Origin of the sequence: Kribbella sp. NPDC056345, from assembly GCF_042262745.1 — a bacterium.
GTDB lineage: Bacteria > Actinomycetota > Actinomycetes > Propionibacteriales > Kribbellaceae > Kribbella.
Map to the genome: position 1 here is coordinate 57,091 of NZ_JBHJQQ010000005.1, position 112,037 is coordinate 169,127.

General features: G+C 68.4%; 107 protein-coding genes and 1 pseudogene (1 of these 108 running past the window's edge). 51 read left to right on the forward strand and 57 right to left on the reverse strand.

Features of this window, described 5'->3' with window-relative positions:
- Together ACFCV3_RS19045 and ACFCV3_RS19050 are read left to right on the forward strand one after the other, a co-directional pair.
- On the forward strand, positions 1–718 hold the 3' portion of the coding sequence (locus ACFCV3_RS19045; protein ID WP_132414634.1) for an ABC transporter permease. It extends 71 nt beyond the left edge of the window; only the last 718 of its 789 coding nucleotides appear in the window; its start codon lies beyond the left edge, outside the window; the stop codon is at positions 716–718.
- 19 nt (positions 719–737) lie between these two features.
- Positions 738–1,664, forward strand: coding sequence for a heme A synthase (locus ACFCV3_RS19050; protein WP_376032423.1), 927 nt, complete (start codon positions 738–740; stop codon positions 1,662–1,664).
- Here ACFCV3_RS19050 and ACFCV3_RS19055 read toward each other — a convergent pair.
- Together ACFCV3_RS19055 and ACFCV3_RS19060 are read right to left on the reverse strand one after the other, a co-directional pair.
- Entirely contained in the window at positions 1,657–2,706 is a 1,050-nt protein-coding gene (locus ACFCV3_RS19055) for a ScyD/ScyE family protein (protein WP_376031460.1), read from the reverse strand. The two genes, ACFCV3_RS19050 and ACFCV3_RS19055, sit on opposite strands and share 8 nt — an antisense overlap.
- 716 nt (positions 2,707–3,422) lie before the next feature.
- Positions 3,423–4,352, reverse strand: a complete 930-nt coding sequence (locus ACFCV3_RS19060; RefSeq protein ID WP_376032425.1) for a heme o synthase — start codon at positions 4,350–4,352, stop codon at positions 3,423–3,425.
- Between the two features lie 276 nt (positions 4,353–4,628).
- Between ACFCV3_RS19060 and tkt the strand changes: the two genes are divergently transcribed.
- From tkt to ACFCV3_RS19095, 7 genes are all read left to right on the forward strand, one after another.
- Positions 4,629–6,797 (forward strand): transketolase, encoded by a 2,169-nt coding sequence (gene tkt, locus ACFCV3_RS19065; RefSeq protein WP_376031462.1) that lies wholly within the window; start codon positions 4,629–4,631, stop codon positions 6,795–6,797.
- A gap of 41 nt (positions 6,798–6,838) precedes the next feature.
- Positions 6,839–7,948 (forward strand): transaldolase, encoded by a 1,110-nt coding sequence (gene tal, locus ACFCV3_RS19070; RefSeq protein WP_376031464.1) that lies wholly within the window; start codon positions 6,839–6,841, stop codon positions 7,946–7,948.
- Positions 7,945–9,522, forward strand: coding sequence for a glucose-6-phosphate isomerase (locus tag ACFCV3_RS19075; RefSeq protein ID WP_376031466.1), 1,578 nt, complete (start codon positions 7,945–7,947; stop codon positions 9,520–9,522). Before tal ends, ACFCV3_RS19075 begins: the two co-directional genes overlap by 4 nt.
- Positions 9,523–9,544: 22 nt before the next feature.
- Positions 9,545–11,095, forward strand: a complete 1,551-nt coding sequence (gene zwf / locus ACFCV3_RS19080) for a glucose-6-phosphate dehydrogenase (RefSeq protein ID WP_376031468.1) — start codon at positions 9,545–9,547, stop codon at positions 11,093–11,095.
- A complete protein-coding gene (locus ACFCV3_RS19085) occupies positions 11,092–12,363 on the forward strand; it encodes a glucose-6-phosphate dehydrogenase assembly protein OpcA (RefSeq protein ID WP_376031470.1) in 1,272 nt (423 codons plus the stop codon). Before zwf ends, ACFCV3_RS19085 begins: the two co-directional genes overlap by 4 nt.
- Positions 12,360–13,127, forward strand: coding sequence for a 6-phosphogluconolactonase (gene pgl / locus ACFCV3_RS19090; RefSeq protein ID WP_376031472.1), 768 nt, complete (start codon positions 12,360–12,362; stop codon positions 13,125–13,127). Before ACFCV3_RS19085 ends, pgl begins: the two co-directional genes overlap by 4 nt.
- Positions 13,128–13,192: 65 nt before the next feature.
- Complete coding sequence (locus ACFCV3_RS19095) at positions 13,193–14,029, forward strand: isocitrate lyase/phosphoenolpyruvate mutase family protein (protein ID WP_376031474.1); 837 nt, start codon at positions 13,193–13,195, stop codon at positions 14,027–14,029.
- On the opposite strand, the gene ACFCV3_RS19100 is transcribed toward ACFCV3_RS19095, so the two are convergent.
- Entirely contained in the window at positions 13,997–15,433 is a 1,437-nt protein-coding gene (locus tag ACFCV3_RS19100; RefSeq protein ID WP_376031476.1) for an MFS transporter, read from the reverse strand. The two genes, ACFCV3_RS19095 and ACFCV3_RS19100, sit on opposite strands and share 33 nt — an antisense overlap.
- A 108-nt stretch (positions 15,434–15,541) precedes the next feature.
- Between ACFCV3_RS19100 and ACFCV3_RS19105 the strand changes: the two genes are divergently transcribed.
- Entirely contained in the window at positions 15,542–16,378 is an 837-nt protein-coding gene (locus ACFCV3_RS19105) for a helix-turn-helix transcriptional regulator (protein WP_376031478.1), read from the forward strand.
- A gap of 16 nt (positions 16,379–16,394) precedes the next feature.
- Here ACFCV3_RS19105 and ACFCV3_RS19110 read toward each other — a convergent pair whose 3' ends face one another.
- On the reverse strand, positions 16,395–17,888 hold the full coding sequence (locus ACFCV3_RS19110; RefSeq protein ID WP_376031480.1) for an AAA family ATPase: 1,494 nt from the start codon (positions 17,886–17,888) through the stop codon (positions 16,395–16,397).
- A gap of 76 nt (positions 17,889–17,964) precedes the next feature.
- Between ACFCV3_RS19110 and ACFCV3_RS19115 the strand changes: the two genes are divergently transcribed.
- Together ACFCV3_RS19115 and def are read left to right on the forward strand one after the other, a co-directional pair.
- Entirely contained in the window at positions 17,965–18,780 is an 816-nt protein-coding gene (locus ACFCV3_RS19115) for an LLM class F420-dependent oxidoreductase (RefSeq protein ID WP_376031482.1), read from the forward strand.
- Positions 18,781–18,822: 42 nt separating this feature from the next.
- Positions 18,823–19,422, forward strand: a complete 600-nt coding sequence (def, locus tag ACFCV3_RS19120) for a peptide deformylase (protein ID WP_376031484.1) — start codon at positions 18,823–18,825, stop codon at positions 19,420–19,422.
- A gap of 4 nt (positions 19,423–19,426) precedes the next feature.
- Here the strand turns inward: def and ACFCV3_RS19125 are convergent, their stop codons facing one another.
- Both ACFCV3_RS19125 and ACFCV3_RS19130 read right to left on the reverse strand, forming a co-directional pair.
- A complete protein-coding gene (locus ACFCV3_RS19125) occupies positions 19,427–19,978 on the reverse strand; it encodes an AAA family ATPase (protein ID WP_376031486.1) in 552 nt (183 codons plus the stop codon).
- A 7-nt stretch (positions 19,979–19,985) separates the two neighbouring features.
- Entirely contained in the window at positions 19,986–20,507 is a 522-nt protein-coding gene (locus ACFCV3_RS19130; protein WP_376031488.1) for a GNAT family N-acetyltransferase, read from the reverse strand.
- A gap of 28 nt (positions 20,508–20,535) precedes the next feature.
- On the opposite strand from ACFCV3_RS19130, the gene ACFCV3_RS19135 reads away from it, so the two are divergent.
- A complete protein-coding gene (locus tag ACFCV3_RS19135; RefSeq protein ID WP_376031490.1) occupies positions 20,536–21,585 on the forward strand; it encodes a LacI family DNA-binding transcriptional regulator in 1,050 nt (349 codons plus the stop codon).
- Here ACFCV3_RS19135 and ACFCV3_RS19140 read toward each other — a convergent pair.
- Complete coding sequence (locus ACFCV3_RS19140) at positions 21,566–21,946, reverse strand: nuclear transport factor 2 family protein (protein ID WP_376031492.1); 381 nt, start codon at positions 21,944–21,946, stop codon at positions 21,566–21,568. The two genes, ACFCV3_RS19135 and ACFCV3_RS19140, sit on opposite strands and share 20 nt — an antisense overlap.
- Positions 21,947–22,034: 88 nt before the next feature.
- On the opposite strand from ACFCV3_RS19140, the gene ACFCV3_RS19145 reads away from it, so the two are divergent.
- Positions 22,035–22,784 carry a helix-turn-helix domain-containing protein gene (locus ACFCV3_RS19145; protein ID WP_376031494.1) on the forward strand — a complete coding sequence of 250 codons (750 nt, stop codon included), beginning with the start codon at positions 22,035–22,037 and terminating at the stop codon, positions 22,782–22,784.
- Between the two features lie 96 nt (positions 22,785–22,880).
- Positions 22,881–23,726 carry a MarR family transcriptional regulator gene (locus ACFCV3_RS19150; RefSeq protein WP_376031495.1) on the forward strand — a complete coding sequence of 282 codons (846 nt, stop codon included), beginning with the start codon at positions 22,881–22,883 and terminating at the stop codon, positions 23,724–23,726.
- Here the strand turns inward: ACFCV3_RS19150 and ACFCV3_RS19155 are convergent.
- The 3 genes from ACFCV3_RS19155 to cobT form a co-directional block, all read right to left on the reverse strand.
- The gene (locus tag ACFCV3_RS19155) at positions 23,720–24,532 is read right to left on the reverse strand and encodes a TrmH family RNA methyltransferase (RefSeq protein WP_376031497.1); all 813 of its coding nucleotides are present in this window, start codon (positions 24,530–24,532) and stop codon (positions 23,720–23,722) included. The two genes, ACFCV3_RS19150 and ACFCV3_RS19155, sit on opposite strands and share 7 nt — an antisense overlap.
- Positions 24,533–24,601: 69 nt before the next feature.
- Positions 24,602–25,831: a uroporphyrinogen-III C-methyltransferase gene (gene cobA / locus ACFCV3_RS19160; protein WP_376031499.1), complete on the reverse strand. Its 1,230-nt coding sequence runs from the start codon at positions 25,829–25,831 to the stop codon at positions 24,602–24,604.
- A complete protein-coding gene (gene cobT, locus ACFCV3_RS19165) occupies positions 25,828–26,868 on the reverse strand; it encodes a nicotinate-nucleotide--dimethylbenzimidazole phosphoribosyltransferase (protein WP_376031501.1) in 1,041 nt (346 codons plus the stop codon). Before cobT ends, cobA begins: the two co-directional genes overlap by 4 nt.
- 135 nt (positions 26,869–27,003) lie before the next feature.
- On the opposite strand from cobT, the gene ACFCV3_RS19170 reads away from it, so the two are divergent.
- Positions 27,004–27,534 carry a YbhB/YbcL family Raf kinase inhibitor-like protein gene (locus ACFCV3_RS19170; RefSeq protein WP_376031503.1) on the forward strand — a complete coding sequence of 177 codons (531 nt, stop codon included), beginning with the start codon at positions 27,004–27,006 and terminating at the stop codon, positions 27,532–27,534.
- A gap of 922 nt (positions 27,535–28,456) precedes the next feature.
- On the opposite strand, the gene aac(3) is transcribed toward ACFCV3_RS19170, so the two are convergent.
- The 6 genes from aac(3) to ACFCV3_RS19200 all read right to left on the reverse strand — a co-directional run bounded on the left by aac(3) (position 28,457) and on the right by ACFCV3_RS19200 (position 36,221).
- Positions 28,457–29,269 carry an aminoglycoside 3-N-acetyltransferase gene (aac(3), locus tag ACFCV3_RS19175; RefSeq protein ID WP_376032427.1) on the reverse strand — a complete coding sequence of 271 codons (813 nt, stop codon included), beginning with the start codon at positions 29,267–29,269 and terminating at the stop codon, positions 28,457–28,459.
- 214 nt (positions 29,270–29,483) lie between these two features.
- Entirely contained in the window at positions 29,484–30,368 is an 885-nt protein-coding gene (locus ACFCV3_RS19180) for a carbohydrate ABC transporter permease (protein ID WP_376031505.1), read from the reverse strand.
- Complete coding sequence (locus tag ACFCV3_RS19185; RefSeq protein WP_376031507.1) at positions 30,368–31,330, reverse strand: carbohydrate ABC transporter permease; 963 nt, start codon at positions 31,328–31,330, stop codon at positions 30,368–30,370. Before ACFCV3_RS19185 ends, ACFCV3_RS19180 begins: the two co-directional genes overlap by 1 nt.
- Positions 31,327–32,610 carry an ABC transporter substrate-binding protein gene (locus ACFCV3_RS19190; RefSeq protein ID WP_376031509.1) on the reverse strand — a complete coding sequence of 428 codons (1,284 nt, stop codon included), beginning with the start codon at positions 32,608–32,610 and terminating at the stop codon, positions 31,327–31,329. The genes ACFCV3_RS19185 and ACFCV3_RS19190 overlap by 4 nt, the downstream gene beginning before the upstream one ends.
- A 261-nt stretch (positions 32,611–32,871) precedes the next feature.
- Entirely contained in the window at positions 32,872–35,007 is a 2,136-nt protein-coding gene (locus ACFCV3_RS19195) for a 3-hydroxyacyl-CoA dehydrogenase NAD-binding domain-containing protein (protein WP_376031510.1), read from the reverse strand.
- Positions 35,004–36,221, reverse strand: coding sequence for an acetyl-CoA C-acetyltransferase (locus ACFCV3_RS19200; RefSeq protein WP_376031512.1), 1,218 nt, complete (start codon positions 36,219–36,221; stop codon positions 35,004–35,006). Before ACFCV3_RS19200 ends, ACFCV3_RS19195 begins: the two co-directional genes overlap by 4 nt.
- A gap of 85 nt (positions 36,222–36,306) precedes the next feature.
- Here ACFCV3_RS19200 and ACFCV3_RS19205 point away from each other — a divergent pair, with 85 nt between their 5' ends.
- Together ACFCV3_RS19205 and ACFCV3_RS19210 are read left to right on the forward strand one after the other, a co-directional pair.
- Positions 36,307–37,053, forward strand: a complete 747-nt coding sequence (locus tag ACFCV3_RS19205; RefSeq protein ID WP_376031514.1) for a MerR family transcriptional regulator — start codon at positions 36,307–36,309, stop codon at positions 37,051–37,053.
- A gap of 33 nt (positions 37,054–37,086) precedes the next feature.
- Positions 37,087–38,199 carry an alpha/beta hydrolase family protein gene (locus tag ACFCV3_RS19210; protein WP_376031516.1) on the forward strand — a complete coding sequence of 371 codons (1,113 nt, stop codon included), beginning with the start codon at positions 37,087–37,089 and terminating at the stop codon, positions 38,197–38,199.
- Here ACFCV3_RS19210 and ACFCV3_RS19215 read toward each other — a convergent pair.
- The 5 genes from ACFCV3_RS19215 to ACFCV3_RS19235 are packed head-to-tail and all read right to left on the reverse strand — an operon-like array spanning position 38,175 to position 42,071.
- Positions 38,175–38,435, reverse strand: coding sequence for a DUF6510 family protein (locus ACFCV3_RS19215; protein ID WP_132408755.1), 261 nt, complete (start codon positions 38,433–38,435; stop codon positions 38,175–38,177). The genes ACFCV3_RS19210 and ACFCV3_RS19215 overlap by 25 nt on opposite strands.
- A gap of 3 nt (positions 38,436–38,438) precedes the next feature.
- Positions 38,439–39,179 (reverse strand): ferredoxin reductase, encoded by a 741-nt coding sequence (locus ACFCV3_RS19220; protein ID WP_376031518.1) that lies wholly within the window; start codon positions 39,177–39,179, stop codon positions 38,439–38,441.
- Positions 39,149–39,745, reverse strand: a complete 597-nt coding sequence (locus ACFCV3_RS19225; protein ID WP_376031520.1) for a sulfite oxidase-like oxidoreductase — start codon at positions 39,743–39,745, stop codon at positions 39,149–39,151. Before ACFCV3_RS19225 ends, ACFCV3_RS19220 begins: the two co-directional genes overlap by 31 nt.
- A 48-nt stretch (positions 39,746–39,793) precedes the next feature.
- On the reverse strand, positions 39,794–40,936 hold the full coding sequence (locus ACFCV3_RS19230) for an acyl-CoA dehydrogenase family protein (protein WP_376031522.1): 1,143 nt from the start codon (positions 40,934–40,936) through the stop codon (positions 39,794–39,796).
- A gap of 13 nt (positions 40,937–40,949) precedes the next feature.
- Positions 40,950–42,071, reverse strand: a complete 1,122-nt coding sequence (locus tag ACFCV3_RS19235; protein ID WP_376031524.1) for a CaiB/BaiF CoA transferase family protein — start codon at positions 42,069–42,071, stop codon at positions 40,950–40,952.
- A gap of 535 nt (positions 42,072–42,606) precedes the next feature.
- Here ACFCV3_RS19235 and ACFCV3_RS19240 point away from each other — a divergent pair.
- The gene (locus ACFCV3_RS19240; protein ID WP_376031526.1) at positions 42,607–45,144 is read left to right on the forward strand and encodes a phosphocholine-specific phospholipase C; all 2,538 of its coding nucleotides are present in this window, start codon (positions 42,607–42,609) and stop codon (positions 45,142–45,144) included.
- Position 45,145: 1 nt separating this feature from the next.
- Here the strand turns inward: ACFCV3_RS19240 and ACFCV3_RS19245 are convergent, their stop codons facing one another.
- The 3 genes from ACFCV3_RS19245 to ACFCV3_RS19255 form a co-directional block, all read right to left on the reverse strand.
- Positions 45,146–45,703, reverse strand: coding sequence for a DinB family protein (locus ACFCV3_RS19245; RefSeq protein ID WP_376031528.1), 558 nt, complete (start codon positions 45,701–45,703; stop codon positions 45,146–45,148).
- A 495-nt stretch (positions 45,704–46,198) separates the two neighbouring features.
- Entirely contained in the window at positions 46,199–47,662 is a 1,464-nt protein-coding gene (locus ACFCV3_RS19250; protein ID WP_376031530.1) for a cobyric acid synthase, read from the reverse strand.
- On the reverse strand, positions 47,647–48,678 hold the full coding sequence (locus tag ACFCV3_RS19255) for a helix-turn-helix domain-containing protein (RefSeq protein WP_376031532.1): 1,032 nt from the start codon (positions 48,676–48,678) through the stop codon (positions 47,647–47,649). The genes ACFCV3_RS19250 and ACFCV3_RS19255 overlap by 16 nt, the downstream gene beginning before the upstream one ends.
- Positions 48,679–48,795: 117 nt before the next feature.
- On the opposite strand from ACFCV3_RS19255, the gene ACFCV3_RS19260 reads away from it, so the two are divergent.
- Positions 48,796–49,731 (forward strand): alpha/beta hydrolase, encoded by a 936-nt coding sequence (locus ACFCV3_RS19260; RefSeq protein ID WP_376031534.1) that lies wholly within the window; start codon positions 48,796–48,798, stop codon positions 49,729–49,731.
- Here ACFCV3_RS19260 and ACFCV3_RS19265 read toward each other — a convergent pair.
- Positions 49,724–51,283 (reverse strand): MFS transporter, encoded by a 1,560-nt coding sequence (locus ACFCV3_RS19265; protein ID WP_376031536.1) that lies wholly within the window; start codon positions 51,281–51,283, stop codon positions 49,724–49,726. The two genes, ACFCV3_RS19260 and ACFCV3_RS19265, sit on opposite strands and share 8 nt — an antisense overlap.
- Before the next feature lie 99 nt (positions 51,284–51,382).
- Here ACFCV3_RS19265 and ACFCV3_RS19270 point away from each other — a divergent pair, with 99 nt between their 5' ends.
- The 3 genes from ACFCV3_RS19270 to ACFCV3_RS19280 all read left to right on the forward strand — a co-directional run bounded on the left by ACFCV3_RS19270 (position 51,383) and on the right by ACFCV3_RS19280 (position 53,175).
- On the forward strand, positions 51,383–51,676 hold the full coding sequence (locus ACFCV3_RS19270) for a GNAT family N-acetyltransferase (RefSeq protein WP_376031537.1): 294 nt from the start codon (positions 51,383–51,385) through the stop codon (positions 51,674–51,676).
- Positions 51,673–52,203 (forward strand): YbaK/EbsC family protein, encoded by a 531-nt coding sequence (locus tag ACFCV3_RS19275; protein WP_376031539.1) that lies wholly within the window; start codon positions 51,673–51,675, stop codon positions 52,201–52,203. The genes ACFCV3_RS19270 and ACFCV3_RS19275 overlap by 4 nt, the downstream gene beginning before the upstream one ends.
- Before the next feature lie 147 nt (positions 52,204–52,350).
- Positions 52,351–53,175 (forward strand): helix-turn-helix domain-containing protein, encoded by an 825-nt coding sequence (locus ACFCV3_RS19280; RefSeq protein WP_376032429.1) that lies wholly within the window; start codon positions 52,351–52,353, stop codon positions 53,173–53,175.
- 26 nt (positions 53,176–53,201) lie between these two features.
- Here ACFCV3_RS19280 and ACFCV3_RS19285 read toward each other — a convergent pair whose 3' ends face one another.
- Together ACFCV3_RS19285 and ACFCV3_RS19290 are read right to left on the reverse strand one after the other, a co-directional pair.
- Positions 53,202–53,630 (reverse strand): organic hydroperoxide resistance protein, encoded by a 429-nt coding sequence (locus ACFCV3_RS19285; protein ID WP_376031541.1) that lies wholly within the window; start codon positions 53,628–53,630, stop codon positions 53,202–53,204.
- Between the two features lie 21 nt (positions 53,631–53,651).
- Positions 53,652–54,605 carry a zinc-binding alcohol dehydrogenase family protein gene (locus ACFCV3_RS19290; RefSeq protein ID WP_376031543.1) on the reverse strand — a complete coding sequence of 318 codons (954 nt, stop codon included), beginning with the start codon at positions 54,603–54,605 and terminating at the stop codon, positions 53,652–53,654.
- A 50-nt stretch (positions 54,606–54,655) separates the two neighbouring features.
- Between ACFCV3_RS19290 and ACFCV3_RS19295 the strand changes: the two genes are divergently transcribed.
- Positions 54,656–55,306: a TetR/AcrR family transcriptional regulator gene (locus ACFCV3_RS19295; protein ID WP_376031545.1), complete on the forward strand. Its 651-nt coding sequence runs from the start codon at positions 54,656–54,658 to the stop codon at positions 55,304–55,306.
- On the opposite strand, the gene ACFCV3_RS19300 is transcribed toward ACFCV3_RS19295, so the two are convergent.
- From ACFCV3_RS19300 to ACFCV3_RS19315, 4 genes are all read right to left on the reverse strand, one after another.
- Complete coding sequence (locus tag ACFCV3_RS19300) at positions 55,290–56,036, reverse strand: sulfite exporter TauE/SafE family protein (RefSeq protein WP_376031547.1); 747 nt, start codon at positions 56,034–56,036, stop codon at positions 55,290–55,292. The genes ACFCV3_RS19295 and ACFCV3_RS19300 overlap by 17 nt on opposite strands.
- Before the next feature lie 109 nt (positions 56,037–56,145).
- Complete coding sequence (locus tag ACFCV3_RS19305; RefSeq protein ID WP_376031548.1) at positions 56,146–57,288, reverse strand: SPFH domain-containing protein; 1,143 nt, start codon at positions 57,286–57,288, stop codon at positions 56,146–56,148.
- Between the two features lie 128 nt (positions 57,289–57,416).
- The gene (locus ACFCV3_RS19310) at positions 57,417–57,953 is read right to left on the reverse strand and encodes an NfeD family protein (protein ID WP_376031550.1); all 537 of its coding nucleotides are present in this window, start codon (positions 57,951–57,953) and stop codon (positions 57,417–57,419) included.
- A 185-nt stretch (positions 57,954–58,138) separates the two neighbouring features.
- Complete coding sequence (locus ACFCV3_RS19315; protein WP_376031552.1) at positions 58,139–58,921, reverse strand: ABC transporter ATP-binding protein; 783 nt, start codon at positions 58,919–58,921, stop codon at positions 58,139–58,141.
- A gap of 67 nt (positions 58,922–58,988) precedes the next feature.
- Here ACFCV3_RS19315 and ACFCV3_RS19320 point away from each other — a divergent pair, with 67 nt between their 5' ends.
- The 8 genes from ACFCV3_RS19320 to ACFCV3_RS19355 all read left to right on the forward strand — a co-directional run bounded on the left by ACFCV3_RS19320 (position 58,989) and on the right by ACFCV3_RS19355 (position 68,992).
- Positions 58,989–59,723, forward strand: coding sequence for a hypothetical protein (locus tag ACFCV3_RS19320; protein WP_376031554.1), 735 nt, complete (start codon positions 58,989–58,991; stop codon positions 59,721–59,723).
- A gap of 194 nt (positions 59,724–59,917) precedes the next feature.
- Entirely contained in the window at positions 59,918–61,135 is a 1,218-nt protein-coding gene (serB, locus tag ACFCV3_RS19325) for a phosphoserine phosphatase SerB (protein WP_376031556.1), read from the forward strand.
- A gap of 117 nt (positions 61,136–61,252) precedes the next feature.
- Entirely contained in the window at positions 61,253–62,128 is an 876-nt protein-coding gene (locus ACFCV3_RS19330) for a GNAT family N-acetyltransferase (protein ID WP_376031557.1), read from the forward strand.
- A gap of 74 nt (positions 62,129–62,202) precedes the next feature.
- Positions 62,203–63,576, forward strand: a complete 1,374-nt coding sequence (locus ACFCV3_RS19335) for a glycoside hydrolase family 16 protein (RefSeq protein WP_376031559.1) — start codon at positions 62,203–62,205, stop codon at positions 63,574–63,576.
- Position 63,577: 1 nt separating this feature from the next.
- Positions 63,578–64,513, forward strand: a complete 936-nt coding sequence (locus ACFCV3_RS19340; protein ID WP_376031561.1) for a DUF1996 domain-containing protein — start codon at positions 63,578–63,580, stop codon at positions 64,511–64,513.
- Between the two features lie 61 nt (positions 64,514–64,574).
- A complete protein-coding gene (locus ACFCV3_RS19345) occupies positions 64,575–65,642 on the forward strand; it encodes a cyanophycinase (RefSeq protein WP_376031563.1) in 1,068 nt (355 codons plus the stop codon).
- Positions 65,639–68,440, forward strand: a complete 2,802-nt coding sequence (gene cphA, locus ACFCV3_RS19350; RefSeq protein WP_376031565.1) for a cyanophycin synthetase — start codon at positions 65,639–65,641, stop codon at positions 68,438–68,440. The genes ACFCV3_RS19345 and cphA overlap by 4 nt, the downstream gene beginning before the upstream one ends.
- 42 nt (positions 68,441–68,482) lie before the next feature.
- A complete protein-coding gene (locus tag ACFCV3_RS19355; protein ID WP_376032431.1) occupies positions 68,483–68,992 on the forward strand; it encodes a copper chaperone PCu(A)C in 510 nt (169 codons plus the stop codon).
- Between the two features lie 5 nt (positions 68,993–68,997).
- Here ACFCV3_RS19355 and ACFCV3_RS19360 read toward each other — a convergent pair whose 3' ends face one another.
- Positions 68,998–69,159 (reverse strand): hypothetical protein, encoded by a 162-nt coding sequence (locus ACFCV3_RS19360; protein WP_376031567.1) that lies wholly within the window; start codon positions 69,157–69,159, stop codon positions 68,998–69,000.
- Between the two features lie 9 nt (positions 69,160–69,168).
- On the opposite strand from ACFCV3_RS19360, the gene ACFCV3_RS19365 reads away from it, so the two are divergent.
- From ACFCV3_RS19365 to ACFCV3_RS19380, 4 genes and pseudogenes are all read left to right on the forward strand, one after another.
- Complete coding sequence (locus ACFCV3_RS19365; protein WP_376031568.1) at positions 69,169–70,137, forward strand: Dyp-type peroxidase; 969 nt, start codon at positions 69,169–69,171, stop codon at positions 70,135–70,137.
- Between the two features lie 55 nt (positions 70,138–70,192).
- Positions 70,193–70,366 (forward strand): annotated as a pseudogene (locus ACFCV3_RS19370) (sigma factor); the annotation flags it as partial.
- A 232-nt stretch (positions 70,367–70,598) separates the two neighbouring features.
- A complete protein-coding gene (locus ACFCV3_RS19375) occupies positions 70,599–70,724 on the forward strand; it encodes a hypothetical protein (protein ID WP_376032433.1) in 126 nt (41 codons plus the stop codon).
- Positions 70,721–71,410, forward strand: a complete 690-nt coding sequence (locus ACFCV3_RS19380) for a hypothetical protein (RefSeq protein WP_376031570.1) — start codon at positions 70,721–70,723, stop codon at positions 71,408–71,410. The genes ACFCV3_RS19375 and ACFCV3_RS19380 overlap by 4 nt, the downstream gene beginning before the upstream one ends.
- Here the strand turns inward: ACFCV3_RS19380 and ACFCV3_RS19385 are convergent.
- The gene (locus tag ACFCV3_RS19385; protein WP_376031572.1) at positions 71,407–72,297 is read right to left on the reverse strand and encodes an alpha/beta hydrolase; all 891 of its coding nucleotides are present in this window, start codon (positions 72,295–72,297) and stop codon (positions 71,407–71,409) included. The two genes, ACFCV3_RS19380 and ACFCV3_RS19385, sit on opposite strands and share 4 nt — an antisense overlap.
- 95 nt (positions 72,298–72,392) lie before the next feature.
- Between ACFCV3_RS19385 and ACFCV3_RS19390 the strand changes: the two genes are divergently transcribed.
- On the forward strand, positions 72,393–72,956 hold the full coding sequence (locus ACFCV3_RS19390) for a TetR/AcrR family transcriptional regulator (protein ID WP_376031574.1): 564 nt from the start codon (positions 72,393–72,395) through the stop codon (positions 72,954–72,956).
- A gap of 126 nt (positions 72,957–73,082) precedes the next feature.
- Here the strand turns inward: ACFCV3_RS19390 and ACFCV3_RS19395 are convergent, their stop codons facing one another.
- The 6 genes from ACFCV3_RS19395 to ACFCV3_RS19420 all read right to left on the reverse strand — a co-directional run bounded on the left by ACFCV3_RS19395 (position 73,083) and on the right by ACFCV3_RS19420 (position 77,834).
- Complete coding sequence (locus ACFCV3_RS19395) at positions 73,083–73,418, reverse strand: peptidase inhibitor family I36 protein (RefSeq protein WP_376031576.1); 336 nt, start codon at positions 73,416–73,418, stop codon at positions 73,083–73,085.
- Between the two features lie 67 nt (positions 73,419–73,485).
- Entirely contained in the window at positions 73,486–74,355 is an 870-nt protein-coding gene (locus ACFCV3_RS19400; RefSeq protein WP_376031578.1) for a hypothetical protein, read from the reverse strand.
- A 31-nt stretch (positions 74,356–74,386) separates the two neighbouring features.
- Positions 74,387–76,075 (reverse strand): Mur ligase family protein, encoded by a 1,689-nt coding sequence (locus tag ACFCV3_RS19405; RefSeq protein WP_376031580.1) that lies wholly within the window; start codon positions 76,073–76,075, stop codon positions 74,387–74,389.
- Positions 76,075–76,845, reverse strand: a complete 771-nt coding sequence (fabI, locus tag ACFCV3_RS19410; RefSeq protein ID WP_376031581.1) for an enoyl-ACP reductase FabI — start codon at positions 76,843–76,845, stop codon at positions 76,075–76,077. The genes ACFCV3_RS19405 and fabI overlap by 1 nt, the downstream gene beginning before the upstream one ends.
- A gap of 29 nt (positions 76,846–76,874) precedes the next feature.
- Positions 76,875–77,579 (reverse strand): 3-oxoacyl-[acyl-carrier-protein] reductase, encoded by a 705-nt coding sequence (gene fabG / locus ACFCV3_RS19415; RefSeq protein WP_376031583.1) that lies wholly within the window; start codon positions 77,577–77,579, stop codon positions 76,875–76,877.
- A gap of 42 nt (positions 77,580–77,621) precedes the next feature.
- Entirely contained in the window at positions 77,622–77,834 is a 213-nt protein-coding gene (locus ACFCV3_RS19420) for a dodecin (RefSeq protein WP_376031585.1), read from the reverse strand.
- A gap of 49 nt (positions 77,835–77,883) precedes the next feature.
- On the opposite strand from ACFCV3_RS19420, the gene ACFCV3_RS19425 reads away from it, so the two are divergent.
- A complete protein-coding gene (locus ACFCV3_RS19425; protein ID WP_376031587.1) occupies positions 77,884–78,243 on the forward strand; it encodes a DUF3099 domain-containing protein in 360 nt (119 codons plus the stop codon).
- 186 nt (positions 78,244–78,429) lie between these two features.
- Positions 78,430–78,633 carry a hypothetical protein gene (locus ACFCV3_RS19430; protein WP_376031589.1) on the forward strand — a complete coding sequence of 68 codons (204 nt, stop codon included), beginning with the start codon at positions 78,430–78,432 and terminating at the stop codon, positions 78,631–78,633.
- A gap of 26 nt (positions 78,634–78,659) precedes the next feature.
- On the opposite strand, the gene moaA is transcribed toward ACFCV3_RS19430, so the two are convergent.
- A complete protein-coding gene (gene moaA, locus ACFCV3_RS19435) occupies positions 78,660–79,679 on the reverse strand; it encodes a GTP 3',8-cyclase MoaA (RefSeq protein ID WP_376031591.1) in 1,020 nt (339 codons plus the stop codon).
- Between the two features lie 57 nt (positions 79,680–79,736).
- Between moaA and ACFCV3_RS19440 the strand changes: the two genes are divergently transcribed.
- Complete coding sequence (locus ACFCV3_RS19440; RefSeq protein ID WP_376031592.1) at positions 79,737–80,519, forward strand: SURF1 family protein; 783 nt, start codon at positions 79,737–79,739, stop codon at positions 80,517–80,519.
- Positions 80,520–80,590: 71 nt separating this feature from the next.
- Complete coding sequence (locus ACFCV3_RS19445; RefSeq protein WP_376031594.1) at positions 80,591–81,346, forward strand: SDR family oxidoreductase; 756 nt, start codon at positions 80,591–80,593, stop codon at positions 81,344–81,346.
- Here ACFCV3_RS19445 and ligD read toward each other — a convergent pair.
- Complete coding sequence (ligD, locus tag ACFCV3_RS19450) at positions 81,343–82,407, reverse strand: non-homologous end-joining DNA ligase (protein ID WP_376031596.1); 1,065 nt, start codon at positions 82,405–82,407, stop codon at positions 81,343–81,345. The genes ACFCV3_RS19445 and ligD overlap by 4 nt on opposite strands.
- A 157-nt stretch (positions 82,408–82,564) precedes the next feature.
- Between ligD and ACFCV3_RS19455 the strand changes: the two genes are divergently transcribed.
- From ACFCV3_RS19455 to ACFCV3_RS19470, 4 genes are all read left to right on the forward strand, one after another.
- Positions 82,565–84,160 carry a M4 family metallopeptidase gene (locus tag ACFCV3_RS19455; protein ID WP_376031598.1) on the forward strand — a complete coding sequence of 532 codons (1,596 nt, stop codon included), beginning with the start codon at positions 82,565–82,567 and terminating at the stop codon, positions 84,158–84,160.
- Between the two features lie 137 nt (positions 84,161–84,297).
- Complete coding sequence (locus ACFCV3_RS19460; RefSeq protein ID WP_376031600.1) at positions 84,298–86,688, forward strand: lamin tail domain-containing protein; 2,391 nt, start codon at positions 84,298–84,300, stop codon at positions 86,686–86,688.
- Positions 86,689–86,757: 69 nt separating this feature from the next.
- Complete coding sequence (gene msrB / locus ACFCV3_RS19465; protein WP_376031602.1) at positions 86,758–87,174, forward strand: peptide-methionine (R)-S-oxide reductase MsrB; 417 nt, start codon at positions 86,758–86,760, stop codon at positions 87,172–87,174.
- 28 nt (positions 87,175–87,202) lie between these two features.
- Positions 87,203–89,182: an AAA family ATPase gene (locus ACFCV3_RS19470; RefSeq protein ID WP_376031604.1), complete on the forward strand. Its 1,980-nt coding sequence runs from the start codon at positions 87,203–87,205 to the stop codon at positions 89,180–89,182.
- Here the strand turns inward: ACFCV3_RS19470 and ACFCV3_RS19475 are convergent.
- From ACFCV3_RS19475 to hemE, 5 genes are read right to left on the reverse strand one after another with little or no spacing between them, the layout of a single operon-like run.
- The gene (locus ACFCV3_RS19475; RefSeq protein WP_376031605.1) at positions 89,179–89,556 is read right to left on the reverse strand and encodes a VOC family protein; all 378 of its coding nucleotides are present in this window, start codon (positions 89,554–89,556) and stop codon (positions 89,179–89,181) included. The genes ACFCV3_RS19470 and ACFCV3_RS19475 overlap by 4 nt on opposite strands.
- Before the next feature lies 1 nt (position 89,557).
- Positions 89,558–90,253 (reverse strand): hydrogen peroxide-dependent heme synthase, encoded by a 696-nt coding sequence (gene hemQ, locus ACFCV3_RS19480; RefSeq protein ID WP_132407948.1) that lies wholly within the window; start codon positions 90,251–90,253, stop codon positions 89,558–89,560.
- Positions 90,250–91,659: a protoporphyrinogen oxidase gene (gene hemG / locus ACFCV3_RS19485; RefSeq protein ID WP_376031607.1), complete on the reverse strand. Its 1,410-nt coding sequence runs from the start codon at positions 91,657–91,659 to the stop codon at positions 90,250–90,252. The genes hemQ and hemG overlap by 4 nt, the downstream gene beginning before the upstream one ends.
- Positions 91,656–92,156, reverse strand: a complete 501-nt coding sequence (locus ACFCV3_RS19490; protein WP_376031609.1) for a GNAT family N-acetyltransferase — start codon at positions 92,154–92,156, stop codon at positions 91,656–91,658. The genes hemG and ACFCV3_RS19490 overlap by 4 nt, the downstream gene beginning before the upstream one ends.
- Positions 92,146–93,186 carry a uroporphyrinogen decarboxylase gene (gene hemE, locus ACFCV3_RS19495; protein WP_376031611.1) on the reverse strand — a complete coding sequence of 347 codons (1,041 nt, stop codon included), beginning with the start codon at positions 93,184–93,186 and terminating at the stop codon, positions 92,146–92,148. The genes ACFCV3_RS19490 and hemE overlap by 11 nt, the downstream gene beginning before the upstream one ends.
- A gap of 130 nt (positions 93,187–93,316) precedes the next feature.
- Here hemE and ACFCV3_RS19500 point away from each other — a divergent pair, with 130 nt between their 5' ends.
- The gene (locus ACFCV3_RS19500; RefSeq protein ID WP_132407951.1) at positions 93,317–93,919 is read left to right on the forward strand and encodes a DUF3000 domain-containing protein; all 603 of its coding nucleotides are present in this window, start codon (positions 93,317–93,319) and stop codon (positions 93,917–93,919) included.
- On the forward strand, positions 93,916–95,172 hold the full coding sequence (locus ACFCV3_RS19505; protein ID WP_376031613.1) for an HRDC domain-containing protein: 1,257 nt from the start codon (positions 93,916–93,918) through the stop codon (positions 95,170–95,172). Before ACFCV3_RS19500 ends, ACFCV3_RS19505 begins: the two co-directional genes overlap by 4 nt.
- Before the next feature lie 115 nt (positions 95,173–95,287).
- Here the strand turns inward: ACFCV3_RS19505 and ACFCV3_RS19510 are convergent, their stop codons facing one another.
- From ACFCV3_RS19510 to ACFCV3_RS19525, 4 genes are all read right to left on the reverse strand, one after another.
- The gene (locus tag ACFCV3_RS19510; RefSeq protein WP_376031615.1) at positions 95,288–95,797 is read right to left on the reverse strand and encodes a VOC family protein; all 510 of its coding nucleotides are present in this window, start codon (positions 95,795–95,797) and stop codon (positions 95,288–95,290) included.
- A gap of 66 nt (positions 95,798–95,863) precedes the next feature.
- Positions 95,864–96,352, reverse strand: a complete 489-nt coding sequence (locus ACFCV3_RS19515) for a glutathione peroxidase (protein ID WP_376031617.1) — start codon at positions 96,350–96,352, stop codon at positions 95,864–95,866.
- Complete coding sequence (locus ACFCV3_RS19520) at positions 96,349–96,984, reverse strand: dienelactone hydrolase family protein (protein WP_376031619.1); 636 nt, start codon at positions 96,982–96,984, stop codon at positions 96,349–96,351. Before ACFCV3_RS19520 ends, ACFCV3_RS19515 begins: the two co-directional genes overlap by 4 nt.
- Before the next feature lie 29 nt (positions 96,985–97,013).
- Positions 97,014–97,607, reverse strand: a complete 594-nt coding sequence (locus ACFCV3_RS19525) for a hypothetical protein (protein ID WP_376031621.1) — start codon at positions 97,605–97,607, stop codon at positions 97,014–97,016.
- Between the two features lie 340 nt (positions 97,608–97,947).
- Here ACFCV3_RS19525 and ACFCV3_RS19530 point away from each other — a divergent pair, with 340 nt between their 5' ends.
- From ACFCV3_RS19530 to ACFCV3_RS19540, 3 genes are all read left to right on the forward strand, one after another.
- Positions 97,948–98,160: a hypothetical protein gene (locus tag ACFCV3_RS19530; RefSeq protein WP_376031623.1), complete on the forward strand. Its 213-nt coding sequence runs from the start codon at positions 97,948–97,950 to the stop codon at positions 98,158–98,160.
- A 98-nt stretch (positions 98,161–98,258) separates the two neighbouring features.
- Entirely contained in the window at positions 98,259–99,458 is a 1,200-nt protein-coding gene (locus ACFCV3_RS19535) for a thiolase family protein (RefSeq protein WP_376031625.1), read from the forward strand.
- 73 nt (positions 99,459–99,531) lie between these two features.
- Positions 99,532–101,640, forward strand: coding sequence for a 3-hydroxyacyl-CoA dehydrogenase NAD-binding domain-containing protein (locus ACFCV3_RS19540; RefSeq protein WP_376031627.1), 2,109 nt, complete (start codon positions 99,532–99,534; stop codon positions 101,638–101,640).
- On the opposite strand, the gene ACFCV3_RS19545 is transcribed toward ACFCV3_RS19540, so the two are convergent.
- From ACFCV3_RS19545 to dxs, 5 genes are all read right to left on the reverse strand, one after another.
- Positions 101,630–102,913 carry a hypothetical protein gene (locus ACFCV3_RS19545; protein WP_376031629.1) on the reverse strand — a complete coding sequence of 428 codons (1,284 nt, stop codon included), beginning with the start codon at positions 102,911–102,913 and terminating at the stop codon, positions 101,630–101,632. The two genes, ACFCV3_RS19540 and ACFCV3_RS19545, sit on opposite strands and share 11 nt — an antisense overlap.
- A gap of 62 nt (positions 102,914–102,975) precedes the next feature.
- Positions 102,976–104,457, reverse strand: coding sequence for an amino acid permease (locus ACFCV3_RS19550; protein WP_376031631.1), 1,482 nt, complete (start codon positions 104,455–104,457; stop codon positions 102,976–102,978).
- Between the two features lie 69 nt (positions 104,458–104,526).
- Positions 104,527–105,882 carry a hypothetical protein gene (locus tag ACFCV3_RS19555; protein WP_376031633.1) on the reverse strand — a complete coding sequence of 452 codons (1,356 nt, stop codon included), beginning with the start codon at positions 105,880–105,882 and terminating at the stop codon, positions 104,527–104,529.
- Positions 105,883–105,985: 103 nt separating this feature from the next.
- On the reverse strand, positions 105,986–107,317 hold the full coding sequence (locus ACFCV3_RS19560) for a hypothetical protein (RefSeq protein WP_376031635.1): 1,332 nt from the start codon (positions 107,315–107,317) through the stop codon (positions 105,986–105,988).
- 13 nt (positions 107,318–107,330) lie between these two features.
- Entirely contained in the window at positions 107,331–109,217 is a 1,887-nt protein-coding gene (gene dxs / locus ACFCV3_RS19565; protein ID WP_376031637.1) for a 1-deoxy-D-xylulose-5-phosphate synthase, read from the reverse strand.
- A gap of 147 nt (positions 109,218–109,364) precedes the next feature.
- Between dxs and ACFCV3_RS19570 the strand changes: the two genes are divergently transcribed.
- Entirely contained in the window at positions 109,365–109,865 is a 501-nt protein-coding gene (locus tag ACFCV3_RS19570; RefSeq protein ID WP_376031639.1) for a DUF402 domain-containing protein, read from the forward strand.
- A 150-nt stretch (positions 109,866–110,015) separates the two neighbouring features.
- On the opposite strand, the gene ACFCV3_RS19575 is transcribed toward ACFCV3_RS19570, so the two are convergent.
- Positions 110,016–110,447 (reverse strand): hypothetical protein, encoded by a 432-nt coding sequence (locus tag ACFCV3_RS19575; protein WP_376031641.1) that lies wholly within the window; start codon positions 110,445–110,447, stop codon positions 110,016–110,018.
- Positions 110,448–110,994: 547 nt separating this feature from the next.
- Entirely contained in the window at positions 110,995–111,441 is a 447-nt protein-coding gene (locus ACFCV3_RS19580; protein ID WP_376031643.1) for a hypothetical protein, read from the reverse strand.
- Positions 111,442–112,037: the final 596 nt, after the last annotated feature.

The following is a 112,037-nucleotide window of genomic DNA, read 5'->3' on the forward strand; positions in this document are numbered from 1 at the left end:
CACCCGGATGGAATTCCGGCTGCTGATCCGCAACGGCGAGCAGCTGCTGCTCGCGCTCGTCATCCCGCTCGGACTGCTGCTCCTGCTGGGTGCGACCGGGCTGGGCAACCGCCTGCCGCTCGGCGAAGGCCGGCCGATCGACGACGCCGTACCGCGGGTTCTTGCACTCGCGGTGCTGTCGTCGTCGTTCACCTCGCTGGCGATCGCGACCGGTTTCGAACGCCGGTACGGCGTGATCAAGCGGCTCGGGGCGTCTCCCCTGTCGCGCGGGGGACTGCTCGCCGGGAAGATCGGCGCAGTACTGATCGTGCAGGTGATCCAATTCGCCGTACTGATCGGGACCGGGTTCGCCCTCGGCTGGAAGCCGGTCGGTGGCGCTACCGCGGTGGTTGGCGTCGTACTGACTGTCCTGTGCGGTACGGCGGCGTTCGCATCGCTCGGTCTGTTGATGGCCGGTGTGCTGCGGGCTGAGGCGACGCTGGCGGCCGCGAACCTGCTGTATCTGTTGCTGCTGGCCGGTGGCGCGGTGATGACGCCGGTCGACGAGTACCCGGAGGCCATGCAGGGCGTGGTCCGGCTGCTGCCGAGTGCGGCGCTGGCGAGCGGCCTGTCGAACTCGACGGTCGAGGGGATCATCCCCTGGGCGGCCGCACTGTCGCTGGCGTTGTGGGCCGGAGTCCTGGGCTACCTGGTCTCCCGAACCTTCCGATGGGACTGACCTTTAGAGTGTGCCGGTGATGACGACCGAACTTCCGCCCCAACAGACTGAACCAGTCGGCCGGTTCTGGCGCCTGGTGCCCGAGCCGAGCCTGGACGCGGTCCGGCGCTGGGGCTGGGCCTCGGTGATCGTCAACATCGGCATCGTGGTCACCGGCGGTCTCGTCCGGTTGACCGGATCCGGGCTCGGCTGCCCGACCTGGCCGTCGTGCACGGACTCGTCGTACGTGCCGCATGCCGAGCTCGGGATGCACGGGGCGATCGAGTTCGGCAACCGGATGCTCGGGTTCGTGGTGGCGATCGTTGCGATCGGCACCTGGCTGGCCGTGATGCGGTACCGGCCGATCCGGCGGGACCTGCGCAGGCTGGCGACCGCGGCGGCGCTCGGCGTACCGCTGCAGGCCGTCATCGGCGGTGTGAGCGTCCTCACCGGCCTCAACCCGTGGATCGTCTCCGCGCACTTCCTGGTCTCGCCGATCATCATCACGCTGACCGTGTCGATGATGCGCCGCTCCCGAACCAGCCCCTACCCCCACACTCCCCCGGTCGTCCGAGCGCTGGCCACGGCTTCGGTGGTGGCCGTCTGGCTGGCCGTTGCCGTCGGCACCCTCGTCACCGGCGCCGGGCCGCACTCAGGCGACCCGGACACCGGCCGGAACGGCTTCGACGAGGAGCTGATCAGCCAACTGCACGCCGACGTGGTCTTCGGCCTGCTCGGCATCACGATCGCCCTGGTGATCGCCACCCGGGTCACCGCAACCTCGCGCACCCTCCGCAAACTCGCGTCCTGGCTGCTGGCCGCCGAGCTACTCCAGGGCGTGGTGGGTTTCACGCAGTACTTCACCCACCTGCCCTGGGTGCTCGTCCTCATTCACATGTTCTTCGCGGCGCTGCTGATCGCGCTCGTCACAGCTGTGTACGGCGAACGCGGTACACCGGCTACCTGACCCGGTAGACGGCTCCTGGGCCGAAGATCGGGGATGACACGAAGAGTGCGCCCCAGCGGTTGTAGGCGACGCCGCCCGGCAGGTTGAGCTTGCCGCGGGCAAGTTCCTTCCGGTGGCCCCACTTGTCCTGGACGATCAGCGAGCCGATCGGCGAACCACCCATCTCGAACTTCAGCCAGCTGTCCCGCGCCAGCTGCACCACGGCCAGCTTGCCGTGCGGTCCGCCGGCCAGATCCACGATCGACGTGTACCCGTCGGCGTGCCGCTTGCAGTTGCCCTTCCACGGCTTCACCGGGTCACACACCGCGTTGACCGAGCCAGGCTTGATCCGCCAGATCTGCGAGGTCCCCTTGGTGGCCGGGAATCCGCGCAGCTCACCGACGTACCAGTAACCGTCCGAGCCCACGGTGACCGAGGTCGCGACGGCCTCACTCGGGATCCTGGTACCGGACTGCGGCCCCAGTCCCGCTGGCACCTTCACAACCCGCGGCTTCAGCCGGGCGACGGTCTTGACCTTCCCGTTCGGCCAGACCCGCAGCAGATCGTTGCCCGCAGCATCCGCCACCAGCACGGTCCCATCCTTCAACGCGGCGACGCCGTACGGGTTCGTCTCGGTCGGCGGATCGGCCAGGTTGTACGGATCCGGGTCCTTGGCCTGGTACTTCGCGATATCCGCCACCACGACCGGAGCCTTCCCCGGCCGCAACCGGTAGAGGGTCGCGCCGCCTGGCGGGATCGGCTGACCCGGTGCTCCCGCGCCGGTCAGCGCGTACGTCGTACCCCAGGCGTTGGTGTCGATCGCCGGCGGGAACCCACCGGGCACCTGCCCCAGCTTCCACCGCTTGTGACCATCGGTCGCGTAGACCGAACCATCCGTGACGCTGTAGATCACCTTGTGCCCATACGTCGCCACACCCCGTGGACCGTTCAGATTGGTTGCCACAGGCCTCAGTACGCCGCCCGCCTCAGCCTGCCCCGCCACCAGCATCGACCCGGTCAACGCGAGCGCCGCAATCGCAGCTATCCGTGTTCGTACCCCCACAGCCATACCCCCTGAAATCTGTGTCTCCCCAGACGCGGAGCCCCTCCACAGACCTCAACATCGCAACACCACACATCCCAGGGGTCAAGGCCCACAAGGGCATAACTCTGTGCCCCTCACCCCTCGCTCCGAGCACGCCTGCAGGGGCTCGTTGGTGATCTCTACGCCGGGGAAGCGGCGGCGCATGGCAGCTTCATGGCGGTCAGCGGCAGCCGGGTCTCCGATGTAGTCCGCAATCACATGCGGACCGAACCACAGCCGCACCCGTCGGCGAGGTAGGAAGCACACGCGCCGGACGCTATCGCCCCCAGTTGTCAGCAGTGTTACTCCGCGTTACGCCCCGAAGTCACCCACGACCGTAAGAACAGGAGGTACCGCCGCAAACCCGATCGCCTCACGCTCACCCACACCTGACCGGAGCCCCGGACAGCAACTACCTCCTGTCCTACCGGTCGTCCCTCACTCCGTCCACCCACCCCGCCGCCGCGGCTGCCGCCGCTTCCCCCTCGAGAGCAGTTCGGGGCGAACGTTTCTTCGCAAGCAGCCGCCGCTCCAGCCCGCTCCTGCGTCGCGTGCACCGCGGCTAGCTGACACGTGGTTGAGGGGACGGGTGGCGCCAGGAGCCTGATCAACGAGGGCTGGTGAGCCGCGCGCCGGAGGCGCCATAGAACTGTTGCCGCCGGAGGCGGTGTCCTTTTACGCCGGAGGCGGTGGCGTTAGCGGAGGAGGGGGTCGATGGCGGCGGCGATGAAGAGGAGGGCCAGGTAGATGTTGGAGAAGTGGAAGAGGCGCATGGGGCGCAGGGCGGCGCCGTCGGCGCCGGTGTGGGCTCGGCGGAGGAGGTTGCGGGCCTCGCGGAGGAAGACGACGCCGAGGATGACGGCGGCGACGGGGTAGACGACTCCGGTGTCGGCGACGGGCCAGAGGGCGATCGAGGTGATCACCATCACGACGGAGTAGGCCATGATCTGGCGGGCGGTCTGGACCGGGGTGGCGACGACGGGGAGCATCGGTACGTCGACCGAGGCGTAGTCCTCGCGGTAGCGCATGGCCAGGGACCAGGTGTGCGGGGGCGTCCAGAAGAAGACGACGCCGAACAGGACGATCGGGGTCCACGCCAGCGAGTTGGTGACCGCGGTCCAGCCGATCAGGGTCGGGAAACAGCCGGCGATACCGCCCCAGACGATGTTCTGCACGGTCCGGCGCTTCAGGAGCATCGTGTAGCCGAAGACGTAGAACAGGTTCGCCACCAGGGCGAGAATCGACGAGAGCCAGTTCACGAAGAAGCCGAGCTCCAGCGTGGCGAGCACGCCGAGGACGACGCCGAAGATGGTCGCCGAGCGCGGGCTGACCGCGTGCCGGGGCAGCGGGCGGCGGCGGGTGCGGCGCATCTGCTCGTCGATGTCGCGGTCGAGCACGCAGTTGATCGTGTTCGCGCTGCCGGAGGCGAGGATGCCGCCGACCAGGGTGGCGGCGACGACGCCGAGCCCCGGGACTCCCCCGGCGGCCAGGAACATCACCGGCACCGTGGTGATCAGCAGCAGCTCGATGATGCGTGGCTTGGTCAGACCGACATACGCCTTCACCACGTCGCGCACCGACGGACTGACCACACCAGAATTGGCCACACTGGATGGATCCGGCAGCGGCGTCGGGTACGACGTCGTCGCGGCTGGACGCGGGTCGACGGCCGTCACGAACACCTCGAACTCAGAAGGTTGACGCCGGGGTACCGGCGCTGACGGTTCGACAGTCTACGACGCCCCGTAGGAGGGCCCGACCACCCCCCTGGGTGAGTCGGGGAACAACGACGTTCACGTCCGGGTTGCTGATCTGTGAGACGCCTGAAACGTGCTGGCGAGTAGGCTCCTGACCGAGCACCAGCACAGTTGTTCACAGCCATCGAGAGGAGCGCCGCCGGCGTGACGGAGAAGACCAGCCCCAAGCTTGAATGGACCGAGCTCGACAAGCGCGCGGTCGACACCGTGCGGGTCCTCGCGATGGACGCCGTGGAGAAGGTCGGCAACGGCCACCCCGGTACGGCGATGAGCCTGGCGCCGGCGGCCTACCTGCTGTTCCAGAAGGTGATGCGGCACAACCCCGCGGACCCGCACTGGGCCGGACGCGACCGCTTCGTACTGTCGGCCGGGCACTCCAGCCTGACCCTCTACATCCAGCTCTACCTGGCCGGTTTCGGCCTGGAGCTCGACGACCTGAAGGCGCTGCGCACCTGGGGCAGCAAGACCCCGGGCCACCCGGAGTACCGGCACACCCCCGGCGTCGAGACCACCACCGGCCCGCTCGGTCAGGGTGTCGGCAACGCGGTCGGGATGGCGATGGCGGCCCGCCGTGAGCGCGGCCTGTTCGACCGCGAGAGCGCCAAGGGCGAGAGCCTGTTCGACCACCACATCTACGTGATCGCCTCCGACGGTGACCTGGAGGAGGGCGTCTCGTCCGAGGCGTCATCGCTGGCCGGTCACCAGCAGCTGGGCAACCTGACGGTGATCTGGGACGACAACGAGATCTCCATCGAGGACGACACCAACATCGCGTTCTCCGAGGATGTCGCGGCCCGCTACGCGGCGTACGGCTGGGACGTCCGCACGGTCGACTGGACCAACGGCGGCACCGGCTACGACGAAGACGTCCAGGCCCTGTACGACGCGATCGAGGCCGGCAACGCGGTCACGGACAAGCCGAGCTTCATCCGGCTGCGCACGATCATCGGCTGGCCGTCGGCGACCAAGAAGGGCACCGGCAAGGTGCACGGCAACGCCCTCGGCGCCGAGGAGGTCGCGGCCACGAAGGAGATCCTCGGCTGGGACCCGGAGCAGAGCTTCCAGGTCGCCGACGACGTCATCGCGCACACCCGCCAGGCGATCGAGCGCGGCCAGGCCCTCCAGGACGCCTGGAACGCCGAGTTCGAGAAGTGGAAGGCTGCCTCCGCGGAGCAGTTCCAGCTGTTCGACCGGCTGAGCCGGCGGGAGCTGCCGGCCGGCTGGAAGGACGCCCTGCCGAGCTGGGACGCCGACGCCAAGGGCGTCGCGACCCGCGCCGCGTCCGGCGAGGTCCTGACCAAGCTCGCACCGGAGCTCCCGGAGCTGTGGGGCGGCTCAGCCGACCTGGCCGGTTCGAACAACACGACCCCGAAGGGTCAGCCGTCGTTCATCCCCGCGGTGCACTCGACCGAAGCCTTCCAGGGCGACGAGTACGGCCGCGTCCTGCACTTCGGCATCCGTGAGCACGGCATGGGCGCGATCCTGAACGGCATCGCCCAGCACGGCGGCACCCGTCCGTACGGCGGCACGTTCCTGGTCTTCTCCGACTACATGCGTCCGTCCGTCCGGCTGGCCGCGTTGATGAAGCTGCCGGTCACCTATGTCTGGACGCACGACTCGATCGGCCTCGGCGAGGACGGCCCGACGCACCAGCCGATCGAGCACCTGTCGGCACTGCGCGCGATCCCGGGCCTGGACGTCGTCCGCCCCGGTGACGCCAACGAGACGGCCGCCGCATGGGCGACCATCCTCGAGCACACCGACCGCCCGGCGGCCCTCGCGCTGACCCGGCAGAACGTGCCGACCTTCCCGCGTGGCACCGACGGCTACGCCACCACGGAGAACGTCAAGAAGGGTGCCTACACGCTGCTCGACACCGACGGCACGCCGGACGTCGTACTGATCGGCACCGGTTCGGAGCTGCAGATCGCCGTCGAGGCCCGCGCCAAGCTGGCCGAGGAGGGCATCAACGCCCGGGTCGTGTCGATGGTGTCGCGCGAGTGGTTCGACGAGCAGGACGACGCGTACCGCGAGAGCGTCATCCCGGCCGACGTCCGGGCCCGCGTCTCGGTCGAGGCCGGGATCGCGCAGAGCTGGCACGCCATCGTCGGCGACGCCGGCCGCAGCGTCAGCATCGAGCACTACGGCGCGTCCGCCGCCTACCAGACCCTGTACGACGAGTTCGGCATCACGACCGAGGCTGTCGTCCAGGCGGCCAAGGACAGCATCGCCACGGCAGCCGGTATCTCCGGTCCCGGCGTACCGCCGAAGCGTGCGTCGTCCGGTCCGGTCGGCCCGGCCGACGCCGCCTGATCAACCTCACAACAGAAGATTCCGGAAGAAGGCATCGGACAATGAACGATCGCTTGAAAGCACTCGCCGACGCGGGTGTCTCCATCTGGCTCGACGACCTGTCCCGTGAGCGCCTGAACAGCGGCAGCCTGCGGGCCCTGATCGAGGACAAGCACGTCGTCGGTGTGACGACGAACCCGACCATCTTCGCCAAGGCCATCTCGGACGCCGACGCGTACGCCGAGACCGTGGGCAAGCTCGCCGCCCAGGGTGTCTCGACGGACGAGGCAATCCGGGTGATCACCACCACCGACGTCCGTGACGCCGCTGATCTGTTCAAGCCGATCTACGACGACACCGACGGCCAGGACGGCCGGGTCTCGATCGAGGTCGAGCCGGGTCTGGCCCGCGACACCGCGGGCACGATCGAGCAGGCCAAGCAGCTCTGGGAGATCGTCGGCCGCGAGAACGTCTTCGTGAAGATCCCCGCCACCAAGGAGGGCCTGCCCGCGATCACCGCGACGCTGGCCGCCGGGATCAGCGTGAACGTGACGCTGATCTTCTCCCTCGAGCGCTACAAGGCGGTCGCGGACGCGTTCCTGTCCGGCCTCGAGCAGGCAATCGAGAACGGTCACGACGTGACCAAGCTGGCCAGCGTGGCGTCGTTCTTCGTCAGCCGGGTGGACACCGAGATCGACAAGCGGCTCGACGCCATCGGCACCGACGAGGCGAAGGCGCTCAAGGGCAAGGCCGCGGTCGCCAACGCGCGGCTCGCCTTCGAGGCGTACGAGGAGATCTTCTCCAGCGACCGCTGGCGCGAGATCGAGTCCGCCGGCGCCAAGCCGCAGCGTCCGCTGTGGGCGTCCACCGGCGTCAAGGACCCGTCGTACTCCCCCACTCTGTACGTCGACAGCCTGGTCACCAACGGTGTGGTCAACACGATGCCCGAGGCAACCATCAAGGCGGTCGAGGAGCACAGCGAGGTCACCGGTGACACCGTGCGTGGCGACTACGCCGGCGACCGCAAGGTGATCGACGACCTGGAGAAGCTGGGCGTCTCGTACGACGAGGTCGTGCAGATCCTCGAGGACGAGGGTGTCGCGAAGTTCGACGCTTCCTGGTCGGAGCTGCAGGACACCGTCACCGCAGCGTTGAAGGGTGCGGCCAAGTGACTGCTGTAACCACACACAACGGCGACTGGTCGGCTGTCGTCGGCAAGCTCGTCGAGGAGAAGATCGCCTCCCGGATCGCCGCGAAGGACGCGACGATCTGGGGTCCGGACGCCGAGTCCGAGGCCTCGATCCGGCTCGGCTGGGTGGACCTGCACGAGACCTCGCGGCCGTTGCTGGTCGAGATCGAGGCCCTGCACGCCGCGTTGCGGGCCGAGGGCATCGATCGCGTCGTCCTGTCCGGTATGGGCGGTTCGTCGCTGGCACCCGAGGTGATCACCCGTACGGCGGGGGTCGACCTCGTCGTCCTGGACTCGACCGACCCGAGTGTCGTTGCTCGTGCGCTGGCCGGTGACCTGTCGAAGACGGTCGTCGTGGTGTCCAGCAAGTCCGGCGGCACGGTCGAGACCGACAGCCACCGCCGTACATTCGTGAAGGCCTTCACCGAGGCCGGGATCGACGCGGCGTCGCGGATCGTGGTCGTCACGGACCCGGGTTCGCCGTTCGAGAAGCTGGCAGCCGACGAGGGATACCGCAAGACATTCCTCGCCGACCCGAATGTCGGCGGTCGCTACAGCGCGCTGACCGCGTTCGGTCTGGTGCCGTCCGGTCTCGCCGGTGCGGACATCGCCGAGCTGCTGGAGCAGGCCGCCGAGGCGGCACCGGCTCTGCAGGCGGACTCGACCGACAACCCGGCCCTGTGGCTGGGTGCTGTGCTCGCAGCCTCCGAGGGTCGCGACAAGGCGATCATCACGGCTGACGGGTCCGACATCGTCGGCTTCCCGGACTGGGCGGAGCAGTTGATTGCCGAGAGCACCGGCAAGCTCGGGACCGGCGTACTGCCGGTTGCGGTTGAGCTCGGTGCGCCGGAGCTGACCAGCGAGGCGTCCGACCTGACCAACGCGCTACTGGCAAGCAAGCCGACCAGCGGTGTGCCGAGGGCACTCACGTCGGGTTCGCTCGGCGGGCAGTTCCTGCTCTGGGAGGTGGCGACGGTTGTCGCCGGCTACCTGTTGGGGATCGACCCGTTCGACCAGCCGGACGTCGAGAGCGCGAAGCAGGCAACGCGCGGTCTGCTCGACGCGCAGCCCGAGCCGGAGGCTGCGGCCTTCACCGACGGCGCTGTCGAGGTGCGTGGTTCCGAGGGTCTGCTGGACGGCGTCGACTCGCTTCAAGGCGCGGTCGACGCGCTGCTGGGTCAGCTCGACGAGGTTGGGTACGTGGCTGTCATGGCCTACCTGGACTCGGAACGGGACGCTGACCTGATCGGCGTCCGGCCGGCGATCGCGAGCAAGACCGGTCGCCCGGTCACCTTCGGGTGGGGACCGCGGTTCCTGCACTCGACCGGCCAGTACCACAAGGGCGGTCACCCCGAGGGCGTGTTCCTGCAGATCACGGCGGCACACCCGGCCGACGTGGAGATCCCGGATCGGCCGTTCACCTTCGGTACGTTGATCTCGGCCCAAGCGGCCGGTGACGCGAACGTTCTCGCCGAGCGCGGCCGCCCGGTGCTGCGACTCCACCTCACCGATCCGGCGAGCGGCGTACAGCAACTGCTTTCTCTGTTCACGAAGTAAGCACTCAGGAGGATTGCGGCTGATGACCGCTGAGCTCGACGAAGGGCCGGTCGGCCCGGTGAACCCGTTGCGGGATCCCCAGGACCGGCGGCTCCCGCGGATCGCCGGGCCGTGCAGCCTGGTGATCTTCGGTGTCACCGGCGACCTGGCGCGGAAGAAGCTGATGCCGGCGGTCTACGACCTGGCGAACCGGGGGCTGCTGCCCCCGGGGTTCGCGCTGGTCGGGTTCGCCCGGCGGGACTTCACCAACCAGGACTTCGCGCAGATCGTGCACGACTCGGTGAAGGAGCACGCGCGGACGCCGTTCCGCGAGGAGGTCTGGCAGCAGCTTGCCGAGGGCTTCCGGTTCGTGCCCGGTGATCTCACCGACGACGAGGCGTTCAAGCGGCTGCGCGAGACCGTCGACGAGCTGGACATCAGCCGCGGCACCGGTGGCAACCACGCGTTCTACCTGTCCATCCCGCCGGGTCTGTTCCCACAGGTCGTGCAGCAGTTGTCCGAGCACGGCCTGACCGAGGAGAAGCCGGGTTCGTGGCGGCGGGTCGTCATCGAGAAGCCGTTCGGTCACGACCTGCGGAGCGCTCGTGAGCTGAACCGCGTGGTCGAGTCGGTCTTCCCGCCCGAGGCGGTCTTCCGGATCGACCACTATCTGGGCAAGGAAACCGTCCAGAACATGCTGGCGCTCCGGTTCGCGAACGCGATGTTCGAGCCGGTGTGGAACAGCCACTACGTCGACCACGTCCAGATCACGATGGCCGAGGACATCGGCATCGGCGGCCGGGCCGGGTACTACGACGGTATCGGCGCGGCCCGCGACGTGATCCAGAACCACCTCCTCCAGCTGCTCGCGCTGGTCGCGATGGAGGAGCCGGTCAGCTTCGACGCGTGGTCGCTGCGGCAGGAGAAGAAGAAGGTGCTCGCGGCGGTCAAGCTGCCCGAGCGCCTCGACCTGCACACCGCCCGCGGTCAGTACGCGGCCGGCTGGGCCGGTGGTTCGAAGGTCAAGGGTTACCTCCAGGAAGACGGCATCCCGGCGCACTCCGCGACCGAGACCTTCGCCGCGATGCGGGTCGACGTGGACACCCGGCGCTGGGCCGGCGTCCCGTTCTACCTGCGGACCGGCAAGCGCCTCGGGCGTCGCGTGACCGAGGTCGCGGTGATGTTCAAGCGGGCGCCGCACCTGCCGTTCACCAAGACCGAGACCGAGGAGCTGGGGCAGAACGCCCTGGTCCTGCGGATCCAGCCGGACGAAGGCATCACGATGCGCTTCGGCGCCAAGGTGCCCGGTACGTCGATGGAGATCCGCGACGTGAACATGGACTTCCAGTACGGCGGTTCGTTCACCGAGTCCTCGCCCGAGGCCTACGAGCGGCTGATCCTCGACGTACTGCTCGGTGATCCGCCACTGTTCCCGCAGCACACCGAGGTCGAACTGGGCTGGAAGATCCTCGACCCGGTGATCAACTACTGGGCCGACCACGGCACACCGGAGCAGTACGCCTCCGGCGACTGGGGACCGGACTCGGCGCACGAGATGCTCGCCCGTGACGGACGCGCTTGGAGGCGGCCATGATCATCGACCTCACCGGTACGACGTCGAGCGAGATCGCGTCGGCCCTGCTGAAGGCCCGCCGGAGTGCGGGTTCGCCGGCCATGGGCATGGTCGGAACGATCGTGGTCGTCGTCGACGAGGCGTCCCACCACGACGCCATGAAGGCTGCGAACGAAGCCGGTCGCGAGCACCCGTCCCGGGTCCTGGTCGCGATCCTGCGGCCGGGGCGCGGCGCGTCCAGCCTGGACGCCGAGGTCCGGGTCGGCGAGGGCGTTCCGGGTGAGGCCGTGCTGCTGCGGCTGCACGGCGAGCTGGCTCGGGTTCCCGAGTCGGTCATCACGCCGCTGCTGCTGCCGGACTCCCCCGTCATCGTCTGGTGGCCGGGTGGCGGACCGAAGGTTCCGGCCGAGGACCCGCTGGGTCGCCTGGCCCGCCGCCGGGTCACCGACGCGGCGTCGGGCCGCCGGGGGACGGTCGACTTCACCGTGCGCGCCGAGGGCTACGCGCCTGGGGACACCGACTTCGCGTGGACGCGGCTCACGCCGTGGCGTGCGCTGATGGCGGCGGCTCTGGATCAGTACCCGACGAAGGTGCTGGCGGCCGAGGTCGTGTCGGCCAAGGGCAACCCGTCGGCCGACCTGATGGCGGCGTGGCTGCAGTGCCGGCTGGGCGTTCCGGTCGAGCACAAGAACTCGCGCGGCCCGGGCATCACCGCCGTACGGATGTTCACGTCGTCGGGGCCGATCGCGTTGACGCGGCCGGATGGTTCGGTGGCGACGTTCACGATTCCGGGTGCTCCGGATCGGCCGGTCGCACTCAAGCGCCGTACGCCGTCGGAGCTGTTGAGCGAGGAATTGCGGCGGCTCGACCCGGACGACGTGTACGCGAAGACGCTGGCCTGCATGGTGGAGCGGGAGAACATGCCGGCCTCGGCCAAGACGGTCAGCGATGCGGACCGTCGTTCGACCCAGGCCGCCGTGAGCAAGGCGGCGAAGAAGACCGCTGCAGTCGCAGGCAAGGCCGCCTCGGCCGAGCTGACGGCGAAGGCAGACGGCAAGAAGACGGCTCGTACGACGAAGGCTGGTGCCGCAAAGTCAGGTGCTGCCAAGAAGTCGGCGGCCAAGCGCGCGACCAAGCCGTCGTCCGCGGCTCGGGCCACGTCCGCCCGCTCGACGGCAAAGAAGGCGACCGCGAAGAAGGCGGCCGCGGGCCAGAAGACGGAATCCGGCGCCTACAAGAAGGCAGTCGCGAAGAAGCCGGCCAGCAAGCGCGTGGCGGGACGCTCATGAGTGGGCCGGAGCGGGTGATTGACCCGGAGTTGCTGATTCACCGGGACGCGACTGCTTTGGCACATGCGGTGGCGGCGCGGTTCGTCACCGCGCTGGTCGATGCCCAGAGCAACGGCCGGGTCGCGCAGGTGGTCCTGACCGGTGGTCGGGTGGCGGCTGCTGTCTACCGGGCCGTGGCCGAGTCGCCGGCCAGTGCGACGATCGACTGGCAGCGGGTCGAGTTCTGGTGGGGTGACGAGCGGTTCCTGCCGCCCGGCGACCCTGAGCGCAACGAGACGCAGGCACGCGACGCGTTGCTGTCGCAGGTCGACTTCGATCCGGCCCGCGTGCACCCGATGCCCGCGGACACCGGTCAGACCCCCGAGGCAGCAGCCGAGGCCTACGCGACCGAACTGGCCGCCACGATCTCGGCCCTCAGCGACGTCAAAGGCCGCGCGGTACCCGCCTTCGACGTACTGATGCTGGGCGTCGGCCCCGACGGCCACGTGGCCTCCCTCTTCCCCGGCTACCCCCAACTGGAGGTCACGGACGTCTCCGCCGTAGCCGTCCACGACTCCCCCAAGCCCCCGCCCACCCGGATCTCCCTCACAGTCCCAGCGCTCAACCGCTCCCGCGAGGTCTGGTTCGTGGTCTCCGGCGAGGACAAAGCCTCCGCCGTAGCCGAGGCTCTCACCGAATCCAGCACCCTCCCCGCCTCAGCCCCCAAAGGCCGCAACCGAACCCTCTGGCTCCTCGACAACGACGCCGCCTCCCAAATCCAGTAGCCCTCTTTGATGGGGTTGCGGGGACGCGTCGGGAATTGTCGTTGGGCGGTGGCAGGATGCTTGGCATGACGGGATTTCGCGAGCTGCATGAGGCGGCGACCGGGTTTGTGATGCCTAATGCCTGGGATGCGGGCAGTGCGGTTCTGCTTGCTGCGGCTGGGTTTTCGGCGATCGCGACGACCAGTGCGGGGATCGCGTTCTCGCTGGCCAAGGGTGATCACACGCTGCCCGACGGAGCACCAGGCGTGTCCCGGGAGGACATGTTCGAGCGGATCCAGCAGATCGCCGCGGCGGTCGCCGTACCGGTGAGTGGGGACCTCGAGGATGGGTACGGCGCTGCGCCCGAGCGGGTTGCCGAGACCATCACGCTGGCTCGTGAGGCCGGTTTGGCCGGGGGCAACATCGAGGACTACGACGGCCACGAGCTGTACGACGTGGAGCTGGCCGTCGACCGGATTGCCGCAGCTCGGGAGGCGGCCGGTGCCGACTTCGTCCTGACCGCCCGCACCGACGGGCAGCTCCTCAAGGCCCCTACCTCGCTCACCGACTCCATCGACCGAGCCAACCGCTTCCGCGCAGCCGGCGCCGACTGTCTTTACGTGCCCGGTGTGAACGACCTCGACAGCATCAGCACCATCGTCCGCGAGGTCGACGGCCCGGTGAACGTGGTGATCGGCCTCGGCTCGTCGACGCTGACTGTGTCCGCGCTGCTCGACCTCGGCGTGCAGCGGATCAGCCTCGGTGGCAGCATCGCCCGCGCTGCCCTCGGCTTCATCCGCCGCAGCGCCGAGGAGCTCGCCACCCAAGGCACCATCACGTTCGCCAAGGACCAGATCCCCCAAGCCGAGCTCAACGAACTCTTCGCCCGTTCACGAGACCTGCGGACGGATCCAGCGAGCTGACAGTACGGCGAGTCCGCCGTGCACCAGCGCGATGACGAGCACCGTGAGGTGCAGGCCGAGGACGAAGGCTGCCTTCGCTTCGGTGACCGAGATGCCTGCCTGCACGGTCTCGGTCAGCGTGTTCGCAACACCGGGACCCTGCAGGCGGAAGACGGCTGCCGCAAGTGAGCCGAGCAGCGCGATGCCGAGCGCGTTCCCGAGTTCGTTGCTGGTCTCGGCGATCGCGGCCGCCGAGCCTCCACGCTCGGCGGGGACCGCGGCCACCGCGGTGTCGGCAACCACGCTGAAGGAGATTCCGTAGCCGATTCCGGCGATCACGGTCGAGGCGACGTACCAGCCGATGCCGCCGTCCGCATCGAGGAACAGCAGCAGGAGCAGGCCGACCGCGACAAACCCATGGCACGCGACGAGCGCCGACCGGATGCCGATCCGCGCCACCACGGCCGGGGTGATGATGCAGGTGATGGTCAGCACGACAGCACCCGGTACGGCGAGCAGCGCGGCCTGCCGGACCGGCAGCCCGAGGACCGATTGCAGGTGGATGCCTGCCAGGTAGGCCGTTGCGGACCACGCCGCCAGCGGAACCAACCCGGTGACGATCGCGAGGCTGAAGACCCGATCGCGGAACAGCGTCACGTCGATCAGCGGATACTCCAGCCGCCGCTGACGTCGTACGAACCACGTCAGCGTCAGGAGCCCCGCCGTACCGAGAAAAGCCGGCGTCACAGCGAACCCACCCGCGGCGATCCGCTTCACGGCGTACACGGTCAGCAGCAGGCCGACGGCGGAGGTGAGCACACTCAGTTCGTCGACCGTCCCGGGCCGGACCGCGCGCACCTCCCGCAGCAGGAACGGCGCGAGTCCCAGGAACACCGCGACGACCGGCAGATTGATCAAGAAGACCGAGCCCCACCAGAAGCGATCCAGCAACTGTCCGGCCACGACCGGTCCGATCGCGAACCCCGCGGCGAAGGCGGCCGCGAAGATGCCGATCGCCCGCGACCGCTGGCGAGCGTCGGGGAACAGCTCGCTCAGCACAGCAAGGGCCGACGGCAGCAAGGTCGCCCCCGCGATACCCATCAGTGCCCGCAGCACGATCAGCTGCTCCGGCGTCTGCGCGAGCGCTGCGCCGGCCGAGCTCACCCCGAAGAGTGCAGCACCGGCCATCAGGAGTTTCAGCCGGCCGTACCGGTCGCCGATGCTGCCGAAGGCAACCAGTAGCGAACCGACCGCGAACCCGTACACGTCCAGGATCCACAGCGATTGGTCGGCGGTCGGCCGCAGCTGCGTGGTCAGTTCCGGCATCACCAGGAAGAGGACCGAGCCGTCCATCGCGACCAGGAGCACCGGCGCGAGGATCACCACCAGGCCGAGCCAAGGCCGGCGTACGGGCGTTGCGTTCATGTTCATGCTGTGCAACGCTGCCGCGCCCCCTGGTCGGCAACCAGCCCGGCTCGTGGGTATCCACGACAGGTGCACCCAGCGCCGCGTCCGGCCGCCTACGATCGAAGGATGGAACTCGAGGGACTCGGCACGTTCTTGCGGAACCGGCGGGCGCGGATCACCCCGGCCGAGGTCGGCATGCCGCAGTACGGGCAGCGTCGGGTTCCCGGCCTGCGGCGGGAGGAGCTCGCCCAGCTGGCCGGTGTCAGCCCGGGCTACTACACGCGACTCGAGCAGGGACAGGCTGGTACGGCGTCCAAACAGGTCCTGGACGCACTGTCCCAGGTGCTGCAACTCGACCCGGCCGAGACCGCCCACCTGCACAACCTCGCCCAACGACCAGCCACCACACGTCTCGTCCGCACCCGACCCGAGCGGCCGCACCCCCGGGTCCTCGCCCTGCTCGCCTCCCTCCAGGAATCAACCCCGGCCCTGGTGCTCGGCCGCCGCGGCGACGTCCTGGCCTGGAACCGCATGGGCCACGCCCTGTTCGCCGGGCACTACCCGTACGACGCTCCCGCCGACCCGCGCCGCCGCCCGTCGATCCCCCGCATGTACTTCCTCGACCCACTCAGCCGCGACCTCTACCGCAACTGGGCCGAGAACGCCCGCATCCACGCCGCCTACCTGCGCCTCACCGCCGGCCGCTACCCCACCGACGCCCACCTGGCCGAACTGATCGGCGAACTGGCCATCGGCAGCAACGACTTCGCCAGGATCTGGGCCGACGGCGAGGTCGCCGACTGCACGGTCGGCACCATGCACCTGCAACACCCGACAGTCGGCGCACTCGACGTCGACTACCAGGTGTGGCTCCAGCCCGACAGCCCAGGACACCGCCTGGAGGTCTACACCCCAGGCGATGCCGCGTCGGCTGATGCGCTCCGGCTGCTGAGCTCGGTCTAGGAAGCCCGCCGGCGGGTTAGTCGTCGTACGTGATGTGGAGGCTGGAGCTGTAGGCGGTGGGCATGCCGGGTGGGGCGCCCATGGGGATGCTGGTTGGGGCGACGCTTGGCTCGGGGTAGTCGTGTGAGCCGGCGGGGTCGTCGGAGGTGGCGCCGAGGAGGCGGCGGGTGAGGGCGTCTCGGGAGGAAAGGAGTTCGTCGGCTGCGGTGCGGATGTGGTCGGGGCCGGGGGTGGTGCCGGCTTGGGCGGCCAGGAGGACCGTGCGGCGGACGAGTTCCTTCATGAAGGAGGCGGTGGTGCCTTCGGTGCGGGCGACCACTTCATCGACGATCTCGGTGGACAGGTCGAGAGCGGGACCGTAGAGGCGGAGCAGGCGGGCGCGGCCGTCGGTGTCCGGGAGCGGGACCTCGACGGCCATGTCGACGCGGCCGGGGCGCTGGGCCAGGGCCGGTTCGAGGAGGTCGGCGCGGTTGGTGGTGAGGAGGAAGGCGACGTCGGCGTCCTGGGCCAGGCCGTCCATCTCGTTGAGTACCTGGAACAGGAGCGGGTTCTCCATGCCGCGGGAGTAGTCGCGGGCCTCGGCGACCAGGTCGCAGTCCTCCAGTACGACGAGCGCCGGCTGCAGCATTCGCGCCAGCGCACAGGCCTGCGAGATGAAGTGGATGCTCGTCCCGGCGAGCAGCACCACCGTGAATTCGGGCAGACGGGACAGCAGATAGCGCACGGTGTGCGTCTTACCGGTGCCTGGAGGGCCGTAGAGCAGTACGCCGCGGCGCAGGTGCTGACCAGCCGCCAGCAGGGTCTCGCGGTGGTCCGCGATCCCGACCACCTCACGCTCGACGCGCTCCAGGACGCCATCCGGCATCACCACGTCGTCGCGGGTGATCCCCGGCCGCGGGTGCAGCCGGAACGGTCCGAGGCCCTGCCCGAACTCGCTGCCCTCGAACGAGACCACCTTGCCGCGGAAGACGTTGTGCGTGCGGATCAGCTCGGGCAGTGCGCTCAGGAACCGGTCCCCCGCACCGTCGCCGATGGTCAGGACCTCGAGGTCCACGGTCGATCGCCCGTACTGCGGGTTCGGGGCGCGGAACAGGGCGACGTACCGGTCGTCGCCCTGGACGCCGAGGTAGAAGCCGAAGGCGACGCAGTCCATCTCCTCGTCGATGTCGACCGGGACGCGGACGTAGTCGACGGCACCGATCCCGAAGCGGTCGTAGCGGGCCTGCTCAAGGACCTCGCCGAGCGAGTAGTGGCCGCGGTTCGAACCGGCCAGGCCGACCACCTCGAAGGAGTCGAACCACGCCTCGATCGCCCGCTGCACGTTCGGCAGGTCGTACGGCGCGAAGCTCGACGAGACGACCGGCACCTGCTCGGGTTCGGCCCCCAGGTGCTCCATCAGCTTGTCCCGCAGACCGGGCCGGTTGCTCGCGGGCCCGTTGTGGTTCTGCATCCGCTCCAGGAACCCGGTGAACAGGCGTGCGAACTCGTCGATCTCGTGCTCGTCCGGCATTGCGGCCGTCCCTCCCACTGTCCGTCCACCGACCCGATCCGGAGGGTCCTCCGAAACGCCGGATAGGATCTCTACCATGACAGATTCCGAGTCCACCGACCGTCCGTACGGCGCCTACCCCGTCCGGATCGGTTTCCAGATTCAGCCGCAGCACGCCGAGTACGCCGACATCCGGCGTACCGTCGCCCAGGCGGAGGAGATCGGCGTCGACATCGCCTTCAACTGGGACCATTTCTACCCGCTGTCCGGGGAGCCGGACGGCCTGCACTTCGAGTGCTGGACCATGCTGGCCGCGTGGGCCGAGGCGACCGAACGGGTCGAGATCGGCGCCCTGGTCACCTGCAACTCCTACCGCAACGCCGACCTGCTGGCCGATATGGCCCGCACCGTCGACCACATCAGCGAGGGCCGGCTCATCCTCGGTATCGGCTCGGGCTGGTTCGAGCGGGACTACGACGAGTACGGCTACGAGTTCGGTACGGCGGGCGGCCGCCTGAACGCCCTCGGTGAGGCGCTGCCGCGGATCGAGGCCCGCTGGGCCAAGCTGAACCCGAAGCCGACCCGCGACATCCCGGTCCTGATCGGTGGCGGCGGCGAGAAGAAGACGCTCAAGCTGGTCGCCCAGCACGCCAACATCTGGCACGGCTTCGGTGACGCCGAGACGATCGCGCACAAGCACGCCGTACTGGACGAGCACTGCAAGACGATCGGCCGCGACCCGGGTGAGATCGAGCGCTCGACCGCGGTCGGCGACAAGTCGCCGGAGGAGGTCGGCAAGGGCTTGCTCGACGTCGGCACCCGGCTGTTCACGGTCTCGGCCTCCGGCCCGGACTACGACACCGGCCTGCTCCGCGACTGGGTCGCGTGGCGGGACGAGGTCAACGGCAAGTAGCCCCGGCGCAACGGCGGCGGTCGGCCGGATAGGATTTCCCGCATGGTTTCGAAGTACGAGCGTGGTTCCGTCCGGCCGATCACCCGCTGGGGCACTGACGTGATGCACCACGTCAACCAGCCGGTGACCGACTTCGGTCCCGAGCTGCAGACGCTGGTGGCCGACATGTTCTCGACGATGGATGCGGCCGAGGGCGTCGGCCTGGCCGCCAACCAGGTCGGGGTCGACCTGCAGCTGTTCATCTTCGACTGCCCCGACAAGGACGGGAACCGGGTCGAGGGTGTCGTCTGCAACCCGGTCATCGAGCTCCCCGAGGGCAAGGACCGCCGCCTCGACGAGGGTGACGAGGGCTGCCTGTCACTGCCCGGTGCCTTCACCAAGTGCGCCCGCCCGGACTTCGCGAAGGTGACCGGCGTCGACGAGCACGGTGAGCCCGTGTCGTACGAGGGCACCGGTCTGCTCGCCCGCTGCCTGCAGCACGAGACCGACCACACCCAGGGCACGGTCTTCGGCGACCGGCTCTCCCGCAAGTACCGCAAGCGCCTGTTCAACGAGGCCGAGGAGCTCGCGCCTGACTACCCCGAGGACTGGCCCATCTCTCCGATGGTCGTCCACGAGGACGAAGAGGTCTCCGCCAACTAAGGCACTACCAGCGGGCCTGCTCCAAGTCCGCCAGGATCGCCTTGACCGTGTACTCCGGGGTCTGACCGGTGGTGTCCAGCCACAGGCCCCGGCGCGGAATCTCCTCCAGACCCACCTGCAACGCCCGTACGCCGTCGGCCAGCGAGCCGTCGTCCTGCCAGTCCCGGTAGGAGTTGTTGCCGCCGCGTCCGAGCTCTCGCTCGACGATCGACTCGACCGTCGGTGTGAGGACGACGAGATACGGGTCGACAGCGCGCAGCCGGTCGAACCAGCGCTCGACATGCTCGCCGAGCACGATGTCGCTGGCCACGAAGTCGAACCCGTTGTCCGCGTAGTGCTGGGCCACGAGTGTGGTCGCGGCGTACCGGAGCTCCAGCTGGCGTACTGCCTCCGCGGTCGGGTTCGGCGTCATCACCTCGGCGCCTGCGACCACACCGCGGTAGAACACGTCTCCGTCCAGCGTCGCGGCCGGCGGGCCGAGCCGAGCGGCCAGGAGCGGTGCGACGGTGGACTTCCCCGACGCTTGTAATCCGGTGACGAGAACGACCTTCGGCATGGCGACATCAGATCATGCGGAAGGCCTCGGCCGTCATCGAATAAACGGTGGCGTTGAAGGACTCGCCGTCGAACTCGAGGTCGGTGGTGCGGTCGAACGTCATCCCGAGGCGGCGCATCACGGCGATGCTGCGCTCGTTCGGCGTGTCGGTGACCGAGTTGATGCGGGGCAGGTGCAGCTCGGTGAAGCCGTAGGCGAGCCAGTGCGCGGCGGCTTCGGTGGCGTAGCCGTGCCCCCAGTACTGGCGGTCCAGTCGCCAGCCGACCTCGAGCGTGTCGGGGAACCACTGCTCGCGAGACAGCCCGCCCGCGCCCAGAAACGCGCCGTCGGCGGCACGTTCGATGGCCAGGAACCCGAAGCGTTCGGTCTTCCACTGCTGGTTGATCCCGGCCGCTTCCCGGTCCGATTCGGCCCGGGTCAGCGGCCCGCCGATGTAGCGCATCACCTCGGGGTCGCTGTTCAGCGCGGCCCAGGCGTCCAGGTCGGTGTCCTGAAACGGCCGCAGGATCAGGCGTTCAGTCGTACGCATCGTCTCCCCCTGTCGATAAACTGCAACGATGAACGGGCCGGGGGAATCAACGCAGAGGCGTCCTGTCACGCTGGACGACGTCGCGCGCGCCGCCGGGGTCTCCCAGCCGACCGCATCGCGGGTGCTGAACGGCAGTTCCCGCCGGGTCGCTCCAAGTTATCGCGAGCGGGTGCTGAGCGCTGCCCAGGAGCTCGGCTACACGCCGAATCTGCCCGCACAGGCAATGGCCCGCGGCACGTCGCGCACGATGGCGCTGGTGATCAGCCTGATCTCCGACCCGTACTTCTCCGCGATGGCCGCGGAGATCATGAAGCAGGCCGAGGCGGTCGGGCTGCACGTCTCGATCGCGGTCACCGAGCGGCAGGCCGAGCGTGAGCTCGACCTGATCCGCGAGCTGCGCGGCCAGCAGCCACGCGCGATCATCCTGGCCGGCACCGGGTACGTCGATCCGCCGTCGGAGCAGGCGCTGATCGACGAACTGCAGCGGTACGAGGCGACCGGTGGCCGGGTCGTCCTGATCAGCCGGTCCGACCTGCCGTTCGAGACCGTCGACTTCGACAACCACGAGGGTTCTCGGCAGCTCGCTCGTGAGCTGGCCACCCTCGGCTACCGGAACTGCCTGGTCCTCGGGAGTGCCACTCCCCTGCTGTCGATGCAGCAGCGGGTCGAGGGTTTCGTGGCCGGCCTGACCGAGTCGGGCGGCACCAACGTCCAGGTGCACCAGCCCGGGTTCAGCTGGGCCGGCGCCCGCGAGTTCGTACTCGGGCTCAGCGATGCCGAGGCCGCCCAGCTCGATCTGGTGTTCGCGGTGACCGACGACATGGCGCTCGGGGCCCTGGCCGGACTGCGCGAGCGGGGTCTGCGCGTGCCCGAGGACATCGGCGTGGCCGGATTCGACGACATCAGCACGCTGCGCGACGTCGTACCGAAGCTGACCACCGTCCATGTCGCTCTGAACGCCGTCGCCCAGGAAGCCGTGTACCGCGCCACCACCACCGACGAGGTGCTGACCCGGCGTACTGTGCCCGCCTATCCAGTCATCCGCGACAGCACCCCGGTCATAGCTCCCACCACGTGAGGTGCGCCTGCGCTGAGGCGATCGGCTCGACGAGTTCCCACACCTCGACGAACTGACCGTCGGTGATGCGCAGAATGTCGACGACGACGATGCCCGGCTTGCCATCGGGCAGGCGCCGGCGGGTGTGGATGACGACGTAGTCGCCGTCGGAGAAGAGGTGCAGGATCTCGACCTGCATCCCTTCGAGCGAGAGCAGGGACTGGGAGATGTCGGCCAGCCACTCGCTCTTGTTCCGGATGAGGCCTTCCGGGCGATAGTGGCGGAAGTCCTCGCTCAGCAAGTGTTCCACGGCGCCGACGCCGCCGTCGCCGATGAGTTGGGCCATCGTCTGCTGTACGAGTTGCTCGTTCTCGGTTGTCATGCCGGGAAGTGTTGTCAGGAACGGCTGTCGTTGTCGATGACATCGCATTTCATCGACAGGCGGCCGGATCCGGGTAGGCTCGTTGACCATGGCAACGGTCGGCGAACTCCTTCGGCAGTGGCGGCACCGGAGGCAGCTCAGCCAGCTCGATCTGTCGATCGCCGCTGACGTCTCGGCCCGCCACGTCAGCCTGGTCGAGACCGGGAAGTCGCAACCGAGTGCGGAGATGGTGCTGCGGCTCGCCGAACAACTCGACGTACCGCTGCGGGAGCGCAACGCTCTCCTGCTCGCAGCCGGCTTCGCACCTCGGTACGCCGAAAGTTCGCTCGACAGTACGGCGTTGTCGATGGCGCGGGCCGCGGTCGAGCGGGTGCTGCGGGCGCACGAGCCCTATCCCGCCATCGCCTTCGACCGGCACTGGGACGTCGTACGGACGAATCGTGCCGTCGATCCGTTCCTGACCGGCGTCGCGCCGGAGCTGCTGCAACCGATGAACCTGATCCGGCTCGGCCTCGACCCACGCGGGCTCGCACCCCTGGTCGTCAATCTCGGCGACGTCCGTTCCGTCTTCCGCGCCCGGGTACGGCGGCAACTGGCCGCCGCACCCAATCCCCGGCTCACCGCGCTGTACGCCGAACTGCTGGCTGACGGTGACACCGGCGAACCGGTCGAGGCCGAGGTCGTGATCCCGATGATCATCCGGTTCGACGGTGCCGAGTTGCGGATCTTCTCGACGATCACGACCTTCGGCACGCCGCTCGACATCACCCTCGCCGACCTCGCCGTCGAGTCCTATTACCCGGCGGACGCGGAGACAGCGGCGTACTTCGAGCGCTAGAAATTTCCGGGGTACTTGTCGAAATGGACCGAGCGGCTTCGTAGCCAGGGTGAGGGACCGGCAACGGGCCGTCCCACTCGATCACCGGAGGTCACGATGACCAGCACCGCCCCCACCACGAACCTCGCCCGATACCTGGGCCGGGAGCTCCTGGAGCCGCTCCACCTGGTCACCTACATGTCCGACGAGCCGAACCGGGCGATGGAGGCGATCGGCTTCGACTCCGCCAACTACTGGCCGCTGTACTTCGCCGGCCGGGCCGCGCCGCTGGGCCGGGTACCGGCCGCGGTCGTGGACGCCATCTTCTACAACTTCGCGCCCGGGATGGCCGACGAGTTCTACACCGGTGTCTGGGATATCACGACCCCTTCAGAGGCCCTGGCCGCGCGTGAGGCCGGCTGCGTCGCGGCCCTCCGGCGCATCCTCGGCCCGCTCGCCGACTCCCCGGCGATCGCTCGGGCCGCCGACCTCGCGCTCCGGCTGGCGCTGAGCGCCCCGGTCGAGGGACGACCCCTGTACGCCGGTCTCCGGTCGATCGCCGTACCGTCCGAACCACTGGCTCGGCTGTGGCACGCAGCCACACTGCTGCGGGAGCACCGGGGTGATGGTCACAACGCGGCGTTGGTTGCCGCCGGCATCGATGGTCAGGAGGCGCATGTGTTCGCCGCGCTGGACGGTGGGATGAAGCCGCGCGAGTACGGCCGGCTCGACCCGCTGACGGATGCCGAACTGGAGACCGTCGTCTCGCGTCTCCGGGACCGTGGCTTGGTCGACTCCAGCGATGGCTTCACAGCGGCCGGTCGGGAGCTCAAGGACCGCATCGAGGCGCAGACCGACGCTGCGGCCGCTCCTGCCTATGCCAGCCTCACGTCTGAGGAACGCGACCAACTCATCGCCGACCTCCAGCCTCTGGCAGCGCGGATCGACTCCGTCGGCTACTGAGGGCGCGTCGCGTAGAACGTGACCGCCGCCGAACTGGCGACGTTCAGCGAGTCCACTCCCCCGGCCATCGGAATCTTCACCGTCAGATCGGCCTGCTCGAGAACATGCGGCTTCAGCCCATGCCCCTCGGTCCCGAAGATCAGCGCCAGCCGCTCGTCGTTGCGCACCGCCAACTCGTCCAGCGTGATGGACTCGTCGGTGAGCGCCAGCGCGGCCGACACGAACCCCCGCTCTCTGAGGACAGCCAAAGCCCCCGGCCAGCTGTCGAGCCGGGTCCACGGCACCTGGAACACCGTCCCCATCGACACCTTGATCGACCGGCGATACAACGGGTCCGCGCAGGTCGGCGTGACGAGCACCAGGTCGACCCCCATCGCAGCCGCGGCCCGGAACCCGGCTCCCACGTTCGTGTGATCCACAATGTCGTCGAAGATCGCGATCCGCCGTACGGCCGGGGTCAGCAGCTCCTCGAGCGGAGCGGCCGCCGTACGCCGGTAGGACCCGAGCGCACCCCGGTGCACATGAAACCCGGTGACCTGCTCGGCCAGCTCCTCCGACACCACATAAACGGGCGTCTCCGGCCAAAGCTTCAGCACATCGGCGAGCGAATCCAGCCACCGCGGCGCCAGCAAGAACGACCGCGGTACGAACCCACCCTCAGCCGCCCGCCGGATGACTTTGTCGCCCTCGGCAATGAACAGCCCGTGCTCCTCCTCCAGCAACCGCCGAAGTGTCACCTCCCGCAACCGCACATAATCCGCCAACCGCGGATCCCCAGCATCAGTAACCTCAACCAACCGGCTCACGACGCACCCATCACTTCACGGGGTAACGTGGTGGGTGGCCGGCGGCGGACCGACTGGCTGGGGGCCCGCTCACCGGGTTGTGTCCTCGGCTCGGGCGGACTCGCCTACCTCGACGACGTTGCCGATGACAACAATTGCCGGGGCGCCGACTCCCTCCGCACGCATCGCTTCGGCGATTCCGGCGAGCGTGGAGGTGACGCGGTGCTGGCTCGGAAGGGTGCCGTCGGCAACGGCTGCGGCAGGAGTGGCGGCGGGGCGGCCGGCCGCGATCAGACGCTCGGTGATCGCGGGAAGGTTCTCCACCGCCATCAGCAGGACGAGAGTGCCGGACAGCTGCGCAAGTGCATCCCAGTTGACCAGCGACTCCGGGTGCGACGGCGGGAGGTGACCGGAGACGACGGTGAACTCGTGCGTGACACCGCGGTGCGTGACCGGGATCCCGGCCACCGCCGGCACCGAGATGGAGCTGGTGATCCCCGGTACGACGGTCCACGGGACACCGGCTTCGGCACAGGCCAGCGCTTCTTCGAAACCGCGGCCGAAGACATAAGGATCACCGCCCTTGAGCCGTACGACGACCTTTCCTTCGCGACCGCGCTCGACCAGGATCCGGTTGATCTCCTCCTGCTGAGCAGCCCGTCCGCGCGGGAGCTTCGCCGCGTCGAACAGCTCGACATCAGGCGACAACTCGTCCAGCAACTGTTGCGGAGCGAGCCGATCGGCGACGACCACGTCTGCCTCGGCGAGCAACCGGCGGCCTCGCACGGTGATCAGGTCCGGGTCGCCCGGTCCCCCACCGACCAGGTACACGCCAGGCCGCTTGCCCGCCGTGTCCCGGGCAGCCAGCTCGCCGGTCCGCAGGCCCTCGAGGATCGCGTCGCGGACCGCAGCCGAACGGCGGTGGTCGCCCCCACCGAGAACCCCGATCGTGACGTTGTCGTGCTGACCCGACGCCGGGGTCCACGCGGTTGCACGGGAGCGGTCGTCCGAACGGACGCAGAAGATCCGGCGTTCCTCGGCCTCGCGGGACACCTCGTCGTTCACAGCCACGTCGTCGGTGGCAACGACGACGTACCAGGCGTTCTCGAGGTCGCCGGACGTGTAGCCGCGCTCGATCCAGGTCAGCGACGGGTTCGCCAGGAGACCCTCGATGGTCGGGGTGATCGACGGGGAGATCAGATCGATGACTGCGCCGGATTCGAGCAGTCGCGGCAGGCGGCGCTGAGCGACGCCGCCACCCCCGACCACGACGACGCGGCGTCCGGTGAGGACGAGGCCGGAGAGGTATTGGTCGGTCACGAGTCGATCCCGGCGGACTCGAAGGTCGCCATCTCGCCGAGGGCGCGGACGGCACAGGCCAGGATCGGGTACGCGAGCACTGCACCCGTCCCTTCACCGAGTCGCAGATCCAGATCGACCAGCGGAACCAGCCCGAGCGTCTTCAGCGCAACCGCGTGACCCGGCTCCGCCGAGCGGTGACCGGCGACGCAGTACTCGATCGAGTGCGGCTGCAACGCCTGCGCGACAAGGGCCGCCGCGCCGGCGATGACCCCGTCGAGGATGACCGGAACCCGGTTGGCCGCACCGCCGAGGATGTATCCGGCGAGCGCGGCGTGCTCGAGGCCGCCGTACGCCTGGAGTGCGCCGAGCGGATCCGAGGCCGGTACGGCGTGTTTGCCGAGGGCGGACTGCACGATCGCCGTCTTGTGCGCGAGGGTCGCGTCGTCGATACCGGTCCCGCGACCGGTCACCACCGCGGCGGTCGAACCGGTGAAGGTGGCAATCAGGGCCGCCGAGGCGGTCGTGTTCGCGATGCCCATGTCACCGGTCAGCAGGCAGCGGTACCCGTCCTTGACCAGGGTGTCCGCGAGGTCGAACCCGACCGCGATCGCCGCCCGCACCTCGTCGTTCGTGAGGGCTGCTTCGACCGACAGATCACGCGTACCCGGGCGGACCTTGGCGTGGACGATGTCGAGCTCCTCCACCGGCGTGGCCACGCCGACGTCGACGACCCGGACGTCCACCCGGTTGTTGGCGGCGAACGCATTCACCGCGGCGCCACCGGCGGCGAAGTTCGCCAGCATCCCAGCGGTCACCTCCTGCGGCCACGGCGAAACCCCCTGCGCGTGGACGCCGTGATCGGCCGCGAACACGGTCACCACGGCCGGCATCGGCACCTCCGGCGGGCAGACCCCGGTCATCCCCGCCACCCGCACGGAGAGATCCTCCAGCACGCCCAACGCGCCCGGCGGCTTCGTGAGCTGCCCTTGACGCTCCGCAGCCGCCCGCATCGCCACCTCGTCCGCGGGCGCAATCCGCGCCAGGTACTCCTCCACCGCATTCCCTCCATTGTTCGATGCCCACTCGTGCACCGATCTTCGCATCCTCGGGCGGGTCCCCTCGGACGGCATGCGATCCGATGGACAGTAATGTCGGATTCACCACACGTCGCAGATCGCGGAGGACCCCAGATGTCGCTCGACCGTCCCGTCACACCGGACCCGTACAAGCTGCTTCCCGAGGTCGGCAGCTTCACCCTCACCAGCACCGACGTGACGGAGGGTGAACAACTCCCCGACGCCCAGGTCTTTGCCGCCGGCAACACGTCGCCCCAGCTGAGCTGGTCCGGCTTCCCCGCCGAGACCAAGGGCTTCGTCGTCACCTGCTTCGACCCCGACGCCCCCATCGTCTCCGGCTTCTGGCACTGGGTCCTGGTCAACCTCCCCGCCGACGTCACCTCCCTGGAGACCGGCGCCGGCACCACCGACCGCCTCCCCAACGGCGCCTTCCACGTCCGCAACGACTTCGGCACCAAGAACTACGGCGGCGCCGCACCCCCCGCCGGCGACCAGAACCACCGCTACTACTTCGTAGTCCACGCCCTCGACGTAGAAGCCCTCGACGTGGACGACGAGGCCACCCCCGCCGTCGTCTCCTTCAACCTCGCCTTCCACACCCTCGCCCGAGCCATCCTCACCCCCACCTACCAAACCGCCGAGTAGCCGTACACAAGAACGGGTAGTGGTACCCGCTTCCGCCCACCCCTGGCTCCCCTGCCCTGGCCGCCCAGCCAGCAGCCCACCACTACCCGTCCCTCTGTACGCCGCCCCCATCTGCAGACCGACAGGACGTATACGCCCGCCGCCCGGACCCCGCACGCCCACAGCTCCCCCGGAACACCTTCTGCGGCGACACACCTCCTGTCGCTCGGCAGATCAACGCCCGCCGTCCCCCGAGGGCAATCCAGAGCGAGTGACGCCCCCGCCCCCGCCCCCCGCGTCCACCCGTGGCACAGCCGTCGAACAGCCAGGTCGCGCCCACCCCGCCCCCACGCTCACCGCCGTACCCGACCGTCGCCCCCATTTGCCTGGCTAGGCAGCCACGTTGGGGGTTCCGCACCGTGGTTATGAGTACATAACCCCCAATTTCCCTACCTAGCCACCGAAATGCGAGCAGAGACGGCCGAATCTCCGACACCAACCAACTGCGACTGCGAGGGCGGGCCCACGCGTGAACGCCGCCGGCGACCGGCGGCAGGTAGGTGGGTGCCGGCGGGTGGCGGGTGGCGGGTCCCGGCGGTTGGTGGGTGACGGGGGTGGGTGCCGGCGAGTGGCGGTTGGTGGGTGCCGGTGGGTGGCGGGCGCTGGCGGCCCGCGACTGGCGCCACCATGCAGCCTCTGCCGGCCACTCCTCCCGACTGGAAGGACCGTCCAGCTGGCAATCGATATCCGACGACATGCTTCTTCCACTCGGCGACCTGCCGCACGGTGGGTTCAGTCGACGAAGGTCGCGCGGGCACAGGGGGTTCAGTCGGCGGGGAGGGGGCGTTTGCGGGGTGACAGGGGTATGGGTGTGGGTGGGTTTGGCGGGTTTGGAGCGGGGATGGGCGGGGGCCAGTGGGGGGATGTGTGCTGTTGGTCGGGGTTAGAAGGTTTGTTCGATCCAGGTGACGGCGGCGTTGACGGTGGCTTGGGCGTTGAAGAGGTGGGTGGGGGCTGGGCCGACCTTGGCTTGGTGGGCGGCTCCGGCTTGGACGGCTTGGGTGGCTAGTTCGGCGATGGGGCGGTCGATGCCTTGGGCGTCGTATGGGAGTGCGCCGTAGAAGGTGTCGAGGGTGCGGTAGGTGCGCCATTCGGTGCCGGTGGGGGTGCGGACTGGCATGCGGTAGGTGTGGTGGCGCTTGTTCGGTACGGCGGCGATGGCTTCGGCGTGGTGGCAGAGGGTGAGGGTGTTGAGCGGGGCGCCTAGGAGGAGGACTTGGCCGTTCAGGTCTACTAGGCGGCCTAGTGGGCCGGCGGGGCCCCAGGGGTCGTCGGTGTCTGGCAGGAGGTCGGGTGCTTGGGGGCCTACCGCGGTGAAGCTGACTTCGGGGTGGGTGCTGCGGTGGGCGCCGGGCCAGGTGCGGAGGCGTTCGGGGAAGCGGCCGAAATCGCGACGGGCGGAGGAGACCGCGGGATCGAAGGCCGGCATCTCGTCGTACGCACGTTGCCAGGCCTCCGGCCAGAACTGCACGTGATACGGACTGTCGTCCCACCCGCAGAACGCGAGCAGGGTTCCCTCAGGGCCGACTGCGTCCTGGAGGGCGTGTACGACGGTGTCGATGCCGCCGACGACCCAGCCGAGGGCCGACAACCGCACGTGCACCATCAGTAGGTCGCCAGTCGTGACCCCGACCTGTCGCAGCTGTTCGGTGATCGCGGGCCGGGTCAGCGGACGGAAGTCCGGATCGGCCAGCATCGCCGCCGTAGGAAACGCCATGCCCGTCATTGTGTCGGCAAGGACATGGAGTAGGGAGCGAATTTCGGTCGGCCGGACCACGGCTGAGCGTGGCGGCGGAGCCGACGGCCGACTACTACGTGTCGTTGGCGACGCGACCAGCCCGATCCGGCGCGCCGGCGGGGGCCTGGTGGACTCCCCCGCCGGCGCTGGACTGCTGAGCTGCGCCCGAGGCTCAGTCCTTGATGCCGGACTGGGTGACGCCTTGGATCAGGTAGCGCTGGAGGAAGGCGAAGATCAGGACCAGCGGCAGGATCGAGACGGCGACCGCCATGAAGAGTTCGTGGATGTTGACGGTTTGGGCGGTGATGAAGGTGGACATCGCGACTTGGATGGTCCACGAACTGGAGTCCTGGCCGATCACGAGAGGCCACAGGAAGGAGTTCCAGTTACCGATGAAGGTGATGGCGGCGATGGCGGCGAAGAAGGGCAGCGAGTTCGGGACGACGATCCGCCAGAAGACACCGAAATAGCCGGCGCCGTCGACGCGGGCTGCTTCTTCGAGCTCTTTCGGAAAATTCAGAAAATACTGCCGGAAGAGGAATGCGGCGAATCCACTGAAGAGCGTGGGGATGATGAGACCGCGCAGCGTGCTGACCCAGCCCAGCGAGGAGACCACGATGAAGCTGGGGATGAAGGTGACCGCGCCCGGGATCATCAGCGTCGCGACGATCGCGTAGAAGACCTTGTCGGCGTGCCGGTACGGGATCCGCGCCAGGCCGTAGCCGGCCATCGACGCGAGCAGGAGCTGGCCCGCCGTACCGAGGATGCCGACGACCGCGGAGTTGTACAAGGCCCGCGCGATCGGCACCTCGGTGTTGTTGAACAGTTCGCCGATGTTGCCCCACTGCAGGTCTTTCGGGAACAGCGTCCAGTCCGCCGCGGTGATGTCGGCCTCGGTCGACAGGGCGTTGCGCAGGATCAAGTAGAACGGCAGCAGGAACAGGACTACCGCGATGAACAGCGCGATCCAGCGCAGGCCGACCCCGACCCGCCCGAGCGGGCTGCGGGTGTAGCCGATCGGCTCCAGTGTGCCCGAGGTGCGTTCGGCGGTGGCCATCAGTCACCTGCCTTTCCGAAGCCGAAGACGCGTGTCTGCAACAGGGTGACGAGCATGATGATGACGGCGAGGATCAGCGCGCCGGCCGAACCGTGACCCAGGTCCTGGATCGAGCCGAGGGAGATGCTGTACAGGTAGACCAGCGGTGGTCTCGCGTAGTTGACGTTACCGACCAGGTTGTAGAACTCGTCGAACGCCTGGTACGCCGCGATCAGGTTCAGGATCAGCACCGAGACCGCTGTCGTCCGCAACTGCGGCAGCGTGATGTAGCGGAAGATCTGCCAGCCCGGCTTGGCGCCGTCCACATATGCCGCCTCGTACAGCGACGGGCTGATCCGCTGCAGACCGGCGATGAACAGGATCATGTAGAACCCGAGCTGGAGCCACAGCCGCACGGTGATGATCGGGATCCAGTACCACGGCGGATCCACGGTCGACAGCCAGGCGACGTTCTCGATCCCGAACCAGCCGAGCACGGTGTTGGCCAGGCCGAACCGGACCCCGTTGAAGATCGACAACTTCCAGATCAGCGACGCGACGACGTACGAGCAGGCGGTCGGCAGGAAGAACACCGAGCGGAAGAACGCCTTGGCGATCTTCACCTGGTTGACCAGCAGCGCCAGCGCCAGCGAGAGCACGAAGGTGAGCGGCACGATGAAGACCGCGAAGATCGTGAACGTGCCCAGGCTGGACAGGAAGTTCCGGTCGGTCAGCATGTCGACGTAGTTCTGCAGACCGACGAACTTCGACGGGGTGACCGTGTTGTAGGCCTCGAAGAAGCTGAGGACCAGGCTCCAGATGATCGGCAGGTACGAGAAGATCAGCAACCCGATCACGAACGGGCCGACGAACAGCCAGAACATCCGCGTGGTCCCGGCAATACCCTTCTGCCGCCGTCCCCGACCGCGCCGCGCACCAGGCGCGGCGGAGTCGGTACGGCGGACGTCGGTGCTGCTGCTCATCCGAACAGCCGCGACAACTCTGCGTTGACCGTCTTCTCCGCCTTCGTGATCTCCGCGGAGGGGTCAGCTCCCTTCTTGATCACGTTCGTCAGAAGGTCGGCGAAGGCCGTGCCCATCTTCGGGGTCCAGGACGGGTTGTCGGTGTGCCCGTAGTCCGTGGTCAGCTTGACCGTCTCGGCGGCGACACCGCTCTGCAGCTTGGCGGCCTTCGCGGCCAGGCTCTTGCGCGGCGGGATGTGGAAGCCGTAGTTCAGCGACCAGTCCTCCTGGAACTCGGCCTGGTCGATCCACAGCCACTTCACGAACTTCTTGGCCGCCTCGACGTTCGCGCTCTTGGCGGAGACGAACTGCGTCCAGCCGCCGGAGTACACGGCCGGCTTGCTCTGCGCGTCGAGCGCCGGGAACGCGAAGACACCGAGGTCGTCGCCGAGTGCCTTCTGCATCCCCGGGACCGCCCACATGCCGATCCACTGCATGGCGACCAGGCCCTGGTTGATGGCGCCCGGATCCCACCAGTCGGTCGGGGCGCCCAGCAGGACGGACTTGTCGGCGTACATCTGGTGCAGCTTGCCGATCGCGGTCGCTGCCCGGTCGTTGGCGAAGCCGGGCTTGTGGTCGTCGGTCAGGTAGGTACCACCGGACGACCACAGCGCGGGGCCGCCGAGGGCGTTGCCGCCGTCGTTACCGACGAAGATGCCCTTCACCTTGTTGGTGGTGAGCTCCTTGGCCGCGGCGATCAGGTCGTCGATCGTCTCCGGCGGCTTGATCCCGGCCTTGTCGAGCATCGACTTGCGGTAGTAGATCACCTGCGGGTCGACGATCATCCGGATGCCGTAGACCTTGCCGTCGATCGTGTTCGTGGCCAGGTCGCCCTCGGCGAAGTCGCTCTTCACGTCGGCGATGATGTCGTCCAGCGGCACCACCTGGTTGCTCTTCACCATGCCGATGTTCAGCTGGCTCTCGAAGACGTCCGGGCCCTTGCTGGAGAGCAGCCCCGAGGCGAGCTTGCTGGCGTAGTCGCCCGGCGTCCACTGCACCGCGACGTTCGCGTCGGTGTAGGCCTTGGCGTACTTGGCCGCCGCCTGCTGGGTGCCGGCCTCGCCGTACTGGTGGTACCACTGCGACAGATTGACCTTCGCACCGCCGCTACCACCGCCGGTCGACGGGCGGCCGGTATTGCCTCCGCAGGCCGCGGTGAACGCGGCGAGTGCGGCCAGGCCACCGGCCCGCTTGAGCAGATCCCGCCGGTTCAGACCAGCGTTCGGAACATGAGCAGGCATGAATTCCACCTTCCCGGGAGCAGCGCCGCAGGGGTTAGGGCGCCAGGAGTTCCGAGTTACTTAACAGCGTTAAGCATCTCCGATTTCGCACACGGTACAACTAAATCGAACATCGCAACAGTCTCCACCTGAGGACGTTACTCGGGTGAATCGTTGGAGATTCCCTGGCACCCTGACCCAAAAGCGCGCCCGGCGCAAGACCGGGCGCGCTGTTCTTTGTTCGATTGTGTGGAATGTTGCGCGGACGGTATCGAGCCGTGATCAGTTAAACGCTTTCCCAGCTCCAGCCATCCGGATCAACGACTCCGTCGGCGCAAAACGGTCGCCGTACTTCGCCGCCAGTTCCCGGGCCCTTTCGACGAACTCCGGTACGCCGTACGAGTTGACCGCTTGGAGCGCGCCCCCGAGCAGCGGCGGGAAGCCGATGCCGAAGATCGAGCCGATGTTGGCGTCCGCGACCGAGCGCAGGACCCCCTCGTCCAGGCAGCGCACCGTCTCCAGCGACATGATGAACGTGAACCGGTCCTGGAGGTCGGTGAGCGTGGCTTCCGACGTACCGGTGAAGTGCTCGCGCAGCCCCGGCCACAGGTGCTTCGGGCCGTCGGCGGGGTAGTCGTAGAAGCCCGCGCCGGCTGCCTTGCCGCGGCGGTCGAACTCGTTGACCATCCGATCGGTGACCGCCATCCCGGCGTGGTCGTCGAAGGCACCGGCGCTGCCGCCGGCTGCGCGGGCCGCGTCGCGGATCTTCTGCGGCAGCGTCAGCGTGACCTCGTCGAGCATCGCCAGCGGCGGTGCCGGGAAGCCGGCCAGCGAGGCGGCGCGCTCGATCATGACCGGGTCGACGCCCTCGCCGACCATCGCCGCGCCCTCCATCACGAGCGTGCCGAAGACCCGCGACGTGAAGAAGCCACGGCTGTCGTTGACCACGATCGGCGTTTTCTTGATCTGGCGGACGACGTCGTACGCCTTGGCGAGGGTCCGGTCCGACGTCTTCTCCCCCACGATCAGCTCGACCGCGGGCATCCGGTCGACCGGCGAGAAGAAGTGCATGCCGACGAAGTCGTCCGGCCGGTCGATGCCGTCGGCGAGCGAGGTGATCGGCAGCGTCGAGGTGTTCGAGCAGAGCAGTGCGTCGGGCTCGATCACCCCGGCGACCTCGGCGAAGACCTTCTGCTTGAGCTCTTCACTCTCGAAGACGGCCTCGATCACCAGGTCCGCCCCGGCCAGGTCGTTCGGGTCGGCGGTCGGCGTGATCCGGCTGAGGAACTCCTCGACCTGCGACGCCGTCTTCCGCCCTTTCTGCACCTGCTTCGCGAGCAGCTTCTCCGAGTACGCCTTGCCCTTCTCGGCCGCCTCCAGCGAGACGTCCTTGAGCACGACCTCCATCCCGGCCTTCGCGCACTCGTAGGCGATCCCGGCGCCCATCATGCCCGCGCCGAGGACGCCGACCTTACGAGCCTTGTACGCCGGTACGCCGGCCGGCCGTGATGCGCCGGCGTTGATCGCCTGCAGGTCGAAGAAGAACGCCTTGATCATGTTCTTCGCGACCTGCCCGGTCGCGAGCGACACGAAGTACCGCGACTCGATCCGGGACGCCGTGGCGAAGTCGACCTGCGCACCCTCGACCGCGGCACTCATGATCGCCCGCGGCGCCGGGTACGGCGCACCCTTCAGCTGCTTGCGCAGGTTCGCCGGGAAGGCCGGCAGGAACGCGGCCAGCTTCGGCGAGGACGGCGTACCGCCCGGGATCTTGTAGCCGTCGCGATCCCACGGCTGCTTGGCATCACCGTCGTACGACGCGATCCAGGCGCGGGCCGCGTCGAGCAGCTGATCGGCGGGCACCACCTCGTCGACGATCCCGACCGACTTGGCGTGCGCCGGCTTCATCCGCTGCCCCTGCAGCAGCACCTTCATCAGCGCATCCTGCAATCCGAGCATCCGGACCGTTCGCGTCACGCCGCCGCCACCGGGCAGCAGGCCGAGCGTCACCTCCGGTACGCCGATCTCGATGCGGTTGTCGTCGGCAACGATCCGGTGATGACAGGCGAGCGCGATCTCCAGCCCGCCGCCCAGCGCCGTACCGTTGATCGCGGCAACGACCGGGACGCCGAGCGTCTCCAGGACGCGGAGCTGGCGCTTGATCTCCTCGATCATGTCGAAGACCTGCTGCGCGTGCTCGGGCTGGATCTGCACCAGCAGCTCGAGGTTGCCTCCGGCGAAGAAGGTCGACTTGGCCGAGGTCACGATGACGCCCTTGATCAGCGCCTTCTCGGCCTCGAGCCGCTCGATCGTCGTACCCATCGCCGCGACGTACGCGTCGTTCATCGTGTTCGCGGACGCGTCCGGATCGTTCATCGTCAACGTGATGACGCCGGCGTCGTTCTTCCAGTCGATCATGCCGCAAGCCTCTCGATGATCGTCGCGACGCCCATGCCGCCGCCGACGCACAGGGTGGCCAGACCGTAGCGGAGCTCGCGGCGCTCCAGCTCGTCCAGCAGGGTTCCGATCTGCATCGCGCCGGTGGCACCGAGCGGGTGCCCGAGCGCGATCGCGCCGCCGTTCACGTTCACCTTCTCGTGCGGTACGCCGAGGTCGGCCATGAAGTGCAGGACGGCCGCCGCGAACGCCTCGTTCATCTCGTACAGGTCGATGTCGGACGCCTCAAGGCCGGCCTTGGCCAGTGCCTTGCGCGCGGCCGGAGCGGGACCGGTCAGCATGATGGTCGGATCCGCGCCACTGACTCCCACCGACACCACGCGACCGCGCGGGGCCTGGCCGAGCGCCTCCCCCGCCTTCGCACTGCCGACGGCCACCAGCGCGGCGCCGTCGACGATGCCGGACGAGTTCCCCGCGTGGTGCACGTGGTCGATCCGCTCGACCTTCACGTACTCCTCGAGAGCCACCGCGTCGAAACCGCCGTGCTCCCCGATCGCTGCGAACGACGCGGGCAGACCGGCCAGCGTCTCGACCGTCGTACCGGGCCGGACCAGCTCGTCGTGGTCGAGGATCCGCAGACCGTTGCGGTCGACCACCGGTACGACGGACCGCGCGAAGTACCCGTTCGCCCAGGCCTTCGCGGCCCGCGCGTGCGACTCGGCAGCGTAGGCGTCGACGTCCGTCCGCGAGAAGCCGTCCATGGTCGCGATCAGATCGGCGCTGATGCCCTGCGGGATGAAGCCGGTGGCCAGCGCGGTCTCCGGATCCATCGCCCAGGCACCGCCGTCCGAGCCCATCTTCACCCGCGACATCGACTCGACGCCGCCGGCCAGGATGAAGTCCTCCCAGCCGGAGCGGACCCGCTGCGCAGCCTGGTTGACCGCCTCCAGGCCGGAGGCGCAGAAGCGGTTGAGCTGGACGCCGCCGGTCGTGTTCGGGTAGCCAGCCATCAGTACGGCGGTCCGGGCGATATCCATCCCCTGGTCGCCGATCGGCGTCACGACGCCGAGCACCACGTCGTCGATGACGGCCGGGTCGAGCTGCGGGTTCCGGGCTCGGTACTCCGCCAGCAGCCCGGTGATCAGCTGGATCGGTTTCACCTCGTGCAGGGCGCCGGTCGGCTTGCCCTTACCGCGCGGCGTGCGGATCGCGTCGTACAGGAAGGCTTCACTCATGATGTTCCCGTCGGTCGAGTCGTCCCCCGCATTGTGACAGTGTTGGTGTCACGGTCGTCAAGAGGGCTCGCCTATGATCTCGGCCATGCCGGAATCTTCGGACGACGCAACGTTGACTGTCGATGAGCTGTCGGCCCGGGTCGGGATGACGGTCCGCACCCTGCGGTTCTACGCCGGGCGCGGCCTGATCCCGCCGCCGGTCCGGCGCGGCCGGGTCGGGTACTACGGCGCCGAGCACATCGCGCGGCTCGACCTTGTCCGCGAGCTGCAGGCGCACGGGTTCACGCTGTCCGCGATCGAGGGCTACCTGGAGCGGATCCCGGCCGACGCGACCCCGCAGGACATCGCGCTGCATCGCACGCTGCTCACCCCGTGGATGCGCGATCTGCCCGAAACCCTCGACCGAGCCGCGCTGGTACGACGTACCGGCCGCGAACTGAGCGATGACGACATCGTCGCCCTGGTCGCGCTCGGCGTGGTCGAGCCGACCCCGGACGAGGACGTCTTCCACGTCGCGACCGCCCACCTCGGGCTCGGCGCCGAACTGCTCGACCTCGATCTGCCGGTCGATGCGGTGCTCGCCGTCACCAAGGTCTTCTCCGAGCACGGCCGGGCGATCGCCGAGGAGCTGACCGAGGTGTTCCGGACCATGGTCTGGCCGCACTACCGCGATTCGGGCGGCGCTCCGGAGCACATCCAGCAGCTCGTCGAGCGGTTCAAACCGGTGACGATCCAAGGGCTCGTGATCGCCTACGAGCGCGCGGTCGGTGAGACCCAGCGGGAGACGATCCGCCGTACCCAGAGCAAACGCGCCAAGCGTGACCCCGAATGACAACCTGATCGGGCGGTCCCGCGTCGAGCTTGCGTGAAGAAGATTCTGACCGCTGCAGCCGCCCTCCTGCTCTCGGTGATTTGGTTGCCCTCAGCAACCGCATCCACCACGCACCGGGTCGGCATCGCCACCTATTCCTTGGGTGACTCGGTTTTCGAGCTCCCACCCGGTTCCGACGGCACGTCCGCGAAGGGCGAGCTCACCGCCGTCGTGCACTATCCGAAGGACCTGGCCAGGCACCGCTATCCCGTCGTACTGATCTCGCACGGGCTGTGGATCAGCTGTGCGGACAGACAGGCCTGGAAGGATCAGGACTGGGAGAAGCTCGACGCCTGGCCGTGCGCCGCGGGTACGCCGGAGATACCGAACTACCGCGGCTACGACTACCTCGGTACGACGCTCGCCGCGCAGGGGATGATCGTCGTCTCGATCAGCGCGAACGGCTCGAAGGCCCGGATGGGCCAGGAGCAGGACCAGGCTCGCGCCGCCCTGATCAACCAGCATCTGAAGATGTGGCAGCAACTGTCGAGCACCGGCGGTGGACCGCTGGCCGGCAAGTTACCGGTGAGCTTCAAGGGCCATGCCGACCTGACGAACGTCGGGCTGATGGGTCACTCGCGCGGCGGTCGCGGCACGCTGTTCTACGCGGCCGACCAGAACCAGCAGAACTGGCCGGCCGGGGTTCGGATCAAGGCCGTGATCCCGCTCGCGCCGGCTGAGCCGTTCTCCCCGGATGACGATCCGGACAATCCCGAGCTCGATGCGTACCGGATCACGAACATTCCGGTCGGCGGCATCATCGGGAGCTGCGACGGCGCCGTACGGGGTCGGGTCTACGACTACCTGCAGGCGCACAACAGTCAGCCGCTCTACGAGTGGCACATCCGCGGGGCGAACCACAATTTCTTCAACACGCAGTGGTCACCGGCGAGCGGTCAGGTCGGTGCCGAGGACGACCGCCCAGCCGGTTGCACCGACAAGGGCCTCAGCGAACCACAGCAGCGATCGGCCGCGACGGCGTACACGTCGGCGTTCTTCAGGCGCTACCTGCTGAACGACCGCAGCGGGATGCCGTTGCTGACCGGTGCCGTGCGGCCGTTCGCGGTTGATGTGAAGCTGGATCAGGGGGTGGGCAACCGGAGGTAGGTGAGGCCGCGGAGGTCGACGTACGTTTCGGTCGGTGTGGTGACCACGCGCAGCAGCACGTGGTCGCAGCCTGCGCACCGGGCGACCATGCCCGGTGCGTTCAGGTAGAGGCGGGTGTCGGCGAAGACGCCGGTCTGGCCACAGCCGTCGCAGCGGGCGATCGCGGCCGTCACATCGACCGCGAACACCTCGCTCAGTGCGCCGGCGGCGGCGTTGCCGTCCAGGTAGTCGGTCATCGCTCAGCCTCCTGTCGGTCCGAAGCGTTCGGTTCTGATGCGGGCGGGATCGTGGCCGGCGGCAACCAGCAGATCGGCCACGGTCTCCACGAACGGCGTCGGCCCGCAGACGTACGTCGTCGGTTCGTCGGCCGGAGGGAACGTGAGCCGGTCGATGACACCGGCATCGATCCGGCCGACCCGGGTCTCCCCCGCCGGAGCTTCCCGCGTGTAGACCAGGCTGACGTGGACATCGTCGGCCGCGGCCAGCTCCTTCAGATCGTCGACGTAGATCACCGAGGTGGGCCGGCGGACGGAGTACAGCAGCCGGACAGGCGTCGTACTGGAGGCGTGAGCCTGCAACATTGCCCGGAGCGGAACGACGCCGGACCCGCCACCGATCAGCTGGACCGGCCCTTCCTGCTCGGGCGTCCAGACGAACCAGCCGCCGACCGGGCCACGCAACTCGAGCGGGTCACCTGGCTTCAGCACATCCACCAGGTACGGCGAGACTTCGCCATCCGGAACCGACTCGACGGTCAGCTCGATCGTCGTACCGCTCCAGGCGGACGCGATCGAGTACGACCGGGACGCGCGGTAGCCGTCCGGCGCGGTGAGCCGGACATCAAGGTGCTGCCCGGCCAGGTGACCGGGCCAGTCCGGAACGTCGAGCACGATCGTGCGGGCAGTCGCGGTCTCCCGTCGTACGTCGACGACCGTGGCGACCTGCCAGCTCAGTCGCCGGCGTACCGCTGTTCTTTCCATGGGTCTCCGTACTCGTGATAGCCGGCCGTCTCCCAGAACCCCAGGTCTTCGCTGTCCGAGAGCGTGAGGCCCCGGACCCATTTGGCGCTCTTCCAGAAATACAGATGCGGCACCAGCAACCGCGCCGGTCCGCCGTGCTCGGGATCGATCGGCTCGCCCTCGTACTCGTAGGCGATCCAGGCCTGACCGTCCAGCAGATCATCCAGCGGCAGGTTGGTCGTGTAGCCGCCGTAGCTGCTCACGAGCGCGAAGTCGGCCGAGGTCTCGACGTCGGCCAGCAGCGCGTCGAGCGACACCCCCTGCCACTCCGTCTGCAACTTCGACCACCGCGTCACACAGTGGATGTCCTTGGTGATCTCCTCGGACGGCAACGCCAGCAGCGCGGCCCAATCCCACTTGTGCTTCTCCCCGGACTCCGTAGTCACGGTGAATTCCCAGTGCTCGGTCCGCACCTGCGGCGTCGGCCCCGCCGACAGCACCGGGAAGTCGTGTGTCAGGTACTGCCCCGGCGGCAACTCCTCCGCACCCCGCCGACGACCGGTGAACCCCGGCGAAACAATCCCCATGGCTGACCTCCCTCAGGCGTCCTGAGGGCAGTCAATCACCTCGACCTCTCAGATGCCCATCGTTCTGCCGATGATCTCCTTCATGATTTCGGTGGTGCCGCCGTAGATGGTCTGGACGCGGGTGTCGAGGTAGGCCTTGGCGATGGGGTATTCGGTCATGAAGCCGTAGCCGCCGTACAGCTGCAGGCAGCGGTCGACGACCTTCTTCTGGAGTTCGGTGGTCCACCACTTGGCCATCGCGGCCTCGGCGACGGTGAGGGTGCCGGCGTTGAGCTCGGTGATGCAGCGGTCGACGAAGACGCGGGCGATCTGGATCTCGGTGGCGAGTTCGGCGAGCACGAAGCGGCTGTTCTGGAAGGAGCCGATCGGGCGGCCGAAGGCGGTGCGTTCCTTGACGTAGCGCAGGGTTTCGTCGAGGACGTTCTCGCAGGCGGCGACTGCGATGACTGCGATCGCGAGGCGTTCCTGCGGGAGCTTCTGCATCAGGTAGACGAAGCCCTGGCCCTCCACGCCGAGGAGGTTGGTGCCGGGGACCCGGACGTTGTCGAAGAAGAGCTCGGCGGTGTCCTGCGCCTTCAGACCGATCTTGTCGAGGTTGCGGCCGCGCTCGAAGCCGGGCATCCCGCGCTCGACCACGATCAGCGAGATGCCCTGGGCGCCCGCGTCCGGGTCGGTCTTGGCGACCACGATCACCAGGTCGGCGAGGATGCCGTTGGAGATGAAGGTCTTCTGGCCGTTCAGCACGTAGTCGTCGCCGTCGCGGCGGGCGGTGGTCTGGATACCCTGCAGGTCGCTGCCAGCACCGGGCTCGCTCATCGCGATCGCGGTGATCGTCTCCCCCGAGGTGAACCCGGGCAGCCAGCGCGCCTTCTGTTCGTCGGTGGCATAGTCGAGCAGGTACGCCGAAACGATGTCGGTGTGCAGCGAGAACCCGACCCCACTGGCATGCGCCCGGGCTGCTTCCTCGAGCAGCACGGCGTTGAACCGGAAGTCGCGCGCCCCGCCACCGCCGTACTCCTCCGGGACCATGAAGCCGAGCAGACCGAGCTCACCGGCCGCGGTCCACAGCTCGCGCGGCACGATGCCGGCCTCCTCCCAGCTGTCGTGGTGCGGGACGATCTCCTTGTCACAGAAGGCCCGGACGGTCTCCCGGAAGGCATCGTGATCGGCGTCGAAGAGCTGACGTTCCACAGGCGGATTCCTCTCAGATCTGTACGGCGGCGCCGGTCTGAAGCAGACCGTCGATATCGGCAATGCCCCAGTCGGCCAAGGCCTGGCGGGTGTGCTGACCGGCTCGGGCGGGCGGCCGGTCCAGAGTCGTCGGCGTACGGGAAAAGCGCGGAGCGGGCGCGGCTTGGCGGACGCCGTCCTTGTCGACGAACGTGCCGCGAGCTTCCAGATGCGGGTGATCGCCGGCGAGCGGGAGAACCGGAGAAACGCAGGCGTCCGACCCGTCGAAGAGCTCGGTCCACTCAGCCTGCGGCCGCTGCCGGAAGGTCTCGGCCAGGACCTTGTGCAGCTCGGGCCAGTTCGCCGGGTCGTAGCGATCCGGGGCGTCGATGCCGAGCTTGCTGATCAGCTCCGCGTAGAACTGCGGCTCGATCGCGCCGACCGCGACATGCTTGCCGTCCGCCGTCTCGTACACGTCGTAGAACGGCGCACCGGTGTCCAGCAGATTCGTCCCACGCTCCTGCTTCCAGGAACCGCCCGCGAGCGCGCCGAGCAGCATGGTCGTCAGATGCGCCGAGCCGTCCACGATCGCGGCATCGACCACCTGCCCCTCGCCGGTCCGCTGAGCATTGTGCAGAGCAGCCAGTACGCCGACCACCAGGTAGAGCGAACCGCCGGCGAAGTCACCGAGCAGGTTGGCCGGGACCTGTGGCGGTCCCCCGGCCCGGCCGATCAGGTGCAGCGCACCTGAGAGCGCGAGGTAGTCGATGTCGTGCCCGGCCGACTGAGCAAGCGGCCCGTCCTGGCCCCAGCCGGTCATCCGGCCGTACACCAGCCGCGGGTTGAGCGCGTGACAGTCCTCCGGGCCGACCCCCAGCCGCTCCGCAACCCCGGGCCGGAACCCCTCGACCAGTACGTCGGCCTCCGCGACCAAGCGCCGTACGACGTCGATGGCCGCCGGGTTCTTCAGATCGAGTGCGACGCTGCGGCGACCGCGGTTGACGAGCTCCAGCTCGGGCGGTCCCATCGCCAGCCCGCCGCCCGGCCGCTCGATCCGCAGCACGTCGGCACCGAGCTCGGCCAGCATCATGCAGGCGAACGGCGCCGGGCCGAGGCCGGCCAGCTCGACGACCTTCACGCCTTCCAGGGGTCCCATGACTCCATCATGACAGTTGTACTGTCACAGTCGTCAAGTCATCCGGCGCGGCCGATCGGTGGGGTGACGCCGGCAGGTCCGGGCCCTGCTGACGACGGGAGGGAACCCGGTGGCTGGCGCACTGCCGCTGTGGAGGGGGCAGACAGTGGCCGACGCAGCACCGCGGAGGGATGAGGCTCCACCGGGCCGCCCGAACGACCGGGAGCCAGGGAGCTGGGCCGGCGCCGGATCGGCGACGGCAAGCAGCGGACGTTCCCCGGCCACAAGAATTTACCGGCGAGCAATGCCCCGGACGGGAACGCAGCCGACCATGGCGCGTGGCAACGCAGCACCACTTCGATGGTCATGACTACCGCCCCTGGACCTGCTCGACGTTCTGATCACTGCCGGGGTCCGGGGCACTGGCTTTCGACGGTAGCACCGCACCACCCGGAGCGACAGCCCTCCGGATCTTGACGCCGTCACCGCCGGCATTTACACCATTACCGACCGTTCTCCACCTCTGTGACGCCGCCCCGACAGAACAGGTGAAACGATGACGATGGACCGGAGAGACTTCCTCAAGACCACCGGCCTCACCGCAGTGACCGCGAGTGTGTTCGCCGCACTGCCCGACAGCCTGCAGCGTGCCCTGGCCGCTCCCGCACCGGCCGGCGGGCTGGAGATGATCGAGCACGTGGTGATCCTGATGCAGGAGAACCGTTCCTTCGACCACTACTTCGGCACGCTGCGCGGGGTCCGTGGATTCAACGATCCGCTCGCGCGAACCCTGTCGACCGGACGGTCCGTGTTCCACCAGCCGAGCGGCTCCGGCTACGTGCTGCCGTATCCGGTGGCCAGCCAGTACATGACCGGGACTCCGCACGACTGGGCCTCCTCGCACAACGCCTGGAACCACGGCCGGAACGACCAGTGGATCCCGCAGAAGACGAAGTACTCGATGGCGACGCATCTCCGCTCCGAGCTGCCGTTCTACTACGCGCTCGCCGATGCGTTCACGATCTGCGACGCCTACCACTGCTCCGAGCTCGGGCCAACGAACCCGAACAGGTTCTACCTGTTCACCGGCATGCTCGGGTACGAGCCCGGTACGTCGAATCGCGCGATCGGCAACGATGCGTGGCAGAACCCGGGACACACCGGGTACACGTGGACGACGTACGCGGAACGTCTTGAGGCCGCGGGCAAGACGTGGCGGGTGTATCAGGAGTGGGACAACTACGGCGACAACTCACTCGACTACTTCAAGAAGTTCCTCGACATCGGGCGGAAGGCGCTCGCGAAGACGTCGTACAGCAAGCTCGAGTTCTTCTACGACCAAGGTGTGCGGCCAGGTAATGCCTCGCAGCGCGCGACCCTGCTGCAGCAGCTCGCGGCCGGGGTCGCGACGCTCACTCCGGCCGAGCGCCGGCTCTACGATCGCGGTCTGGCCCGGGTGGCCGCGGACCAGCTCGTGCCGGCCTTTGCCGACGACATCAACAACGGCCGGCTCCCGGCGGTGTCGTGGATCGTGGCTCCGGAGCCGAAGTGCGAGCACCCCGCGTGGGGTCCGGCCGAGGGCGCCAACTTCACCAAGGAGATCCTCGACAAGCTCGCCTCGAATCCGCAGGTCTGGAACAAGACGCTCGTGCTGATCACGTACGACGAGAACGACGGCTTCTTCGACCACGTCCCGCCACCGGTGCCGCCGGTCTCAGCTTCCGAGGGTCAGTCGACGCCTGGTATCGCCGACGAGCTCGTGAACGGTGTGCCGATCGGGCTCGGTACCCGGGTGCCGATGTTCGTCGTCTCGCCCTGGAGCCGCGGTGGTGCCGTGAGTTCGGAGGTCTTCGATCACACGTCGGTGCTTCAGTTCCTGGAGAAGTGGTCCGGGATCGCCGAACCCAACATCTCACCGTGGCGACGCTCGGTGTGTGGCGACCTCACCTCCGCGCTCGATCTGACGACCACCAACCCCAGCTATCCATCGCTGCCCACGACACCACCGACGCCTGGCTGGGAGACGACGTACCCCGCTCCCCCGGCCAATCAGGTCTTGCCTACCCAGGAGCCGGGACCGCGGATTGCCCGGCCGGTGCCGTACACGCTGACCGTGTCGGGCCGGGTTGCCGCCGACAACTTCTGGATCGACTTCGCCAACACCGGGGCTGCTGGAGCGCATTTCTACGTGTATGCCAATGCGTTCCGGACCGATGGGCCGTGGCGCTACACGGTCGGTGCCGGAAGCAACGTTTCGGACTACTGGCAGGCCGGTACGCCGGGCGGTGCCTACGATCTGACGGTGGTCGGGCCGAACGGCTTCCTCCGCCGGTTCGTCGGCAACCGGATCACGGCGACCACCAGCGGCAACGCGAACCCCGAGGTCACCCTGCGGTATGCACCGGCCGACAACCTGGTCTGGCTGAAGCTGACGAATGCCGGGACCAAGGCCTGTGTGATCACGATCCAGACCAACAACCGTGCTGGTGGCCCTTGGACGTATGGGGTGGCGGCCGGGGCCACGGTCGAGGACTGGTTCAGCACGGCGAACGGGGCCGAGGGGTGGTACGACCTCACTGCCACCGCCGACACCACCGACGGCTTCAGCCGCCGCTTCGCCGGGCGTCTGGAGAAGGGCACCGCGAGTCTCAGCGACCCGGTGATGGCGTCCGGGCGGCTCGCCTGTTCGGTGCGCTCCTTCGACAGCCAGGAGAGCGGCAACCCGGCGACTGCCGTGATCGATGGCAACTCGTCGACGTACTGGCACTCGCGGTGGAGCGACCCGGCCGCTCCGCTGCCACACGAAATTCAGCTCGACCTGGGCACCGCGCGTACTGTCACCGGGCTCACCTACCTGCCGCGGCAGGACGGCAGCGCCAACGGACGCATCGGTCAGTACGAGCTGTACCTCAGCACCGACGGCACCAGTTGGGGCTCGGCGCACGCCACCGGCCGCTTCGCCGACACCGCGACCGCCAAAACCATCCGCTGCTGGCCCACCACTGCCCGGTACCTCCGGCTCCGCGCGCTGACCGAGGCCGGAAACCGAGGCCCGTGGACCTCCGCCGCCGAACTCACCCCGCTCGGCTGGTGACCTACTTGAAGGTCTCAGCCGCGCGCTGAATGGTGGTGTAGTACTCCGACCAGCCGGCCTCGTCCATCGCGTCGCTGTCCCGGCCGCCCTGGCCATCGATCAGCTCGCGGACGATGTCGGCATGGCCGGCATGATGTGCCGTCTCGTCAACCACCCGGACCAGCAGTGCACCGAACGTCGTGTGCCGCTTCTCCGGAGCCCAGTGCGGAACCTCCGCCGGAGCATCCAGCTCAAGCTCGGCAATCGACCGATCGCTATGCGCACAAGCCTGGCGATAAAGCCCGGTGATGTACTCCGAACTCTCCCCCGGCTGCACCCACATGTCCGCGCCTTCCCACACCGACCCATCCGCATCCCACGGCAACTGCTCCGCCGGCGGCCGCCCGACACTGGTCCCGAGATACACGTACTCGATCCCCGTCAGATGCTTCACCAGCCCGAGCAGATTCGTCCCCGACGGCACCAACGGCCGCCGCCGGTCGAACTCACTCAACCCCTCCAGCTTCGCCAGCATCAACGCCCGAGTGCCCCGCAAGTAATCCTGCAACACCGTCTTCATACCCCGCACGCTAACGGTCCGCCTCGACAATTCTCGGACCGCCGACACGGACCACCCCGCAGCGCGTGCGGCTCACAGAGGGGGTGTGGCTGGGCAGACTGTGGCTGGGCGGCAGCCCAGGCGACGTTCACGCGATCGCCGATATCGCCAGGCGGCCCAGCGGCGGGCATTCAGCCGCCGACCTCGCCCAGGGATCCGGCCACCGGATCGGCCCGCCCGAAGGTCCAATTCCTGCCGTGGCGGTCGCGTCGGGCCAGTTCGCGGGGGTGAGCAGCCCTGGCGGGGGGCCTGAACACGTTATTACCTGTCCCGGCCAGCCAGTTCCTGTTCACGCCCCCAGCAACTGGTCGCCTCACCTCCGCCGCCGACATTTGGGTGGCTAGGCAGTCATATCGGGGGTTCTGCACTCTGGTTATGAGTGGAGAACCCCCGATTTCGCTGCTCAGCCAGCGAAATCGGGGCGGCGGGGCTCGCTGCGGGCGTGGGGCGCGGGGGTCAGCGAAGGGTGGGGGCGCCCGGGGGGATGAAGGGGGCGGCGCTCGGGCCGGACTCGATCAACTTGAGAAGGGCGTCGGTGTCGACGTGTTCGTCGATGGCGTCGGCCAGGCGGTCGAGGCGGGATTCGCGGAGGGTGGTGAAGGAGGTGGAGCCGTCGGGGGCTGGTTTGTTGGTGAGGGCCGCGATCTCGGTGAGGAAGGCGTGGCGGGTGGGGTCGTCGTCGAGGAGGCCGTGCCAGATGGTGCCCCAGGTGTTGCCGGTGCGGCAGCCGCCGGGGAAGGGGTCGGCGTCAGCGGTCAGGGTGACGACACCGTGGTGGATCTCGTACGCCGTGGGTGCGGGGCGGGCCAGGGTCTTCGCGCGGGCGAACTCGGTTGCTACAGGCAACAAACCTAGGCCGGTGTGGGTGCCGCCACCCTCGACGCCGTGGGGATCGGTGATCGCGCCGCCGAGCAGTTGGTAGCCACCGCAGATGCCGAGGATCGGCCGGCCCTTGGCGGCGCGGGCGGCGACTGCGGTGTCGAGACCGAGCGACCGCATCCACTCCAGGTCGGAGACGGTGGCCCGGGAGCCCGGGAGGACGACGAGGTCGGCGTCGCGGATCTCGGCCGGGCTGGTGGTGAAGAAGACACTGTTCGTGGGTTCGGCGGCGAGGGCGTCGAGGTCGGTGAAGTTGCTGATCCGCGGGAAACGGACGACCGCGATCGACATCACATCGGCGCTCGCGGCGGTCCGGCGTACCGGGATGTCGAGGGCGTCCTCCGAGTCCAGCCAGAGCTCGGGCAGCCACGGGAGGATCCCGTACGTCGGGCGGCCGGTGACCGCGGTGAGCATGTCGATACCGGGCTGGAGGAGCGAAACGTCGCCGCGGAACTTGTTCACCAGGAACCCGCTGATCAGCGTCTGGTCAGCGGCATCGAGCAGCGCGACCGTGCCGAACATCGACGCGAACACTCCCCCGCGATCGATGTCACCGACCACGACCACGGGTGACTTGATGTGCTGGGCAAGCCCCATGTTCACGTAGTCCGACTGGCGCAGGTTGATCTCGGTCGGGCTGCCGGCACCCTCGGCGATCACGACGTCGTAGCGGGACGCCAGATCGTCGTACGCGGCGAAGGCGGCCTTGGCGAGCTCGGCGCGTTCGGTCAGGAAGCCGCGGGCGGAGAGTTCGCCCCACGGCTGGCCCATCAGGACGACGTGGCTGCGGCGGTCGCTGCCGGGTTTGAGCAGCACCGGGTTCATCGCGGCCTCGGGCTCGGCGCCGGCCGCGATCGCCTGGATCCACTGGGCCCGGCCGATCTCGGTACCGTCGGCACAGACCATCGAGTTGTTCGACATGTTCTGGGCCTTGTACGGCGCCACCCGGACACCCTGGCGCGCGAGCCAGCGGCACAGTCCGGTCACCACGGTCGTCTTGCCGGCGTCGGACGTCGTACCAGCGATCAGGAGTCCTGCCACGGGGTCGATCCTAAGGCCCGCATCGTGAGGGCCAGAAGCAGGCGGAACCGGCCACCGGCGTTGCTGAACGGGAACCCGAGGACGGCCTCGGCGTGCTCGAGCCGGTAGGCGACCGTGCTGTGGTGCCGGAACACGAGCGCGGCCGCCTTCCGGACCGAGTCCGTGACGGAGTACGCCCGAAGGATCGCCAGCAGATCGTCACCACCCGGCTCGGCCGCGATCCGCTCCAGCGCGGCGACGTCGGGTGAGGCCGCGATGTCCTCAGGCCGGAGCCGCTCGACGACCACCAGCAACCCGCCCAGATCATCCGACCGTACGACGGGCGCCTCGGGCGAGGTGAGTCGCAGAGCCGTACACGCATCCCGCCACGAGTCGGCCGCCCGGATGGCCGGGACGACAGGACCAACCCCAGTCCGTACGTCGGGCGCCGGTTCCGCACCCGAGTCGGTCCACAGGCTGACCACGTGAGCCCCGACCGGACCGCTGATCACGCGTGAGGTGGCTGTGGTGGGTGGGGGTGGGGTGGAGACGGTTACCCGGAGGGTGCTTGTCGGGGTGATGCCTAGGAGGTGGAGGGCTCTTGAGCGTTCGGCTAGGCCGGCGGTGGCGGAGACGACCAGCTCGACCAGGGCGGGGTCGCCTACGGCGGGGAGGTTGGTGACGGTTCGGTCGAGGAGGATGGAGCCGGCGAGGGCGAAGCGCTCCAGCACGATTTCGTCGAGCGGGAGGGCTGTGTCCGGGCGGGCTAGCCAGAAGCGGGCGTCGGCGTACTCGCGGAAGGCGGCGCCTGGGGGTGGTTCGCCGAGGTCGATGGTGCCGGCCGGGTCGGCGCGCAGGACGAGACCGCGGCCGGGGGCGTCGACACCGACGGGGCATTCGGCGAGCGCCGCCGTACTGCGGAGCAAGGTCGCGAGCTCGGCGCGGTCGGTCATCAGCGCGTCGAAGAAGCCGATCACCCGGACGGCGCTCTCCGCGTCGGCGTCGAGCGACGACAGTCGCAGCAACAGGCCCTTCATACAGTGAGGTTACGCCGAACGGCGGAACGCGGGCCCCGGATCTCCGCCATCCGGCGGCTGCGGCGTGGCAGGCCGGCCCGGCATGCTCGAAGGGTCGGCGAGCAGAGAGGCACCACGATGACGAAGTACGCGATCGACCCGGAACTGACGCCCTGGCTGGCGATGCTTCCGGAGATCGACCTGAGCGACATGTCTCTGCTCCGGGAACGGGCCGGGGACATCCAAAGCCTGGTCCCCCCGGTCGTCGTACCGGACGGGATCGAGATCCGCGAGGTGACGATCCGCGGCCGCGACGGCTACGACATCCGTGCCAAGGTGTACGCGCCGGCCGAGAAGGACGGCCTGCGGCCCGGGTTCGTCAGCATCCACGGCGGCGGGTTCGTGATGGGTGACATCGACATGATGGAGCAGGGCGCCGTGGACATCGCCGCCGGAGCGGGTGCCGTGGTCGTCTCCCCCGACTACCGGCTCGCGCCCGAGCACCCGTTTCCCGCGGGCCTGGAGGACTGCTACGCCACGCTCGAATGGCTGGCCGCCAACACCGCTGAGCTCGGCGTCGATCCGGAGCGGATCGCGGTCGGCGGTGTCAGCGCAGGTGGTGGGCTGAGCGCCGCGGTCGCGCTCCTGGCCCGCGACCGGAAGGGCCCCGCGATCTGCTTCCAGGTGCTGGAGATCCCCGAACTCGACGACCGGCTGGAGACTCCGTCGATGCGGGAGTTCGTCGACACCCCGCTCTGGAACCGGCCGGCCGCCGAGTACAGCTGGAAGTACTACCTCTCCGGTACGCCGGAGACCCTCGGACTCCAGTACGCCGCTCCGGCCCGTGCCGAGGACCTGTCCGGCCTCCCACCCGCATTCGTCTCGGTGTCCGAGTTCGACCCGCTGCGCGACGAGGGAATCAGCTACGCCCAGCGACTCCTGCACGCCGGGGTCAGCACCGAACTGCACCACTACCGCGGTACGTTCCACGGCTCCAGCCTGGTGCCGACGGCCGAGGTGAGCAAGCGGATGGCATCCGACGTGATGGACGCCATCCGCCGCGCCCTCACCTGACGGGCGGCTCGTCTCCGCCTGGTTCGATCCGCCGACCCTGCGCATCGGCACTCGGCAGCCGCGGGGACGGTCCCTGGAACCGGGTGCCGCCCTCGCGGGCCGACAGCGGCTTGGCGATGTTCTCCAGCGACTTCCCTTCGGCATCGACGCCGAAGAACCACGCGATCACACCACCGATCACCATGATCACCGCGCCGATGACATAACCGACCGCCAGCGGGCCGCGGGCCGGATTGTCACCCTCACCGATCAGCGACGCGAACAGGAACGGTGCCACCACGCCACCGGTGAGCTGCGAGATCGCGAAGAAGAACGAGATCGCCTGGCCACGCAGCTCGATCGGGAAGATCTCGCTCACGGTCAGGTAGGCCGACGAGGCGCCGGCCGAGGCAAAGAAGAACACCACACACCACATCAGCGTCAGCGTCGTCGCCGTCAGTGCGCCCGCGTTGAACAGCAAGGCAGTGATGAACAGGACGACACCAGCGATCGAGTACGTCGCGAAGATCATCTTCCGCCGGCCGATCGTGTCGAACCAGTGCCCGAGCAGCAGCGGGCCGGCCAGGTTCCCGATCGCGAACGGGAAGAAGTACAGCGCGACACCGGAGTCGCTCAACCCGAAGTACGACTTCAGCACCAGCGCATAGGTGAAGAAGATCGCGTTGTAGAGGAACGCCTGGGTGACCATCATCGAGAAGCCGAGGAACGACCGGCTGCGGTAGTCGCGCAACATCACCCGGGCGATCTCGCGGTACGTCACCGGCGGGTAGTCGACGACGTTGATGCCCTCGTCCGGGCCCACCTCGCGCAGCTGACCACCCTGCGCACGCACGGTCGCCTCGATCCGGTCGACGGTCGCCTCGGCTTCGGCGACCTTGCCGTGTGTCATCAGCCAGCGCGGGCTCTCCGGGATGTGCCGGCGCAGGTAGATGATCACCAGACCCATCACCGGACCGACCAGGAAGCAGAGCCGCCAGCCCCACTCGATCGGGATGATGTCGGTGTTCAGGAAGACCAGACCGACCGCCGACCCGATCAGCGCACCGGCCCAGTAGGTGCCGTTGATGCCGATGTCGACGCGGCCGCGGAACTTCGACGGGATCAGTTCGTCGATCGCGGAGTTGATCGCGGCGTACTCACCGCCGATCCCCATCCCGGCGATGAACCGGCAGAACGCGAGCGACCAGAAGTCCCAGGTCAGACCGGCCGCGCCGGACGCGATCAGGTAGACCATCAACGTGATGATGAACAGGCTGCGGCGGCCCCACTTGTCGGTCATCCGGCCGAAGAAGAGTGCGCCGACCACCTCACCGGCCAGGTAGATCGACGCCAGCAGCCCGACCTCGGCGGTGGTCAGCCCGAGGGTCGCACCCTCCTTCAGGGTGTTGCCGACCAGCGAGACCAGCTGGATCTCGAGACCGTCGAGGATCCACGAGACGCCGAGGCCGACGACGATCATCCAGTGGAAACGTGTCCACGGCAATCGGTCCATCCGGGCCGGCACGAGACTGGGTATCGCTCTGCCTTCGTCCAACGCGTGCTCGCTGCTCATCCGTGCTCCTCCCGAGCCCGGCGTCCCTGGCTGGGACGCGCCCATCGGAGCCCGTACCCCGCGGGCAAGAAATTCCAAACCCGACCTACAGTTACGGATATGGAGAACGAGATCAGCGTGGTGGATGCCAAGGAGCGCAGCCGGTACGAGGCACTCGACGCCGGCGGCAACCTGATGGGGTTCGTGGACTACGCACTGCACCCTGGGGTGATCAGCTTCCTGCACGCCGAGACGCTGCCCGACTTCCGTGGGCGCGGTGTGGCCGGCCGGATCGCGGTGAAGTCGCTCGACGACGCCCGCGCGACCGGCCTGCGGGTCAAGCCCGCCTGCCCTTACTACCAGGACTTCCTGGCCAAGCACACCGAGTACGCCGACCTCGTGGATGCGCGGTGACAGCGCCAGTTCTCGGCAAACTCGATTGGCAGCCGGCCGCCGCCGTACCGGAGCTGCTGGCCGAGCCGACGCGCGCTGCACTCGGTGACCTCCCGGCGTACGCGGCCGCGATCGATCCGGGCCTGGCCGATACCGCCGCCTTCTGCGCGGAGTACGACGTACCGATGGCCGCGTCGGCCAACTGCGTGATCGTGCTCGGCAAGCGTGGCGGCGACTCGTCGTACGCCGCGGTGCTCGTGCTCGCCGACGACCGCGCCGATGTGAACGGGGTGATCCGCAAACACCTCGGCGTCCGGAAGATCTCGTTCGCCGCCCAGGACGACGCGGTCGGTACGACGGGGATGGAGTACGGCGGGATCACGCCGATCGGACTGCCCGCGGAGTGGCCGGTGCTGATCGACGAGGCGGTTGCCGCGGCCGGACCCGTGGTGATCGGGAGCGGGGTGCGGGCGTCCAAGATCCTGATCGACGGCGCCGAGCTGGCGAAACTATCGACCGCCACCGTGCTCGCTCTCGCCCAAAGGTGATGGCGCTGCCCGGAGCGGCGAAGGGCCCTGGCCCGTGGACACGGAGTAGCATCGCGGGCTGAAATGGGTGAGTGGACGCGGGTGGCGGGTGATGGGGTGACAGTGACCGGCGGCAGTGGTGACGGTGGGCCGACGGCGCTGCGCATCATGCTGGGCGGCCAGCTCCGGCGGATGCGGGAGCAGGCCGGGATCAGTCGTGCCGACGCGGGCTGGCAGATCCGTGCCTCGGAGTCGAAGGTCAGCCGGATGGAGCTCGGCCGGGTCGGTTTCAAGGAACGTGACGTCAACGACCTGCTCGACCTCTACGGGATGAGCGACGACGACGAGCGCTTCCGGCTGATGGAGCTGGCGCGGGCCGCGAACAACCCCGGCTGGTGGTCCCGGTACGGCGATGTGATGCCGACGTGGTTCACCAACTATGTCGGTCTGGAGGTCGCGGCGACGCTGATCCGGACGTACGAGGTGATGTTCGTGCCCGGGCTGCTGCAGACCGAGGAGTACGCGCGGGCCGTCGTACAGCTCGGCAAGTCCTACCTGCCGAACGAGGAGGTCGCGCAGCGCGTGGCACTCCGGGTGACTCGGCAGCAGGTCCTCACCCGGACCACCCCGGTGCGGCTCTGGGTGGTCATCGACGAGTCGGTGCTGCACCGGCCGGTGGGCGGTGTCCCGATCCTGCGGGCCCAGATCGAGCACCTGATGACGTTGGCCCGGGAGCCCAACGTCACCTTGCAGATCATGCCGTTCAGCAGTGTCGGCTACCCGGGCGCGGGTGGCGCGTTCAGCATCCTGCGGTTCCCCGACGGGGACCTGCCGGACATCGTCTACATCGAGCACGCGGCGAGCGCGCTCTACCTCGACAAACTCGAGGAGGTCGACGAGTACGCCGCGATCATGGAGGGGCTCACGATCGCGGCGGCACCCGTCTCCGCGACCGAAGGCCTGCTGAAAGAGGCCTTGGCGCGGCTGGACTGACCAGGGCGGGGTCAGCCCGAGTTCAATCAGGCCAGCTTCAGGTCCACGACGATGTTGCCGCGGGTGGCGTTCGAGTACGGGCAGACCTGGTGGGCCTTCTCGACCAGGTCCTGGGCGACGTCCTGCTCGAGGCCGGGCAGGCTGACGACCAGCGCGACCTGCAGGCCGTAGGCGCCGCCGGCGATCGCGCCGAGGCCGACCTCGGCGGTGACGGTGGAGCCGGTGACGTCGACACGGAGCCGGCGGGCGACCGTCTGCATCGCGCTCTGGAAGCAGGCGGCGTAGCCGGCCGCGAACAGCTGCTCCGGGTTGGTGCCGTTGCCGGTACCGCCGAGCTCGGCCGGCGGGGCGACGACGACGTCGAGCTTGCCGTCGTTGCTCGCCACCTTGCCGTCACGGCCGCCGGTCGCGGTGGCCTTGGCGGTGTACAGAACCTTCTCAACCGGGGTGGTCATAATTTCTTCTCCTTCGAGATTTCAGCGAGTGGGGTCGAGGACGAGCTTGCCGACGGTCCGGCGGGCCCGCATGTCTTCGTGAGCGGTGGCGACCTCGGACAGCTTGTACTCGCCGCCGACGATCGGGCGCAGGGTGCCGTCGGCGACCAGGCCGAACAGCTCGGTCAGCGGCTCACCGAGCAGCCGCGGGTCGCCGAAGCAGTCGGCCAGCCAGAAGCCGACGATGGTCTTGGAGCCCTTCATCAACCGGCCCGACTCGATCGGTGCCGCGGCCTCGCGAGAGGCTGCACCGAAGGTGACCAGGCGGCCGAACTTGGCCAGCGCCGCGAACGACTCGTCGAACGTCGGTCCGCCGACCATCTCGAGCACGATGTCGACCGGCTTACCGCCGTTCGCCTCGATGATGCGGTCCTTCAGGCCCTCCGGCGTACCGTCGATAGCCGCGTCGGCGCCGAGCTCCAGCGCCTGCTTGCGCTTCTCCTCCGACGAGGCGGTGGCGATCACGCGGCCGGCGCCCCAGTGCTTGGCCAGCTGGATGGCGAGCGATCCGACGCCGCCGGCCCCGGCGTGCACCAGCACGGACTCGCCGGGCTGGAAGTGCGTTGAAGTCTTCAGCAGGTGCCAGGCGGTCGTGCCCTGCAGCACCAGCGCGAGGGCCTGCCCGTCGGTGACGCCCTCGGGGACATCCCAGGCGTACGGCGCGTGGGCGACAGCCTTCTCGGCGTATCCGCCGGAGCCGACCAGCGCGACGACCCGGCGGCCGTCGGCCGTGTGACCGACCACCTCACCGCCCGGAATCATCGGCAGCGTCGCCTTCTGCAGGTAGCTGTTCTCCACCTGATGGGTGTCGGCGTAGTTGATCCCGGCGTGATCGACGGTGATCAGCACCTGGCCGTCACCAGCGACCGGATCCGGAACGTCGCCGACCTTGAGGACCTCAGGTCCACCGAATTCAGTGATCTCGATTGCTCGCATACGTTGTACTATACACTGTACGTTAGCGAGATCGAAGGGAGCTACGTCACATGCCGCGCACACCCCGCAACACGCTCAGCTCGGAGCTGGTCGTCCGGACCGCCCTGGAGCTGATGGAGGCCAAGGGCGCCGACGGGTTCAGCCTGCGCGGGGTCGCGGGCGAGCTCGGGGTCGGGCCGATGGCCCTCTACACCTACTTCCGGAACAAGGACGACCTGTACGACGCCATCCGCGACCACCTGATGGGCCTGATGCCACCACCGCCAGACGACCTGCCCTGGCCGGACCAGGTCCGGTCGGTCTGCCGCGACCTGCGCATCCTGATGCTCCAGCATCCTTGCCTCGCGCAACTACTTGCGAGCCGCCCGCTGAGCGGGCACGAGACCGCCCGGGTCGCCGAGGGCCTGCTGAGCGTGTTGCGATCGGCCGGCTTCGAGCCGGAGATCGCCGCCCGCACGCACACGACCCTGTTCACCTATGTGCTCGGGGCAACGACGTGGGAGATCCAGATGGCGCACGAGAAGCTCGACCCGGACGCCTTCCGCCGGCTGCGCGCCTCGATGGAGTCGTTGTCGTCACGCGACTTCCCGACCGTGGTCGAGCTGGCGCCGGAGCTCGCCCGGACCACTGGTGGTGACAAGCAGTTCGACTACGGGCTCGATCTGCTGCTCGAAGGCCTGATCGCTAGAACAGCATCGTGACGATGGCCACGATGCCAATACAGACGATCAGCCCGCGGAGTGCGACCGGCGGCAACTTGCGGCCGTAGCGGGCGCCGAGGAAACCACCGATCGTGGATCCGACCGCGATCAGCGCGGCGGCCAGCCAGTCCACGTCGGCGACGATGATGAACAGGATCGCGGCCACCGTGTTCACGACTGTGGCCAGCACGTTCTTCAGGCCGTTCATCCGCTGCAGGTTCGCATCCAGGCCGAGGCCGAGGATCGCCATCAGCAGGACACCCTGAGCAGCACCGAAGTACCCGCCGTACACGCCGGTGGCGAAGACCGCGGGGATCACCCACCAGGCACCGCGATGGGTGTGCGACGGGACGCTGATCCACTTCCGCAACCACGGCTGGAAGGCGACCAGCACACAGCCGAGCAGGATCAGGACCGGTACGACGGCATGGAACGCGGACTCGGGCGTCGTGAGCAGCAGCACTCCCCCGACGACACCGCCGACCAGTGAGGCCGGCACCAGCCGGATCATCCGGCCGCGCTGGCCCTCGAGCTCACGCCGGTAGCCGATCGCGCCGGCCGCCGTACCGGGCGCGAGGCCGACGCTGTTGCTCACGTTCGCGAGCACGGGTGGAATGCCAATAGCCAGCAGAGCGGGGAAGGTCAGCAACGTGCCCGACCCCACCACGGCGTTGATCGTGCCCGCGCCAATTCCCGCCACCAGGACGAACAGCGCCTCGAACCATGTCATCGTTGCCAGACTCTACGCAACGAGACGGCCGGTACGGCGCGCGGTCCGGGGGATGAACGGCCGCGGGGCCGCCCGACGATCCGGACGGCCCCGCGAGGATTGAAACTTTTCAGCGTTCCAGCGGTGGTTCTGCCTGCGGCAGGGTGTGCTCGGGGCTGGTCGACGGCGCGGGAGCCGGAGCCGTCCGGCCACTGACCGCGGCGCTCTGCGCGGCGGCGATGGCCTCTTGTACGGCGTTGTCGGCCTCGGCGACGGCCTTGTCCTGGACACCGCCCTCGACCTCGGGGGTGGCCGAGGCGTCGGAGATCTCCGGTGCCTGCCAGTTGCCCTCGGCCTTCTGCGGGATGCCGGCGATCTGGCCGACGGCACTGCCGAGACCCTCCATCGCCTTGCCGATCTCGCTCGGGATGATCCAGAGCTTGTTCGAGTCGCCCTGGGCGATCGACGGCAGCATCTGCAGATACTGGTAGGCGAGCAGACCCTGGTCCGGCTTGCCGGCGTGGATCGCGTTGAAGACGGTGGTGATGGCCTGCGCCTCACCCTGCGCCTTCAGGATCCGGGCCTCCCGCTCGGCCTGGGCGCGCAGGATGCGGGACTCCTTGTCACCCTGGGCGGTCAGGATCGCGGACTGCTTCTGGCCCTCGGCCGACAGGACGGCCGACTGCCGCATACCCTCGGCGGTCAGGATCGCGGCGCGCTTGTCGCGGTCCGCGCGCATCTGCTTCTCCATCGAGTCCTGGATCGAGGGCGGCGGGTCGATCGAGCGCAGCTCGACCCGGTTCACCCGGATACCCCACTTGCCGGTCGCTTCGTCGAGGACGTAGCGGAGCTTCTCGTTGATCTCCTCACGCGAGGTCAGCGTCTGCTCCAGGTCCATACCACCGATGATGTTTCGCAGCGTGGTCATGGTCAGCTGCTCGATGGCCTGGATGTAGTTCGAGATCTCGTACGTCGCCCGGACCGGGTCGTTGACCTGGAAGTAGATGACGGAGTCGATCGACACCATCAGGTTGTCCTCGGTGATCACGCCCTGCGGCGGGAACGAGACGACCTGCTCGCGCATGTCGATGGTGTAGCGGACCTTGTCGACGAACGGGGTCAGCAGGTTCAGGCCCGGCTGCAAACCGGTCTTGTACTTACCGAACCGCTCGACGATCCCGACGGTCTGCTGCTGCACCACCCGTACTGATTTGGCCAGGGTGACGATCACCAGAACGGCGACGATCGCCAGCACCACAAGGAAGCCGATCACTGGACCCTCCAACTCGACAGAACCCGCAAGGCACGGACAGTCTTTCCTATCGACGGGGCAACCGGCGCTCCGGTTCCCGGCGCGTCGTTGCCTGTTCGAGCAATCTGCTCGACGTGCTTGTTTCGAGCCTACTGCGGGGGCGACTGGGGTGGCTTCGGCCCGGACTCGGGGTCGTTCAGCCCGGGGTGCGTGTCGAGCTCGTGGCGCACCGGCTCGGGGATCGGATAGACCACCGCGGTCGCTCCGTCGATCGACATCACCTCGACCCGGGTCCCCGGTTTGATCGTCGACACGTCGTCGTACGGGCGGGCCGTCCAGAGCTCACCGCCGAGCCGGATCGAGCCACCACCGTCGGGGTGGATCTCCTTCACCACCGTGCCGGTCCGCCCGATCACATGGGCCGAACCGGTCTTCAGTTCCTTGCCGTCATGAATCTTGCGGACGATCATCGGCCGGATCGCGGCCAGCATCGCGGCGGCGGTCACCAGGCCGACGACGATCTGCAGCCAGAGCAGTCCGGGGAAGACCGCGGCCACGCCGGCCGCGGTGAACGCACCGGCCGCCAGCATCAGCAAGGTGAAGTCGAGCGAGGCAAGCTCGGCCAGAGCCAGTACGCCCGCGATCGACAGCCAGGCGACCCACAGGTTCTCGCGCAACCAATCCATCTGCCAACCCTATCCACGTTCGGGATATTCGGTAGGCCCTTCGACGCACCCGTTACCGATCCGGCTCCCGCCGTACCCATTTCGCTGCCTGGCCACCGCGATTGGGGGTTAAGCACCCGTAACCACAGTGCTTAACCCCCAACCTGAGTGCCTAGCCAGGCAAATGAGGTTGCGGCGGTACGGCGTCAGAGGGCGCGGGCGGTGTAGCGGCCGTCCTCGTGGGTGAGGGAGAGGGCGATGTCGAAGGTGGTGCTGAGGGTTTCGTCGGTGAGGGCCTGGGCCATCGGGCCGGCGGAGACGACTCGGCCCTGCTTGAGGAGGAGGGCGTGGGTGAAACCGGGCGGGATCTCCTCGACGTGATGCGTGACGAGGACCATCGCGGGGGCACCGACGGCGGTGGCGATCGAGCTGAGGGATCGGACCAGCTGCTCGCGGCCGGTCAGGTCGAGGCCGGCGGCCGGCTCGTCCATCAGCATCAGTTCGGGGTCGGTCATCAGCGCGCGGGCGATCTGGACGCGCTTGCGTTCCCCCTCGGACAGGGTGCCGAACGTGCGGTCGCTCAGGTGCGCGATCCCGAGCTCGGTCAGCAGCTCCTTGGCCCGCTGGTGGTCGAGTTCGTCGTACTCCTCACGCCAGCGCCCGAGGACGGCGTACGAGGCAGAGACGACGACGTCCGAGACCCGCTCGCCCTTCGGCAGCCGGTCGGCGAGGGCGGCGCTCGTGATGCCGATCCGCGGTCGCAGTTCGAAGACGTCGATCGCGCCGAGCACCTCGCCGAGCAGCCCGACGACACCCGTGGTCGGGTGGATCTGGGCGGCGAGAATCTGCAGCAGGGTGGTCTTGCCCGCACCGTTCGGTCCGATCACGACCCAGCGATCAGCCTCGTCGACCGTCCACTCGACACCGTCCAGCAGCCGCGCGCCACCGCGCACGATCGAGACATCTGCCAGCTCCACCACAGCAGTCATGCGGGCAAACCTACGTGGTGCCCGGCGGGTGCCGTACGCCGGGCACGCGGGTGAGACACTGGCATGCGTGTTGACCACCTCCGCCTCGGTCCGGTTCACCGTGTGGACGAACGCGATGCTGACCGGCGCCTGCGATCCCGACACCGCCGCGCACAAGATCCTCGGTGAGGACGTCGGGCACCAGGTCGCCGGACTGCCGGGCCATCCTGAGCCCGCGACGTTGCCCGTCGCGCTCAACTTGCTGCGCGCAGCCGGGGCCAAGCAGGCGCACCTTGCGCTGCCGATCCCCGGTGACCCGATCGGGTTGGCCGGGCCACCGGCGTTCAACGAGGTCGCCCTGGAGTCCGGCGAAGCGGTCGTCTTCACCGGACCGGACCTCGGCCTGGTCCCGGCGTACGTCGGTCCGGCCGTGCAATGGACTGCGCTCCCGGCCACCAGTCCCCAGCCGGCCGACTTCGGCGAGGCCGACCGTGCGCTTCGGCTCGCACTGATCGATGCCGCCGATTCGCTGGCCGCCATGGACGTCGCCCGCTGGAAGCCCGAGGTGGCCGACGCCCTCATCGACATCCGCCGGATCGGCACCGGCCGCGGCGACGACCTGGCCCCCGGCTACCCGTCCCGCGCGGTAAAGTCCGCCGCCACCGCCCGTCGCCTGCTCGCGATCGCCGACGCCGCACTGGAGGACGACGGCGCCGCCATCACCACCACGGATGCCGACGCACGCCGCCGTACCCTCCTCGCCCTCGCCACCGCAGCCCGCCGAGCCCTCGTCGCCGCCTGCGCTCCCCCACCCCCCGCCTAACCCGCTCCCACAACACCAACGGATAACCCACCGTGTTGCCCGTTCTCCCCCTTCACCAGGCACCAGAACGGGCGACGCGGACGGATATCCGTTCATGTGGTGGAGGTGAGGGCCGGCACGGGGGCTGGTGTTCATGTTTGGGATGTGGACCGGACCACCGCGTGACAGGTCTTGTAGGTAGCGTTCGGGGTGTCATGACTGAACAGTCCGAGGTTGAGATGCATTCGCACGATCGTCCGACGCTGCTGGTCACGTTGACCGGCACGGACCGGCCGGGGCTGACGTCCGCCGTGCTGTCGACGCTGGCCACGCGGGGGCTCGAGGTCATCGACGCGGAGCAGGTCGTGCTGCGGGGGCGGCTGATTCTCGGTGTGCTGCTGTCGGCACCGCGTGATCACAAGAACCTGAAGGAAGAGCTCAAGGCGCTCGCGGCCGCACTCGACATCGACATCTCGGTGAAGAAGGGTGTCGGCGACAACGAACCCCGGCGCAAGGGCCGCAGCCAGGTGACGGTGATCGGGCATCCGCTGTCGGCGGTCGGGCTGGCTGCGATCGCCGGGCGGATCGCGGACACCGGGGCGAACATCGACCGGATCAGCCGGATGGCGCGGTACCCGGTGACGGCGATGGAGATCGCGGTCTCCGGTGCGGCGCCCGAGACGTTGCGGACGGTGCTGGCGCAGGAGGGCGTTCGGCAGGGGCTGGATGTCGCCGTACAGGACGGTGGGTTGTACCGGCGGGCCAAGCGGCTGATCGTGATGGACGTCGACTCCACGCTGATCCAGGGCGAGGTGATCGAGATGCTCGCCGGGCACGCCGGCCGGGAGGAAGAGGTTGCCCGGGTCACCGATCAGGCGATGCGCGGGGAGCTCGACTTCGCCGAGTCGCTCGAGCACCGGGTCAAGGCACTGGCCGGGCTGCCGGCGTCCGCACTTGACGACGTGTACGACGCGATCCAGTTCGCGCCGGGTGCGCGGACGCTGGTCCGTACGCTGAAGCGGCTCGGGTACCAGTTCGCCATCGTCAGCGGTGGATTCAGCCAGATCACCGACAAACTCGCCGCCGAGCTCGGGATCGACTACGCGAAGGCGAACGAGCTGGAGATCGTCGACGGCAAACTCACCGGCCGCGTCATCGGCGAGATCGTCGACCGCGCCGGCAAGGCCGTCGCCCTGCGGCAGTTCGCCGAACGCTCGAAGACCCCGCTCTCCCAGACAGTCGCCATCGGCGACGGCGCCAACGATCTCGACATGCTCGCCGCCGCCGGCCTCGGGGTCGCCTTCAACGCCAAACCGGTCGTCCAGGCCGCCGCCGACACCCACCTCAGCGTCCCCTACCTCGACACGATCCTCTACCTCCTCGGCATCAGCCGCGAAGAAGTCGAAGCCGCCGACGCCGACCAACCCGCCTGACCCACCACCCCGCCGTACGGCGACCTTGGGCACCCATCGACCACGGGGGCCGGGTGCGGGCGGTTGGTGGGTGCACAAAGCGCGGTCGGCGGGGCGGTCGCTGACTACGATCGGGTGGTGGAGTTCAGGGAGCGGGCGGCCGGGGTTGGGGATGCTGAGGCGATCTGTGGGGTGATTGCGGCTGCCGAGGTTGGGTGGCACGGGCGGGCTGAGGTGGTCGTGGATCGGGTCGTGGCGGATCTGCGGCGGCCTTTGATCGAGCTGGGGGCCGACACGCTGGTGGTGGAGGCGCCTGGGGGTGCGGTGGCTGGGTGGGCCTGGAACCACGGTGGGAAGCGGGCTCAGGTGGACGTGCATCCGTCGTACCGGGGGCTAGGGCTGGGGACTCGGTTGCTGGACTGGGCCGAGGGGCGGTCGCGGGAGGTTGGGAGCGAGTGGATCGCGCAGACGGTCGATGATGCGGACAAGGCTGGGACTGAGCTGCTGCAGTCGCGGGGGTACGACGTTCTTGCGGTGAACTGGTTGCTGGAGTGTCCGCTCGGGAGTCGGCAACTGAGCGAGGTTCCGGCGGGGATTCGGTTGGAGGGGTACGACCCGGCTCGGGCCGAGCAGGTACATGACGTGGTTGAGGACGCGTTCGCCCAGTTCGGGTCCCGGCGGAAGTCGTTCGCGGAGTGGGCCGAGCTGACGGTTGCGCGGGCCAGCTTCCGGCCGGAGGCCTCAACGCTCGCGTACGACGGCGACGTACTGGTCGGTGTGGTGATCGCACTCGACGGCGACGAGGGGTACGTCGAACAGGTCGCAGTCGGCGTGGACCACCGCAACCGGGGAATCGCGCGGGCGATGCTGGACCGGACGGCGGCGGAATTCCACCGCCTTGGCCGGACCAATCTGACTCTCTGGACGCATTCCGGCACCGGGGCACTCGCGATGTACGAACACCTCGGTCTGAGCGTGCGGCGCAGCACGACCGTTCATCGGGTGATGCTCTGAACTGTTGACAGCGACCGTGAGAGCGCTCACATTTGGCAGAACTTGTAGGCCTCAACCCGCCCCCGGAGGTCGCTGTGCGCTCCCGCCCGCTTTTCATCGCATCACTCGCCGCCCCACTCCTCATCGCCGCGTCACTGACTGTCGTGGCGCAGGCCAGTGCCCCACCGCCGCCGGCCGGGTGGTCGACCGTCTGGGTCGACGACTTCGACGGTCCGGCGAACACGCTGCCGTCCGGTGCGAACTGGATCATCGACACCGGCCACGGCTATCCCGGTGGCCCCGCGAACTGGGGTACCGGCGAGGTCCAGAACTACACGAACAGCACCAACAACATCGCCCTCGACGGCACCGGCAACCTGCGGATCACCCCGCGCCGCGACGGTGCCGGCAACTGGACGTCGGCCCGGATCGAGACCCAGCGCAGCAACTTCAAGCCGCCGGCCGGCGGGGTGCTCGCGATGGAGAGCCGCATCCAGATGCCGAACGTCACCGGCAACGCCGCACTCGGCTACTGGCCGGCGTTCTGGGCGCTGGGTTCGCCGTACCGCGGCAACTACTGGAACTGGCCGGGTATCGGCGAGTTCGACATCATGGAGAACGTCAACGGGATCAATTCGGTCTGGGGCGTGCTGCACTGCGGCGTGAACCCCGGTGGCCCGTGCAACGAGACCAGCGGCCTCGGCGCCAGCCGCGCCTGCCCCGGCTCGACCTGCCAGTCCGCATTCCACACCTACCGCTTCGAGTGGGACACGAGCATCTCGCCGCAGCAGCTGCGTTGGTACGTCGACGGCCAGCAGTACCACTCGATCAGTCAAAGCCAACTCCCAGCCGACACCTGGTCGAACATGACCTCGCACGCCGGCTACTTCATCCTGCTGAACCTGGCGATCGGCGGGGCGTTCCCGGATGCACTCAACGGCCCGACCCCACGCGCCGAGACGGTTCCCGACCGGCCGATGATCGTCGACTACGTCGCTGTCACGCAGAAGGGCGGCGGCACCACACCTCCGCCGACCTCTCCCCCGCCGGGTGGCGGCGGTAGCGCGTACAGCACCATCCAGGCCGAGTCCGCCCAGCAGCAGAGCGGCACCGGCGTCGAGACCACCAGCGACACCGGCGGCGGCCAGAACCTGATGCAGGTCGGCAACGGTGACTGGGCGCTCTACCGAGGCATCGACTTCGGCAGTACGGCGGCCCGCCAGTTCACCGCCCGGGTCGCGTCCGGCGCTGGCGGCGGGGTGAGCGGCCTGGTCGAAGTCCGCCTGGACAGCCGCAGCAACGCCCCCATCGGCAGCTTCGCCATCGCCAATACCGGCGGCTGGCAGTCCTGGCGCTCGGTCCCGGCCAACATCTCGTCCGTCACCGGCGTCCATGACGTCTACCTGACCTTCACCAGCGGCCAGCCGGCCGACTTCGTCAACGTCAACTGGTTCACCTTCGGCCGCTGACATGGGTACGGCGAAGCTTCTCGCCGCCGGGGTGGTGCTGGTCGGTGTGGTCACCGCGCTGGTGATCCACGACCAGCCCACCAGCCAGGCGGGCGTCGACCACTCGCAGCACGGTCAGGTACCGACCAAGGCCCAGGAGGCGGCCATGATGGCCGCCCAGGAGGCACCGGTTCGTGGCTCGGAGTTCCGGGCCGAGTGCCGCAGCAGCCACCGGGCCGGTGACGACCCGATCGTTTTCCCTGGCCAGTCCGGCGGCTCACACATCCACGAGTTCTTCGGCAACACGACCACGAATGCCAACTCGACCCTGCAGTCGCTGCGGCTCGGTGGCACGAACTGCGATCCGGTGTCGGACAAATCGGCGTACTGGACGCCGACGCTGTACAAGAACGGCGTACCGGTCGCGCCTGAGCGAGTGACCATCTACTACCAGGGCATCACGGACCGCACCAACGCGCGGGCCTATCCCCAAGGTCTGCGTTACGTGATCGGGAACGCCCTGGCAACCAGTCCGGACCAGAACCCCGCCGCCCGGTGGTCCTGTGTCGGTCAGAGCCAGTCCAGCCGGGACTTCCTGGTCTGCCCGCCCGGTACCAAGCTGGAGAACTACCTGGACTTCCCCACCTGCTGGGACGGTGTCCGGCTCGACTCACCGAACCACCGCGACCACATGGCGTTCCCGGCCGGTACGACGTGTCCAGCCAGCCACCCGGTCGTCGTACCGCGACTGGAGTTCCTGATCACCTACCCGGTCAACGGCACCGGACTGAGCCTGGCCGGGACCCGGAACGGGGTCAACGTGACCACCGCACCCGGCTACACGTTCCACGGCGACTTCCTGAACGTCTGGGACCCGGCCGAGCTCCAGCGGCGCGTCGACAACTGCATCCGGGCCGGTTACGTCTGTGGGACCGACGGCCGGCCGATTCAGCAATAGGCCGATCCAGCAATAAGGCCGGATTGCGGTCTCCCGGGGGCCGAGCACTTATCCTTCGGCTATGTCTGAACAGCTGGGTGAGGTGAATGGTGGGCCGGGGGCCCTGTTCGCCATTGGTGGTGCCGAGGACAAGCTGAAGAAGCGCACGGTGCTGCAGGAGTTCGTCGAGGCTGCCGGTGGGTCGAAGGCGCGGATCGTGGTGGTGCCCACCGCGTCGGCGCTCGGGCAGGATGTGGTCGACGTCTACCACGCGCTGTTCGCGGCTCTCGGTGCGCAGAGTGTCGTCGGGGTCCGCCCGGAGAACCGGGAGGACGCCGACGACCCGGCCTTCATCGCGCCGCTGCACGATGCCACCGGCATCTTCATGACCGGTGGCAACCAGCTGAAGCTCGCTGGGGTTGTCACCGGTACGGCGTTCGGCCGGGCCGTCACCGCGGCCCACGCGCGCGGGGCGGCCGTGGGTGGCACATCGGCGGGTGCGAGCATCCTGGCCGAGCACATGATCGCCTTCGGCCGGTCCGGCGCGACGCCACGGCAGCGGATGAGCCAGCTGTCGAACGGGCTGGGCCTGGTGCAGGGCGCGATCGTCGACCAGCACTTCGCCCAGCGGAACCGGTACGGGCGGTTGCTGTCGCTGGTCGCCCAGTCCCCCGGACTGCTCGGGATCGGTGTGGACGAGGACACGGCGGCCGTCGTACGGGGGACGCACCTCGAGGTGGTCGGCCGCGGTGCGGTGACGATCTTCGACGGGAGCCGGATCACCTCGAACGCGCACCACGCCAGCCGGTCGGAGCCGCTGCTCGCGTCGGGCGTCGTACTGCATGTGCTGCCGGCGACGGCGACGTTCGATCTGCAGGCGCGGGTGCTGCTCTCGTACGGCGCGCAGCCGCCGGCCGAGGAGATCGCCGGGCTGGAGGCCGCCGAGGCGGACCTGCGGAAGCTGGCGAAGGAGATCGCGGCCGAGGGTGTCTCACCCAAGTACTACGCGGACCGCAAGAAGCGGGCGGGGCGGCGTACTGCCAAGACCTCGGCAGCCGGGGAGTCCAGACCGGAGGCGACCGAGCCGATCACGGCCGGCGCCGAACTCGACTCCCCCGACAGTTTGCACCGAGACACAGGAACCTCATGACGGAGAGCACCGAAATCCACGGCACGCCCAGCCCCGACCTCAAGATCATCGAGACTCGCGTCTACCGCGGTCCGAATGTGTGGAGCTACGAGCCGGCGATCCATCTGGTCGTCGACCTGGGCTCGCTGGAGAACTTTCCCTCGAACACGATCCCCGGGTTCACCGAGCAGCTCCTCGAGCATCTGCCCCGGCTCGACCAGCACCACTGCTCGCGCGGCCGCCGCGGCGGTTTCATCGAGCGGCTGAACGAGGGCACCTGGCTCGGGCACATCGCCGAGCACGTCGCGCTCCAGCTGCAGCAGGAGGCCGGCCACGACATGCGGCGCGGGAAGACCCGCCAGGTCAAGGGCCACCCCGGGCGCTACAACATCGTCTACGCGTATGCCGACGAGGCCGTGGGACTCGCCGCCGGTGAGCTCGCCGTGCGGTTCGTCAACCAGCTCGTGCAACCCGACCCCGAGTTCGACTTCACCGTCGAGCTGGAGAAGTTCATCAAGCAGGCGGAGCGTACGGCGTTCGGTCCGTCCACGCAGGCGATCGTCGACGAGGCCGTCTCCCGTGACATCCCGTGGATCCGGCTGAACAAGGCCAGCCTGGTCCAGCTCGGTCAGGGTGTGCACGCGAAGCGGATCCGGGCCACCATGACGTCGGAGACCGGATCGATCGCGGTCGATGTGGCCAGCGACAAGGACCTGACCACCCGGCTGCTCGCCTCGGCCGGTCTGCCGGTGCCGCGGTCGGAGTCGATCCGCACGGTCGAGGAGGCCGTCTCGATCGCGAACAAGCTCGGCTACCCAGTGGTGTGCAAGCCGCTCGACGGCAACCACGGCCGCGGTGTCTGCTTGAACCTGCAGAACGCCGACGACGTCCGCGAGGCTTTCCCGATCGCCGCGGAGCAGTCCCGCCGAGGCTGGGTGATCGTGGAGAACATGGTTGTCGGCAAGGACTACCGGTGCCTGATCATCAACGGCCGGATGGAGGCGATCGCCGAACGCGTCCCCGCGCACGTGGTCGGCGACGGCGTGCACACGGTGGCCGAGCTGGTCGACATCACCAACGCCGACCCGCGGCGCGGTGTCGGGCACGAGAAGATCCTCACCCGGATCACCGTGAACGCGGCCGCCCGCGAGCTCGTCCGCAGCCAGGGCTTCGAGCTGGACGACGTACCGCCCGAAGAGGTGATGGTGAAGCTCACCCTCACCGGCAACATGTCCACCGGTGGCATCTCCATCGACCGGACCTGGGAGGCGCACCCGGAGAACGTCGAGATCGCCGAGGAAGCGGCCCGGATGATCGGGCTCGACATCGCCGGGATCGACTTCATCTGCCCCGACATCACCCAGCCGGTGCGCGAGACCGGCGGCGCGATCTGCGAGGTCAACGCGGCCCCGGGCTTCCGGATGCACACGAACCCGACGATCGGCGAACCGCAGTACATCGCCAAGCCGGTCGTCGACATGCTGTTCCCGCCCGGTGCGACCAGCCGGATCCCGATCGTCGCCGTGACCGGCACGAACGGTAAGACCACCACCTCGCGGATGATCAGCCACGTCTTCAAGGGCATGGGCCGCAAGGTCGGTATGACGTCCACCGACGGCATCGTGATCGACGAGCGGCTGGTGATCCGGTCGGATGCTTCCGGGCCGAAGTCCGCCCGGATGGTGCTGCAGAACCCGCGCGTCGACTTCGCCGTGTTCGAGGTGGCCCGCGGTGGCATCCTGCGCGAGGGCCTGGGCTACGAGCGCAACGACATCGCCGTCGTACTGAACGTGCAGCCCGATCACCTCGGGCTGCGCGGGATCGACACGCTGGAGCAGCTCGCCGACGTGAAGGGCGTGCTGGTCGAGGCTGTGCCGCGGACCGGGTACGCCGTACTGAACGCCGACGACCCGCTGGTTCGCAAGATGCGGCGCAAGTGTTCCGGACAGGTCGTGTGGTTCAGCATGGCCGAGCCGGGCAGCGAGGTCCGCGAGTACATCGAGGGTCACTGCCGGCGTGGTGGTCGTGCCGTCGTACTCGAGCGCTCCGACCTCGGCGACATGATCGTGGTCAAGCACGGCCGTCGTTCGATGCAGCTCGCGTGGACACACTTGCTCCCGGCAACCTTCGGCGGGCGCGCGATGATGAACGTGCAGAACGGGATGGCCGCCGCGGCTGCCGCGTTCGCGGCCGGCGCGCCACTGCACGACATCCGGCAGGGCCTGCGGACGTTCAACACGTCGTACTACCTGTCCCCCGGCCGGCTGAACGAGATCGATGTCGACGGCCGCACGGTGATCGTCGACTACTGCCACAACGCGCCCGCGATGCGGATGCTCGGTGACTTCGTCGACCGGCTGGGCGAGAGCCTGATCGCGTCGTCCGAGCTCGGGCGGCCGTCGCGGATCGGTGTGATCGCGACCGCGGGTGACCGGCGGGACGAGGACATCCACGAGCTCGGCCAGATCGCGGCCCAGCACTTCGACGTCGTCATCGTCCGTGAGGACGCACGCCTGCGCGGCCGCAAGCGCGGCGAGCTGGCCTCGCTGATCGAGGCCGGGGTCCGGAGCGCGATGGACACCGGGGCCCGGTGCCGTCAGGTCGAGATCGTCATCGACGAGCTGACCGCGATCCGGCACGCGCTGGCCCGGTCGAACCGGGGCGACCTGGTTGTCCTGTGTGTCGATCAGCACCAGACCGTGCTGGCCGAGCTGGAGTCCGTGTCGCACCTGGCCCAGGCAGGCGCGCGCTCGGGCGACGAGGGCGGCGACCCGGACTTCGTGAAGCCGGAGGAGACCGAGGACCCCTCGGACGCTTAGTGGGAACTCCGCGGAGGGCAAGGGCGTTGGCTGTGCGTGAAGATGAAGTTGCTCGCGGCCACGATCGCCGTTGCCCTCCCGGTCCTGCTCTCCTCCTGCGGTTCCGACACATCCCCTCAGCAGGTTGCGGCGAAGACGCCCGGCGTACTGGTTGAGGACGCCTGGGTGCGCGCGACCGTCGGAACCAAGGACACCACGATGACCGCGGCCTTCCTGTCTCTGACGAATCCCGGGAACGCCGAGGTGAAGTTGATCTCGGCAACTTCCCCGGTGGCAGGCATGGTGCAGCTGCACGAGATGGCGATGAAGGACGGCAAGATGGTGATGCAGGAGAAGGCAGGCGGCGTCACCGTCCCGGCCACCTCGCATGCCCACCTCTCCCCCGGCGGTGACCACATCATGCTGATGAACCTGAAGAGTCCGCTCAAGCCCGGCGACGAGGTCCCCCTCACCCTCAAGTTCTCCGACAACACCACCCACGACCTCAAGGTCCCCGTCAAGGTCTTCACCGAAGAAGAAGAGCACTACCACCCGACCCCCACACCCCAGTGAAGCCTTCACGGCGACAGCTCTTCGGGTACGCCGGAGCAGCCGCCGCGGGTGCTGCCGTCACCGGTGCTGCCACCGTTGCCCTCGACAAGCAACCGCCTCCCGTCAGCCGGCTCATCTCTCCGTACGGCGACCGCCAGCCCGGCGTCGCCTCGCCCTCGCCCCGGCATGGGGAGCTGGTGGCGTTCAAGCTCTTGCCGGGTACCGACAAGGCCGCTCTCGGGCGGTTGCTGCGGTCGTGGTCTGCGAATGTGGTTGCCTTGAGCAACGGGCGCCCGGCGCCCGGGGATACGGCTCCGGAGCTTGCGAATGCGAACGTGGCACTGACCACGACTGTCGGTTTCGGGCCGCGGGTGTTCGAGCTGACCGGCAACAAACCGGCCGGGCTGGACGAGTTGCCGGTGATGCGGCATGACCGGCTGCAGGACGAGTGGTCGGGTGGCGACCTGCTGATCCTCGTCGGCGCGGATGACGAGCTGAGCGTCGTGCACGCCGTACGGCGCTTCGTCGCGGACGCGAAGCCGTTCGCGGTACCGGCGTGGCGGCAGACCGGGTTCTGGAACAGCACGGGCCCGGACGGGAAGCCGGTCACCGGGCGGAACCTCTTCGGCCAGGTGGACGGCACCGGCAACCCAGCTGTCGGGACCCCCGAGTTCGACGCGACCGTCTGGACGGCCGACGGCGGCACGACCCTCGTCGTACGGCGAATCAAACTCAACCTCGACACCTGGGACGAACTCACCCGCTCCGAACAGGAACGCGCCGTCGGCCGCAAACTCAGCACCGGCGCACCGCTCACCGGCACCGCCGAACACGACGAACTCGACCTCGAAGCCCGCGACGCCGAGGGTCGCCCGGTGATCGCCGCCAACGCCCACGCCCGGCTGTCCCACCACTCCGAGAACGACGGCCGCCGCATCTTCCGCAAAGGCCTCAACTACGTCCACGACACCGGTACTACGCGCGAGTCCGGCCTGATCTTCCTCAGCTACCAGGCCGATATCGCCGGCCAGTTCCTCCCGCTGCTGACCCGCCTGGATGCCGTCGACGCGCTTAACGAGTGGACCACCACCATCGGCTCCGCCGTCTTCGCCATCCCACCCGGCTTCGCCGCGGGCGGCTGGCTGGGCCAGGAACTTCTCGGCTGACCTGTCACCCTGGCACGCTCGCCACAGCGTTCTACCGGGTGAGGAGGCGATGCCGATGAGAGACCGACCGACCGAGGCGGACTTCGACGACTTCGTACGCGCCCGCTGGACCCCGACCGCCCGGCTGGCCTATGCACTGACCTTGGACCACCAACGGGCCGAGGATCTCGCGCAGGAGGCGTTCACCAAGCTCTGGTTCCACTGGGGCAAGGTCAGCACCGGAAGTCCGGAGGCCTATCTGCGCCGGATCGTGACCACGACCTTCCTGTCCACCCGGCGGCGGCGCTGGTTCGGCGAGCACCCGACCGAGACACCACCCGACGTCGCGGTCGCCGCGGCCACCGGTCAAATCGACGAGCGGCTGGCGCTGCGGCGCGCGATGGCGCAACTGAGCCCGCGACAACGGCGCAGCCGTCTACCTCCGGTACGCCGAAGACCTGTCCGAACGCAGTGTCGCCGACCTGCTCGGCTGCACCGTCGGCACGGTCAAACAGCACACCCGCCGCGGCCTCGACGCCCTGCGCGCGGAACTCGACTTCACGACACCCGATGAGCTGGCCGCCCTGGCCGGAAGGGGCATCGCATGACCCACGACCTGAACGAAAAGTTCGCCGTACTGACCGACGACCGCCCCGAACCGATCGACCCGGCCGCCCTCGTCCGCACCGGCATCACCCGACGCCGACGCCGCCGGGCCACCACCGGCATCCTCGCCACCGCCGCAGTTACCGCCGTCGCATTCACCGCCGCACCACTCGCGGGCGCTCTGCTCCGGACCGACCCCCCGACCGCCGGCGTACCGCAAGCGACACCGCCGGTGCACCGCCTGCCTGATCCGTGGGTGAACAAGCCTGTTCCGGGAGCTAAGGGCCTGTACCACTTCGCCCAGGGCAAGACCGGGAACCACAACTGGATCGTCGGTGCCCGAGGCAACTGCGTGGTGTTCCAGAACGCCGACCTGTGGCGCGGCATCAAGTCCACGAACAGCCCCATGATGACAGCCGGCGAAGGCCCGGCCTGCACACCTGACGGCTATCCGCGCCTCCGCGGCGGCCTGGGGTACGAGAACGACAACATCGGCATCCTCGCGGGCACCATCACGGCCGCAGCACGCAAGGTTCGCGTCACCAACTTCAAGCAGACGTACGTCGTCGATGCGGTCGGCACCCCGGCCAGCAGCACCAAGCGGTTCTTCGCGATCGCCTTCGAGGGCGGCACCGACCCGGGCTGGACCGCCGTACCGCTGGACGCCGGAGGCCGTCCGATCCGTTAGCCGGCGCGGCCGGGCTCCTCCGTGGTCGTCCCGTAACAGGCACGCATGAAGCTCAGGAACGAGGCCTGCAGACCCGTGGCATGGGTTTCCCTGAGCACGGCGGCGGTGAGGGTTACGCCTGTCTCCGAAGCGCGCAGGCTGTCGACGAGTTGCATGCTTCCGCGTCCGAGCATCCGGTAGATCGGTAGCTGTCCGGTCAGTTCTGCTTCGTTCACGGTCACGTGCAGTCGCGCGCCGCTCAGATCAGGCTGGGCGGCGGCGAGCTCGAGAACCTTGCTGTCAAAGGAAGCGACACCCGGGCTGCCCGCTCCGTACTTCGAGAACAGGGGGCATCCGGTGAGCAAGGCGAACAACGTGAACAGCCCGCCGTAGGAGTAGCCGAAGAGCCCATGACCGGCCGGAGCAACGCGGTACCGGCGGCACACTTCCGGATGAAGTTCGTCCGTGAGGAAGGTGAGGAAGGCATCGGCGCGGGCGGTCGCGAGCTCGGCGAGGTAGGCATCGACCTCTGCCTGGGTCATCGCACCCCTCTCGACGGCCAGGGCAAGCGTGGCTCGCATGTCCGGAGGCAGCGGCTCGCCCGGCGGAACGAGATCACGGTTCCGAACCCGGCTCCACTCGTCGGCTTCCGCGCCCGTGTAGCCCACTGTCACCTGGAGGTAAGGGGCGATCGGCAAGAGGACATCGCCTTGCATCACTGCCAACGGAGCGGTCTGCCCGACACTGAAGTTTCCGTCGGTCACGTAGAGCGCCGGGTAGCGCGCCTCGTCTTCGGCATAGTTCGGCGAGGTCGTCACCCAGACCGCAAAACGCCCACCGACCGCCACCGAGTCGAGCTCGAAGTAGTCGGTGTTGCCGAGAACCTGCGCTACCGGGATGTGCGTCAAGGGCCGTCTTCTCTCCGCCGGAGCTGACCTAAACAGTGGTGAGTTCACTGCCAGGTACTGTACTCAACAGTGGTGAGGACAGCAAGGGAGGCACTGTGAGATCGGCTGCGGGTGAAGGGCGCGAGCGACTGCTGGAGGCCTTGTTCGACGAGTTCGGCGAGAGCGGCCCCAGCCCGAGCTTGTCGATGCGCCAGGTGGCGGAGCGGCTCGGCGTGCACCACACGCTGCTGACCTACCACTTCGGCTCACGACCCAGCCTCCTGGGCGCAGTACTGTCGGAGGCACGCCGCCGCGACAACCTCGCGATCGCCGCAACAGGCAGCGAACTCGGGTTCGCTCCACTGTGCAGGGCCATCTGGGACTTCTATTCGGACGCCGCCCACGAGGACCGAACCCGCGCCTTCTTCCACCTGGCCGGACTCGCCGTCTACGAGCACAACGCCTACCAGAGTTTCGTCACCGGCCTCGACGACCTCGTGCACACCCTCGAAGCAGCAGCCCGTCGCGACGGCCACACGGCAACCGAAGCAAGGCAGCAGAGCATCATCGCCGTTTCCTGCCTACGAGGACTGCTACTGCAGCGCCTGCTGACCCCGGACGCCGAGGTCGACGACGCAGCCGAGCGCTTCCTGGGATCCCTCCCGACATCCGGCCCCTGACCCAGGCCGCCAGCACCACTCCCAGCCCGGGTGAACCACCCCAGCCGAGCTGAACCACCCCAGCCCCGTTGACCAGGAGTGGCGGCTGGTTGCGGATCGGCGCTCGCCGCGAACTGCTCTTGAGGGTTAGGCGGCTCGGAAGCTGAGGAACTTGGTGCTGGGGTAGCTGTGGAAGTTGTTGGCCGGCTCTAGTGACGGGGTGCCTGAGCAGTCGGGGGTGCGGTAGAGGTGGACGTCTTCGGTGGACCAGTTGAAGAGTGCGCCGGGGGCGAAGGTGAGCTGGGTGCAGGCGGTGGGGACGTCGTTGTAGATGAGGCTCTTGCCGCCGAAGCTGGTGGTTTCGTAGAAGCAGGCCTGGCCGGGTTCGCAGGCGGTGCTTTCCGTGGACGCCGAGGCCGGGGTGGCCGCGGCGCCGAGCAGCAAGGTGGTCGCGGCGGCGCCGAGGAGGATGCGACGGTTCATGGGTCTGAGCTCCAGGTAAGAGAAGGGCGGTTCCCTGACACCGACGAGCTTATGGTTGAACCTTCACTCAGACTGCGCTTTCCGGCGTGTTGCGTCGCGAGAACAAGCGGCGTTTCGGCTCGTCGCGATCGATCCAGTCCAGGTCGTCACCCAGTACGGCGTCGTTCGTCCGGTCGGCGTACGGGTCGGGTGGCGGTGGGACCGGGGGCAGGGCGCGGAGCTTCAGCGCGACCATCGGGATCGCGAGCAGGACGGCCACCACGAGCCAGGCGCCGTACTCCCGCAGGATCGGTCCGAACGAGTTGAAGAAGGCGTCCATCGCCGCATCCACGGTCGGGTTGAACGCCTGACCGCTGGGCGCGCGGTCGATCGCCTGGATCGCGGCGACCACTCCGAACGAGGCGAGGTACCAGGCGGTCAGCGGCGCCCAGAAGTACGCCGAACGCCACCCGCGCAACCAGCAGGCGACGTACAGGATCAGTGCCAGACCGATGCCGACGAGGAGTCCGTTCAGCTGCCAGAGCCAGCGGAAGTCGGTCAGCTGACCGGCCGGGCGCAGCGCATACCAGGCGAGCGGCAGCGCGAGCGCGAACGCGGCGATCACCGAACTTCTGGTGCCCAGGGCACCAATGAGACCGCCGGCAGCACTTGCCACCAGCAACGAGATCAGCAACTCCCGTTCCTGCCAGGGATTGCCAGTCAGCCACCAGGCGCCCGCGGCAACAATCAGCACGAGCGGCACGGTGGCGCGGACGCGCGCGACCAGCAGCCCGGCCAGCACTCCCCCGGCGAATCCGCCTAGCAGCAACAGATCCAGCCGCGGCGGCACGAACATCGTCGTACCGCCCGGCAGGCCCTTCAGGTACACGGCGGAGAAGCCACCCACGAACCAGGCGACAACAGCAGCCGGGATCGACCACAGGTAGCGCATCCTCATCCCCGTCCCGCCCCAACCGAGGGCGGTGGGACTAGTGCTGGGCTCTTTCGACCTTGGACTTCAGGTCTTCCGGTGTGTCGACGGTAGCTCCCTCGGACCGCAACCAGCCGTCAAGACTCGCCCGATCCTGCAGAGACATCACCGCGACCACGTCACCCGGCTGGGCCTGAGCGACCAGCGCCTGCGCCGCCTCCAGCTCGGTCGGGTACGCCGGTACGTCGTCGACGCCGACCGACGCGGCTCCCTCGCGGAAGACCGCCTCCAGTTCGGACGGCGGTCGCCCGCGCAAGTACTCGCTCTTGTGCCCGATCGCCACCTGATCGGCACCACGCGCACCGATCGCGCCCAGCGCGGACACCATGTCGTCAGCACGGTCACCCGGCGAACCGAGTGCGAGCAGCAACCGTCCACCCTCGTGCCGAACGCCGTTCATGATCTCGAGCAGGGCTTCCAGGCCGGCCTCGTTGTGCGCGAGGTCGATCACCACGGTGAAGCCACGCAGCGAGTACATGTTCATCCGGCCGGGGTTGTTCTCGTTCGGCGAGAACGAACTCAGCCCTTCGATGACCGCGGCCCGCGGCAACCCGAGCCCGAGCGCTGCCGACGCGGCCGCGAGCGCATTCTCCACGTTGTAGTGCGACAGCCCGGACAGAGTCATCGGTACGTCGACGACCTTCAGCAGCGGCTCCGGATCGGTCGCCTGGTCGAGCACCGTGATGAAGCCGTCGAGGACGGTGGTCGCCCGGCCGCCTTCGTCGAGTACGGTGCGGATCGACGGCGAGTCGGGATCCCGCGAGAACACCCAGCACTTGGCCGGCGAACCGAGCCGCATCGCGAACGTGCGCGGGTCGTCGCCGTTCACCACGCACCAGCCGCGCGGGCGGGTGATGTGGGTGATGACCGCCTTCACCTCGGCGAGCTGGTCGACCGTGTCGATCCCGCCCAGCCCGAGGTGGTCCGCGGTGACGTTGGTGACGACGGAGACGTCGTTCGAGGCGACCCCGACACCGCGGCGCAGGATGCCACCGCGGGCAGTCTCGGTGACCGCCAGCTGGATCCCCGGCTGGGACAGCACCTGCCCGGCGCCGCTCGGGCCGGAGAAGTCGCCGTACTTGACCAGTTCGCCGTCGAAGTAGACGCCGTCGGTACTCGACCAGCCGACGTGCAGCCCGGCCGCACGCCCGATGTGGGCGATCATCCGGGAGGTCGTGGTCTTGCCGTTGGTGCCGGTGACCGCGACGACCGGCACCTTCGGCCGGATGGTCGGCGGCACGTTACCGGGCGGCTCGTTGTGTACCCGCTCGCCGACGGTCGCCATCAGCTCGGGCAGATGGTCGGCACCGAACGCGTCCAGCACCTCGACGATCGCCGCCGCGAGCGCCCGCGCGCGCTGTTCGTGGGCCCAGGGGAAGGCCACGACCAGCCGGTGATTGTCCGACTCCGGCCGGACCCGGACACCGATCCGGCCGATCCCGGCCTCGCGGGCGATCCGCCGTACGACGTGCCCGGTGACCCGGATCGCGAACCGCTGCCGGAACCCGGAGCCGATCCGCCCCGGCCGGGTGGTTCCCAGACCGACGGCCTGCGCGTACGCCTTCGCGGCCGGCGCCGGGGCGTCCACCAGCGCGGTCACGTCGAGCGTGAGCTTGACCGCCGCGCGGCTGAAGTACAGGTTGGCGCCGTCCAGCACACGGAGCTCAACCAGAGAGGTCGTGGGCACTACGCTCCCATCGCGTGGTAGCCGCCGTCGACGTGGATGATCTCGCCGGTGGTGGAGGGGAAGAAGTCACTGAGCAGGGCAACGATGGTGCGGCCGGTGGGCTCCAGGTCGGTCGGGTCCCAGCCGAGCGGGGCGCGCTCGAGCCAGGGCTCCTCGAACTTCTCGAAGCCCGGAATCGCCTTCGCAGCCAGCGTCTTGAGCGGGCCGGCCGAGACCAGGTTGCAGCGGATACCCTGCGCGCCGAGGTCGCGAGCCAGGTACCGGCTGGTCGACTCCAGCGCCGCCTTGGCCACGCCCATCCAGTCGTAGCCCGGCCAGGCCACGGTCGCGTCGAACGTCATACCGACAACGCTGCTACCGCGCGGCATCAGCGGTGCACACGTGGTCGCGAGCGACTTGAGGCTGTACGCCGAGACGTGCACAGCCTGTGCGACGTCCTCCCACGGACCCTCGAGGAACTTGCCGCCGAGGATCGTCTCCGGGTTCCCGTACGCGATCGAGTGCACGACGCCGTCGAGACCGTCGACATGCTCCCGTACGGCGTCCGGCAGCGCGGCCAGGTGCTCCGCGTTCGTCACGTCGAGCTCGAGCACCGGCGGTTCGACCGGGAGGCGCTTCGCGATCCGTTTGGTGATGCTCAGAGCCCGGCCGAAGTTCGAGATCAGCACGGTGGCGCCCTGTTCCTGCGCCACCTTGGCCGTCGCGAAACCGATCGAGGAGTCCAGCGTGACCCCGGCGACCAGGATCCGCTTGCCGTCGAGGATGCCCACCGGCGTTCCCCTTTTCTGCGAAGTGATGGTTAGTTGCCCATACCGATGCCGCCGTCGACCGGGATCACCGCTCCGGTGATGTATCCGGCCTCCTCGGAGGCGAGCCAGCGGACCGCGTGCGCGATCTCCTCGGTCAGGCCGAACCGGCCGAGCGGGATCTGGCTCAGGTACTGCTTCGAGGTCTCTTCCGGCAGTACGGCGGTCATGTCGGTCTCGACGAATCCCGGCGCGACCACGTTGGCCGTGATGCCGCGGCTGCCGAGCTCGCGCGCGATCGACCGGGCCATCCCGACCAGACCGGACTTGCTGGCCGCGTAGTTCACCTGCCCGGCCTGGCCGAGCAGGCCGACCACCGAGGAGATGAAGACGATCCGGCCCTTGCGCAGCCGCAGCATGCCCTTGGCTGCCCGCCGGGCGACCCGGAAGGAACCGGTCAGGTTCGTGTCGATGACCGAGTGCCAGTCGTCGTCGGACATCCGCAGCAGCAGCCTGTCGCGGGTGATGCCGGCGTTGGCCACCAGCACCTCGACCGGACCGTGCGCCTCCTGGATGGTCTCGAAGGCCGCGTCGACCTGCTCCTGGTCGGTGATGTCGCACTTCACACCCAGGAAGCCCTCCGGCGGTGGACTGCTGTTGTAGGTCACCGCGACCTGGTCACCGGCTTCCTTGAACGCGGTCGCGATCGCCAGCCCGATCCCCCGGTTGCCACCGGTCACCAACACAGACCTGCCCACAAGAACTCCTCACCCGTTGCCAGTCGTAGCCGAACGCTATCCTCAGGAGTCTTCGAGCCGGAAACCGACCTTCAATCCGACCTGGTAGTGATCGATCTGGTTGTCGACGATGTGGCCGCGGATCTGGGTCACCTCGAACCAGTCCAGGTGCCGCAGGGTCTCACCGGCCCGGGTGATGGCGTTCGTGATCGCCTCGTTCACCCCCTCCTTCGACGTACCGACGATCTCCGTCACTCGATAAGTCCGATCCGTCATCAGGCTTCCTTCCGTCGCGGCGTACCGTGGTTGATGGTGAGGAGGATAGATGTCCAAACGTCGTGAACGGTCCGGCGAAACGGTCATTTCGGTGACGAGTGCGCAGCCCGGCCGTTCCGAGGACCTGGACAGCCGCATCATCCGGTACGCCGCGATGATGGGACTGCGGGTCGCGTGTTTCGTGCTGGCCGTGTTCACCCCGTCGCCCTGGCGCTGGATGTTCGTGGTCGGCGCGGTGTTCCTGCCGTACTTCGCGGTCGTGCTGGCCAACGTCGCGAAGACCGCGACCCAGGACAGCGGTACGCCGTATGTCCCGCCGGACCGGCCTTCGCTGGAGGCGTCACCGGGCCCGGTGATCAAGGCCGAACCGGACCCCGAACCGGTGCAACAGACCGACACCGAAAAGTGATCTGTGCCGGGACTGGAAAGTTCGCCGGGTTCCGTGTCAGAATCTCCCGCGTGCGCTGAAGTTCACTGTTGGAATTCAGCCTGTTGATGCGGCGTCGGACGGCTCCCCCCGTGGCTGTCCGACGTCGCTTCATTTGTGCCGGGGCCCGATATTTACCCCAGGCTATTGATAATTGAGGGATCAGGAATGGTTATGCCAGAGATCTGCTCGTCCAAGGGGTGCGGCAACGCCGCGACCTGGGCGGTGCTGTGGAACAACCCGAAGATCCACACGCCCGACCGGCGTAAGACGTGGCTGGCCTGTGACGAACACAAGGCGACCTTGTCCGACTTCCTGGACCGCCGCGGATTCCTCCGCGACGTCGAACCTTTCAGCGCAACAGCGTCTTAGGTCGTAGCGAAAAAACACATTTCCGGTTATCCGCCGATGGCGGACATCGGGCGCGCGGGTTGCAGGAACGACGGATCGTTGATGCCGTGGCCGGGGAGTTTCTTCCACATCGCCCGCCGCCAGCGATCCGCGAGTTCCGCATCATCGGCACCGGCCCGCATTGCCGTGCGCAGATCGGATTCGGTCCGGGCGAACAAGCAGTCGCGCACCTGACCGTCGGCGGTCAGCCGGACCCGGTCGCAGTCACCACAGAACGGCCGTGTCACCGACGCGATGATCCCGACCGTCTGCGAACCGCCACGGACGCTGAAGATCTCGGCCGGCGCACTCCCCCGCGCCGCGGCATCGGTCGGCTCCAGGCCGAACTGCTCACCGAGCTGCTCGAGGATCTCGTCCGCGGTCACCATGGTGGCCCGGTCCCATCCGTGCTGCGCGTCCAGCGGCATCTGCTCGATGAACCGCAGCTCGTAGCCGTGCTCCAGGCAGAACTCCAGCAACTCCGGCGCCTGGGTGTCGTTGATCCCGCGCATCAGTACGGCGTTCACCTTGACCGGCGAAAGTCCGGCCTCCTGGGCCGCTGCCATCCCGGCCAGCACGTCCTTCAGACGGTCCCGCCGGGTCAGCTCGACGAAAGTATCGGGCCGAATGGTGTCGAGACTCACATTCACCCGGTCCAGCCCGGCCTCCTTGAGCGCGACCGCCTGCCGGGCCAACCCGATCCCGTTGGTCGTCAGCGACACCTCAGGCCGCGGCTCGAGCGCCGTCGTACGGGCGACGATGCCGACCAGACCACGGCGCAGCAGCGGCTCGCCACCGGTGAAACGGATCTCGTGGACTCCCAGCTGGGTGACCGCAATCCCTACCAGCCGGACGATCTCGTCGTCGGTGAGCAGCTCAGGCTTGGCCAGCCAGTCGAGGCCCTCTTCGGGCATGCAGTAGGTGCAGCGCAGATTGCAACGGTCCGTGAGCGAGACGCGCAGATCCGTGGCGATCCGGCCATAGGTATCTGCCAGACCTACCTGCGTCACCTCTTCGGTCGCCGTCACGAGCCCAGAGTACGTGCCGCCGCCGACGGTTTGCGGGCCATGGCTTAAGTTCGAGACGTGCGTCGATTGATGAACGTCCGGTGGCTCGGCGCCGCGCTGACGATCCTGGTCCTGGCCACGGTCTGCATTCAGCTCGGCCGCTGGCAGCTGCATCGGCTGCACGACCGGGAGGTCCGCAACGGCGTGACCACGTCGAATCTGGCCGCCGCACCGGCGCCGCTCGACCAGATCGTCGGCCCGCAGGGCGTCGTCGGCGACCAGCACGCGTGGCGGACAGCGGTCGTCACCGGCCACTTCGACGCCACCAAGCAGATAGTTCTGCGCTATCGGAACGTGAACGACCGGCCTGGATTCGAAATCATCACCCCGCTGGTGCTTCCGAGCGGGAAGGCGATTCTGGTCGACCGGGGCTTCCTCGTTCGCCAAGGCGCCGAACTCGCCCCGGGCAAGATCCCCGCCGTACCGGAAGGTGAGGTGACGATCACCGGCCGGCTGCAGCGCAGCGAGCGCGGCGGCAGCACCAACGGCGGTACGCCGGACAACGGGACCGCGCGGCTGATCAACGGGCCGGCGTACGCCAAGGCACTCGGGCTGGACCTGTACGACGGTTACCTGATGGTGGACAGCCAGGTGCCGGCCAACGACCCGGCGTTCGGGAAGTTCCCCGGGCCCGAGATCGACAGCGGACCGCACTTCTTCTACGCGCTGCAGTGGTTCCTGTTCGCGATCCTCGCGGTCGGCGGGCTGATCTACTTCACCCGCCGCCCGGCCACCGACGCCGCGGGCGAAGTTGTTGCCGAGCGCAACGAAACTCCGGAACCCGCGGCTCCTCGGGACTGAGAAACGAACGCTTGCCATCGGCCCCGAACTGTCGAGGTGCGGAGGTTGCGGCGGTGAGGCAGGATGGTGCCGTGGACCTTGGACTGCGCGACCGCATCTACATCGTCACCGGTGCCAGCACCGGCCTCGGCTTCGCCACCGCGAAGGCCCTGGCCGCGGACGGCGCCCGGCTCGTCATCTCCAGCCGGAGCGAGGAGAACATCACCCGGGCCGCCGCCGAGCTCGGCGAGAACGTGGTCGGCATCCCCGTCGACAACGCCGACCCGGAGAGCGCCGAGCGGCTGGCCGCGACCGCGATCGCCAAGTGGGGTGCCCTGCACGGCGCCCTGATCAGCGTCGGCGGCCCGAAGCCCGGCACCGCGCTGGATTCCGACGAGGCCGACTGGCAGGCCGCCTTCAACAGTGTCTTCCTCGGTGGCCTGCGGATCGCGAAGTCGGTCGCCCGCGCCGGCTCGGACGGTACGTCGATCGCCTTCGTGCTCTCCTCGTCGGTCAAGTCACCGATCCCCGGTCTCGCCATCTCGAACGGCCTGCGCCCCGGTCTCGCGATGGTCGCCAAGACCCTCGCGGACGAGCTCGGGCCGAACGGCGTCCGCGTCAACGGCCTGCTCCCCGGCCGGATCGCCACCGACCGGCTCCGCGAGCTCGACAGCAAGGGCGGCGACCCCGAGGTGGCCCGCCGCAGCGCCGAGCGCACCATCCCGCTGCGCCGGTACGGCGATCCCGACGAATTCGGCCGGGTCGCCGCGTTCGTGCTCTCCCCCGCCGCCTCCTACCTGACCGGTGCGATCATCCCGATCGACGGCGGCGCACTCCGTACGTTCTAGTCCTGGTCCTTGGGCCGGTCACGGTCTTTGGAAGGCTGCACCCGCTTGGGCTCGCCGGGCATCTTCGGATACTCGGGCGGATAAGGCAGGTCGGCCTCGCCGTGGTCGCGCTCGTGCTTGGCCGACAGCTCCAGCAGCGAGTCGAGGGAGAAGGCCTGCTCGCCGACCGCGGCGTGCAGGTCACCGACCTCGGCGAACCGGGCCGGCATCGTGAGCACATCGAAGTCGTCCGGTACGACGTCCTCCAGCTCCTCCCAGCGCAGTGGCGCCGACACGCGCGCCCGTGCGTTCGGCCGGACCGAGTACGCCGAGGCGATGGTCCGGTCCCGGGCCATCTGGTTGTAGTCGATGAAGATGCGCTCGCCGCGCTCCTCCTTCCACCAGTTCACCGTGACCTGGTCGGGGAGCCGCTTGGACAGCTCACGCCCGAGGGCGATCACCGCGCGCCGCGCCTGGATGAAGTCCCAGCGCGGCTCGATCGGCACGTACACGTGCAGGCCGCGGCCACCTGAGGTCTTCGGGAAGCCCTCCAGACCGTGCTCGGCGAGCAGCTCACGCAACGCCGGAGCCACCGCGACCGCGCTCTTGAAGTCCGTGCCCGGCTGAGGGTCGAGGTCGATCCGGAGCTGGTCCGGGTTGTCGACGTTCGGACGGCGGACCGGCCAAGGGTGGAAGGTCAGTGTGCCCAGGTTGGCCGCCCAGGCGACCACGGCCAGCTCGGTCGGGCACACCTCGTCGGCCGGCCGGCCGCTCGGGAACTTGATGGTCGCGGTCTCCACCCACTCGGGCGCCCCCTTGGCCACCCGCTTCTGGTAGAACGCGTCGCCGCGGTTGTCGGCCCGGGTGGAGAGTTTGGCGCCCTCGAACCAGCCACCTGGCCAGCGCTCCAGCGTGGTCGGCCGGTCCCGGAGCGCGCCCAGGATGCCGTCGCCGACCGCGACGAAGTAGTTCACGATGTCGAGTTTGGTCAGCCCGCGGTCCGCGAAGTACGGCTTGTCCGGGTTGCTCACCCGCACCTGCCGACCACCGATCTCGAGCTCGATTGCCTTGGTCGCCGCCATGCGGTGACGCTACCGCTCCGGACCGACAAAGGTCGGGAAAACTGCGGAAAGGCAAGTTTTCGTAAAGGCTAGGCACGTCCGGTAACTGGGCGGTAACGTACGTGCACTTCGTTCCTGGGGCGTGAGGCCCCCGGGACGCTTCAGAAGGAGCGCGAGGATGAACAGATCCGCCCTGTTCGCCGCTGCCACCGCAGTTGCGACCACCACCGCCCTAGGGCTGACCTCGGCCACCACCGCCACCGGTGCGCCCACGGCAGCCCCCGTCCCCAGTCCTGCGGCTGCTGTCGCCCGGGCCAAAGCAGCCATCGGCGACAACCTCGCCGGGCTCAAGGCCACCACGGCCGACGCGTTCGCCGTACGGGACGTGATCGTCGACAAGAACGGCGCGACCCACGTCCGGATGGACCGGAGCATCGGTGGGCTGAAGGTTCTCGGTGGCGACGTCGTCATCCACCAGAGCGACGAAGGTGCATGGCAGGGCGCCAGCGTGACACTGACCAAGAGCGCGAACGTCGACCGGACGCCGAAGGTCGGGGTCGCGACGGCGACCAGCAAGGCGCTCGCCAAGGGCCAAAAGGCCGAAGGCAAGCCCGCCCTGGTGATCGAGGCCCGCAAGGGCGCGCCGCGGCTGGCCTACCTGGTCACCACGACCGGCACCCAGGCCGACGGCACGCCGAGCCACATCACCACCACGATCGATGCCCTGACCGGCGCCAAGCTGGTCAGCGAGCAGCACATCGAGACCGCGACCGGTGACGGCCAGAGCCTGTACTCCGGCACCGTGCCGATCGACAGCACCCCGGCCACCGGCGGCTTCACGCTGACCGACCCGGTGCGTGGCGGCGGAGCGACCGGGGACGCGAACAACAAGACCGAGTCGATCCTGTGCCAGCTGTTCGGCTTCGGCTGCATCGTGCCGACCAAGTTCAACGACGCGGACAACCACTGGGGCAACGGCACCAACGCCGACCGCGCCAGCGCCGCCGTCGACGCGCACTACGGCGCCGCGACGACGTTCGACTACTACAAGAACACCCACGGCCGGAACGGCATCTTCAACAACGGCAAGGGTGTCCCGAGCCGCGTGCACTACGGCACGAACTACGTCAACGCCTTCTGGGACGGCAAGCAGATGACGTACGGCGACGGTGACGGCGTGGTCGCCGGGCCGCTCGTCTCGATCGACGTGGCCGGCCACGAGATGTCCCACGGCGTCACCTCGGCCACCGCGAACCTGACCTACTCCGGTGAGTCCGGCGGCCTGAACGAGGCCACCAGCGACATCTTCGGCGCGCTGGTCGAGTTCTACTCCAACAACGCCGCCGACCCGGGTGACTACTACATCGGCGAAGAGATCATGAAGGACCGCCCGGCGCTGCGGTACATGGACAAGCCGAGCAAGGACGGCAAGTCCGTCGACTGCTGGTCGTCCGGTGTCGGCAACCTCGACGTGCACTACTCGTCCGGCGTCGCGAACCACTTCGCGTACCTGCTGGCCGAGGGCACGGGCGCCAAGACCTTCGGCGGCCTGGCGCACAACTCGACCACCTGCAACAACACCACGCTGCAGGGCATCGGCCGGGACAAGGTCGGCAAGATCTGGTACCGCGCGCTGACCGTCTACATGACCACCAGCACCAACTACGCCCAGGCCCGGACCGCCACGCTCAACGCGGCGACCGACCTGTACGGCGCCGCCAGCCCCGAGCGCGCCGCAGTTGCGGCCGCGTGGAGCGGAGTGAGCGTCAACTGACACTCGGTGACTTCGCCGGTCCTGTCCCACTGGGGCGGACAGGACCGGCGAAGGATCCCCCTTCCCTTCAAGGCAAGCACTAGGTGTTCACGTGCTGGACCTTGGCGGGGACCTATGCGGGTGTGAGACTGCGCGACATGTCTGCCCAAATCCGACCAAGACGCCGCCTGGGCGCTCTGGTCATCACTTCCACACTTATCGCCTCCGGCGCGGCTCTCATCGCCGCGGCTCCGGCGGGCGCCGCGTCCGCCTCGGTGGTCATCACCGAGGTGTACGGCGGTGGCGGCAACAGCGGGGCGCCGTACACGAATGACTTCATCGAGCTGACCAACAACAGCTCCGCCCCGGTCGACCTGACCGGCTGGACGATCCAGTACGCCTCTGCGGCCGGCACCTCGTGGTCCAACAAGATCACTCTGACCGGCTCGATCGCGCCCGGCGCCGTCTACCTCGCGCAGGGCGCGTCGGGCGGTGCCAACGGGCAGCCCTTGCCGACGCCGGACGCCACCGGCGGTGTGAACATGTCCGCCGCCTCCGGCAAGGTCGCACTGGTCTCCTCGACCACCAGCCTGAGCTGTGCCACCGGCTGCGCCACTGCGCCCGGCGTGATCGACTTCGTCGGGTACGGCGCGGCCAACGACTTCGAGACCAGCGCTGCTCCGGGCACCTCGAACACGACGTCGGCGACCCGCAAGGTGCCGACCACGGATGCCGACAACAACGGCACCGAGTTCGCCGAGGTGGCTCCGACGCCGAAGGTGCTCACCAACACTCCCCCGCCGCCGGACCCGATCGACGCCAAGATCCACGACATCCAGGGCGCCGCGCACCTGTCGCCGCTGGTCGGCAAGATCGTCGGCAACGTGACCGGCGTGGTCACTGCGAAGAGCGGCAACGGCTTCTGGTTCCAGGACCCGCAGCCGGACGACAACCCGGCGACCAGCGAGGGCCTGTTCGTCTTCACCGGCTCCGCGCCGACCGTCGCCGTGGGCGACGCGCTCACCGTGCAGGGCACCGTGACCGAGTTCCGGCCGGGTGGCTCCGGCGGTACGACGAACCTCACCACGACCGAGCTGACGCAGGCGAAGATCACGGTCACCGGGACCGCCGCCGTACCGGCTCCGACACTCGTGGGTGCGGATGGCCGGGTACCGCCGTCGACGGTGATCGACAACGACTCGTCCGGTGATGTCGAGACCACCAGCACCTTCGACCCGGCGCAGGACGGCCTGGACTTCTGGGAGTCGCTCGAGGGCATGTGGACCGGTATCACCGCGCCGGAGGTGACCGGGCCGCCGACCTCCTTCCGCGAGCTGTCCGTCGTACCGGCCGGGTCCGGTGTGCGGTCCGTGCGTGGCGGGATCGTGTTGCAGAAGGCCGACAGCAACCCTGAGCGGATTCTGCTGGACGATCTGCTGACGCCGATTCCGGACGCCAAGACCGGTGACAAGCTGGCCGGGACGGTGGCCGGGGTCGTCGACTACGCGTTCGGCAACTTCAAGCTGCTGCCGACCACGACGCCGACCGTGATCGACGGTGGCGTGAAGCGCGAGACGACCAAGGCGTCCTCGCCGCTGCAGGTGTCGGTCGCGACCTTCAACGTGGAGAACCTGGACCCGTCCGACGGTCCGGCCAAGTTCGACGGTCTCGCGCAGGCCGTCGTCAAGAACCTCGCGTCGCCCGACATCATCGGGCTGGAAGAGGTGCAGGACAACGACGGCGCGGTCAACTCCGGTACGACGGCCGCGAACGTCACGCTGGATCTGCTCACGGCCGCGATCGTCAAGGCGGGCGGACCGAAGTACGCCTACCGCCAGATCGACCCGGTGAACAACGCCGAGGGCGGTGAGCCGGGTGGCAACATCCGGGTCGCGTTCCTCTACCGCACCGACAAGCCGGTCAAGTTCGTCGACCGTCCCGGTGGCGGTTCGACCGTCCCGACCACCGTCACCACCGACCGGTTCGGCCGCCCGCACCTGAGCGCCTCCCCGGGCCGGATCGACCCGGCCAACCCGGCCTGGGCCGCGACCCGGGTCCCGCTCGCGGGCGAGTTCACCTGGCACGGCCAGAGCCTGTTCGTCGTCGTCAACCACTTCAGCTCCAAGGGCGGCGACAACCCGCTCTGGGGCCGGTTCCAGCCGCCGGTGCAGTCGAGTGCGGTCAAGCGGCACCAGCAGGCTCAGTCGGTCCGCGGGTTCGTCGACCAGATCCTGGCCAAGGACACCGGCGCGAACGTGATCGTGCTCGGTGACATCAACGACTTCGACTTCTCGCAGACCACGGACATCCTGGTCGGCACCGGCAAGACGGCGCTGATCGACATGCCCCGGACAGTGCCGGTGAAGGAGCGCTACAGCTACGTGTTCGAGGGCAACAGCCAGATCCTCGACCAGATCCTGATCTCGCAGAACCTGCGGCCGGCCTCGTCGTACGACATCGTGCACATGAACGCCGAGTTCCCGGACCAGATCAGCGACCACGACCCGCAGGTGGTGCGGGTGATCCCGCTCCCGTCCTGGGTGCACTAGTTATTGCGGCAGTCTTACGTAGCGGCGTCCGGACGGGGTTTTCCTTGACCGGACGCCGATACTGGGGTTGTGACTGATTCGACCAAGCAGTACGCCGTTCAGAAGTCCGACGCGGAGTGGAAGGCGCAGCTGTCCCCCGCGGAGTTCCACGTGCTGCGCAAGGCCGGTACCGAGCGGCCCTTCACCGGTGAGTACACCGACAGCAAGACCGTCGGTGTCTACAAGTGCCGGGCCTGTGACGCGGAGTTGTTCCGGAGCGAGACCAAGTTCGACTCGCACTGCGGCTGGCCTTCGTTCTTCGCACCGCTGGCCGAGGACCGGGTCGAGTACATCGAGGACACCGCCCTCGGGATGAAGCGCGTCGAGGTCCGCTGCGCGAACTGCGGCTCCCACCTCGGCCACGTGTTCGAGGGCGAGGGCTACGGTACCCCCACCGACCTCCGGTACTGCATCAACAGCGTCAGCCTGGCGCTGCAGCCCGAGTGATCGACTGGTAGACCACTAGACTGCCGCTGTGCTGGATGTCCTGGGTGCTGAGCAGGCGTGGGAGGTGCCGGGGGCCTGGGTGACGGCCGTCCGGCGGAGGTTGCACGGCTGGGGCCAGGACCCGCGGTCCTTGCGGCCACTGCGGCCGGACGCGTTCGCTGGGTTCGCGAAGGGGACGCCGGCTGCGGTCTGGTTCACCGATCAGGTCGCTCCGCTGCTGGCCGGGTGGATTCCGGTGCTGCACGGCGAGTACGCCGATCTTGGTGCGGAACTGACCCGCGAGTTCAAGCGGCCGACGTACCGGATCGGCGGTGCCGCACACATCGTCCGGATCGCCCCGACCGACTGGCCGTTGCAGGTGATCGCGGGCGCGCAGGGGTTCCGTGAGGCCGGCCGGCGGCACGCGGTGGAGGTGTCCCGCGACGTGGTCGCGATGTTCGTCGACGCACCGCCGCTGGCCGCGCGGGCGACGGCGCTGACCGCTGCGTTCGACCGGGTCCTCGCTGATCGCGAGGCGCTCCACCTGCATCTGAACAGCGACTACCCGGCGATCGTGCAGTACTGGCGGACGTCGGCGCTGACGGACGCGGAGCGCGTCGTACTGCCGGAGTTGTCCGGCCCGAACGCCGCCTTGCGCTACTCACTCAACTCGCTGCGGGACGCGCACGCGAAGCTGCTGATGACGATCCCGGACGAGTACGCCGGTGACTTCGCGCAACTGATGGCCGGGATGATCCTCGCCGGTCGGCTCACCAATCTTCCGCCCGCTGTCGCGCAGATCCTCGGCCCGGCCGCGCAGGACGTCGAGAAGGCGTTCGCCTCGGCGCGGACCGGCTTCAAACCGGAGACGTGGCTGACGGCCAATACCGAGTGGCTGGCGCGCGCCGTACGGCATGACCAGCGCGCAGCTGCTCGGACGTGGGCCGCCGCGGCGACCCGGGTCTCCATACATCTCTCCGGCGCACTCGGCGACGCGCCCTGGCCGGATCCGCTGATCCCTGATCTGGACGCACTCTTCCGGCTGCTCGATCGGGACCGCCGGCCGGTGGCCGCGGTCGAGCAGGCCGAGACCTCGCTCTCCTCCGCGTGGGACAACGCCCAGTCGACCACCCCGGCGGCGAAGCCGAAGGCCGCTGAGCTGGGGCCGGTCGACTTCACCAACGACCCGCTCGCCGAGCTCGACTCGCTGGTCGGTCTGGAGTCGGTGAAGGACTCGGTCCGCAAGATGGTGGCCGAGGTGAAGACCAACCTGCGCCGCCAGGAGCTCGGCCTGCCGAGCCACGAGCGGGCCCGGCACATGGTCTTCGTCGGCAAACCCGGTACGGCGAAGACGACGATCGCGCGCCTGCTCAGCCGCATCTACCACCAGCTCGGCGTACTGGAGAAGGGTCACGTGGTCGAGGTCGACCGCTCCGACCTGGTCGGTTCCAGCACCGGTACGACGGCGCCGATGACCGCGGAGAAGTTCCGGGACGCGATCGGTGGCGTGCTGTTCGTCGACGAGGCCTACACGCTGGTGCCGGAGAACAGCCCCGGCGACTACGGGCTGGAGGCCATCGCGACGATCCTGAAGCTGATGGAGGACCACCGCAACGACTGCATCGTGATCGTGGCCGGGTACCACCGCGAGATGCAGCGGTTCATGGAGTCCAACACCGGTCTGGCGTCACGGTTCCCGAAGCTGCTGTCTTTCGCCGAGTACGACACCAACCAGCTGGTCGCGATCTTCGAGCTGCAGGCCCGCTACAAGGGCATGACCTACAGCGACGACGTCCTGGACGTGGTCCGGTCGATCATCCCGCCGTCCCCCCGAGGCCACAACTTCGGCAACGGCCGCTTCATCCGCAACGTCCTCGAGGAAGCGATCTCCAACCAGGCCACTCGCCTGTCCACCCGCGACCCCGACAGCCTCACCGAAAAGGACCTCCGCGAGCTCCTCCCGGAAGACGTCCGCCCGCCCATGTCGATGCGCGCCGAGGACTACCTCTTCCAGAAGCCCGGCACTTAAATCGGTGTGGCGAGGGCGACCGGGTTGCCTTCGGGGTCGGCCAGGTAGGCCTGGCGTTCGCCCCAGGGCATGGTGGCGGGCTCTTGGAGGACGGGGTGACCGGCGGCGCGGAAGACTGCTACCTCGGCCTCGACGTCGTCGACGTACACGAACAGTTCGAAGCGTGGCGCCGTACCGACTGTGATGCCGAGCTGAGCTTCTGGCCAGCTGGAGTCGGCGATGCCCAGTGAGGAGTCGCCGCGCTCCAGGCCGACGTAGTGCGGGTCCCCCTCGAGTGGGAACTGGTACCTCAGCTCGTAGCCGAGCAGCGTGTAGAACTCGACCGACCGCCGGACATTGCTCACGTAGAGCACCGGGAACGCCTTGCGCTGCATGTCAGGCCAGGTTGGCGATCAGCTCGCCCAGCTCGGTCCGCTTGCCGGTGTAGAACGGCACTTCCTCACGGACGTGCCGGCGGGCGGTGGAGGCGCGCAGATCGCGCATCAGGTCGACCATCCGGTGCAGCTCGTCGGCCTCGAAGGCCAGCATCCACTCGTAGTCGCCGAGCGCGAACGAGGCGACCGTGTTGGCCCGCACATCCGGGTAGCCGCGGGCCATCTTGCCGTGCTCGGCCAGCATGAAGCGGCGCTCCTCGTCGGGGAGCAGGTACCACTCGTAGGAGCGGACGAACGGGTACACGCAGACGTACGCGCGCGGCTCCTCGTCGGCCAGGAAGGCCGGGATGTGGCTCTTGTTGAACTCGGCCGGCCGGTGCAGGGCCAGCTGCGACCAGACCGGCGCGAGGTGCCGGCCGAGCCGTGACCGGCGCAGCGCGTGGTACGCCTTCTGCAGCGCGTCCGAGGTCGGCGCGTGCCACCAGACCAGGAAGTCGGCGTCGGCGCGGAAGCCCTCGACGTCGTAGATCCCGCGGATGACCACGTCGTCGGCCGCGAGCTTGCCGACCAGCTCGGACAGCTCCGCGGTCAGCTCGTCGCGGTCCGCGTCACCCAGCGGGGTCTCGACTTTGAAGACCGACCACATGGTGTAGCGGATCACATTGTTCAGCTCGCGCGCCTTCGGCTTGTCCGTCACGGGACCATTGTGTCCAATGAATCGGTGAAACCACGCACCCGGGTGGCAGCTCTCACACCCGAGGCCACGCAGGCGGCGATCCCGACCCCCCGGTACGCCGCGCCTGCGACCGCCAGCCCGGGGATCGCGGCGACGGCCGCTTCCACCCGGTCGACGCGGTCGAGGTGACCGACGGCGTACTGCGGAAGTCCACCGCCCCAGCGGGTGACGATCGAGCCGATAACCGGTCCTTGGAGGCCGATCGCCTTCTTCAGGTCGGACACGGCCAGCTGGACGAGCTCCTCGTCGGACCGCTGCAGCACGTACTCCTCACCGAGCCGGCCGACCGAGGTCCGCAGTACGGCGAGCTCTCCGCCGGCGTCGTTCGACCACTGCCATTTGGCGTGTGAGTACGTCGAAGCCTTGATAGTCCGCTCCTCGACCGAGGGGACCAGGAATCCGGAGCCGGTCGCTTCGGCGGGCCAGTCCTCCTTGCGCACCGCGAGCGTGACGATCGCCATGCTCGCGTACTCGATCGCGGCCAGCTCGGTCGATGCCGTCGGCACCAACTCGGCCAGCATCCGGCTCGCGGGCGCGGCCGGGGTCGCGACGATCACCGCATCGGCGGTCAGGTACGTCGGTGCCGGTACCGGGCCTGCTTCCAGCTCGAACCCGTCCGAGGTCCGGGTGATCCGCCGTACGGCGAGTTGTCGTTGGATCACCACGCCACGGGCGAGCAGGTCCTGCTCCAGCGCGGTGATCAGCCGGTTCACGCCACCGACGATCCCCGCGAACACAGGCTGACCGGCACGCTTCTGCCCGGCCTCCCGCAGCTCGGCCGTGGCGGCGAGCAGGCTCGGTGCCGTCCGCAACTTCGCGTACAGGTCCGGTACGGCGGCAGCCAGCGAGATCTCGTTCGCCTTGCCCGCATACACGCCGCCGAGCAGCGGATCGATCAGCTTATCCGTCACCGCGGATCCCATGCGCTCGGCAACGAACCGCCCGATCGCCACATCCTCCTGAAGCGCAGGCGGCGGCAACTCCGCCTCCCGCGCGACCTGCTCCGCAGCCGCCTCCCCCAGTACGTCGGCCGCGGCGGCAGCGTCGACCGGCACACCCATCACCGTCGGAGGGATCGCCCGAATCCGGTCACCGACCCACAACCCGGCCGAGGTCGTTGCCGGATGCACCACGTCATCCCCAAGCCCAACAGCCTGGATCAGCTCCAGCGCCTCAGGCCGCCGAGCCAGCACCGACTCGGCCCCCAAGTCGACCGGCACACCCTCGATCTCAGCACCCGCCAGCTTCCCCCCAAGCCGCGGCGACCCCTCAAGCACCGTGATCTGTGGCGGATTAGGCCCACTGGCCAACGCATGCGCAGCCGCCAGCCCACTAACCCCGCCACCCACCACAACAACCCGACTCACAGAACCTCCAACCTCAACAAGTACGCCACCTGCGGCCTCGTCCCCGCGGTTTCGCCGACACGCTGGAAGCCAGCGCGCTCCAGCACGGTCCACGAGGCGACGTTTGCCAGTGCTGCGCCGGCGGTCAACTGCCGTAGGCCGTACTCGTTCGCGGCGAGCTGCACGATCGCCCGCACCGCGGCCGTCGCGAGCCCGCGCCCGGTCACACGCTCGGCAAGCCGGTAGCCCAGCTCGGCCGACCCGTCCTCGACGTCGATCAGGTTCACCCGGCCGACCACCGTGCCGTCCGGCTCCACGAGCACGTGGAAGTGGCAGACGCCTTCCGCCTGCTCTGCGACGCGCGCGTGCAGGATCTCCGTGAAGTTCGCGAAGAACTCGTCACCGCGGTCGGCGATCGAGAGGGCGAAGTACTTGCGGTTCTCCCGTTCGAAGGCGAGCAGCGCGTCGGCGTGGTCGACAGTCAGTCGCTCGATGGCGACGCCGTACTCAGATAGCACGGGCCGACTTCGTTTGGACGTGCTTGACGATCCGGTTCAGCACCTCGGGGTCGGCATCCGGCGGAACCCCGTGACCGAGGTTGAAGATGTGCCCGGGCGCCGCCTGCCCCTCGATCAGGATCCGGTCGATCTCCGCCTCCAGCACCTCCCAACCAGCGTGCAGCAGCGCCGGATCGAGGTTCCCCTGGACCGGCTTCCCGCCTATCCGCCGCGCGGCCTCGTCGAGCGGCACCCGCCAGTCGGCCCCGACCACGTCGGCACCGGCGGCACTCATCAGCCCGAGTAGCTCACCGGTGTTCACCCCGAAGTGGATCTTCGGTACGTCGTACGCGGACAGCGCGTCGAACACCTTCGCCGAGTGCGGCTGCACGAACCGCTCGTAGTCGCGCGGCGACAACCCACCGGCCCACGAGTCGAACAGCTGGATCGCCGAGGCACCCGCCTCGACCTGCACGGTCAGATACGCGATCGCGACGTCGGCGAGGCGGTCGGCCAGCGCGTGCCACAGCTTCGGGTCGCTGTGCATCAGCGCCTTCGTCTTGGCGTGGTCCTTGCTCGGCCCACCCTCGACCAGGTACGACGCCACCGTGAACGGCGCGCCCGCGAACCCGATCAGCGGGGTCTCCCCCAACTGCGCCACCAGCTCCTGCACCGACTCCGTGATGTACGGCACGTCGGCCGGTGTCACCGGCCGGACCGCATCCACGCCGGCGAGGTCCCGGATCGGGTCCGCGACCACCGGTCCGACACCGGGCTTGATCTCCACCCCGAAGCCGGTCGCCTTCAGCGGCGTCACGATGTCGGAGTAGAAGATCGCCGCGTCGACGCCGTAACGGCGTACCGGCTGCAGCGTTATCTCGACGACGAGGTCAGGACGCATACACGACTCGAGCATCGTGGTCCCCTCCCGGACCGCGCGGTACTCGGGCAGCGAGCGCCCGGCCTGGCGCATGAACCACACCGGAGTGTGCGGGCCGGGCTCACCACGGGCGGCGAGCAAGAAGGGGGAACGGGCAAGCGTCGAAGGCACCTCACGATGATCCCACGCACCGCACAACGGGTTTTCCGGGCCTGGCCAGTGCAGGTTTCGGTACGTGTACGTGCCGTTACCGGCGCGTCTAAACAGGCGTCCGTGCGTAATCAGTCGTAGGCTGCGAAGCATGGGTGCCCGCAAGCAGGTCGACGCGCCACCCGCGGAGTTTGCCGAGGCCGTGACGCAGTTGCGCGGCGCCCGGTTCCGGCCAGAAGTGTTCGTCGAGGAGATGCCTGCACCGCAGCGGATCGCTCCGCATGCGGCCGCGGTCAGCGCCGATGTGACGATCGACGGTGACGATGTCGCCACCGGTCGGCTCGTCGTCCTCTACGACCCGGCCGGTAACGACGCCTGGCAGTCGACCTTCCGCTGTGTCGCGTACGTGCGCGCTGCCGTCGAACCGGAGATGGTGACGGACGCGCTGCTCGGTGGCGTGGGCTGGACCTGGCTGATGGAGGCCCTGGCGGACCGGGGTGCGGAGTACCTGGCCCCGAGCGGTACCGTCACCCGCGTGGTATCGGAGAGCTTCGGCGGGATGGCCGACGACGACGCGACGGCGGAGATCGAGATCCGTGCGTCCTGGAGCCCGGTGCCCGGACCCGGTGGACTGGTGGACGTGACGAAGCACGCCGAGGCGTGGGGCGAGACACTCTGTACGGCGGCCGGACTGCCGCCGGTTCCGCCGGGGGTGGTCGCGATGCCGACCCGGCGTGGACAGCGGGGCCGATGAGCCAGGCCGACCCCCAGCAGTCAGTACAAGAAGAGCCGGCAGTTGAGCTGCCGCTCCTCGAACTCCGCGACGGCCTCTCCGACGTCGTCGACACCGACTCTGCGCTGACCGAAGTCATCGAGGCGTTCCGCGCCGGCACCGGCTCGGTCGCCGTCGACGCCGAGCGCGCCTCCGGCTACCGCTACTCGCACCGCGCCTACCTGGTGCAACTGCGTCGCGTGGGCTCCGGCTCCGCGCTGGTCGACCCGATCCCGTTCGGCGACCTGTCCGCACTCGGTGACGCGATCGTCGACGCGGAGTGGATCATCCACGCCGCGAACCAGGATCTGGCCTGTCTCGCCGAGGTCGGCATGATCCCACGCAAGGTCTTCGACACCGAGCTCGCCGGCCGTCTGCTCGGCTACCCGAAGGTCGGTCTGGCGTCACTCGTCAGCGAGGTCCTCGGCTACCGGATGCGCAAGGAGCACTCGGCGGCCGACTGGTCGACCCGTCCGCTCCCCGCGCCCTGGCTCGTGTACGCCGCCTTGGACGTCGAGATGCTGATCGAGCTCCGCGACGCCATCGAGGCCGAGCTGCGGCGCGAAGGCAAGTGGGAGTGGGCCGAGCAGGAGTTCGCCGCGATCCTGTCCGCGCCGCCACGCGAGCCGAAGCCGGATCCGTGGCGCCGGACGTCCGGGATGCACCGGGTCCGCAATCGCCGCAGCCTGGCCGTCGTACGGGCGTTGTGGGAGGCGCGCGACCAGATCGCGTCGTCCGCCGACATCTCCCCCGGCCGGATCCTGCCGGACGCCGCAATCGTCGAGGCCGCCGCGGCGATGCCTGCTGACCGCGACACCCTGCAGAAGCTCACCGCCTTCAAGGGCCGTGGCGCTCACCGTCACATGCGCACCTGGTGGGAGGCGGTCGACCACGCCCGCCACCTCCCGGACACCGAGCTCCCCAAACAAGGCCCCCGGTACGACGGCCCGCCACCTGCCCGCGCCTGGGCCGACCGCGACCCCGACGCGGCAGCACGCCTGTCGGCCGCCCGAGCCGCAGTCTCCGAGATCGCCGAGGCCCACCGCCTCCCGACGGAGAACCTCCTTTCCCCCGACACCATCCGCCGCCTGGCCTGGACTCCCCCGTCCGACGCCGACCTGGCCGCGGTCTCCACCTTCCTCCGCGACCACCACGCCCGCGAATGGCAAATAGCCCTCACCGCCGAGGCCCTGACCACCGCCATCGCCACCGAACCAGCCCCCACCCTCGACTAACCCCGCCCCCACCCCCTGCCCACAAGACCTGATATCCCTCCGCGTCGCCCCTTCTCAGCCCGGATACGCCCCCAGAAGGGGCAACAGCAGCGGATATCCGTTCGTGTTGGCGGGGTTAGGCCTTGGGGTTGTAGATGGAGCTGGTGACGTAGGCCATTGCTTCGGTGAACTTGGGGTCGGTGAAGCGGCGGTTGAGCTCGGCCTCGTCGACGATCTCGATGCGGGTGTGGAGCCAGTAGAGGTTGCCGAAGGGGTCGCTGACGCGGGCGATGACGTCGCCCCAGAACATGTGGGTGGGGTTGGTGACGACGGTGCCGCCGGCGGCGACGGCGTTCTTCAGGGTCTGCTCGACGTCCGGGACGTAGAGCCGGAGGAAGGCCGGCGTCGGCGGCCAGTCGGGCTTGTCGAACATCATCACGACCGAGTCGCCGATCCGCATCTCGGCGTGGCCGATCCGGCCCTGGTCGTCGACGACGCGGCCGCCGAGGTCCACCGCGTCGAAGGCCGCCGTCAGGAAGTCCATCAGGCCGGCGGTGTCGTGGCCGATGATCCACGGCGTCACGGAGTGGTAGCCGTCCGGAATCGGGGTGACGGTGTCGTTCTTCGGTGCGTCGGCGACGGTCATGGCGCTTCTCCTCCTGGTGGGTTGGTGATCACCACCGTAGGAGGAGAAGCGGCCAATGTTTGTCCGCTACTTGTCGAGTTGGGCCTCGATCGCCGAGACGACCTCGGGCGACTCCGGCGTGGTCTGCGGGCGGAAGCGCGCGGCGACCGTGCCCTCGGGGCTGACCAGGAACTTCTCGAAGTTCCACTGGACGTCACCGGCCTCGCCGGCCGCATCCGGGGTCAGCGTCAGCTCGGCGTACAGGGGGTGGCGGTCGTCGCCGTTCACCTCGAGCTTGTCCAGCATCGGGAAGGTGACGCCGTACGTCGTCGAGCAGAAGGTGTCGATCTCTTCCGCACTGCCCGGCTCCTGGCCACCGAACTGGTTGCAGGGCGCACCGAGGACGGTGAAACCGCGCGACGCGTAGGTCTTCTGCAGGTTCTCCAGGCCCTCGTACTGCGGGGTCAGGCCGCACTTGGAAGCGACGTTCACCACGAGCACGGCCTTGCCCTTGTAGTCACCGAGCGACGTCGGCGCACCGGACAGAGTGGTCAGCGGGATGTCGTACAGGCTCATGCGGCTCCTTGCAGGTTGCGGTTGAGGAACTCGACCGTGCGCTCCCACGCGAGGGCCGAGGCGTCGATGTCGTGGAAGGCCGGCATCGGGTTGTCGAAGGCGTGACCCGCACCGGGGTACCGGTGGATCTCGGTACCGGGCAGACCTGCCACCACCTCATCCACCGGCAGGTACTCGTCGGCGTCGCCGAAGTGATGCAGGCTCGGCGCGGTCACGTCCGGCGCGAGCTGCAGCAGATTCGGCAGCGCGGAACCGTAGTAGCTGACGAGCGCATCAGGCGACGAGACCGCAGCCACGTTGAACGCGAGGCCACCGCCGAAGCAGAAGCCGATCAACCCGGTACGGCGATCGCGGCTGCGCAGGTACTCCAGCGCGGCCACCGAATCCGTCACCGCCTGGTCCCAGTCGAGCCGCTGCATCGTCCCGATCGCCCGCTCGAGCAGATCGTCGGCATCCTCATCGAGATCCACGTCGTCGAGCCGCCAGTAGATCTCCGGGGCGATCACGTAGTACCCGAGCGCGGCCAGGTCGGCGGCGCGCTGCTCGATGTACGGCGAGACCCCGAAGATCTCCTGCAGCAGCAGGATTCCGGGCGCGGACGAGTCAGGGTCTCCCCACTCGTGGACTGGCATCAAACCTGAACCGGTATCGATCTCCAAAGTCACACGTTGAAGGGTACGACCTCCTGCCGAACGGGACGCTCGACGGGTGTCGGGACCCAGCTCTTCGTCTCCTCGATCGCAGCGGTCAGCAGATCGAAGAGGCGCTCATCCGGGTTCCGCACGCACGCCTGCGAGATCCCCTCGACCGCACACGACACGGCCCGAGGGGCGGTCCGGCGCGCGAAGTCCGGCGTACCGCGGTGGGCTCGTGATGTGAAGGAGCGCGCCCACTTGGTCGCCGCCGGGACCGATTCCAGCACTTCACGCGATTCCGGCTCCAGGTCATCGAGCGGCCGTCCGTCGAGCAGCGCGAGCTGGCGCTCCCCCACGAGCAGAGCGACGGCCAGGATGTACTGACGCTCTTGCGACACCACCGGAAGCGCGTGCTGAATGCAGCGAGCGGTGACTCGCGGTACGACGTGGGGGTCGTCCGGGGTCAGCCCGATCACCGATGGGATGAGTGGCGCGAGCCGGGTCCGCCCGGCGTCCGTCGTACAGTCGTTGACGTCCCGGGCCACGCCGGCCAGCAAGGCGTGCGTACAGGACGGATGGTCGGACCATGGCTCGCCGGCCAGATACGAGGCGAATTCCATGAAGCACGCGCCTTTGCGCGGATTGCGGTGCTTCCCCCGGCTCAGAACCGGGACTGAGAGATCAAAGTTGTTCATAGAACAGCTCCCGATAAGTACCTGTCGTCTCAGCATGCGCCGATTCCCCGCCCGACGCCACGGCTTGGCATAACTGGGTCAGATCGCCCCACCCCGGGCCGAACTCCCAGACACTGATCGTGAGCACGAGAGGAAGGAGATCCGCGACTACCTCGAGGAGGAACGCCGCGCCAGCCTCCAACGGCACGAGGCCAAGTACGGCTCGCGCCGACCGTCGGCACCCCAACTGCCGCCACCGGACCCCCGGCGTGCGGTGATCAGGGAGATGATCGAGGACCTGGTGGAGATCGGGCTCGACGACGGCTTCCTGGGCGACGACTACCAGGAGACGCGACGGATCGGGGAGTGTGTCAACGCCATCGGCGGGATGGGCGAAATGCTTGCCGTCCATCGTGAGGTCTCGCGCCACCTGATCAACCCCAGCGTCCCGAGGGAGCTCGAGCGCGCCTGGGACGGTATCGGCACCTGGTTCGGCTGAGCGGTTCGTGACGAGCCGCACACTGCGGGGTGCTTTGGCGGTTCAGTTACCGGCGGGTAGCATCAAGGTAGCTTTCCCAACCCCAGAGGAGCGCACCCGTGCCCCGTGAGATCCGCGATGTCGTGTTCGTCGACGGCGTTCGCACCCCGTTCGGCAAGGCCAAGGGCCAGTACGCCGAAACCCGCGCCGACGACTTGGTGATCAAGTGCATCCGTGAACTGCTGCGCCGCAACCCGGCGCTGCCCCCGGAGAAGGTCGAGGAGGTCGCGATCGCGGCCACCACCCAGATCGGTGACCAGGGCCTGACCATCGGCCGCACCGCGGCCCTGCTGGCCGGCCTGCCGAATACCACCCCGGGCTACGCGATCGACCGGATGTGCGCCGGCGCCATGACGGCCGTCACCACGCTCGCCTCGGGGATCGCCTTCGGCGCGTACGACGTGGTCGTGGCCGGCGGGGTCGAGCACATGGGCCGGCACCCGATGGGTGAGGGCGTCGACCCGAACCCGCGGATCATCTCCGAGAAGCTCGTCGACACCAGCGCGCTGGTGATGGGGTCGACCGCGGAGAACCTGCACGACCGGTACCCCTCGATCACCAAGGCGCGCACCGACGCGTTCGCCGTACTGTCCCAGGAGCGCGCCGCGAAGGCGTACGCGAACGACCTGATCCAGCCGGATCTGGTGCCGATCGCGACCCGCTCGGCCGAGCTCGGCTGGGGGCTGGCGAGCACTGACGAGCCGATGCGCCCGGGCACCACGCTGGAGGACCTGGCCAAGCTGAAGACCCCGTTCCGGCCGCACGGCCGGGTCACCGCGGGCAACTCGGCCGGTATCAACGACGGCGCCACCGCCGCGCTGCTCACCTCCGCCGAGGCGGCCGCGGAGCTGGGCCTGCAGCCGAAGATGAAGCTGGTCTCCTACGGCTTCGTCGGCGTCGAGCCCGAGGTGATGGGCTTCGGTCCGGTGCCGGCGACCGAGAAGGCGCTGAAGCTGGCCGGGCTGACCATCGACGACATCCAGGCCTTCGAGGTGAACGAGGCGTTCGCCGTTCAGGTGCTGGCGTTCCTCGAGCACTACGGCATCGCCGACGACGATCCGCGGGTCAACCCGTACGGCGGTGCGATCGCCTACGGTCACCCGCTGGCCTCGACCGGTATCCGGCTGATGACCCAGCTGGCCAAGCAGTTCGAGCTCAAGCCCGAGGTCCGCTACGGCCTGACCACGATGTGTGTCGGCCTCGGCATGGGTGGAACGGTCATCTGGGAGAACCCGAACTGGGAAGGCACAGCCGCGTGAGCGAGCGCCAGCGAGTGAACCAACAAGCAGAGCGCGTAGCTCATTTGAGAGCTGAGCGAAGCGAGGGGAACAAATGAGCTTGCAGGAACTGATCGACAGCGCCGCGGCCCTGTCGACCGACGAGCTGGTCACGCTGGCTCACTCGCGGGACGTCGTCCTTCCGGGTAAGGCGGGCACGCTCGCTCTCATCACCCTCGACAACGGTCAGGACCACACCAAGCCGAACACCTTCGGCCCCAAGGGTCTCGACTCGTTGAACAAGGCCATCGACGCGGCGCTTGGCCGGGACGACATCGTCGCGATCGGTGTCACCGGGAAGCCGTTCATCCTGGCCGCCGGCGCCGACCTGACCGGCGTACCGAAGCTGACCGACCGGGAGCAGGCGCTGGCGCTCGGCAAGATCGGTCACGGCGTGATGCGCAAGCTGCAGGACGGCGGCAAGCCGTCGTTCGCGTTCGTGAACGGCGTCGCGCTCGGTGGCGGCCTCGAGATCGCCCTGCACGCGACGTACCGGACGATCTCGGTCGCGGCCGGGATGCTGTCGACGCCCGAGGTCTTCCTCGGCCTGATCCCGGGCTGGGGCGGCAACTTCCTGCTGCCGAACCTGATCGGCGCCGACAAGGCCGTCAAGATCGTCGTCGAGAACGCGCTGAACCAGAACAAGATGCTCAGCGGGCCGGAGGCGGTCAAGCTCGGGATCGGTGACGTCCTGCTGGACTCGGCCGACTTCCTCGAGCAGTCGCTGATCTGGGCCGCGAAGGTGCTGACCGGTGAGGTCACCGTCGAGCGTGCCGAGATCGACCGCGGCGACGCGTGGGACGCAGCCGTTGCCCGAGGCAAGGGATTTGCCGACGTCAAGGTCAGTGGCGCGGCGCCCGCGCCGTACCGGGCTCTGGACCTGATCGCCGCAGCCAAGGACAACGACCGCGACCGTGGGTTCGCGGGCGAGGACGAGGCGCTGGCCGACCTGATCATGAGCGAGGAACTGCGCAGCGGTCTCTACGCCTTCGACCTGGTCAACAAGCGGGCCAAGCGGCCGGCCGGTGCGCCGGACAAGTCGCTGGCGCGTCCGGTGAACAAGGTCGGCGTCGTCGGCGCGGGCCTGATGGCCGGCCAGTTGGCGCTGCTGTTCGCCCGCCGGCTCGAGGTGCCGGTCGTGCTGACCGACCTCGACCAGGAGCGGGTCGACCGCGGTGTCGGCTACGTACGCGGCGAGATCGACAAGCTGCTCGGCAAGGGCCGGATCCGCCCGGACAAGGCGAACCAGCTGAAGGCGCTCGTCACCGGTTCGGTCGACCGCTCGGTCTTCGCCGACGCCGACTTCGTGATCGAGGCCGTCTTCGAGGAACTGCAGCTGAAGAAGACGATCTTCGCCGACCTGGAGAAGATCGTCCGGCCGGACGCGATCCTCGCGACCAACACCTCGTCGCTGTCGATCACCGACATGGCTGCCGATCTGGAGCACCCGGAGCGGGTGGTCGGGTTCCACTTCTTCAACCCGGTCGCCGTGCTGCCGCTGCTGGAGATCATCCGCGCCGCGCAGACCGACGACGCCACGCTGGCCACCGCGTTCGCGGTCGGCAAGAAGCTGAAGAAGTCCTGCGTGCTGGTCAAGGACGCTCCGGCGTTCGTGGTGAACCGGCTGCTGACGCGCTTCCTCGGTGAGGTCAGCGCGGCCGTCGACGAGGGCACCCCGATTCCTGAGGCGGACAAGGCACTGTCGGCGCTCGGTCTGCCGATGCCGCCGTTCGTGCTGCTGCAGCTGGTCGGTCTCCCGGTCGCGCTGCACGTGGCGGAGACCATGAACCGGGCCTACCCGGACCGGTTCGCGGTCTCCGAGAACCTGGCCAAGGTCGTTGCCGCCGGCAAGCCGTCGTTCTACATCTGGCCCGAGGGCAAGCCGGTCGTCGACCCGGAGATCGAGGCGCTCGTCACCGTCGGCGACAAGCCGTCGTCGGCCGAGGACCTCCGCACGCGCGTGCTCACCGCACTCGCCGAGGAAATCAAGATCATGCTCGACGAGGGTGTCGTGGCCGAGGCACAGGACATCGACCTGTGCCTGCTGCTCGGCGCCGGCTGGCCGTTCCACCTCGGCGGCATCACGCCGTACCTGGACCGTTCCGGTATCGCCGAGAAGGTCAACGGCAGCCGGTTCCTGTCCCGGGGCCTGGCTAGCCTCTGAACTTCTTGACGGCTGCGAGCAACTGGGCCGGCGTCATTCCGGAGTGTTTCTTCAGGATGGCGTCGGCCCCGCTCGCGTGACTCGCCAGGTCGACGTACAGGGCAGCCACCTTCTTCTCCCCCAGCTTGTCGACCAGATACTCGACGACCCACCAGCTCTGACCGTACGAGCGGCTGCCGGCCGCGCTGAACTCCCTCGGGCCGGGCAGCGCCGTCATCGACGCCAGTGTCTTCCGCACCGACTTGCGGTACGGGTCGACCGTCCACCCCGGGTCGTCCTCGATCACCGCACAGCGGACGTACTCCGCGTACCCCTCGACCATCCACATCGGCGCGTAGTCGCCGAGCAGCACCGAGGCCGCATGCGTCATCTCGTGCGCGAGCAGGTCCTTGTCGAGCTCCTTGCGCACCGCCGGGTTCACCACGATCCGGGAGCCCACCGGCGCAGTCTTCCGCTCGCGGACCGGGTCCTGGTCGTAGATCGGGACATCCTTGGCCGCGATCGTCCAGCCCTTGCCGGAGCCGGACAGCCAGAGCATCGCCAGCACCTGGGGCTCCGGCATCGCCACGACCATCACCGACCCGTCCCACGGCCGCGGCCAATGCCGCCGGACACCGCGCACGGCCTGTTCGGCGGCCACGGCGATCTTCTGACCGAGGGCGGCTTCACGCTTGGCGACGACCACGGAGACCTTGCCGCGGCGGACGACCGTGATGGGCTGGTAGTCCCACGGCTGCCGGTGACCGTCGCGACTCAGCACCTCGTCGATCGAGCTGTCGTCGACCAGGACCCAGCCGGCCGACCGCCGGACGAACGTGTACGCGACATCGGTCTGCGCCGGCTTCGGATCCAGACCGGTCAGCTGGTACCGCATCAGCACCCGGCTCGAGAAGGTCGTCGGGCCGAACTTGGCGGTCAGCAGCGGAGCCGGCCGCGGCTCGGCCAGGACGTACTCCAGCTTGGTGAACCCGAACTGGCGCAGGTTGGCGAACAGCTGCCGCTGCTTGGGGAGCAGTTTGACGTCCACCGCGGCGACGAACGCCTTCAGGTCGCCCTTGCGCACCGCGGCGGCCCGCGCGCTCAGCAGCTTGTTGATCTCCTGCTTGCGCTGCGGCGACTCGGTCGGCGTGGCCGGCGCCGGCGTGGCCTTGATCGCGGCTACCTCGCCGGAGGGCGCCGCGGCGCCTTGCTGCAGCCGGACACCGACAACGGCCACCGCACCGGCGATCGCCAGCGTAGTGACCCCGGCGACCAGGCGCCCCGGGTGCTTCATAGGTACTCCCCCTCCGATGGTCGGCTGATCCTACCGTCAGCCGGCCATCGGAGCGGACGGGCTCAGGCCCCGATCTGTTCGCCGGTCTTCTGCTCGATCCCGACGCGGCTCTTGCGGTAGCCGTAGGCGAAGTAGATCGCGAAACCGATCGCCATCCAGATCCCGAACCGCAGCCAGGTCTCCAGCGACAGGTTCAGCATCAGGTAGAGGCAGATCAGCGCCGCCAGGATCGGGATCACCGGGTTCCACGGCACCCGGAAGGAGCGCTTGATGTCCGGGCGGCTCCGGCGCAGCAGCGGCACCGCGATCGACACCAGGGTGAACGCGGCCAGCGTGCCGATGTTCACCATCTCCTCCAGCTTGCCGATCGGCGTCACGCCGGCGACGAGCGCCACCACGACACCGATACCGATCGTCAACCGGTACGGCGTCCCCCACTTGGCGTGCACCTTGCCGAGCTGACGCGGCATCAGGTGGTCACGGCTCATCGCGAACACGACGCGGGCCGCACCGATCATCAGCGTCAGTACGACGGTGGTCAGACCGGCCACCGCACCTGCCGAGATCAGGGTCGCGAACCCGCCACGGCCGACCGAGCGGAACGCCTCGGCGAGCGCGGCCTCACCGCTGATGTCGGTGTACTTGACCATGCCGGTGATCACCAGGCAGACCGCGACGTACAGGACCGTGCAGATCGCCAGCGATCCGATGATGCCGCGGGGCAGATCGCGCTGCGGGTTCTTCGCCTCTTCGGCGGTGGTGGCGACGACGTCGAACCCGATGAAGGCGAAGAACACCAGCGACGCACCGGAGATCAGACCCATCACGCCGAACGTCGACGGCTCGAACCCGAACAGGGCCTGGAACAACGGCGTCGTGATCGTCACGTCGCCGCTCTCGGCCGGCACACTCGGCGGGATGAACGGGGTCAGGTTCTCGCCCTTGATGTAGAACAGGCCGGCGACGATCACGAACAGCACCACGAAGAGCTTGATCGCGACCAGCACCAGGTTGACGCGCAGCGACTCCTTGATCCCGATCGTGGCGAGCGTGGCCAGGACCAGCACCAGCAGCATCGCCAGCACGTTCACGCTGCTGTCCGGCCCGATCGACTCGGGCCAACTCAGTCCGATCTGTTCCAGGAACAAGGCGGCGTACGTCGACCAGCCCTGGGCCACGACGCTTGCCCCGAGCATCAGCTCGAGCAGCAGGTCCCAGCCGATGATCCAGGCGAAGATCTCACCGAGGGAGAAGTACGAGAACGTGTACGCCGAGCCGGACACCGGGACGGTGGAGGAGAACTCGGCGTAGCACAGGGCGGCCAGCCCGCAGCAGATCGCGGCCAGCACGAAGGACAGCGCGATCCCCGGGCCGGCGAAGGACTTGGCGGCCCGGCCGGTGAGCGTGAAGATGCCGGCGCCGATGATCACACCGATACCGAAGACCGTCAGGTCCAAGGCTGTGAGGCGTTTCTTGAGCTGGTACTCCGGCTCGTCGGTGTCCGCGATCGACTGTTCGATCGTCTTCTTCCGCACAAGACTCATCTGCGCCTCCTCAGGATGGACGGAACTCTCCGAGCCTGCCTCTCTGACAGCGCGAGGTCAATTCGGCACTCAGCGTTGCGGCCGGTACGTCCGTAAAGATTTCCACAAGGTGACCTCGGTGAGGCCACTGCGGCTGAGCAGGATGCGGTCGCGGGACACCTGGTTGATGCCGTGGGCAGCCATGTCCTCGTACAGGTCCTCGACCGCGTCCAGGCCGATCCGCTGCACCAGGTAGCGGACGGCCAGCCAGCTCACGCCGTACACGTCGGCGGAGCTCTCGTAGAAGCCGGCGTCGGTCGGCAGCGAGTGCAGCGTCGGCAGCGCGTCGTCGATGACCTCCTGCTCCCACTTGGCCACCTCGCCGGGACCGCCGAGGGCCTCGATACCGCGCCAGGACACGTACTCCGCGGCGCCCTCGGCCAGCCACAGCGGTTCGTACCCGCCGAGGTCGGCGGTCGCCACATGGGTGAGCTCGTGCGACAGCAGGATCTCGTCGACCTGGTCGCGCTGGTTCGGATTGATCACGATGTAGGCGCCGGCCACGGTGCCGTCGGCCGTGTCCTGACCGGGCAGCGACGAGAACGTCGAACCCGCGCTGGCCGCCGACTCGATGTCCTCGTCAGCGAACCGCGCGTCGCGGACCTCGGTGTCGTCGAGCGCGATGATCAGCGCCGATCCACGCCAGCGGCGCGGCCAGTAGTCCCGCACCTCGGTCAGTCCCTCGGCCGCCTCGGTCAGGATCGTCCGGCCACGCTCGTGGTCACCCTTCTCGACCACGACCAGGACGCGGGGCCCGCGCAGTACCTCGATCCGGCCCAGGTCCCAGGCCTCGCGGTGCGCACCGGGGCCGAGGTCGTCGTCCAGGTCGTCGTCATCGGTCAGCACCCAGCGGCCGGCCCGGCTGATGAACGTGTACCCGAGCTCGGTGGTCACCGGAGCCACGTCGACCTTCGGGATCTGGTAACGCATCAGGATGCGGACCAGGTACGTCGCTCGCCCGCGAGCCCTCACGACCTCCGGGTCGAAGCGTTCCTCGGCCTGGCTGTAGCCCAGCTCGGTGAAACCCATCTCGACCAGGTTCGCGAACAGGACCTTCTGCCGGGCGATCAGCTTGGTGTTCGACGGGTCGAGGTCCTTGAGGAACAGCGTCTGGTTCCCGGTCTGCACGGCCTGGGCGCGGCGGATCAGGATGGTGTCGATCGCCACCCGGCGGGCGGTCGCCGCGGCCGCGGCCTTCGACGGAGATCTCGGCGTACTGGGCGGGGTCTCGGCCGCGGTCACCCGCTCCCGGGCGTCCTCGGACCGCTCGTGAACGGCGTAGGCCACACCGCCGGACACGAGTGCTACCGCCAGCAGCAGGCCCAGCCATCGGCCATGGCCAGCCGGAGCGCCTGGCGGCGGGGCGCTAGGGATGGTCGCACTCACGTCGGGTCGTTCCTCCGAGGGCCCGTCTGTCTACAGCTCGGCCACCCTACTCGGTTCGCCGCGTTCCGCCACCAACACGCCGGTCAAGAAGCGGTGGCGGTCTTCAGGGCTCGATCTTCAGGGCCCGGAACAGAGCAGTCTCGGTGAGACCGACGTGCTCGATCATGATCCGGTCCCGCTCCCCCTGGCTGGTGCCCATCGCGGCGAGCTCCAGATACAGGGTCGCGACTTCGGTGCCACCGAAACGGTCGAACAGGTAGTCGACCGCGAGCCAGGACAGCGGGTACGAACTGTCGGGGCGCTGGAAGAAGACCTCGTCGGTCGGCAGCCTCTTCGCCTTCGCCAGGTACTTCGTCCGCACCTCCTGCCGGTACTTCGGAAGGGCCAGATCCTGGGCACCGTCCATCGGCAGGAACTCGACGTACGTCGCAGCGCCCTCGACCAGCCAGCGCGGCGCATAGGGCCCGTACGACGCGGTCGCGACATGGGTGAACTCGTGCGCGAGGGTGCGGGCGTCGATCCGGTTGCGGTTGCGCGGGTTGATCACCACGTACGAGTCGGCGCGCTCACCGGCACCGCTCACCTCGCCGGGCAAGGTTCGGTAGACCCAGGTCGCCATGGCGAGCGCGTCCTCGGCGTTCTTCGGGACGGTGTAGTCGGCGCCGCGGACGATCTTGTCGTCGAGCGCGATCACTACGCCGGAGCCGGTCCAGCCGCCGGGCCAGCTCTTGCTGACCGCCTTCACCGCGTTGGTCGCGATCCCGGTCAGCTTGGTCGCCAGCTGCTGCTGGCCTTTCTCGACGACCACAAGGACCCGTGCGGCGCGTTTGACCAGGACCTCGCCGGTGTCCCAGGCCTCCTCGTGCGAACCGCGGGGCAAGCGCTTGTCGAGGTCCTGGTCGGAGACGAGGGCCCAGCGGCCGGCCTTGCGCTCGCTGAAGGTGTAGCCGAGCATCGAGCGGACGGGAACGGTGTCGATACCGCGGATCTGGTAGGTCATCGCGACCGCCACCACGTACGTCGAGGGGCCGTACTTGCGGGTGACGGCGTCGTCGTACTGCTGGGCGAGCTGGTGGTAGGCGAGCTTCGCGAAGCCGAACTGCCTCAGGTTCGTGAAGAGCGTGCGCTGCCGGGCGATCAGGCTCAGGTTGGCCTGGTCGACGTCCGCGAGGAAGGCTGCCTGGTCGTTGCTCAGGACGGCCTGGGCGCGGCGCTTCAGGACCTTGTCGACGGCCGCGGCCCGGGCGACCAGATCGATGTCCGGTGTCTTCGGGGCGGTCTTGACCGGCTGCTCGGCCTGGGTGGTGGACTGGTGCAGGGCCAGGCCGCCCCCGACCGCCGCCGCGACCAGCACGAACGACAGCAGGAACGGCCACAGCGGCGTACGGGCTCGTCCCGCTGCCCGACGCCGCGCGGGTGCTGCATGGCGGCCCATTCAGGCCGCCTGCTCAGACTCCGCCTGGCCGACCAGTCGCCGGCTCACTGATCGACTCACCCTGGGTCTGGGCGACGGCCTCGATGACATCCCTGGCAATCTGCTGACCGGTGAGGCCGATCTCCTGCAAAACCGCCGCACGCTTCGCATGCTCCAAGAACTGCTGAGGGATGCCGAAGTCACGCACCGGGGTCGTGATGTTGTGGTCGCGCAGGGCCTGGGCGATCATCACGCCGCAGCCACCGGCGCGGCCGTTGTCCTCGACCGTCACCACCAGCTTGAACTTCGGCGCCAGCTCGACCAGCTTCGGATCGACCGGCTTCACCCAGCGCGGGTCCACCACGGTGACGCCGATGCCCTGTGCTTGCAGCCGCTGCGCCACATCCATCGCGGTGGCAGCCATCGAGCCGATGCCGACCAGCAGGACGTCGGTGCCGGATCGATGCAGTACGTCGAGTCCGCCGATCTTGTCGATCGGGTCGATGTCCGGGAACACCTCACCCTTCGCATAGCGCAGTACGGTCGGGGCGTCGCTCACATCGACTGCCTCGTTCAGCAGCTCGACCAGCCGGGTGCTGTCCCGCGGCGCGGCCAGCCGGAGGCCTGGGACGAGCTGGACGATCGACATGTCCCACATGCCGTTGTGGCTCGCGCCGTCGTCACCGGTCACGCCGGCGCGGTCGAGCACGAAGGTGACACCGCACTTGTGCAGCGCGACATCGAGCAGCAACTGGTCGAACGCCCGGTTCAGGAACGTTGCGTACAGGCCGACGACCGGGTGCATGCCACCCATCGCGAGACCCGCGGCACTCGTGACCGCGTGCTGCTCGGCGATCCCGACATCGAACGTGCGGTCGGGGAAGACCTCCGCGAACTGGTTGAGGCCGGTCGGGTTCAGCATCGCGGCGGTGATCGCGACCACATCCGGCCGGCGGTGACCGATCCGGACCAGCTCCTCGGCGAACACATCCGTCCAGCCGCGCGGCTTGTTGGGCGGGCGGATCTGGTGGAAGTTGTCCTCCTCGTCCTGCTCGGCAGCGGCGTACCCGAAGCCCTTCTGGGTGACCGCGTGCACGATCACCGGGCCGCCGAACGCCTTCGCCTTGCGGAGCGCGTCCTCCATCGCTTCCCGGTCGTGGCCGTCGACGGGACCGACGTACTTGAGGCCGAGGTCCTCGAACATGCCCTGCGGGGCGAGCATGTCCTTCAGGCCCTTCTTCACCCCGTGCAGCACCTCGTACATCGGCGGGCCGACGAGCGGCGTACGGCCGAGGTTCTTCTTGATCAGGTCGAGGATCTTCTCGTACCGCGGGTTGGTGCGCAGCGCGGTCAGGTGCGTCGCCAGGCCACCGACGGTCGGGCTGTACGACCGGCCGTTGTCGTTGACGATGATGACCAGCTTCAGGTCCTTCTCGGCGGCGATGTTGTTCAGCGCTTCCCACGCCATGCCGCCGGTCAGACCGCCGTCACCGATCAGCGCGACGACATGCCGGTTCTCCTTGCGGAGCCGGTAGGCCTTGGCCAGGCCATCGGCGTACGAGAGGCTCGTGCTGGCGTGGCTGTTCTCCACGATGTCGTGCTCGGACTCGGCCTGGCTCGGGTAGCCGCTCAGGCCACCCTCCTGCCGCAAGCTGCCGAACTTCGGCGCGCGGCCGGTCAGCAGCTTGTGCACGTACGTCTGGTGGCCGGTGTCGTAGACCAGCCGATCCGTCGGCGAGTCGAACACGCGGTGCATCGCCAGTGTGATCTCCACCATGCCCAGATTCGGCCCGAGGTGTCCCCCGGTCCGCGACACGGTCTCCACCAGCACGTCCCGGATCTCCGCCGCCAGGTCGGTGAGCTCCTTCGGCGTCAGCTTCTTCAGATCCGCCGGCCCGCCGACCGTCTCCAGCACGCGCATCGAGCCCCTTCCGCAGGTCGTCCTCGGACGCTTGAGTCTATGCATGCGCCCGCTTGATTCCGAACTGGCCGGGCACGTGCTGTGAATCTCACTTTCTGAGACGCTCACTAACCGTGATTAGTTCGGGGTCTCCCCTACAGTGACCGCATGCATCAGGTGACCACCCTGTTCACCAAGTACGACGGCACCCCACACCGCCTGATGGAGGCCGTCCACCTAGGCGAAGACGAACACGGCCTCTGGGTAGGCTCCCGCCCCGGCCAGCGCGCCCGCCGCGCCGACGGCACCTGGATCACCGTCGACCACCACCGCGTCCGCCTCTTCCCCCGCGGCCAATGGTGGTCCGCCCTCTTCAACGACACCCCCCACGCCACCCACATCTACTGCGACGTCACCATGCCCGCCGTCTTCGGCGTGGACACCGTCACCCTCGTAGACCTCGACCTCGACATCCGCCTGCTCCGCAGCGGCGCCGTACGGGTCATGGACGAGGACGAGTTCGAAGCCCACCGCGTGAAATACGCCTACCCACCCCAGGTAGTAGCCACCGCCCAAGCAACCTGCACCTGGCTAGCCGCCAACATCACCACCGCCGAGCCCTTCAGCTCCGCCTACCAGCCCTACCTGGAAGCCATCAAACACCTCTAGACAGCAACCGGCCCCCGCCGGCTAGGAGCCCCCCTGAGCCGACAAGGGCCGATCAACCCGCGCCCTCTCGGAACGCGACCCACCCATCCTCAACCACTCCCCGTACTCAATCCACCCCCAACAGCAAACTTGCACCTTCCTGCAACGGGCTCACCCGCCCTGCCGCAGTGCCTCCAACTGCTCGAGCGGGAACGGGATCCCACCCCAAGCCTTCAGGTACCCGTCCACCCCGCCGCATTGCACCAAAACCTCATCCGCCATCACAACCGCGCCACGAACGAACGCTCGCACCCCCACCCGCCCACGCCACCGCAACCGCCCGCCACTCCACTGCTCGGACTCGCTCACCATGTCCGCGAACTCCACGATCTGCAGGCCAACCTCGTCGTCCGCGCCCCCAAAGAACAGGCATGTCCCGCCGGGCTCAGCAGGTAGAAACGCCCACGTCGCCGACGCCCCCATCCGCAACGCGTCAGCCGCCCGCAACAGCGACCCAAGCCCATCTCCCAGGTAGGTCGTATGCACCACGACGACCTCGCCCGCCACCTCCAGGCGCAAGTCAGCCGAGCCAACACCACCCATCACCCACCTCAGCAGCAACTCATCCCCTCCAAGCGTCCCGCCCACCCGGACGAATACTCCGATACTCCTGGGCCATGGGTCGATCAACGATCCCGTGCCCACGGCGTCCTGGGTGCGGCAGATCCCAAAGAAACGACGCGGAGATCACGCCCTTCACATACGGATCCCCTCCGCTCAGCTGTTCATCCAAGAACGCCAAGATGCCGCGCCAGTCGAGCCCAGCCGGATCATTCGCAACGAAGGCATCAACCACAGCCTCCTCAACCTCACCGAAGAAGATGAGGCAGTACGCCGTGCTGCTTGAAAAGTGGCTTGTGAAGCGCCGCCAGGGACATGGCAAATCTGTGCACCGCCCCGCTACTCCGCGATCTTGGGCTGAGTTGCCAAGAGCCTCTCGGGTGACCTTCGGTGGATCCGTGTTCGCGTTGTCTTCGATGCGAGCACGACAAGGACGAGCCGTCCCGGACGTACCCGACTCGGCTCAGAAACCTCACGCGCAAAACCCGCCGAGCAGGAAAACCTGGGAGTAGACGGCAACGGAATAATCTTAGACAGAGTGAAGAGTTAGCGTTGGACCGTATTCATTGGTCCCGTCGTCGAACTCAACCACGAATTCACGGTCAGCGAATCGCGATTTGAGGACTACCTCCCAGAAGTGAGTGACCTGACGGCCAAACCACACTAGAGCCTCATGCTCGGAGTCACCTTTAGGCGCCAGAAAATCCCATAGATGAACATGATTCATAACTACTTCAACAGCCCGCCGGTCGCCATTCAAGTGGTCCATCCAATGATCGACACCCTCAGGGGCGTACATGAACTTCAGGAACACCCCTCCGCGATACTCTAAAAATTCCGGCGATATCAGCGTCATGAGCGAGCAGGCTTCAGTAACCGACACGTTGGACATCAAGAAAACGCGCAGATCAAAAACCCCAAGATCCGCCGTCCAGGCCTTCACCTGCGGAAGGTCTCCCAGTTCCACCTCGGCCACCTCTCTTCATTCAGGAATTCGGTCCATCCGAAAACATGACTTCGAAGACACCATCGAGTACGGAACCTCGCCACGAAATCCTCCACCATTCGACCGCAACTGTCTTCACCGGCGTGCCCAGACGACCGCAAACGTCCACGCTTCCCGAATACTCCTCCCGGACTCAGGAACCGCCTCAGGTGCCTGGCAATCCGTGCCGCAAGTCCTCCAGCTCGCGTGCAGGGAAAGCGATACCGCCCCACAGTCGAGCGTACTCTTCGAGACTGCCGCACTGAGTCAGCACATCCTCAGCCATGGCAACAGCAGCACGGATAAACGCCTCGACCTCAACCCTGCCCGGCCAGGGCGAACTGCCTGCACTCCAGCGGAGATCGTCTGAGATTATGTCTGCAAAGTGGACGATTTGCAGGTACACATCTTTCTCGGCACCACCGAAAAAGAGCCATGTTCCCTCAGGCTCGGCCGGCAATAAGGCTACCGCCGATTTGCACCCGATTCGAAGGTCATTGGCCGCACCGAGTACAGAACGCAGTCCGTCACCCAGATACGTCGTATGTATCCGTCCGAATTGAGAACTGCCTCGACCCCGTGGCGCG

What these genes read in the sequence shown, in the direction of transcription:
- ACFCV3_RS19050 (WP_376032423.1), top strand. Translation starts at nt 738, where the DNA reads ATGACGACCGAACTTCCGCCCCAACAGACTGAACCAGTCGGCCGGTTC.
- tal (WP_376031464.1), top strand. Translation starts at nt 6,839, where the DNA reads ATGAACGATCGCTTGAAAGCACTCGCCGACGCGGGTGTCTCCATCTGG.
- zwf (WP_376031468.1), top strand. Translation starts at nt 9,545, where the DNA reads ATGACCGCTGAGCTCGACGAAGGGCCGGTCGGCCCGGTGAACCCGTTG.
- ACFCV3_RS19085 (WP_376031470.1), top strand. Translation starts at nt 11,092, where the DNA reads ATGATCATCGACCTCACCGGTACGACGTCGAGCGAGATCGCGTCGGCC.
- pgl (WP_376031472.1), top strand. Translation starts at nt 12,360, where the DNA reads ATGAGTGGGCCGGAGCGGGTGATTGACCCGGAGTTGCTGATTCACCGG.
- ACFCV3_RS19095 (WP_376031474.1), top strand. Translation starts at nt 13,193, where the DNA reads ATGACGGGATTTCGCGAGCTGCATGAGGCGGCGACCGGGTTTGTGATG.
- ACFCV3_RS19100 (WP_376031476.1), bottom strand. Translation starts at nt 15,433, where the DNA reads ATGAACGCAACGCCCGTACGCCGGCCTTGGCTCGGCCTGGTGGTGATC.
- ACFCV3_RS19105 (WP_376031478.1), top strand. Translation starts at nt 15,542, where the DNA reads ATGGAACTCGAGGGACTCGGCACGTTCTTGCGGAACCGGCGGGCGCGG.
- ACFCV3_RS19110 (WP_376031480.1), bottom strand. Translation starts at nt 17,888, where the DNA reads ATGCCGGACGAGCACGAGATCGACGAGTTCGCACGCCTGTTCACCGGG.
- ACFCV3_RS19115 (WP_376031482.1), top strand. Translation starts at nt 17,965, where the DNA reads ATGACAGATTCCGAGTCCACCGACCGTCCGTACGGCGCCTACCCCGTC.
- def (WP_376031484.1), top strand. Translation starts at nt 18,823, where the DNA reads ATGGTTTCGAAGTACGAGCGTGGTTCCGTCCGGCCGATCACCCGCTGG.
- ACFCV3_RS19125 (WP_376031486.1), bottom strand. Translation starts at nt 19,978, where the DNA reads ATGCCGAAGGTCGTTCTCGTCACCGGATTACAAGCGTCGGGGAAGTCC.
- ACFCV3_RS19130 (WP_376031488.1), bottom strand. Translation starts at nt 20,507, where the DNA reads ATGCGTACGACTGAACGCCTGATCCTGCGGCCGTTTCAGGACACCGAC.
- ACFCV3_RS19135 (WP_376031490.1), top strand. Translation starts at nt 20,536, where the DNA reads ATGAACGGGCCGGGGGAATCAACGCAGAGGCGTCCTGTCACGCTGGAC.
- ACFCV3_RS19140 (WP_376031492.1), bottom strand. Translation starts at nt 21,946, where the DNA reads ATGACAACCGAGAACGAGCAACTCGTACAGCAGACGATGGCCCAACTC.
- ACFCV3_RS19145 (WP_376031494.1), top strand. Translation starts at nt 22,035, where the DNA reads ATGGCAACGGTCGGCGAACTCCTTCGGCAGTGGCGGCACCGGAGGCAG.
- ACFCV3_RS19150 (WP_376031495.1), top strand. Translation starts at nt 22,881, where the DNA reads ATGACCAGCACCGCCCCCACCACGAACCTCGCCCGATACCTGGGCCGG.
- ACFCV3_RS19170 (WP_376031503.1), top strand. Translation starts at nt 27,004, where the DNA reads ATGTCGCTCGACCGTCCCGTCACACCGGACCCGTACAAGCTGCTTCCC.
- ACFCV3_RS19180 (WP_376031505.1), bottom strand. Translation starts at nt 30,368, where the DNA reads ATGGCCACCGCCGAACGCACCTCGGGCACACTGGAGCCGATCGGCTAC.
- ACFCV3_RS19185 (WP_376031507.1), bottom strand. Translation starts at nt 31,330, where the DNA reads ATGAGCAGCAGCACCGACGTCCGCCGTACCGACTCCGCCGCGCCTGGT.
- ACFCV3_RS19190 (WP_376031509.1), bottom strand. Translation starts at nt 32,610, where the DNA reads ATGCCTGCTCATGTTCCGAACGCTGGTCTGAACCGGCGGGATCTGCTC.
- ACFCV3_RS19195 (WP_376031510.1), bottom strand. Translation starts at nt 35,007, where the DNA reads ATGATCGACTGGAAGAACGACGCCGGCGTCATCACGTTGACGATGAAC.
- ACFCV3_RS19200 (WP_376031512.1), bottom strand. Translation starts at nt 36,221, where the DNA reads ATGAGTGAAGCCTTCCTGTACGACGCGATCCGCACGCCGCGCGGTAAG.
- ACFCV3_RS19205 (WP_376031514.1), top strand. Translation starts at nt 36,307, where the DNA reads ATGCCGGAATCTTCGGACGACGCAACGTTGACTGTCGATGAGCTGTCG.
- ACFCV3_RS19215 (WP_132408755.1), bottom strand. Translation starts at nt 38,435, where the DNA reads ATGACCGACTACCTGGACGGCAACGCCGCCGCCGGCGCACTGAGCGAG.
- ACFCV3_RS19220 (WP_376031518.1), bottom strand. Translation starts at nt 39,179, where the DNA reads ATGGAAAGAACAGCGGTACGCCGGCGACTGAGCTGGCAGGTCGCCACG.
- ACFCV3_RS19225 (WP_376031520.1), bottom strand. Translation starts at nt 39,745, where the DNA reads ATGGGGATTGTTTCGCCGGGGTTCACCGGTCGTCGGCGGGGTGCGGAG.
- ACFCV3_RS19235 (WP_376031524.1), bottom strand. Translation starts at nt 42,071, where the DNA reads ATGGGACCCCTGGAAGGCGTGAAGGTCGTCGAGCTGGCCGGCCTCGGC.
- ACFCV3_RS19240 (WP_376031526.1), top strand. Translation starts at nt 42,607, where the DNA reads ATGACGATGGACCGGAGAGACTTCCTCAAGACCACCGGCCTCACCGCA.
- ACFCV3_RS19245 (WP_376031528.1), bottom strand. Translation starts at nt 45,703, where the DNA reads ATGAAGACGGTGTTGCAGGATTACTTGCGGGGCACTCGGGCGTTGATG.
- ACFCV3_RS19255 (WP_376031532.1), bottom strand. Translation starts at nt 48,678, where the DNA reads ATGAAGGGCCTGTTGCTGCGACTGTCGTCGCTCGACGCCGACGCGGAG.
- ACFCV3_RS19260 (WP_376031534.1), top strand. Translation starts at nt 48,796, where the DNA reads ATGACGAAGTACGCGATCGACCCGGAACTGACGCCCTGGCTGGCGATG.
- ACFCV3_RS19265 (WP_376031536.1), bottom strand. Translation starts at nt 51,283, where the DNA reads ATGAGCAGCGAGCACGCGTTGGACGAAGGCAGAGCGATACCCAGTCTC.
- ACFCV3_RS19270 (WP_376031537.1), top strand. Translation starts at nt 51,383, where the DNA reads ATGGAGAACGAGATCAGCGTGGTGGATGCCAAGGAGCGCAGCCGGTAC.
- ACFCV3_RS19280 (WP_376032429.1), top strand. Translation starts at nt 52,351, where the DNA reads ATGCTGGGCGGCCAGCTCCGGCGGATGCGGGAGCAGGCCGGGATCAGT.
- ACFCV3_RS19285 (WP_376031541.1), bottom strand. Translation starts at nt 53,630, where the DNA reads ATGACCACCCCGGTTGAGAAGGTTCTGTACACCGCCAAGGCCACCGCG.
- ACFCV3_RS19290 (WP_376031543.1), bottom strand. Translation starts at nt 54,605, where the DNA reads ATGCGAGCAATCGAGATCACTGAATTCGGTGGACCTGAGGTCCTCAAG.
- ACFCV3_RS19295 (WP_376031545.1), top strand. Translation starts at nt 54,656, where the DNA reads ATGCCGCGCACACCCCGCAACACGCTCAGCTCGGAGCTGGTCGTCCGG.
- ACFCV3_RS19300 (WP_376031547.1), bottom strand. Translation starts at nt 56,036, where the DNA reads ATGACATGGTTCGAGGCGCTGTTCGTCCTGGTGGCGGGAATTGGCGCG.
- ACFCV3_RS19310 (WP_376031550.1), bottom strand. Translation starts at nt 57,953, where the DNA reads ATGGATTGGTTGCGCGAGAACCTGTGGGTCGCCTGGCTGTCGATCGCG.
- ACFCV3_RS19315 (WP_376031552.1), bottom strand. Translation starts at nt 58,921, where the DNA reads ATGACTGCTGTGGTGGAGCTGGCAGATGTCTCGATCGTGCGCGGTGGC.
- serB (WP_376031556.1), top strand. Translation starts at nt 59,918, where the DNA reads ATGACTGAACAGTCCGAGGTTGAGATGCATTCGCACGATCGTCCGACG.
- ACFCV3_RS19340 (WP_376031561.1), top strand. Translation starts at nt 63,578, where the DNA reads ATGGGTACGGCGAAGCTTCTCGCCGCCGGGGTGGTGCTGGTCGGTGTG.
- ACFCV3_RS19345 (WP_376031563.1), top strand. Translation starts at nt 64,575, where the DNA reads ATGTCTGAACAGCTGGGTGAGGTGAATGGTGGGCCGGGGGCCCTGTTC.
- cphA (WP_376031565.1), top strand. Translation starts at nt 65,639, where the DNA reads ATGACGGAGAGCACCGAAATCCACGGCACGCCCAGCCCCGACCTCAAG.
- ACFCV3_RS19355 (WP_376032431.1), top strand. Translation starts at nt 68,483, where the DNA reads ATGAAGTTGCTCGCGGCCACGATCGCCGTTGCCCTCCCGGTCCTGCTC.
- ACFCV3_RS19360 (WP_376031567.1), bottom strand. Translation starts at nt 69,159, where the DNA reads ATGCCGGGGCGAGGGCGAGGCGACGCCGGGCTGGCGGTCGCCGTACGG.
- ACFCV3_RS19380 (WP_376031570.1), top strand. Translation starts at nt 70,721, where the DNA reads ATGACCCACGACCTGAACGAAAAGTTCGCCGTACTGACCGACGACCGC.
- ACFCV3_RS19395 (WP_376031576.1), bottom strand. Translation starts at nt 73,418, where the DNA reads ATGAACCGTCGCATCCTCCTCGGCGCCGCCGCGACCACCTTGCTGCTC.
- ACFCV3_RS19400 (WP_376031578.1), bottom strand. Translation starts at nt 74,355, where the DNA reads ATGAGGATGCGCTACCTGTGGTCGATCCCGGCTGCTGTTGTCGCCTGG.
- ACFCV3_RS19420 (WP_376031585.1), bottom strand. Translation starts at nt 77,834, where the DNA reads ATGACGGATCGGACTTATCGAGTGACGGAGATCGTCGGTACGTCGAAG.
- ACFCV3_RS19425 (WP_376031587.1), top strand. Translation starts at nt 77,884, where the DNA reads ATGTCCAAACGTCGTGAACGGTCCGGCGAAACGGTCATTTCGGTGACG.
- ACFCV3_RS19430 (WP_376031589.1), top strand. Translation starts at nt 78,430, where the DNA reads ATGGTTATGCCAGAGATCTGCTCGTCCAAGGGGTGCGGCAACGCCGCG.
- ligD (WP_376031596.1), bottom strand. Translation starts at nt 82,407, where the DNA reads ATGGCGGCGACCAAGGCAATCGAGCTCGAGATCGGTGGTCGGCAGGTG.
- ACFCV3_RS19455 (WP_376031598.1), top strand. Translation starts at nt 82,565, where the DNA reads ATGAACAGATCCGCCCTGTTCGCCGCTGCCACCGCAGTTGCGACCACC.
- ACFCV3_RS19460 (WP_376031600.1), top strand. Translation starts at nt 84,298, where the DNA reads ATGTCTGCCCAAATCCGACCAAGACGCCGCCTGGGCGCTCTGGTCATC.
- ACFCV3_RS19475 (WP_376031605.1), bottom strand. Translation starts at nt 89,556, where the DNA reads ATGCAGCGCAAGGCGTTCCCGGTGCTCTACGTGAGCAATGTCCGGCGG.
- ACFCV3_RS19500 (WP_132407951.1), top strand. Translation starts at nt 93,317, where the DNA reads ATGGGTGCCCGCAAGCAGGTCGACGCGCCACCCGCGGAGTTTGCCGAG.
- ACFCV3_RS19505 (WP_376031613.1), top strand. Translation starts at nt 93,916, where the DNA reads ATGAGCCAGGCCGACCCCCAGCAGTCAGTACAAGAAGAGCCGGCAGTT.
- ACFCV3_RS19510 (WP_376031615.1), bottom strand. Translation starts at nt 95,797, where the DNA reads ATGACCGTCGCCGACGCACCGAAGAACGACACCGTCACCCCGATTCCG.
- ACFCV3_RS19515 (WP_376031617.1), bottom strand. Translation starts at nt 96,352, where the DNA reads ATGAGCCTGTACGACATCCCGCTGACCACTCTGTCCGGTGCGCCGACG.
- ACFCV3_RS19520 (WP_376031619.1), bottom strand. Translation starts at nt 96,984, where the DNA reads ATGCCAGTCCACGAGTGGGGAGACCCTGACTCGTCCGCGCCCGGAATC.
- ACFCV3_RS19525 (WP_376031621.1), bottom strand. Translation starts at nt 97,607, where the DNA reads ATGGAATTCGCCTCGTATCTGGCCGGCGAGCCATGGTCCGACCATCCG.
- ACFCV3_RS19530 (WP_376031623.1), top strand. Translation starts at nt 97,948, where the DNA reads ATGATCGAGGACCTGGTGGAGATCGGGCTCGACGACGGCTTCCTGGGC.
- ACFCV3_RS19540 (WP_376031627.1), top strand. Translation starts at nt 99,532, where the DNA reads ATGAGCTTGCAGGAACTGATCGACAGCGCCGCGGCCCTGTCGACCGAC.
- ACFCV3_RS19545 (WP_376031629.1), bottom strand. Translation starts at nt 102,913, where the DNA reads ATGAAGCACCCGGGGCGCCTGGTCGCCGGGGTCACTACGCTGGCGATC.
- ACFCV3_RS19550 (WP_376031631.1), bottom strand. Translation starts at nt 104,457, where the DNA reads ATGAGTCTTGTGCGGAAGAAGACGATCGAACAGTCGATCGCGGACACC.
- ACFCV3_RS19560 (WP_376031635.1), bottom strand. Translation starts at nt 107,317, where the DNA reads ATGGGCCGCCATGCAGCACCCGCGCGGCGTCGGGCAGCGGGACGAGCC.
- dxs (WP_376031637.1), bottom strand. Translation starts at nt 109,217, where the DNA reads ATGCGCGTGCTGGAGACGGTCGGCGGGCCGGCGGATCTGAAGAAGCTG.
- ACFCV3_RS19570 (WP_376031639.1), top strand. Translation starts at nt 109,365, where the DNA reads ATGCATCAGGTGACCACCCTGTTCACCAAGTACGACGGCACCCCACAC.
- ACFCV3_RS19575 (WP_376031641.1), bottom strand. Translation starts at nt 110,447, where the DNA reads ATGGGTGGTGTTGGCTCGGCTGACTTGCGCCTGGAGGTGGCGGGCGAG.